The sequence below is a fragment of the Blautia sp. MCC270 genome, assembly GCF_018785605.1.
Classification (GTDB): domain Bacteria; phylum Bacillota; class Clostridia; order Lachnospirales; family Lachnospiraceae; genus Blautia_A; species Blautia_A fusiformis.
The window spans coordinates 1-115,343 of sequence record NZ_WQQD01000015.1 but is presented as its reverse complement, the minus strand read 5'-3'; the positions used below and the strand labels follow the sequence as shown (position 1 = coordinate 115,343).

The window sequence follows — 115,343 nt, the reverse complement described above, 5'->3', positions numbered from 1 at the left end:
ATGATCAGATACTGGATCATGGAATAATCCTGCATCTCATCCACGATCAGATGGCGCACACCGGAATCCTCCTGCTGAGTTTCCAGCCGATATTTCAGATACAAAACCGGATACACATCCTCATAGCGCAGCTTTCTTTTTTCATACTGAACCTGTGGAAGAGAAGGAAAACCTTCCTGTCTCAGGAAACGGTTGTACAGCACATAGAGATCTCTTGTCTCATACATCCTGTAGAAACGGCTCTTCACAGCCTCCCTTTCCTCATCCGGAAGATCGAATCCCTTAAGAGTCTCCACCTCATCAATGAAATATTCTGCTACTGCATCCATTCTGGAAAGCAGCGGGATATCCATGAATTTAAAGTAAAAAAGCTCTATGATCTCCTGCTCTTTTTTGACCACGCCTCTGTGTTCCACATCACGGAAGTTCATAAGGCTGTCCTCAAGCTCCACCAGATATCCTTCCATACGATCCAGAAAATCCCGTGACAGTTTCTCTTTCAGAAGCTTTTCATCGCATAATCCTGCAATCTGACGCTCGATCAGATCATATCTATCTTCACAGTCAGAAACAACATTTTTCAGTCTCTTGTATGCAAAAAGGTCAAAGCTCATCTCCCGGATATTCTCCTCGCCAAGCTCCGGCAGGATATGGGAAATATAGTCCGAGAACACCCCATTCGGTGAAAGCACCAGCACAGAAGAAGATTTCAGATTTTTCCTGTCATGATACAGGAGATAAGCGATCCTGTGCAGGGCAATGGAAGTCTTTCCGCTTCCTGCTGCTCCCTGGATCACCATGATACGATCCGAAGTGTTTCGGATGATCGCATTCTGCTCCTTCTGGATCGTGCGGATAATATTCTTCAGCTGTACATCACCGTTGCTTCCAAGCTCTGCCTTCAGGATCTCATCGTCGATCTTCACATCACTCTCAAACTCATAGATCATTTTTCCACCGCGGATCTTGTACTGCCACTTGGCAGCAATATCCCCGTGGATCTCGCCAAGCGGAGCCTGGTAGGAAGCCGGTCCCTTGTCAAAATCATAGAACAGTCCGGACACAGGTGCTCTCCAGTCATAGATCAGCGGAAGTCCGCCGTTCTCCTCAGCCAGGTTCGCAATTCCGATATAAAATATCTCCGGCTCATCTTCTCCTTCATAGCAGAAATCCACCCTTCCGAAAAACGGTGAATCCATCATCTTCCTGAATCTCCGACGCAGTTCGATCTTCTCATTGCTGGCATTGATCTCATGGAGAAGTGCCTGCTGGTTATCAAAATTCTCATATCCGTACTGGTCCATCTCTGTATAGTTTTCCCAGTAGTACTCATGCATACCTTCGATTTCTTTCTGTCCGGCCTCTATGGATTCATCCAGCTGTGCGATCCTGTGCTTTAATGACTCTGTCACATGTGAAAGGTATTCACGTCCGTTTTTTACCGCTGCCATAAGCCTTAATCCACCACTACAGCAGTTCCGCTTGCTGTTACCATCAGCATTCCATTATCTGCACCAAGCACTTCGTAGTCAATATCCACACCGATCACTGCATTAGCTCCCATTGCACCTGCACGCTGCTCCAGCTCTGCCAGGGCTTCTCCTCTGGCTTTCTGAAGTTCTTCCTCATAACCGGCGCTTCTGCCGCCAAAGAAATTCCGAAGACCTGCTCCAAGATCTTTCATGAAATTTACTCCTGTGATCACTTCTCCGAATGCGATTCCTTTATATTCACGGATTGCTCTTCCCTCTACAGATGGCGTTGTTGTTATGATCATGGTAAAATCCTCCCGTTTCTGTTGTTTTTTCTCAGGCATAAAAATGCCTTATTACAGAATTATACCCGAAAGCCGTCACGATGTATAGAGTAAAAAAAGGCTGCCCAAAGAGATGCCAGGCACCTTTTCAGACAGTCTTTCCTTATTATCGATTATTTTATTTTACAACTTCAGTCACGTAGGAAACTTCTTCCATTCCCGGATAACTTCCCTGACGCCCGCCAACAGTCAGAGTTCCTGTTTTATCATCCCAGGTAAGCTCTGTTGTTGCATAAGCACCGTTTTCAAAATTGTAGTTATTTCCCTCATCCTCATAAATAGTGAACTTGCAGTCTTCACCTGGATATACCATAAGTTTCACCGGCTCCTCCGGTTTCTGGGATGCATAAACAAGTCCCTCTGCAACAGGAAGGATACTTCCTACTTTTACAAAGATCGGCATCCGGTCGATCGGAGCATCTACGGTTACGTACTGGCCGCCTTCATACTCCTTGTTTGTCCAGTAATCGTACCATTTCGTACCTGCCGGGAGATAGCATTTCCATGTTTTCTCTCTATGGAGCTCAGTACTCTCCGGTCCGTAATACATCGGCTCTGTAACAGCACAGATCAGAAGGGACGGTCCGAACATAAACTCATTCTCAACCTTGCGTGCTTCTTTATCCTCCGGGAAGTCAAAGAGAAGGCTTCTCATAATCGTATAATCATTAAAATGTACAGCACCTGCAAGGGAATAAATATACGGCATCAGATGATAACGGAGCTTGATAAACTTCTCGATGGCATCATAGAACATGGTTCCTTTTTCACCAAAGTTCCAGATTTCTCTTGGTGTATCAGTTCCATGGGAACGGAACATCGGAAGGAAGGTTCCCATCTCCAGCCATCTTGTATACAGCTCACAGTATCCTTTATCCTTCACACCTTCGTTATATTTGCCCTGCCAGAACCATTTCGGCTCCGGATCTGTGTTGCAGCCGCATCCACGGTTCTGCCACTTATCAGCAACTGTAAAGAAAGCGCCGATATCCAGTGTCCAGTATGGATATCCACTCAGTCCCATATTCAGGCCTTCCACGATCTGTGTCTTAAGATTATCCCAGGATGCACAGGTATCGCCTGACCACAGCATTGCAGAATATTTCTGGCCGGAAGCATAGCCGGAACGTGTCAGGTTAAGAACTCGTTTCTCTTCTGTAGTTTTTCTCTGATTCTCATAAATTCCCTTTGCATGCATCAGTGCAAAAGCATTGGCAACAGCAGGATCCAGATATTTCTTGTGCTCACCGCCGACAAGCTCATATCTTTCCCATGGCTCTCTCTTTGCTGCACCACTCCAGTCAGGACCGGAAAACGGTTCTGTGGAATCGCACCACCAGGAATCAAAGCCCTGGTCAAAAAGTCCTTCCTGTGCCTGTTTCCAGTACATTTCTCTCGCTTCTTCATTAAAAGCATCATAAGTCGCATAATCATAAAGAAGATGACCAGTCTTAAAAAACTCTGTATGGTTCTTGCCGCCTGCATTCATATTCGGCCATACGGAAACCATGGTATGGGCATTCAGTTTGTGGATTTCCTCCGCACATTCTTTCATATCTCCGTAACGCTTCTGATCCAGGATCTTCTCGCCCCAGTTTCCAGGATCCCAGGTATTCCAGTCCTGTACCACACAGTCAAGCGGAACCCCGATCTTACGGTAGTGGCGAACAATCTCAAGAAGCTCTTTTGCCGTGTAATACTGCTCTTTGGACTGTACATAGCCATAAGCCCATTTCGGCAGCATCTGCGCCTTGCCTGTAAGATAACGGTAATCATGGATGATCTCATCCATAGTATGACCGCCCATAAAATAATAATCGATCTGATCTACAGTATCCAGAAACAGATAGGAATCTTTCAGATCATCATTAAAAGTCATAAGTGAACAGCAGTCAACAAGAATTCCATATCCTTCTGTGGAAACCAAAACCGGCATCGGGATACGCATGTTATGCTGATATAAGTACTGGCAGTGACCTCTGTAATTGTAAATACCTTCCTCTGCCTGGCCAAGCCCATGGATTTCCTCATCCTCTTTCCATGTGAAGAACAGTTTTCCACGATATGCTGTTCTTACTTTCTCAGCTTTCAGATTCTGGATAAAATTCCTCTCACCGTCAACTGTCTTTACACGGTTGATGATCGGCTCCTCATCGCCTGTATTATAGTGGATCACATCTGTTTCAGTCAGTTCCGGTTTCTTCTGGGAAAGCCACTTGCTTCCGTCTGCATGCTTCCAGATGATATCACCGGATGCAGTGTTGATCTCTGCACAAACTTTCACAGTTTTCACAATGATACTTCCTGCATTTTCCTCTGCTGAAAAATCAACCTCAGGATATTCTTTTTTCTCAATGATCAGGGAGTCCTGTGCCTCTTTGATCTCTTTTCCGGAAACGATCATGCGGATGATCTCCTCTGTCACCGGAACCACCCGGTATGTCAGCTTTCCTGCTTCAAACTGTACATAGCTATCTGTTTTAACCATAATTTCCCTTCTCCTTATCTGTCCGGTAAATCAGACATTAATATTCCGTTTCTGATATCGGAGCCTTTCTAATAAAAAAGCTCCGATATCAGGACAAAATTTCTTACTTTTATCCTAACATCGAAGCCTGATTTCCGTCTATGACTTATCCGCTCATGAATTTTAACTATTTTTACTGTTTCTTCTGCTTCTCATCTTTCGGCGGTTTCCCCACGTGTTTTTTGTAAAGTCTGTAAAAATTGGAAATATTATTAAATCCGCATTCCATGGCGATTTCCGTAACATTTTTATCTGTTTCCCGAAGAAGCTCACGCGCATGGTTGATCCTCATCCTTGTGACATAATCGCTGAAACTGATATTTGTCACCTTACGGAAATAAGAAGAAAAATAGTTGGAACTCATATATACGGAAGAAGCAACTTCTTCCAGAGTGATCTTCTCACAGTAATGATCATCTATGTAATTAAAAGCCTGCTCAAGACGCTTCATTGCATTTTTCTTCTCACGGAGCATTTCCCCTGACTTGCTCTCATCCTGATAAGCCCGGATCAGCATGGTAAGGATGCGAAGTACATTCGCCTTGATCATCAGCGGATAGCCTTCTTTTTTCTGCTGCCATTCGTGATAGATCTCCCAGATACTGGAACGGATCTCTCCGCTTACCTCTTCTTCCCTGCCGATACGGTTCTTAAAATTACTTCCTCTCTCAACAAAAGGCTTCAGATATTCCGTATCAAAAATACTCAGCTTTTCGGCCACGAATTCCGGTGAAAAGATCATCACAAGAAGCTTCATGTCTCCACCGATCAGCTTCCATCCATGAGGCTCCACATTATTGAAGATGATGATGTCATCTTCTTCCATTGTATATTCCTGCCCGTTTACAAAATAATTTCCCTTGCCCCCCAACACACAGGTGATCTCGAAATAGCTGTGCCAGTGATAACTTCCAGGCCGACTGTTCTCCGGTGTCAGTTCCACCTCTGAAATCTGAAAAGGAAATTCTTTGTCAAGGGGTATGTTGTCTCTCTCTAATCGCAAATTCTGCCTCCTGTAAACGCAGACACTGTCATCGCATCAGCTGTTTCCGGCAGGACCGGCAGCCTTTCCAGTGTCTTCTTACGCTCACAATATTATAGCAGATATTATTTTTCCATGCAATCTGTGATAGTTCGTTCTAACTCTTCCAGCTGATCTTCGTGCTTCCCATGGACAGCAATGCGGAAATAATCATTACCCTGAATTCCTTTTATCATATAGTAATCGCTGTCAATCTTAAAAAACGGCTGTTTCAGCATATCAAGATATGTGAATCCACCCAATGGTCTCAGCTTCAGAATGAATTCCCGCTCTACCGGTTCATCCAGAAGATAATCCCAGGCAAACCAGCCGGATTCTGCACATTTTTCCCTGGAAGGCTGTTTTCCTATTATTTTCATAATCGTGTATTCCCCTTTCCTTTACAGGCAGATTTCCCGTGGATCTGCTGTCTGCCCTATATGACTGATTCCTGTGATCGTTCTTCGTAATACATCCGTATAAATTTGCTCTGTAACTTGCCTGCTAAATATTCCGTGCCACAGATGCTGCTATTTCCTTCGCAGCTCCTAAAAATTCCTTTATATCCTTCTCCTCCGTAAACCACGAAACACTTACTCTCACAGTTCCGCCCTCTTCTGTTCCCATTGCCTTATGGATCAATGGCGAACAGTGAAGCCCTGAACGGACAATGATCCCATATCCGCTTTCCAGAATATACGCGGCATCCGAAGCTTTCAGTCCCTGAAAATTCAGGCTCATCACAGGTCCTCTGCATACGTCATGGTTTCCGTAGATCCTTACACCCTCTATCTGTTCCAGACCACAATAAAGCATTTCCATCAGACGAGCTTCTTTTTCCATAATTGCCGCAAGTCCTGTCTGCTCAATAAACTCCGCCCCAGCCAGAAGTCCTGTGATTCCCGGCATGTTCTGAGTTCCTACCTCATACTCATAATCTTTGTTCTCGTAGGTAAGCTGTGCGCTGTTTCTTCCGGTTCCCCCATATTTCAGAGGCTTCAGCTCAATTCCGCTCCTGACATAAAATCCGCCGGTTCCCTGAATTCCCATCAGACTTTTGTGGCCTGTAAAAATAAGCGCATCTGCTTCCCATTTATCTGCATCAACAGGGATACAGCCAGCACTCTGCGACACATCCACAATCAGGATCAGTCCATGTCTCTTTACAAATTCCCGGATCATCTCCATATCCTGCACACAGCCTGTCACGTTGGAACAGTGGTTCACGATCAGCACACGGCTGTCCGGTCGTACTGCTGTTTCCAGGGCTTCTTCCGTCACTGTCCCGTTTATCGTACACTTCACTACCAGCACCGGATGTTCTCTCAGCTGTTCCAGATTATATACCGGACGTAGCACACTGTTATGCTCTGTCTGCGTTACCAGGATGCTACTGCCTTTTTCACCATAGTCCAGCCCCCCAAGGACTGTATTCATGCTTTCTGTTGCCCCTGATGTAAAAAATATTCTCTCTGTTTCCCTGATTCCAAGGAGCTGTCCCAGTTTTTCCCGGCAAAGTACTTCCACATCTTTTTTCATGATCGAGCTGCCGCCCCGGAACTGCGAAGCAGGCGTGCCGCTAAGGCACGCCTGCACAGCTTCCAAAACAGCAGGGGGCTTCGGCCAGGAAGTTGCCCCGTTGTTCAGATATATCATCCAATCATCCTTCCAGAATATTGAAGTTCATAATTTTTGCAATCTTCTTGATCATCTTTGTGTAATCACCGAAGATCAGCACCTGATGATGTCCGAATCCTGCAAGATTGTGCATGAATTCTCTTGCATCGTCCATCTGGATGTAGTAGAACGGACTGCAGTATGTATCTGCATATTCAGAACGGATAACCTTGCCTTTCTTGATGCACATGGTATCGCCTGCCGGATTGAAACGTCCAAGTGTGATATAATCATCATCGTTCTCTGTGAAGTCAACCTGCAGTTTTCCACCGAATCCCTGGCCTGTGAATGCCCAGAGTTTGTATGCCAGCGGTTTTGTTCCATAACCGTTCATCTGAAGAGCCGGTACTGCATGGTGGATGCGGAGAAGCTCGTCTGTCTCGTGGTTCGGGTTACCCATGAATGCCGGACGTTTTCCGGCATACTGCATGATTAGCATGGCCATCAGTGCATTAAGATCTTCCTCACATCCGCTTGGAATTCCCTCGTCTTTCATGATGGAATGGCACATACATGGTGTGAATTTACGGTTCTGCGGGATTTCTGTTGTACAGAGCTCATGACATGCGGTTGAGAAAGCGTTGCAGTCATAAATATCCATCATCTTTTTGGCAGCCAGATAATATTTCACGTCATTGATAAACCAGTCTGTGTTTACCTGTGTATCGGTAGATCCTGCAATGATCTTATCTGCAATCGGTTTTGCTTCCTCATCTGTGATCTCATCCATATATTTGAAAATGGATGTAAATGGAAGCTTCACCACTTCAACTCCGTAACGCTGACGAAGGATCTCCGGATCGCGGATCAGACTCTGAATTCCGAATGTAGGCTGAGATCCTGCTGTCAGTACAAGCGCCCTTGTATTGCGAACTGCTTTTCTTACCCAGAGAATATGCATGATCTCATTCACATCCTGAAGATCCATACATACATATGCCTCTACTCCGATGGAACGGCAGTATGCTGCAAAATCAATTCCTTCGTTTCCGTTCTGCCAGATAACGACCGGCTTTCCGAAACGCTCAAGCTTAGGAATTCTCCATCCCATGCAGAGGAAGCAATCGATCTCATCAACATCCTCTCCGATTTTTGCAAAAAGGTCTTTATCTACAACAAAAGACTCATTATAGCGGACATCCACAGGCTCCGTGAATTCTACCTCATCAATAACCCCTTGTAATCCCTTAACTGAATTTTTGAACGCCTCATCAGCTGCTTTTGTCTCAGCTTCAACAGTCATATCCTCTTTATGTCCGGCACGACATGGTCCCTCCCAGAAATGTGTATGTGTCAGACATCCAACCAACGGTTTTACTACAAGTTTCATATCCATTGCTTTCTGTTTCATAATAAAAATACCTCTCTTCTCTTTAACATTCCGCATTTTCCAGTTTGTAGTTTTTCCACACACTCGATATATCCTATTATACTGTATGAATCATGGAATTCCTCTTTATTCTTCCGAACAGACTGTACTTTCTTACGATTTTGTGCTATTTCCATATAATTTATATTATTATTCCCATCATTTTTATATGAATTATACAATATTTATTCACCACATTAACCTGAAAAAAATCCGCAAAAAAAAGCACCGGAAACGTGGCCGATCCGTTTTTCGGATGGAAGTACATTTCCGGTGCTGTAATCCTGCCCAATACTCAGGTTATCTTATGCCTGTGCCTCTTTCAGCAAAGCAGACATTCGGAATCCGCTTCGCTACTTCCTCATGAACAAAAACAGGATTATGCCTGTTTTTGTTCAAACTGACTGTTATACAGATCCGCATAGAAGCCCTTCCGTGCCAGCAGCTCTTCATGATCTCCCTGCTCAATGATATCTCCGTCCTTCATCACCAGGATCAGATCTGCATCCTTAATGGTAGAAAGTCTGTGGGCGATAACAAAGCTGGTTCTGCCCTTCATCAGGTTATCCATAGCCTTCTGGATCTGCATTTCTGTTCTTGTATCAACGGAAGATGTGGCCTCATCCAGAATCAGGATCTTATTGTCTGCCAGGATCGCTCTTGCAATGGTAAGCAACTGCTTCTGCCCCTGAGAAACATTACTGGTCTCCTCATCCAGGACCATCTGATAGCCGCCGGGCTGCTGCATGATAAAGTTGTGGATATGGGCCGCTTTTGCTGCTGCGATCACCTCTTCATCCGTTGCGTCCAGTCTTCCATAGCGGATATTTTCCATAATGGTTCCGGAAAACAGCCAAGTGTCCTGCAACACCATTCCGAACATCTCACGGAGATTGCTGCGGTTGAAGTTCCGGATATCATGTCCGTCAACCTTGATGCTTCCGCCATTTACATCATAAAAACGCATCAGCAGCTTTACGATCGTCGTTTTTCCTGCACCTGTAGGTCCTACAATGGCGATCTTCTGACCGTCATGCACATCTGCGGAAAAATCATTTACAATGATCTTATCCGGATTATAACCGAATTTCACATGCTCAAACTGTACATTTCCTTCCAGTCCCTCAATGGAATCCGGGTTCTCCGGCTGAAGTTCTTCCTCCGGCTCCTCAAGAAATTCAAATACCCGCTCAGAAGCTGCCGCCGAGGACTGCAGAAGGTTTGTAACCTGGGCGATCTGCTGGATCGGCTGTGTAAAGTTACGGATATACTGGAAGAAGGACTGGATATCTCCAACCTCGATAGTTCCTTTGATGGCAAAAATCCCTCCGAGAAGTGCCACCATCACATATCCCAGATTTCCCACAAACTGCATGATCGGCATCATCATTCCGGAAAAGAACTGTGACTTCCATGCAGACTCATAAAGCTTCTGGTTGTCATGCTCAAATTCCTTCAGCGCATCCTGCTCTTTGTTGAATACTCTTACCACATCATGGCCGCCGAAATTTTCCTCAACCTGACCATTTACTTTTCCCAGATACTCCTGCTGTGCCTGGAAATATTTCTGGGAGTGTTTCATTACTTTATTAATGATAAGCATGGAAACCGGCAGGATCAGCACTGCTGCCAGTGTCATCCACACGTTGATGGAAAGCATCATGATAAATACACCGATCAGTGTTGTTACGGATGTGATCAGCTGTGTCATGCTCTGGTTGATGCTCATCTGCAGGGTATCCACATCATTTGTCACCCTGGAAAGGATCTCACCGTTTGTTCTGCTCTCGAAATAATTCATTGGCAGACGGTTGATCTTCTTTGAAATATCCTTTCGGAGATTGTATGTAACATCATTGGAGATCCCCGTCATGACAAATCCCTGGATCAGGGAAAAGCATGCACTTGCCACATACAGTCCCAAAGTCCACAGAAGGATCATTCCGATCTTACCGAAATCAATACCGCCTGTACCGTTTACCTTAGCAACCAGACCATTGAACAGCTCTGTGGTAGCTTTTCCAAGTATCTTCGGGCCTGCAATATTAAACGCTGTACCTGCCACTGCAAAGATAAACATCAGGATAAAACGAAATTTATATCTGCCCATATAGCCAAAGAGCTTTTTCATGGAGTCTTTGAAGTCCTTGGCCTTCTCTGTTGGCTGCATTCCGTGTCCGCCCATCGGACCTCTTCTTCTCTGCTGACTCATGCCAATTCCTCCTCTGATAACTGACTCATGGCAATCTGGCGATATACCTCGCAGGACTTCATCAGCTCCTTATGGCTTCCGATCCCTGCCATATGTCCATCGTCCAGTACAAGGATCTTATCTGCATTTAAGATCGTACTGATACGCTGTGCCACGATAATGGTTGTTGCTTCTTTTGTATGTTCTTTCAGCGCTTTTCGAAGTGTGCTGTCTGTTTTGAAATCCAGTGCGGAAAAGCTGTCATCAAAGATAAAGATCTCCGGATCTTTTGCGATAGCTCTGGCAATGGAAAGCCTCTGCTTCTGTCCACCGGAAACATTGCTTCCTCCCTGTGCGATCGGAGTCTTATATCGCTCCGGCTTGGTGTCGATAAACTCCGTAGCCTGTGCAACCTCTGCTGCTTTTTTCACTGCATCTTCCGAAATCTCTGTCTTTCCGTAACGGATATTGGAATCAATGGTTCCTGAGAAAAGTACACCCTTCTGCGGAACATAACCGATCCTGTCACGGACATCCTTCTGTGTCATTTTCCGGACATCCACGCCATCCACTTTCACAGATCCTTCTGTTGCATCATAGAAACGCGGGATCAGATTGATCAGTGTACTCTTACCGCTTCCTGTACTTCCGATGATCGCTACTGTCTCACCTTTTTCTGCCTTGAAGGAAATGTCTGTGATAACATTCTCTCCTGCCTCCGGATATGCGAAGCTTACATGATCAAATTCTACAGTCCCCTTCACATCCTGGGAAGGCTGTACCGGATCCTCCGGATCCTGGACACTGACTTCTGTCTCAAGCACCTCGTTGATACGGCGTGCAGATACATTTGCTCTCGGCAGCATGATAGACATTGCTGTGATCATCAAAAATGACATGATGATCTGCATTGCATACTGGATAAACGCCATAACATCACCAACCTGCATGCTTCCGCTGTCTACTGCATAAGAACCGCTGTAGATGGTCAGTACGGAAACTGCGTTCATGATCAGCATCATCACCGGCATCATAAATGTCATACAACGGTTTACAAAGAGGTTTGTCTTCGTCAGAGTGATATTTGCATTCTCAAAACGCTCCTCCTCGTGTTTCTCCCGGCTGAATGCACGGATAACCGGAATACCGGTAAGGATTTCTCTTGTTACCAGGTTCAGCTTATCTACCATGGTCTGCAGGGCTGTAAATTTCGGCATTGCGATCCTGAACAGCATTGCCATAAATGCCATGATCAGTACAATGGCCACCCCAAGGATCCATGTCATGGAGGAATCTCTCTGAAGCACGCGGATCACACCACCGATTCCAAGGATCGGCGCGTAAAGCACGATACGGAACATCATAGCCATTACCTGCTGGATCTGCTGGATATCGTTCGTGCATCGTGTAATCAGGGATGCTGTTGAAAACTTATGGTACTCTCTGCTGGAAAAACCTATGACTTTGTTATAAACCAGCCCACGGAGATCATGTCCCATAGATGCAGCAACTCTGGATGAAAGAAATACCACACATACTGCAGCCATCATGGTGACCAGTGCCATCAGCACCATGCGGATACCTGTTGACTTCATATAATCCATCTGTATGGCATCCACATCTTCACCCATAGCTTCATATTCTACACGAACATAGGAAACACCTGCCTGTGTGATGATGGATTCCTGCATCTTGTCGATCTTTTCTCCGACCTGGTCCTTCATAGCAGCCAAAGCCTCTGCCGGCATCTGAGAAAGAGCCGCCAGTGGATCCGTCCCTTCCGGGATTCCCATTTTTGCAAGAGCTGCCTTTGATTCCTCACTGTCGGACGTCAGAGTAGAAACGATCACCATCGGTTTGCCGAAGATATCGTTGAGTTCTTCTCTGTCTTCTTTGGAGATTTTATCCTTTAATACCAGATCATCTCCCTCTTCCTCATAAAATCCATCCACAGTTTTCGCATCATCCTCTTCCATAAACAGCTTCAGACTGTCCATAGACGTCTTTCTGATCTTCTCAGGAACACTGTCTTCAATACCGTTCTGCTGAATTCCCACATTAATGATATTTGATGTGTAATTCGGCAGAGACAGATCACAGTATGCCTGAAGAAAAAGAAGCGCAATGATGAGTACGATGTAACCTGCAGATCGTTTCAGATATTTCATCAGTTTAATCACGTTTCTGTTCCTTCCTTTCTGTCATTTCATCCGGATGAAGCTTTTCTATGGCTTCCTCCGGCTGGATCTTTTCGATATTTACAAGGATCTGCTCCAGAAATCTCCGAAGCAGGCACTGTTCCGCCTCACTGAAGCCTTCCATCATCACAGCCTCATTTTTATGGATCCGTTCCAGTGCTTTTGCCTTGATTTCCTTTCCCTTTTCTGTCATGTAGATCCTGGTCACACGCTGGTCCTTTTCATCCGGTTTCTTATAAAGAAAGCCTGCTTTCTCCAGTCTCTGTATCGATACATTTACCGTAGGCGGCTTGATATGCAGGATCTTTGCAATTTCCCGCTGACTCAGGCCATCCCTTCCGGACACAAGCCCCAGAACCGGTATCTGTCCCGGATAAATCCCAAGCTCCTGCATCTGACCAAAGCATTTCGTCATAAAATAACGGTCTACCTTCATAAACAGAGATAAAAAGCTGCTCTGCCTTTCTTTCTCATCTTCCTCCTTACAAAACACGCTGTCACTCCTCTCTCATCCGATCAGACACCTGCTCTTTGTTAATGATATACGAAGCAGTGATCTTCTTTTTTAATTAGTCGGCTAACTATATATAATATACATCTGCACAAAAAATGCAACTGGTTTTTGTAAATTTTACACTTTTTTAAGATTTACAGCTTCTTTAATTTCCACCTGAAATCTATTAATTAATTTGTCAAGCTAATTTATTTTCTGCTGTTTTTCCTATTTTTTTCGCAAAAAAAATACCCGCTTCGTTTTTTTATTCGAAACGGGTACTTCTTTCTGTTCCTGATTTTCTTATACAAACTGATTCACAGCCGGATCATAAGCATAATCGATCATGTCAAGCTTATCCTCCAGTTCTTTCCGGTTAAGTCCTCTGTCCTCACAGAAGGCATCCAGGGATCTGTAAAAATCCCGCAGCTGTGTATTTACGTAACTTAAAAGCATTACCGGGTCCTTTGGTATCATAATCTGTTTCCATCCTTTTATCTGATATTTATCCAATATCCCAGATGCTGCTGGATAGCTGTCTGATCTGAAATATCAGATTTACTATCTTACCAATTTTATTTTTTGTCAAGAGCCAGTAAAAAAATTTTTCAGGATTTTTTATTTCTTCAGTATTTGATAAAAATATTCCATTCCTTGTCCCAAAAAAGAACTGCCTGGTTCCGATCTTCATCCTGAAATGGATTTCTATCAGAACCGACAGTTCTTTTCCTTGTCAATCTATCATAACTTTATGGAGTTATTTTTTACTTCGTGCTGACGGTAAACGCTCCGGCATGCACATCCAGCACAATGGTATCTCCGGCATGCACATCACCGGAAAGGATCTTCTTGGCTGTCAGTGTCTCCACATAATTCTGGAGATAACGCTTCAGAGGACGTGCGCCGTAAACCGGATCATAACCATTATCCACTACCATCTGTTTGGCAGCATCTGTAAGCTCCAGAGAAAGCTCCTGGTCAGCCAGACGGTCGCTGAGCTCTTTGACCATAAGATCTACGATCTTACCTACATTATCCTTGGTCAGCGGCTTGAACATGATGATCTCATCCAGACGGTTCAGAAATTCCGGACGGAAGTGACCACGAAGATCATTCATAACCTGTTCCTGTGCCTCCAGTTTGATATCTCCCTTCTCGTCGATACCGTCAAGAAGGTACGGAGAACCAATGTTGGAAGTCATGATCAGGATCGTATTCTTAAAATCAACCGTACGTCCCTGTGAATCCGTGATACGTCCATCGTCCAGTACCTGCAGAAGTACATTGAATACATCCGGGTGAGCCTTCTCGATCTCATCAAAAAGAACAACACTGTACGGTTTTCTTCGAACGGCCTCTGTCAGCTGTCCGCCTTCCTCATATCCGACATATCCTGGAGGCGCTCCGATCAGACGGGACACGGAATATTTCTCCATGTACTCACTCATATCGATACGGACCATATTCTGCTCATCGTCAAACAGTGTGGCAGCCAGAGTCTTGGCAAGCTCTGTTTTACCAACACCGGTTGGTCCGAGGAACAGGAATGAACCGATTGGCTTTGTGGGATCCTTGATTCCGGCTTTGGAACGAAGGATCGCATCTGTTACAAGACGAACACCCTCATCCTGTCCTACTACACGTTTGTGCAGCTCATCCTCAAGGCCCAGCAGCTTGGTTCTCTCACCTTCTGTCAGCTTGGTTACCGGAATACCGGTCCATCTGGAAATGATACGAGCAATCTCATCATCTGTGACAGCCTCATGTACCAGGCTTCTGTCACTCTCCTTAACCTGCTTTTCCTCAATCTCCAGCTGCTGCTGAAGCTTCGGCAGCTCGCCGTACTGCAGCTCTGCTGCTTTCTCCAGATCGTAATTCTGTTTTGCTTTCTGGATCTGTTTATTGATATCCTCGATCTGCTCACGTAATTTCTGAAGCTTCTCTACGGAATGCTTCTCATTATCCCACTGAGCTTTCTGGGTATTAAAAGTATCTCTCAGCTCTGCAAGTTCTTTCTGCAGATCAGCCAGACGCTCTTTACTTAAGTTGTCAGTTTCTTTTTTCAGGGCAGACTCTTCAATCTCCAGCTGCATGATCTTACGTCTCTGCTCATCCAGCTCTGTCGGCATGGAATCCAGCTCCGTCTTAATCAGCGCACAGGCTTCATCAACAAGGTCGATGGCCTTATCCGGAAGAAAACGGTCTGTAATGTATCTGTGTGAAAGTGTGGCAGCTGCAACCAGAGCACTGTCTGTGATCTTAACACCGTGGAATACCTCATATCTTTCCTTCAGGCCACGGAGAATGGAAATGGTATCTTCCACTGTCGGCTCATTTACCATAACCGGCTGGAAACGACGGGCAAGTGCAGCATCCTTCTCAATGTACTGTCGGTACTCATCCAGAGTTGTTGCACCGATACAGTGCAACTCACCTCTGGCAAGCATAGGCTTCAGCATGTTTCCTGCGTCCATGGCGCCGTCTGTCTTACCTGCACCCACAATCAGATGAAGCTCATCGATAAACAGAATGATCTGTCCTTCGCTCTTTTTCACTTCCTCAAGTACCGCTTTCAGACGTTCCTCAAACTCACCACGATACTTGGCACCTGCAACCAGCGCACCCATATCCAGGGCAAAAATCTTCTTATTCTTAAGACCTTCCGGTACATCTCCTGCCACAATACGCTGTGCCAGTCCCTCGATGGCTGCTGTTTTACCAACGCCAGGCTCACCGATAAGAACCGGGTTGTTCTTGGTCTTACGAGAAAGGATACGGATAATATTCCGGATCTCCATATCACGGCCGATCACCGGATCAAGCTTCTGGTTCTTCGCCTTCTCCACAAGATCCTCACCGTATTTATTCAAGGTATCATAGGTTGCCTCCGGGTTGTCACTGACAACTCTCTGGTTTCCCCTGACTGTAGATAATGCCTGAAGAAAACGCTCTCTGGTGATTCCGAATTCATTGAATAGCTTCTTCATGCTCGGGCTTGGATTCTTCAGCATAGAAAGAAACAGATGCTCAACCGATACATACTCATCTCCCATAGCCTTCGCTTCGTCCTCTGCACTGACCAGTGCCTTGTTCAGATACTGACCAAATCGAAGCTCTCCACCGGAAACCTTAACCTTTGCATCCAGTGCTTTCTTAACTGTGTCAATAAAATATTCCTTCTGGATCTCCATCTTCTCGATCAGTTTGAGAATCAGGCTGTCCTCCTGTGTCAGCAATGCATACAGAAGGTGTTCCTCCTCGATCTCCTGATTGCCATATTCATAAGCAACCTTCTCAAGATCCTGGACAGCCTGTACGGATTTCTGTGTAAACTTACTGATGTTCATAGGCTTCCCTCCTATTCTATGAAAAACATTTCCAATATTCTCATACCGGAAATGCTGTGCTTTTTTCTTGTTCTAGGAGAACTATAACACTATTTGTTAGCACTGTCAAGAGGTGAGTGCTAATTTTTGTGTTATTTTTTTGCAACCGTAAAATGAAAAACTAATTTCCGCCTTTAGCCCTTTATGCTCTTTTATTGGAAGGTGTTTCTTTACGAGCTCAAGTTTCAACTCCTTACTATACTGTTTCCTAGACATAAAAATATGCTCCTCATATGATAGATTTTTGGATATTTCCATTGTCTACCATATGGGGAGCATATCAATCCAACGGTTTTCAGTGCTTTTTTCATATTACTTTATTGAATATCCCTCATTCTGCCTATATAAGTGAAACTTAGCGAAACTTAAATTAAATCTCTTTCAGACAATTCAATTTGGATATTCACCAACTGTGGATTATTTCTCAGTGCACCAGTTTCCAACTTACCGCCTGCTGCCTTGCATCCACAAATCTCTTATAAATACCTTCCTGTTTCATTAATTGCTCATGTGTTCCATGCTGTGCAATTCTTCCTTTTTCAACAACCACAATCTGGTCTGCATGTCTGACTGTTTTTAATCTGTGGGCAATCATAATAATCGTTTTTTCCTTTGTAAGTGCATCTACTGCATCCATGCGGTGGAGTTGACCGGCACACAGGGCGGCACCATCCGGGGTAATCTCTATGAGCTGGACTATCAGCAGCATTTCCGGCACGTCGTTGAAGCCTCCCAGCCGGTGAGCGTGAACCGGCTCTTTTATGAGCATGGAACCCGTGACATCCCGGATGGCCAGTATTTTGACGGAAGCCCTGACCGGGTGTTGGGAAATTTCCTGCGGTATGAGGCCCAGCCCCATGACCCGGCTGTGCTGCAGGAGGCTTTACGGCAGGAGCAGCACAGCCGGGGGCGGGCCGTCCCCGGCGACTTCAAAGCCCACGTTACGGCTTTGCATAACAGCCGGATTGAAACCGAGGCCCGGCGCATCGTGGATAAGCTGAAAGATCTGTCCGCGCCCAACAGCCCCAACAAGACACATTTTATGGTGGAGATCTCACCGCACTTTGACGCACTGGCTTCCACCAAGGACAATGACCGGCTCTTTGCCATGCTGCCCTATAAGTCCCTGTGCTTTACCAGCATAAAAGACCGACACGGGGTATATGCCATGATTAACAAAGATGAGCGCCGTGATGTGAGTATTCGCAAGCCCCGGCCATCTATCCGCAAGCAGCTTGCCGACAGCAAACAGGCCACCAGCCCGAAAAAGGCGGCGGCCAGAACCAAGAAAAATGAATTGGAGGTATGAGGAATGATGCACTTTACCGTGGAAGAAGAAAATTTGATCTGTGTGTACCACAACGCAGACCGACGCAGGACGATAGGCAAGATCACCGCAGCCATGCCGGGTATGGACGGGGATATGTGGACGCTGGCCCAGCAGACCCTTTCCAAGCTGAAACGTATGACGGATTCTGACTATGACAGCCAGAAATTCTATTTCACAGACGAGAACGAATAAATAACAGCAGACGCCGGGCGCGGCGGCCATGTGGCCGCTTGCGTCCGGCGTCTTTTCTTTTTGCCTGTTCCTACGCATTTAGAACCCAGTATTGGCGGGGATAGGATAAAACACTCACATACCCCTCCGACTATGCGGGAAAAGCCTTGAAATATAGGGCTTTTTAAGGCCCTAAATGCGTAGGTTGGTGCTTTGTTGCGATATGCTCCACGGTTACGGTGTATTGTTCATATTCTGTTTTCGGGAATCTTTATGAAATCTTCAAAATTGCCCGGTATGCTATCCGTAGAATCAAAGAAAGGACTTGATTATATGGATATGATTTTGAAAACGACTGACCTCTGCAAAAATTTCAAGGGGCAAATGGCGGTAAACAATGTGTCACTGAACATCCGGCGCAACTCGGTTTATGGTCTGCTGGGGCCGAATGGGGCTGGCAAATCCACGATCTTAAAAATGCTCACCGGCATTTTGCGCCCCACATCGGGAAGCATCGAGTTTGACGGCCACCCGTGGAAGCGGAATGATCTGGAGCATATCGGTGCTTTGATTGAGATGCCCCCGCTTTACGAAAATCTGACTGCATACGAAAATCTCAAAGTCAGAACTACATTGCTCGGCCTGGACGATGCACGAATTAACGAGGTATTGCAAATTGTCCAGCTCACGAATACCGGCAAGAAACGGGCCGGGCAGTTTTCTCTTGGTATGAAGCAGCGGCTTGGTATTGCTATTGCATTGCTGAACAGTCCCCAGCTTTTGATTCTGGATGAACCGACTAACGGCCTTGACCCTTTAGGGATTGAGGAACTTCGAGAGTTAATTCGCTCTTTTCCCTGCAAAGGGATTACAGTTATTTTGTCCAGCCATATTCTGTCAGAAGTCCAGCAGATTGTAGATCATGTGGGTATCATTGCTGGCGGCGTCCTTGGATATGAGGGAGAGCTTCGCGCCGGTGAAGATTTGGAACAACTCTTTATGGATGTTATTCGCAGAAATGGTAAGGAGGGATATTAAATGGAGATGGCATATATTCAGGCAGAGAACCTAAAGCATAAGAGAACTTTCACAAAAACGCTGATCGTTCTGGCCCCGTTTGTAACTGCGCTTATGAACTTTTTTGCCCCTCTTTGGTTCCAGCTCAATTCTTATAATTGGTGGTATAACCTGCTTTATCCTGGATTCCTTACGCTCACCTGTGCCTTGATTGAACAGCGGGATAATGGCAAACTAAAATATCGTGCCGTTGCTTCATTGCCTGTTTCGCAGAACAAAGTCTGGAAAGCAAAAATTGGAGTGGCCGGTATTTACTCCTGTGTGGGGAATTTCATTTTCCTGGCGCTAAATCTGTTGGGCGGTTTTGCAATATTAGTTATCAACGAAATTCCCCTGACAATCGGAATTTGCCAGGCTGCGGCCGGAACAGCTTGTATTGTCATTGCAAGCCTATGGGAAGTTCCGCTGTGCTTATGGTTATCAAAAAAAGTTGGTATCTTTGTCACGGTTATTCTTAATGCCGGACTTGGAAGCGTTTTAGGGATTTTCACGGCTACAACCTCTTTGTGGATGATCTGCCCGTATAGCTGGGTGCCGCATCTTATGATTTCCGTGTTAGGTATTTTGCCTAATGGTGAGCCGGTTGCAGATCAGAGTACGGCAATGGCATTTTGGATGATTATACTTGTATTGGTCATTTCGCTGGCCTGGTTTGCGGCGCTGTCATTTTTAACTGCAAGATGGTTTGAGAAAAAGGAGGTGGGGTAACTATGGTATCTGTGGTTCGCTGCTGGAAAGCAGAATATCAGAAGTGTAAACATAGCATTTTGCTCTATATGCACAGCATGATTCCGATTATATGTGCGGCGATTTTTGCGGGTTACTATCATATATCCAGATGGGAACTGGCAACCAAAATCAGTGCCTATCTGGAAGTGCTGGCCGTTGCGTTCCCGTTTCTGATCGGCATTATTGTGGGCCTGGTTGTTCAGATCGAAAATCAGGCCGGGCATTATCAGCTTTTGTTGGGAACAATCCCATCTCGCATGGCAACGTATATTGGTAAACTTGGTTTTCTGATGATCTGTGCTTTTGGCGCAACATTTTTAGCGTTAGGAACATTCGCTGCACTATATAGAGATGCTCCGGCAAGCCTTTACCTGAAAGCAGGGATTCTATTGTTGATTACCATGCTTCCCATTTACCTGATTCATTTGTTTGTGGGAATGAGCTTCGGAAAAGGTGCATCTATGGGATTGGGAATTGCAGGGAGTTTAATAGCTGCCCTTATGATAACAGGGCTTGGTGACGCTACATGGAAATATATTCCCTGGGCCTGGGGCGTTCGTGCTATGGATTACACTGTGCTTGCATGGGATAGCCCCCAACTGTATGCACAGGTAAAAACCGATTTTTTCAGCGGTATGATTATTTCTGTATGCTGCACTGTTTGTCTGCTGATTGCCAGTTTGGTTTGGTTTCATGGTTGGGAGGGAGGTAAAAACAGTGAATAAAAAGTGCCTGTTTGCCGTGGTAATTATGCTTGTAAGTCTTATATGCTTATCGGCCTGCGGTGCGCTCCGCGATACCGCCGATAAAAATAAGGCGTTAAATGAATCTCTGCCGTATTATGAGCTGAACGCCGCAAACTATGATGAAATTTCATATAACGGCCTGACATATACCATAACGGATGAATGTCTTGAAATGTCAGAACTGCAAGAAGAAATCGGGCAGGTATCGAAACGCTTCAAAAATGTGGCGGGGGAAGATTTCAGTTTCGGCTACGTTTACAGTATTGTGAATGTGGATATAAGCAATGCCGTAGCTGTAAATATCAACAATGAATATCGGAAAGCTGACATTAAAAATAATGATGAGTAACCTCGACAATGTGGTATAATGGGGTGGGAGGTGATTTTTTGACCCACTTACTTGTAGTTGACGATGAAGTTTCTATCTTGGAATTGATTAAGAACAGTTTGGGGAAAGATGGATATTTGATAACAGTCTGTCAAAATGCGGATGATGTAGACATCAAAAAGCTGCATTTCTATGACCTCATTCTTTTGGATGTGATGATGCCTGGCACAGACGGGTTTGAGTTTTGCAAACAGATCAGGAATATGGTAGACTGCCCGATTCTCTTTCTGACCGCAAAGACATTAGAGGAAGATATATTGTTTGGATTGGGCATCGGTGCGGATGATTATATTACGAAACCTTTTCGTATTCAGGAGCTTCGCGCCCGTGTCGCGGCACATTTACGCAGAGAAAAAAGGGAGCATCACAGCACACTTTCATTTGAGCCTGATATAAGATTTGACCTTTCCGCAAAGGTACTGTATGTTTCAGAACAGCCGGTTCCCCTTACCAAAAGCGAGTATTCAATCTGTGAATACCTTGCGAAAAACCGGGGACAGGTTTTTACAAAAGAACAAATCTATGAAGCCGTTTTCGGGTTTGATGGAATAGGCGATAACTCTACGATCTCAACGCATATAAAAAATATTCGTGCGAAATTGGAGCATTTCAAAATAAGTCCGATCAGCACCGTATGGGGGATAGGATATAAATGGGAGTGAAAAAGAAACCTACATTGAAAATATTGTTTCGCCAGTTTGCTATCTCCCTCATTGTCATGCTGGTAGCGGCAATTATTGTCCCTTTTGGTTTGGAGGGACTTGCTGTAAATGCTGGATTAGCTACAAGAGCAAATCTAAGTGAATTGCAGGTAAAAGAGATCATTCCAACGCTGACGATTGCCCCGGATATTACAAAGGTTGTGATTCCACAGGGATGCGGCTACTTAATTCTGGACAAGAACTTTAATGAGCTTTACAGCAATATGGACGATGATGAAAAAGAAATTGCCCTGCTGTACGCAAAGGGAGAATATATTGAATATGCTACGGGGAGGCAGTTTGCACTTGTTGTCCGGGAAAACGAATTTTGCGTTTTAAGGTATTATATTGGTTCTCAATTTACAGTGTCATGGCTACCGGAATATTTTCCATCTCCTGACACGCTTGCGTTTATCCTGATGGCTGTAAATTCGCTGCTGGTCATTATCATACTGACCGCCAGATTTGCTAAGAACCTGCGTACACAACTGACCCCGCTTTTTGAAGCAACTGCGGAGGTTTCAAAGCAAAACCTTGATTTTGAAGTAGGACACGCCAAAATCAAAGAGTTTGAAGATGTCCTTGCATCTTTTTCAGATATGAAAGATAATCTGAAAATTTCGTTAGAACGGCAATGGAAAACCGAACAGACACAGAAAGAGCAAATCGCCGCGCTTGCCCATGATTTGAAAACGCCTCTGACGGTTATTCAAGGAAATGCTGATTTACTCACAGAAACAAATCTTGATGATGAGCAACGATTATACGCTGGTTACGTCGTGGAAAGCTCCGGCCAGATGCAGTCATATATTCAAACCCTGATTGATATATCACGGGCGGCGGTTGGTTATCAGCTCCATATTGAAAGTATAGACTTGCCAGCGTTCATGCAGCACTTGTTCGGTTATATGGAATCACTATGCCGGACAAAAGAAATCCGGCTGCAAATGAATACTGTTTCACTCCCTCAAATGCTGAAATTTGATAGGGTGCTGATAGAACGTGCTATTATGAATGTTATCAGTAATGGGCTGGACTACTCCCCGCAAGGCGGAACGCTTTATGTGGATGTTCAGAGTAACAACGGTTTCGTGGAAATTTCAGTCACAGACGAGGGAACGGGGTTTTCTAAAGAGGCATTATGCCACGCACAGGAACGGTTCTATATGGGCGATCAAAGCCGCAATTCAAAGTTACACTTTGGTATGGGTCTATATATTACAAATTCGATTATGGAACAACATAATGGTCAGCTTATTTTAGAAAATTCAAAAGAAACCGGCGGCGCAAAGGTTACTATGAAACTTCCTTGCTGATTTTCCGATAGTGTAATGGACGTCTTTTATGTCCGTCCATTTTTCAAATCTTTATGGAATCTTCAAAAATTCCTCTTATCATGTATCTAAAGAAAAAACATCTGCCCAGCGGCAGAAAAAAAACGCTGCTGGGCAGACCCATTTTCACGCTTAATTTATATTCACTGGTGGCGGTTTTGAGAAATCAAGACCGCTGCTTTCTTTCTGTCATTCCCAGCAGTTAAAGGCATGGCGGCCCACGGGAGGACGCCGCCATGCTGTTTTACTATCATTATAATCTAATCCACTTCTACCGCTTAAAAAAAGCCTTGCCCCGCCACGGGAATATTCCGGCTATGAGTATGAACTATACCATGTAAGAAAACAACAAAACGCTTCAAATCGTCGCCCGGTAGGTTTACGACCTGCCGGGCGATTTTTGTCGATTTTCGCGGATTCTCATTTCCGGCAAAAAATCAGATGGAAAAGGAGGCGGTCAGCAGACCAGGGCCAGCATAGGCCCCTGACAACGGACAGGATCATCCTGCTCACTCCCCACGGAAAGGGGGTGAGAAGATGAAAGTTACCCCTGATGATTACGGGAGGCGCTGCCAGTTTGACCATTTTTGCAAGCTGGTACTGTACCATGAAGCCGTTGACTACTTCCGGGAAAGGAAGCGTCAGCGTGGCTGGGAAACATCCTTTGAAACGCTGCCGCTTTCGGAACCGGACACGCTATGCACGATAGATCAGTACCCCAGCGACAGTTTTATATTTCCGGCCTATACTTGCCAAGTTGCTCCATCTGCTCACCGGATTTATAGGTGAGATTCAGGATCAGATATCCATTTACATTCGTGTACGTTATATAAATAGGACATTCGCAATCCGCTTTCGCTACTTACTCATGAATGCTCTCATCACATTTTCTTTAATCCACTTTCACCATGAGTATTTCATTATTTACTACATTCCATAACAAGCTTCTCACATCTGCCATATCCAAGCTGTGAACTATTCAGACACAACGTATAATTACTGGCCTTTCCCCATTTCTGATCGGTATAAAAATTATAATTCGTCATACGCCTTTTATCTGTATCTGCCATCATTTTGACAGCTTCCTTCTCTCCTACATTATACAAACCCATAATACGCTGTGTTTTTTTCGGCATATCCCCATGGATAAATACATTCAGTACATCATCCCTATCTTTCAGAATATAATCTGCATTTCTTCCGATAATTACACAAGATTCCTTATCAGCCAGTTCTAAGATAACCTTTCTCTGTGCCTCATACACCATGTCTTCTACTGATTTTCCTGTGATATCACGTCCGGCAAATGCATATGCAAACAAGCCTTTTTTCGGAGACAGTTCCGCACTTTCCTGAATATATTCCGGAGATAGACCAGACTTTTCTGCGATCTCATTGATAATGTTTTTATCATAATAAGCGAGTCCCAATTTTTTCGCTAATTCTTCTCCGATAAAGCGTCCGCCGCTTCCAAATTCTCTACTGATCGTAATGATTCTTTTTGCCATTTCCAATTCCTCCTTAATTCAAAACATCTACTTTATTTTTTCTGATTCTCTTTAAAAACACATATCCTACAAAACAGGAAACTATTTCCGTGATCGGAAATGCCCACCAGATCAGTGAAACTCCCATCTGATCATTTCTGACAAACATAGAAAAGATTCCAGCCAGCGGCAGGATAATAATAAACTGTCTCAAAAGCGAAATAACCAGCGATTCCACACCACCATCCAGTGCCTGATAAATGCCCTGATAAGCAACATTGATTCCTGCGAACAGGAAACTTATAGAGATCACTCTCATTGCTCCGATAAAATATTCTCTCGACTGTCCCGCATTAAACAGCGTTGCAAATGCCCCAGGGAAAATCTCTGTGATTGCAATTCCCAGAATCATTAACACAATTGTATAGATCAGACCATATTTGATCCCATCCTGAATTCTCTTCTTACTTCTCATTCCATAAGCAAATGCAATGATTGGGGTGATTGCATCTCGCAGACCAAAAGCAAGAAACAAAACAAACTGCTGTACCTTATAGAACAGACCATAGGCCGTCTGTGCTGACGGATCGAACTTCAGGATCAGGTTCATTACATAAACCATAATGGACATCAGCGCCTGAGCAATGATTGCCGGAAGTCCGATTGCATAGATCTCCTTGATAATTTCGCCATCCGGCTTCATATATTTCGCCCCATGCTCGAATTCCTTATTTAATTTGATATGAAAAATGAGCAGTAATACTGCTGATGCTACCTGTCCAATTACAGTTGCGTAGGCTGCGCCATTCACTCCCATTTCCGGGCAAGGTCCAATACCGTAGATCATGATCGGATCAAGGATGATATTTACAACCGCTCCAACCACCTGACCAATTGTGGAATAAAGAGAACGGCCTGTTGCCTGGAGTAACTTTTCAAATAGAGAAAAGAAAATAATACCAAAAGAAATTACGCAACATATCCTCAGATAGCTGACCCCCATCTCAAGTACTTCTGTATCTACTGTCTGCGATGAAATATATGCTTTCACCCCAAAGATACCAAACAATAAGCAAACCGCATAAATGATTACTCCCAGAAACAGACTGTTTCCTGCTACCTTTGCAGCTTTTTTACTGTTTCCCTGTCCAAGTGTCCTTGCAAGAAGTGCATTGGTTCCTACACCGGTTCCGATCCCCACTGCCACCATAAGCATCTGCACCGGAAATACCAGTGTCAAAGCATTTAGTGCTGCCTCACTGCCTACTTTCATATTCCCCACAAATGCACTGTCTACAATGTTATAGACTGCCTGCAATGCCATAGATAGGATCATCGGGATTCCCATCTGGATCATCAGCTTATTTACCGGCATCTCCTTCATCTTGTTGCTTTCCGCCATTTTGTTTTAACTCCTCTCTTCTTTTTGGCACAAAAAAAGTGCGCACCCTGTCATATAAGCTGGACTTACGCTGACACGCTACACACTTTTCATGGCGATATTCATTTTTGCAAAATAAAAACGAGTAGCCGGTAAACTGGATTTACGCTTACTTGCCACTCGTTCCCTGTAATTATATTGCCCCTTTTTCAAAAAGTCAAACAAAATTTTTCTTACATTGCCGCAACCAACTTTCCCGCAGTAAGTGCAGCTCCATATGCAGCCTCTTCTTCATATTCAGGAATCTCCATCGGCATTTTGAACATTTCTTCTGCCAGTCTTCTCATCAGCGGGTTTCGGCGAATTCCGTTTCCGGAGCCAGTCAGGCGTGTGGCCTTTTTTCCGGTGAGCTGACACATCTGCTCATACTGCTCATGCAGTTCGTTAAGGATCCCACAGATCACACCGACCGTCAGTGCACCAGGATGAAAATTCTCTACACCGATTCCTGCGATCATGCCCCTGTGAGACGGATCACTTCTTGTCCCTGAAAAAGCTGTATCTACTTTCCATGCAGCTTCTTTTCCGTATTTTTCAATAAATTTTTCTGCCTGCTCCTGCATCCGGGAATACAGTCTTTCTTCAGTTTCTGCAGCTTCTCTGTAAAACTGTTCCAGCATCGCATACGCACGACCACCACACAGGGAAGCTCCCACGAGGATATAGCTGTTTTCGGTACAGGGGCGAAGCTCCACACTGCCGCTGCATTCTATAAACGTCTCTGTCACTAAGGAAACCTGGCTGCCGGTTCCCACATTCAGGAGTACGGTATCTTTAAGATCCCGGACGGAACCAAACAGACTCGCCTGATTGTCACCGATCGATCCCATTACCGGCACACCGGCTCTTGTTTCTCCGACTAAAAAATGTCCCTTTCTTACTTCCGGCAGATAAGAAGTATCTACGCCGGCCTGCTCCAGGGCTTCATACAGAAACTCCTGTTTTCGCAGGTCAAAGCAGCCCCAGCTTGCCGCCATGTCAAGTCCAATAACAGGGACAGTATTTTCACACAGCCGCATAGCAATATAATCACTGATCGTCGTCATCCTTACAGCATCCTTCGGGATCTGATCTTTCTTCTGAAGATAAAAATGTGTCACTACACCATATCCGGACGCTGCCGCACCTACTCCCTGCAAAAGCTCTGCACAGGTTTTTCCGTTTTCCAGCGGAATCTCTCCGCTTCCATCCTGCCAGGTATAGAGAGGACTCACTGCCTTGCCGGAAGCATCCACATACAGCATTCCATGCATCTGCCCTGTAAACCCTATTCCATCTGGCAAACCATTCTCCTTCTGCTGCTTTATAAGAAGCTCCCGGACGATTTCATAGATCCGTTCCGGATCCTGCAGCTTCTGTTCCGGCTTACTGCTCCGCAGAAAAGAATTATGCTCCACTGTTTCCTTTGCAAGCAGCTTTCCCGTTTCTGTATCTGTCATTACGACACTGACTGTTGTTGTGCCGATATCAATCCCCATGATCTTCATCGTCTGTTTCCGTCCTTTTCTGTGATCTTTACTATAGAAAAAAACTGTCATCATATGAGATGATTATATTATCGTTTGAGGATTAATGCTATCTTTTTTGGTTTCCTGCTCAGGTTTCTCGATTCTGAGCATGCGATATCCGATTCCTATGTGCGTCTGGATATATTGTACACCGTTTTTTTCAGGCTCCAGTTTTTTCCGCAGTGTTGCCATAAAGACCCTGAGAGAAGCAACATCGTTTTCCGAGCAGCGTCCCCAGATCTGCTGAGTAATATATGTATGTGTCAATACTTTTCCAATATTACGGGATAAAAGGCAGAGCAGCTTATACTCAATGGGCGTCAGATGCAGTTCTCTATCCTTCAGGAATGTGCAGCCAGCCGTGTAATCTATCTTTAATCCTCCATTTTCAAAAACAGAGGTTTCCGGCTGTTTTCCTGCCTGCGTTATGGCAAGCCGCCTTTGACTGACACGGATACGCGCAAGTAATTCTTCTACTGAAAATGGTTTTGTGATATAATCATCTGCACCCGCATCCAGTGCCTCTATTTTGTCCATATCTTCACTTCTGGCACTGATCACGATGATAGGCATATTCGACCAGGTACGGATTTTCTTTATTACCTCTACTCCTTCCATATCAGGAAGGCCCAGATCCAGAAGAACGATATCCGGATTGTGTGATGAAGCCTCCAAAATGGCTGAAGCTCCATTTTCTGCAGCCAGATATTTATAGTCATGTGTTTTTAATGTGGTAACGATCAGGTTCCGTATGGGTCTGTCATCCTCAACCACCAGAATTAATGTCTTATTCATTTAATGTCACCTCGCTTAATGGTAAAGTAAAAGTAAAATTACATCCATGCGGAGCATGATCTGAAAGAACCAGTGTTCCATCGTGAGCTTCTATGATAGAGCGGCAAAGTGCCAGGCCAAGCCCCAGACTCCGTTGGCTGTCTGCAACGGTCGTTTTCCCTGTATAAAACATCTCAAAAATATGTGGCTTCATTTCATCCGGAATTCCGGGGCCGTTATCTTCCACGCTTATCTGCGCTTTCCCGGCTTTTTTGACCCCCCGAATGCTGATGACAGAGCCTGACGGCGTATATTTTATCGCATTATCGATCAAATTTACCAACACCTGTATAATAAGATGCACGTCCATACGTGTAAGAACAAGTTCTTCACAGTCCGCCACGATCTTATACGCATCATGCTTCCGGCTGATATGTCGGAGTGACTCTGCTATTACCTCATCCAAAAGCTGATCCGTAAATTTAAACTTCAATCTTCCATCATTGAGCCTGGTAATGGAAAGCAGATTTTCCACAACTCCGATCAGCCACTCTGAATCCTCATGAATGTCCGTGTAGATCTGATACCTTGTAGCTTCATCCAGACGGTCACTGTTACTGAGAAGCATATCTGCATTTCCGGAAATAGAACAAAGCGGAGTACGCAGGTCATGGGAGATTGCCCGAAGAAGATCGCCACGCAGCTGCTCATTTTTTGCTAAAACCGCATTTTTTTCTTTTTCTATGGCATTTTGTACATTCTCCATTGCAAGTGCACATTCATTTATTACAGACAGCAGGATGCTGTATTCATAAGAGTCCAGTGTTTCTTTCTGCAGAGGGATCCCGATTACGCCATAAACATTATTCCCGCTTCGAATTGCCAGATATAAGCATTTTGCCTGTGAGAAATACTGTGTGGATGCGCCGGCACGCTGTCTGTTTTCATAAGTCCATCTGGCCGCCTGTTGTTCTTCCTGTGTCAGAAAATCCTCTGTGCTCTCTTTTTCCCCGGAAAAAAGCTTTCCTTCTGATAAAGTTCCATTTTCCACAACATATGCCGTGATGCTGCGGTTTAACAGGCGTATCAGCTGTGTACAGGTAACTCCGAGGATTTCTGTCTCACTTTTTGCCTTTTGCAGCAGACGATCCGTATCAAACAGAACCTGTGTGCGAAAGGCAATCTGTGAAGACAGCTTTGCATGCATTTTCAGCTTTGCCGCAAGGGTTCCTGTAAGTACGGACGAAATAAGCATTATGAAAAATGTCACCGGATATCCCACCGCATATGTCTCAAAAGACATCCTTGGCTCCATCAGGAAAAAGCAAAATAAGAATACACTTAAAAAGGAGCCGGCTACACTGCAAAGATAACCATCTGTCACGATCGAAGTGATCAATACGCCCAAAATGTATATCGTTACAATATTTGTATCTGTAAGATCCAGTTTCTGAAACAGCAGGCCGATCAAAGTGCATACTGCAAATATAAAAACCGTCAGCAAGTAATCTTTTGCAGACGGTTTTTCCACATACCATGCAAATGGCCGTTTCGGATAGGTTCTGTTTTTTACTGTATCCTCCATTTTCAAGCTCATTCTGTCATTCTCCTTCTACTGCTGTTTTCTGGAATTATATCACGCAGCTGTTCTGTGGTCAAAATTTTTTCTTCATGGCAATGAGCTATATGCGGAAGCATTTCTGAAGAGCTCTGTATTCTCCTAATACCAGTAATTTATCGTTTTCTGCAAAATATGTTTCCGGTGAAATTGCAATACTGAATTCCTCTTCATTTTTTACTGCCAGAATATTAATATTGTAGCGTTTTCTGATGTCAAGTCCACCCACTGTTTTTCCAACCCATTCTTCCGGCACTTCCACTTCAAAAATTGCATGGGAAGCGTCCACCTCCATATAATCCAGGATATGATCATCTGTATAACGGAAGGAGGCCCATTTTGCCACCTGCTTTTCCGGATAAACTACCTTATCGGCACCATTGCGTAAAAGAAATTTTTCCTGAACATCACGTTCAGCTCTGGATATCACCAATTTTGCACCCAGTTCTTTTAGAAGGGATGTTGTTTCAAGAGAATTTTGAAAGCTCTCTCCAATGGTCACAAAACAAATGTCATAGTTTCCAATTCCAAGGGACTGTAAAAATTCAGCATTGGTGCTGTCACCAATCTGAGCATTCGTCACAAATGACAGTACTTTGTCCACTCTTTCTTCCTTCCAGTCAACTGCCATAACTTCATGTCCCAGCTGATTGAGCTGCATGGCAATATGTCTTCCAAACCTTCCAAGTCCAATAAGCAATACATTTTTCATAATATTATTTTTCTCCTTCTTATCCAACTGTGATTTTTTCCAGAGGGAGCTTTGCATTTCCCTTATTTCTTCCGGAAAATACCGCATAGATCAGGGTCAGACCACCTACACGTCCCAGATACATCAGTATGATCAACACGACTTGTGAAAAAACATGAAGTTCCGGTGTGATTCCCAGCGTCAGCCCTACCGTACCAACAGCTGAAGCAGCTTCGTACAGACAATTTAAAAGCGGAAGGCCTTCGTACACACTGATCGCTATTCCGCCGCCAAAGAACAAGGCAAAATATAACATGGCTATTGTCGCTGCATTTTTTATCACATGATATTCAAGTCTTCGCCCAAAAGCTCCTGCATTTTCCTGACTTCGAAATGTCGCAATTGCATTTAAAATAAGTACTGAAAAAGTTGTTGTTTTCATTCCACCTGCTGTAGATCCCGGTGAACCACCAATTAGCATTAACAATATCATAACTGCTTTTGATGCCTCACTCATCTCTGAAATGTTTATAGTATTAAATCCGGCAGTTCTTGTCGTTACCGATTGAAACGTTGCTGCTAACAGGCGTTTTCCCATGGGTAATTTTGTCAGATCACAGATATAGAAAAAGACTGCCGGAAATAAGATCAGACATGCGGTAGTCATGAGAATGATCTTGCTTTGCATGCGGTAGCGTTTAAAGTTCAGTTTGTTTGTATAAATATCATCCCATGTGAGAAAACCGATTCCTCCTGTAATGATCAACAGCATAATTACCAGATTTATAAGTATATTTCCTGAATACCCAGTCAGCGATGGAAACATACTGGAATCTGTCCCCAGAATATCAAAGCCGGCATTACAAAAAGCAGAGATTGAATGAAAAACTGACATCCAGATTCCCTTTTTTCCATAATCTCCCATAAAAACCGGCAGCAGCAACACCGTCCCTGCAGCTTCGATCAAAAATGTTCCCCTCAAAATAAACCTTGTTAGTCTGACGATTCCTCCGACTTTTGGAGCTGAAATTGCATCCTGCATGGTGCTTCTTTGCATGAGGGATATTTTCTTTCCGGAAAGAAGGGAAACAGACGCAGCCACAGTCACTACTCCAAGCCCACCTGTTTGTATGAGTGCAAGAATGATCGTCTGGCCTGCCAGGGACCAGTAGCTTCCAGTGTCCTTTACCACAAGACCTGTAACACATACCGCCGAAGTGGCTGTAAAAAGTGCCTCATGAAATGGTGTGATCACTTTCTCCGCAGAAGAAAATGGAAGCATCAGCAGAACGGTTCCCAAAAGGATCACTCCTGCAAACCCCATGATAATCAGCTGAAAAGATGTCATATGTTTTTTCTTATATGATTTTTCCGGCATAAATGATCAGAACTCCTTATCAATACTTTTAACAGTGCTATCCTCGTAATGCATTTTATTATATATAACTACTTTCAAAGATAGTATAAAATTCTCTGCTTCCGTATTAAGATTTTATAAAGATATGATATTGAATTGAGAATTATTTTAACCGAATCAAGGAAATTACCTGCTTTGATGATCCTAAGCATTACCTTAATACTACAGTTTTTTAATTGTAAACACATTTTATATTTGTAGTTGACATTCGATATTTCTCTGTGATAAAGTGATACCCGTACAAAAAAACTCAAAAGGAAGGTATTGACATGAACACTGCATCATGCGAAAAAGAAGCTCCATCGCTTTCCAGAGATGAAGCCATTGCAATTTTAGATACTCCGGACGAAGAACTTGAGGCACTGATTGACCGTGCCAGCAGTTTACGTTACAAATATAAGGGAAACCGGGTAAGCATCCACATCCTTACCAATGCCCGCAGCGGTAACTGTTCCCAGGATTGTGCCTACTGTGCCCAGTCATGTCGTTCCACTGCCGATATTGATAAATACAAATGGGTAGATGAAGACAAATTATATCAGGACAATGATTTCGTAAATGATTATCATTTATCCAGACATTGTATCGGACTGAGTGGTATGAAATTTACAGATAAAGAGATCGAGGAGCTGGCCCGCAGGATCCGCAAAATGAAAGAACACGGAACTCATCTCTGCTGCTCCATAGGCTTTCTCACAGAGCACCAGGCAAAAATGCTCAAAGAGGCTGGTCTTGACCGGATCAACCATAACCTGAACAGCAGCCGTTCCTTTTATCATAATATCTGCAGTACACATACCTTTGACCAGCGTGTCCGGAATATCCATATGCTTCAGGGACTTGGTTTCGAGATCTGCAGCGGCGGTATCATTGGCATGGGTGAAAGCAAGGAAGACGTTGTTGACATGCTTCTGGAATTACGTGAGATCCAGCCGGAAGCACTGCCGATCAACTTTCTTCTTCCGATCAAGGGAACTCCTCTCGGAAATGCAGATATTTCCCAGCTGACAACAGAATACTGTATGAAGGTCCTCTGCCTGGCAAGACTTCTTGTGCCTAAAGCAGATATCCGATGTGCTGCCGGAAGAGAAGTTTATTTTAAAGGCGAAGAAAAAAAACTGCTCAGTGTTGTAGACTCTATTTTTGCTTCCGGTTATCTTACAGAAGATGGTCAGGGAATCGAAGACACTCTGAAAACCATTACGGATGCAGGATTCACCTATGAGATTGAATCTGCGTAAGCATCCTTATGGACATATGACCTATCATACACACTTACAGCATTTCATTACTTACCCTAACCAGTAAATATATTACCTTTTTCAAAGGAGGCTCTTTCAATATGAACCAGACAAATACTGTCTCTGCACCACGTACAAAAACCTACGAGATCACCATAACCGCTCTTATGGCAGCTGTCACCTGTATTCTTGCGCCGCTGTCCATTCCGATCGGTCCGGTTCCGATCTCATTTACCAATCTTGCCATCTATCTGTCCCTTTATCTTCTCGGATGGAAAAAAGGAACCATCAGCTATCTGATCTATCTTCTGCTTGGACTTGTAGGTCTTCCGGTATTTTCCGGATTTACCGGCGGCCCTGCAAAGCTGGCCGGTCCTACAGGCGGATACATCATCGGCTTTATCGTTATGGCTGTTATTGCCGGACTGGTAATTGACAACTGCCATAAGCCTCTGATCCAGCTCGTTGGTATGATTGCAGGAACAATTGTATGCTATCTTTTCGGAACTGTATGGTTCTGCATCGTTGCAGATTCCACTTTCAAAGCAGCTCTTGGAATCTGTGTAATTCCGTTTATCCCGGCAGATCTCATAAAAATGATCATCGCCATGATCATCGGACCAATGATAAAGAAACGAATCCGATAAGCTGAAACTCTGATACTCCAAAAAAAGGCAGCAGGAAATGTTGGAAATTTCCTGCTGCCTCTTTATCGCGTTTCATTTTTCTTATCTGAGTTTTTTCTTCAGTTCCTGGATCAGTTCAAAATAATCTCTGTGCTTCATCTCCGGGAAAGCCTTAATGATTCTTCCCTGGCCGAATACCGTATGGTTTGTGATAGAGCTTGACAGCTCATCAAACTGTGCCTGAAGCTCCGCTTTCTTCATCCGAAGCATTTCGGCAGATTTTTCTCTCTGAGCCACAGTCGCATCTCTGAGCTCTGCCTTAGCAAGAGCAACCTGAACCTTTCCCTCTCCCACCTTCTGTGCTGTATCAATGGTAGTTGTTGCCAGAGTATCACTGAGCTTATCACTCACGATCCGCAGATCCGCACGTACCTTATCCAGTCGGGTAAGCTTCTTGTTCAGTCCGCGGATCACCGCCACTGTTACAATAAGATCAGCCAGATACACCGCATACAGAATTGCCATAACAACCCATTCCAGTGTGGAAGGTGTATGAGAAGCCTGACGCTCCACATACTTCTGAAAAACCTTTACGACCATCACAATGGCAAGTCCCCATATCAGGGAAAACTCAAGACAGATATAGCCGTGAAAATTCAGCGGCTTATTGGAATAATCCCACCATCTTGCATGAAAGCATACATCCAGAAGCCATCCGGCAACCAGCTCTACCGCAGTTGCAAGAACGATTCCAAACAGAAAGATCATTCCCTCACTCATCTGATGTCCGCCGCTCTGAAGCGTATTAAGCAATGCAAACACGGAAAGTACACCAAATCCGTACACCGGGCATACCGGACCGTTGAGAAATCCCCGGTTTATAACCTTTCCTAAGGTTACTGCATGGAAGATAACTTCAACGACCCATCCTCCAAAAGAATAAAACAAAAAATACAGACATATCTGAAAATACGTCATCCCGCAAATCATCCTGTACTCCTCCTTTACAGCTGTCAAGATTCCGGCAGCTATTTCAGGGGTCAGTACCATCACCTCTGCCGGGGTGATTCTGATTATATCATATCACCCCTCTCATTTACATCCCTTTATCCGGTCATTCTTCCGAAACAATTTCTTTTTTCACACGGGTAAAGTACAGAAAGAATCCAATGTTCAGAATGATTCCCACTGTGGTAGATACCGGTGCTGCAAGACCGATCTTTGTCAGGCTGGCATCCGGCTGGATACTCATAAAGTACGCCATTGGAAGTCGTACCAGAAGCGTCTGGATCAGGCCCTGGACCATAACCCATATGGTCTGGTTGTTTCCGTTGAAATAGCCTATCATACTGAACAGAACAGCCGTTACCAGTGTCTCCGGAGCAAACCCCTTCAGATAATCAAAGCCCTTTTGGATAACGCCGGCATCTGTTGAAAAGAATCCTGCCAGCACATCACCCTTCAGCAGGATCAGGATAAATACCAGGCATCCCACAGACAGGCCAACTCCAATTCCCGTAAGCATGGATTTTCTCGCACGTTTCGGCTTTCCTGCTCCTACGTTCTGTGAAACAAAGGAGGCCATGGACTGCATTAGGGAGCTTGGAACCAGCATGGCAAAGTTTACGATCTTACATGCAACTCCGTAACCGGAGGATGCTTCCAGACCCAGGCGATTGACAAATGCGCACAAGGCCAGGAATGAAATCTGGGTCAGGAATTCCTGAAGTGCCAGCGGCAGTCCGATCTTTAGAAAACGTCTGCACTGGGGATTCAACCGGAAATCTTTTTTTGTAATGGTAAACGGAAGCTTCTTCTTTATCAGCAGAACTACTGCAAATACAACACTTAAGGCCTGAGCAGAAACCGTAGCAATAGCTGCTCCTGCTGCATCCATATGTAAGCCGGCTACCAGTACCAGGTCTCCGATCACATTTACAATACATGCCACCAGCACAAATAGCAGCGGAGATTTGCTGTCACCAAGACCACGGAAAATAGCAGACAGCAGGTTATACGCAACAATAAAGAAAATTCCGCTGCCACAGATCCGTACATAAGATGCAGTCAGCGCTACCGCTTCTTCCGGTGCCTGCATCAGCACGGAGATCGGATGTGCAAAACCTACCATAACAATAAACAGCACGACAGATATCATGGTAAAGACGATCGCAGCCCCACCGATAACGGAGCCAATCTGCTCCGGTCTTTTTTCTCCAAGATAACGTGCGATCAGAACTGTGATACCCATAGCAAACTGGATCACTACAAAGGTAACCAGATTCAGTACCTGACTTCCGGTGGAAACCGCTGACAGTCCGGATGTGGAACCGAATCTTCCAACTACAAGAAGATCGACCGCACCATAGGCAGCCTGCAGGATCAGCGCACCGAGTACCGGCATCATAAATGCAACCAGCTTCTTCAGGATATTTCCCTGGGTAAAATCTGCCTTATCATTTGTCATAATGTTCCCTCCTGTCACACATGATCTGATAAAATTTCCCGATGGTCCGGATCATATTGTCTGCTTCTTCTTCGGAAATCTCTGAAAGATAGGGCGCCAGACTGCTGAAATAATCCTGATCATACTTCCTGGAAAGCATCTCTCCTTTTTCTGTTATGGAAATGTAAGTAACGCGCCCGTCATCCGGAGACGTAAGCTTCTGAAGATATCCCTTTGTCTCCATTTCTTTCACTGTTCTGGTAACACCCGGACGCGGAAGGTTCATGGCATCACTGATATCAGAGAGCCGGATATCCTTTTTTTCTCTCTGCAGAGAATGGATCACATCCAGATACTGTATGTAGGATGGCATCACCCCCTGGGGCAGTGGCGGAAGCATATCCCGGATCCGCTTTGCCTGATAAAACGCATCAAACATCCGCTTGATCTTTTCATTTGTCATAAAAAAACTCCTCATATAATTATCTTAGTTAATTACCATTGATAATTATATGAGGAATTTATGGTTTGTCAAGCATGTTTTATTTTTCTGTTACAGAGTAGCTTTCTATTACAGAGTAACTTTCTATTAATCTATGCTTCTAATGCCTCTTTCAGAGAAGCTTCAAAGATCTCAAGTCCTTTCTCCATCTGCTCATCGGTCATGGTAAGCGGTGCAAGGTTCAGATATCTGGCCTGTGCCATCACACGCTCTCAGCTTAAATGTTCTGCATCCATAATAGAGGAAGACAGCTGCTCTGCGGCGTTTCTGTCCTTTTCCTCCAGCACGAGTTTCCGGCTGTCGTTGGTGACACTGGGATTTGTCAGAACTACGAATTCTCCTCCATGGATATAGTTATTCAATCCTGTATTCACTTTTGATGCACTGCAGGCAGTCTGCAAAATAGCCCCATCGTACAGACTACTCCAGACCGTTTTCCCCTGCTTTCAGCTTCAGAACTTCTGTAAGCTCCGGGATCTGCATCAGCATCATATTTCTACAATTCATAAAACACTACTCCTCCCACTGATACTGCTTCATATCTACACATCCATTTGCCTTAAACTCCACACCCTCGTCTTCCAGAAGCATCTTCTGCTCTCTCCAGCCTGGTGCAGTACGCCCTGCATGGTTCACAACTCTGTGGCAGGGATACTTCCCGTAAAATTCTGCCATACCTAAGACTTTTCCTACAAGACGTGAATTTTTATCCCGCCCGATCAGACGTGCGATCTGTCCGTAGGAGGCCACTTTTCCCTCAGGTATCTCTTCCACCACGGACAGTATCTCGTAGATTAAATCTTCATCCAGTATTTTTCCCATAATTATTCCTCCGAAATCCTGCTGGCAATTTTCATAGCATGCTTTCATAAATAAAATATCTCTCTTTTCGTGGACGCCTGCACCAGACCGTCCTCTCAGCCTGAGTTTTACAGTGCAGTTCCTTTCTTTGGAATAAACAAACAGCTCATATCTGTATGTTCCAGCTTAAGAAGTGAAATTTTTTTGTCAATTCCTCCAGCATAGCCCGTCAAGCTTCCATTTGTTCCTATGACTCGATGGCAGGGAATGATAATGGAAATTTCATTATGTCCAACCGCACCGCCTACTGCCTGGGCGGACATATGGGAAGTGTTTTTCATCACTGCAATTCTGCGCGCAATTTCTCCATATGTAATCGTCTGTCCGTAGGGAATCTCCAGTAAAATCTGCCACACTGCCTTTCTGAATGTTGAACCGTTCGGATGAAGTGGTGGAGTAAAGTTCGGTTCTTCACCGGAGAAATATACATCCAGCCATTTTTTTGCTTCTGTGAGAATTTTCGTTTCCTGTGGAACATAATCTTCCGGAAGTGTATTTGCAAAATATTTCTGTCCTTCAAACCACAAACCGGTAAGTCCGATTTCATCTGCGGCAAGTAAAATATCTCCGATTAGCGATTTATATTTGCATGTGTATACCATATTTTCCCCCCCACATTCATTTATCTCTACAATATTTTCTATAGCATTCCTCTTAATTAACACAAATGTCACATGCGCGTCCCCTCTGCGATTTCCTCGACATTGTGAGTTTTATCCCAACAAGCAGCAGGAGATTGCTGATATTCTTGACAATTTATAATATTATACCATTTTTGTTTTGAACATGCTATAATGCTGTTGCTGCCGAACCTCCAGCTGAAAGGATGTAAAGTCCTATGACAAGTTCTATAATTACTTTCTTTGTTTCTGTTATGGCAACTGTGGCTAGGCTGGACAGAAACGACAGGCAGTAACAGCCTAAAGGATTAAACCACCTTACATAAACGGAACAAGAACCCCCGGAAGTCTCGACCACTTCCGGGGGTTTTCGTATCAAATTCGTATCACGGGATCGTCAAACCCAGTGTTTTTCCTGCTTTTAAAAGTTTTTCAATACTCTCTCCACAACAATATAAAAAGCGGCAGAGCCTCTATTTTTGCAGGCTCTACCGCTTTTTATCTGAATTCCCCTCAAAAAATCTCTATACTTTATATCAGAACAGTCCTGTGATCTTACCGCTCTCGTCTACGTCGATCTTGGTTGCTGCCGGTACTTTCGGAAGACCTGGCATGGTCATGATCTCACCTGTCAGTGCAACAATAAATCCTGCACCTGCGGAAATCTTAAGATTTCTTACTGTTACCTCGAAATCTGTCGGAGCACCAAGCTTTGTCTGGTCGTCTGTTAAGCTGTACTGGGTCTTAGCCACACAGATCGGGCAGTTGCCAAATCCAAGTGCCTCCAGCTGTTTCGCCTGCTTCTGGGCATTTGCTGTAAGAACCACTTTCTTTCCACCATAAACCTTCTGTACGATCTGGTTCAGTTTGTCCTCGATGGAGCCTTCCAGCTCATAAGCATATGTGAAGTCATTCGGCTCTTCAACAAGACGGATTACTTCCTCAGCGAGCTTGATTCCGCCTTCGCCACCTTTTGCCCATACCTCTGAAAGTGCTACGTTTACGCCAAGCTCCTTGCATTTTGCTTCCACAAAATCAAGCTCTGCCTTGGTATCGGTCGGGAATGCGTTAATAGCTACCACACATGGAAGCTTGTATACATTTTTGATATTGCTTACATGCTTCAGAAGGTTCGGGATACCTTTTTCAAGAGCCTCGAGGTTCTCATTGTTAAGATCCGCTTTTGCAACACCGCCATTATATTTCAGAGCACGTACGGTTGCTACGATAACAACGGCACTTGGCGTAAGACCTGCCATACGGCACTTGATATCCAGGAATTTCTCTGCTCCAAGGTCAGCACCGAATCCAGCCTCTGTGATCGCATAATCAGCAAGCTTCATAGCCATCTTTGTAGCGGTTACGGAGTTACATCCGTGAGCGATGTTTGCGAATGGTCCGCCGTGAACGATTGCCGGAACATGCTCCAGTGTCTGAACAAGGTTTGGTTTCAGGGCATCCTTCAGAAGTGCTGTCATAGCACCCTCTGCGTGGAGGTCTCCTGCTGTTACCGGTTTCTGCTCAGCAACCTTACCGTAAGTATATCCGATGATGATTCTGGAAAGTCTCTCTTTCAGATCCTTGATATCACTTGCCAGACAGAGAACTGCCATGATCTCAGATGCTACGGTAATGTCATATCCGTCCTCACGCGGCATACCGTTTGTTCTACCGCCAAGTCCGTCTACTACATTACGAAGCTGACGGTCGTTCATATCCACGCAGCGTCTCCAGGTGATCTTTCTCGGGTCGATGTTCAGCTCATTGCCCTGGAAGATATGGTTGTCGATCATTGCTGCAAGAAGATTGTTTGCCGCACCAATTGCATGGAAGTCACCGGTAAAATGAAGGTTGATATCCTCCATCGGAACTACCTGTGCATAGCCGCCGCCTGCCGCACCACCTTTGACACCGAATACCGGTCCCAGGGATGGCTCACGAAGAGCTACCATAACATTTTTTCCAAGTCTCTGCATTCCATCTGCAAGACCTACCGTTGTAGTTGTTTTTCCTTCCCCGGCCGGTGTCGGGTTGATAGCTGTCACAAGAATCAGTTTGCCGTCTTTTTTGTCTGTTTCTTTCAGGAGATTATAGTCGATCTTTGCTTTGTATTTACCATACTGCTCCAGATATTTGTCATCAATACCTGCTTTCTCTGCAATCTTGGTAATTGGCTCCATTGTGCACTCCTGTGCAATCTCGATGTCACTTTTAAATCCCATAATGTTCTCCTTTCTCCGCTGCAACCGTCTGCATCTTTTATCCCATAAAAAAGAGCAGTATCTGAAGTTTTTCAAATACTGCCCAGACGGTCGACTCATCGAATCTCCGGCTCCCTCGTGGTTATCCCACAACTCCGTCAGTCACCGAAGACTTTATTAATTTGATGATTGAATACTAACATATTTATTAGTACTTGTCAAGAAATTATCAAATTATTTTTTCACTTTTAAAGTGAGCTAAGTCTAATTTTCTGAATCATTTCCGTTCTATGTATTAGTTTTCTCTCCAACATTCGTACATATCTTTTTTCATCAAATCCTCTGTTATTTAATCGTATCTTGTACTGGTCATCCGTTAATGCGACTGTCCAGACGCCATAAACATATTACCACACTTATGAAATCAAATCTGCAAATCCTGTAGATACCAGGAATAATATCAGCATTACAACCGGCACTACATAACGGATCATAAAGCGATATAACCCTGCCCGTTTGAAGTGTTCCCCATTTCGTTCCACTTCTCCTATGATCCAGTCAGGGCCGATCACCCAGCCGATCAGAATGCTTGTCAAAAGTGAGATAAACGGCATCAGAAAACTGTTGCTGATATAATCCATCACATCCAGAAGCTGTCCAACGGAACCATTTGGCAGTTTAAGTTCAAAATACAGTTTGTTATAACCAAGGCAGATCAGTACTGCTGTAACAAGAGAATAAATTCCGACAGCACCACACATTTTCTTACGTGGTTTATGATAAAGTTCCATGCAGTTTGCAACCAGTGTCTCCATGACAGACACGCAGGAAGTCAGTGCCGCAAATCCCATCATCAGGAAAAATGCAATTGCCACCGGACGGCCAAATACTCCCATGGCATCAAAAACCTTTGGCAGTGAGATAAATATCAGGCTTGGGCCGGAAGCCATTCCATCCTTTCCGAGAAATACAAAAACAGCCGGTATGATCATCATTCCTGCAAGAAACGCAACGCCGGTATCAAAGATCTCAATCTGATTTGTTGCTTTATTTAAATTAACTTCATTTTTCACATAAGAACCATATGTGATCATGATTCCCATAGATACACTTAAGGAAAAGAATAACTGGCTCATCGCATCCAGAAGGATCTCCAGGAAGCGTTTTACCGTCAATCCATGAAAATCCGGTTTGAGGTAAACAGCCAGCCCCTGCATACCGGTGCGGACAGTTCCATCCGTATCAGTATGGGACAGTGTCAGTGAAAAAATGGCAATGATCACGATCAGAAGAATCAGCCCCGGCATAATGATCCTGGAAAACTTTTCGATTCCCTTTTCCACACCACGAAATACGATCCAGGCAGTCAATGCCAGAAAGATCAGCATAAATACAACAGGTGCAATATCTGATGTAATAAATGATGTAAAGTATACATCTGAAGCCGCATCTTTCCCATCAGAAATAATATAAGTAAAAAAATATTTTACAATCCATCCACCGATAACAGAATAATAGGTCATGATCAATGCCGGAACCATAAACGTTAAATTTCCTAAAAATTTCCACTTTGGATCAAGAGATTCAAAAGCCCTCAATGCATTTTTCTTTGTCTTTCTCCCAAGTGCTACATCCGTTGTCAACAGTACAAATCCAAAAGTCAGTACCAGTACCAGATAAACCAGCAGGAAAAGTCCTCCGCCATCTTTGGCACAGAGATATGGAAATCTCCAGATATTTCCAACTCCTACTGCACTTCCGGCTGCCGCCAGGACAAAGCCTATTGAGCCGGAAAAGCTACTTCCTTTTTCTTTCATTTCAATTTCCCCTCTTCAAGTATATATTTGATATAGGCTGAAACCTTCAGCCTAACAGCCATATCTTACCTTAAATAAAGATAAGTGCAAATGGCAGAAGTTTCTTTTTACGAAATTTTATTTCAAAAAAGTTTCTTACTACTTTACAAAATACCGGTTTTTCCGATATAATCGTATACAATAAAAATTAATAAGAAAAATAGATAGTATGAGGAAACAAAATGAGTAATTTTACCTGTTATGTAGGTGAACAAATAAGAAAATACCGAAAAGCCGGAAAGATGACTCTGCAAGATCTGGCAGATGCCATCCATAAAAGTCGAGCTACCGTATGCAAATATGAAAATGGAGATATCTCCGTTGATATCGAAACTTTATATGAGATCAGCCAGATTCTCCAGGTATCTATGTCCCAGCTTACCACTGGTATTCCTGAAACAGCCAGTAAACCGTCCAATGCACCGGGAAAAGGACAAAAAAGCCCATTTTTTCAGGCACAGCGGCTATATTTTTACTTTTACGATGGACGCTATCAGCGTACGAAGGATGGCGTCATCGATATTTATGAAAAAAAAGGCGAATCCGGAAAATACGAAGCAACCTTAACGATCTGTTCTGTTTCTGCCAACGGAAGAAGCAGTGAGATTTTTTACACCGGAAAAGTTCTTTACAGTGATATGCTGATCCGTTTTTCCTTTGTAAATCAGTATAACCCACTGGAAGAAGATCTCCTGTACATTTTTAATCCTCTGGAGCTTCGAGATTTTACAACAGGACTTTTGTGTGGGATTTCCAGTGCGGATCTGATGCCCTGCGCATTCAAATGTGTGATCACTTTAAAACCACAGGAGCTTACCGAAGCGTTCCGCCACCAGCTGCTTTTTACAAAAAAAGATCTGAAGCGCTGGGAACAGCTGAATATGTTACTGATAGATAATATGGAAAAGTAGTTTTCTGCAAAAAACGGTACACCTTATATTTTATAAGCTGTACCGTTTTCGTATTTTTCTGTATCAGGGTTTGCCTGCAAACCCACACCGGATTGCCTGTGTCGGACATATCTTTTTACATCTTCCACATCGGATGCACTCTGCACTGTTGGGATTTTCCGTCGGATCGACCTCCATCTGGCAGATATTTCTGCATTTTCCGCAGTGAACACATTTTTCTTTATCTACTCTGTAACGAAAAACGGAAACTTTATTAAATACCGAATAAAAAGCTCCCAACGGGCAGATATACTTACAGAATGGCCGGTATATCATAATTGATAAGATAATGGTGATCACTAGGATCGTATTTTTCCACATGTACAGCCAGCCTACTGCACTTCGCATGGATTTGTTCAGCAGCACCAGCGGGATACCTCCCTCCAGCGTTCCTGCCGGGCAGATCAGCTTGCAGAAATATGGTGCTCCCTGGCCCATGATATCTACTACAAACATGGGAAGTATGATCACAAATACAAGAAAGATCACATATTTCAGTTTTCGCAGAAGCTTATCTCCCCGAAATGTCCGGATCTTTTTTGGAAAAGGAATCTTGTTCAACAGATCCTGGATCAGTCCAAATGGGCAGAGAAATCCGCACACCAGTCTTCCAAGCAGCGCTCCCACAAAGATCAGAAATCCAGCTACATAATATGCCATCTTGAAGTTCCAGCTTCCGATCACAGCCTGAAGGGAACCAATGGGGCAGGCCCCTCTTGCCCCGGGGCAGGAATAACAGTTCAGCCCCGGAACACAGACATTTTTCAGTTTTCCGGTATAGATCTTTCCAGTCACAAAGCCTGATATGTGACTGTTTGTAAGGGCCGCCCACAATGCCTGGATTCCATGCCGCGGCCATTCATTTATTTTCATCTTCTTATTATCCAATGCCAATACACTCCATACAGATGTTGATCGCTTTTGTAAAAACTACAGACACCTCACCTCTGCAGATTCCCAATATCATCAGTAAAATTCCAAAAACTGCCAGAGCAGGTCCGATCCACCTGGATTCTGTTATTTTCCGAATCATTTTTTCACTCTCCGTAATGATCATCTTCTACTTTGAAACGTTTTTAAGCTCTTTTTCCACGATTTCCTTCCATTCGTCCAGTGTATGGCTTCCTGTATAGGTATCGCCTACAATGTTTCCATCTTTGTCAACAAAAAATGTTTCAGGAAATGCGGAAATCCCCTGCAGACGGCCGTTCAGCATAGTAGTATCCGGTATCAGGAACGGATATTTTGCTTTTGTTTTTTCCTGAAGAATGCTTGCTTTTTTTACAGCCTCCTCGTCCTGATTTCCCTTTTCATCTGTAGTATCAAGCACCACGCCTGCTACTCCGACACCTTTATCTTTCATTTCTTTGTAGAGCTCCTGAAGTTCCGGAATTTCTTTTACACATGGTGAACACCAGGTTGTAAAAACATTTACCAGCGTCAGGTCATAGTCACTGAATACTTTTTCTGTATATGTTTTTCCATCTATTCCTGTTGTTTCAAATTTTCCTACAGATTTTACATCCTCCGGGTTGACGCTGGTATCCTGTGGCTGGTCAAACACGGAAATATTCTGATACGGTGCCATTTCCGTAATGTCGGTTTTGATCTTTTCCAGCTCCTTTGTCAGCTTTTCATCGGCATCTTTGTTGGTGCTCAGATAATATTTGTATTTCCCGTCACTGCTGCTTCCAAGCTCTTTATGCTCTGTACAGCCAGTGATCTCATCCAGCTTTTTCTGTGAAGCTTCGTCATAAACGCCAATTGTACCAATTCTGTCCAGACCTGCCACCCAGTCGTCATATCCTGTTCCCATCTTCTGTATTTCGGCATTTTTCTGTTCCTCTGTCATTTTGCTCCAGCTTACATAGGCATATGTCACTGCATTGGTCTGATTCTCAAAATCTTCCGTGGTAAGCATTGCAATGCTCTGGTCCTTGATCTGCTTTAACAGCTCCTTCGAAAGTGAAAGCTTCAGTCCCAGAAACGGATATTCATAAGAATCCTGTGCCTTGCAGGTTACGTCGGAAGGCTTAAATGTACCTGCTACCAAATCTGATGAAACTGCCTCTCCATCCACCGCCATTGCCTCTCCGATATCTGCTGTTTCCGTGCTTTCTGCCGCTGTTACCGGTACGCTTCCAAATGCAGATATTCCTAATACCGCTGCTGCCATAAGTGCTGTTATTTTCTGTGTTCTTAATTTCATTGTTTATATTCTCCCTTCTGATATCACCGGCCCATATCCGGAACCGGCGTATATTTTATATGTTAATTTTGTTCTCTGTAGCCTTACTATATCATCCCCTGTATAAAATCTCTGTTAAGAAGTGAAAAAATTTACAGGAATTTTATGCTATACATGATATGATAGATAACAAAGCAAAATCAACTGTTTTTTAGGAGAATTTATTATGCATATATTGATAATTGAAGATGAACAGCAGCTTTGCCAGTCTATTGCGGAGGGGCTTCGCATGGATGGTTATGAAGCAGACACATGTTTTGACGGGGACGAAGGACTGGAATTATGTATGGTGGAAAATTATGATCTCATCCTTCTTGATCTGAACCTTCCAGGCGTTGATGGGCTGGAAATCCTGCGCCAGTTTCGGGAATCCGATACTTCCACTCCCGTTTTGATCCTCTCTGCCAGAGGACAGATCCAGGACAAGGTTGAAGGGCTTGATCTCGGTGCCAATGACTATCTCACAAAGCCTTTTCATTTTGAAGAGCTGGAGGCACGGATCCGAAGTCTGACACGAAGGAAATTTATCCAGCAGGATGTATGTCTGCAATGCGGACGTATCAACTTTGATACCCGTACAAGAAAGGCCAGTATCGATGGACTTCCTCTTTCTCTGACCCGAAAGGAAAGTTCTCTTTTGGAATATTTCCTTCTTCATCAGAACCGTATCATAAGCCCGGAAGAAATGATCGAGCATATCTGGGACGGAAGCGTCAACAGTCTCAGCAATTCCATTCGTGTCCACATTTCTTCTCTTCGAAAAAAACTGCGCACGGCTCTCGGCTTTGATCCAATACAGAATAAGATCGGCCAGGGTTACATTTTAACGGAGGATATAAAATGAAAAAAATAACCGGAAAGCTATCTCTTCAATGGCGTCTGACACTGATCACCGCACTGCTTATGACAGTCACCTGCATTCTGATGTATTTTTTTATCAGCCAGTCTGCAGTTGCCGGAATGGAGGATCTGGGAGATTACATGATACGGATTGATAACACAGATTCTGCTCCCATCACCTTTAATATGAATCCCTCCGTCTTATTTCCGGAGCTTTCCGATCAGTTGCAGCTGACCAAAAAACTGTTTCTCACCAAAGGACTCATGGTAACAGGGATCATCATCCTTCTCAGCAGTATCTGCACTTATTTTATCAGCCGTCAGGCATTACTTCCGCTTCGCAGACTCAGCCAGGAGGTAAACCAAATAGAGGTCCAGAACCTTTCAGAGGCTCTTGAAGTTCCTGCTACCAATGACGAAATTTCCCGCCTGACAATTTCATTTAACAAAATGCTCGCACGCCTGGATGAGGCCTTTACTGCTCAGAAGCAGTTTTCTGCCAATGCAGCCCATGAGCTGAGGACTCCTCTTGCCGTTATCCAGACAAATCTGGAGGTTTTTGCCCGCAGGGAAGCACCTGCTTTAAAGGATTATCAGGAGATTTTTGCCATGCTCCAGGAACAGACCGGGCGACTTTCCCATCTGGCTGAAATCCTCCTGGATATGACCGGTGTACAGACTGTTGAACGTTCCGAAAGGATTTCACTGGCAGCACTGACGGATGAGGTTTTCTGTGACCTGGCTTCTGTAGCGGAACAGAAGGATGTTGAACTGATCCAGCAGGAGGGAGACTGCATCATTACCGGAAGCTACCTGCTGCTGTATCGCGCTGTGTACAATCTTGTGGAAAATGCGATCAAATACAATCACTCCGGTGGAAAAGTAACCGTAAATATCCATCCTTCCGAAGAAATAACAGATACATCCACCTCTGTCAATTACGCCTTTCTTGAAGTCTCTGATACCGGAATCGGCATTCCTCCTGAATATCAGGAAAAAATCTTCACCCCGTTTTTCCGTGTGGACAAATCAAGAAGCCGCGCTATGGGCGGTGCCGGCCTGGGGCTTGCACTTGTCAGTGAAATTGTCAGACAGCATAACGGACAGGTAAAAGTACTGGAAAGCAGCAAAAAAGGCAGCATGATCGCAATTATGCTGCCAGTCTGAACATGTTTGTATTACATTTACTTTATATGCTCATGAACGGTTTTCTGAGGATTTACCGCAATGTTTCCGCTTTTCATGGCATCCTCTGTCATCTGCGTAAAATACTCATCCGTAACCCCAGTGTCCGATAATTTCGCAGGGATTCCAACCTGGGCGTTCAGCTCATAGCCATTACTGCTCACCAGACCGGAGATTGCCGGTGCGCCAAAGGTTGCAAATACAATGCCGAACATGACAAATCCGTAATTCTCCCCGGTGTGCTTCATTCCGAAAATAGAGCTTGTCAGGGACGGAAAGCTTCCCATGATTCCGCCGTAGCAGCCGTACATCAGCACAACAGCAACCGTTACTGCCAGGGATCTTGATACAGCGAGAACTCCCATAGCGATCACTGCCACGATCAGCACTCCTTTGATGCAGACGATCCTTCCCACTTTATCTGCCAGTGTCGGAAGCACCAGTCTTGCTCCCGCATTGACAATGGATCCAAGCATAACGGCGCTGACTGCCACTGCCGACGGGATCCCAAGGTCGATCTGGTGGGTCTGGGATACCGGTGAAACCATAAAATAAGAAATCAGTCCAAAGAACATGGTCGCAAGAAGAAGATAAAAATTTCTTGTACGCATCATCTCTCCGGATGTATACTGCTTCATCTCCGATGTTCCGGACTTTGCCGCAGAGCCACCTGCGTTCACCAGACTCTTATCGGGTGCCTGAAAAAAGATGCCGCACAGGATCCAGGAAACTGCGATGGCTGCCCCAATGATCAGAAAGGTTTTCTGCACGCCCTCTGCCTCCAGCAGCTTTCGACTCAGCGGCGCCAGGAAAAATCCGCAAAGTCCGTTGGCAGTTACCACAACACCGGAAGCAAATCCGGTACGGTCCGGGAACCATCTCTGCACAGTTGCCAGGATCACCGTATAGATCATTCCCTGTCCAAATCCCTGCATCACGCCATAGGACAGATACATAGGAAGCGGTGTGGGAACGATCAGAAATGCGGATGCCAGGATTCCTGCCGCAAAGATCCCGCCTCCGATCCATACAATCGTCTTTTCCTTAAAGCGGTTCTGCATCCTTCCGCCTAAGATATTTCCGAATACAAAGGTGCTCAGTGCCAGATAAAAGCACATAGATGCCTGTCCTTGGCTCCAGCCTGCCTGCTCCATCACATAGGGCTGGTAAATAGACCATACATGGGGATATCCGGTAAAAAAGATCGCGAAAGCTCCGAATATCATAGTCAGCAGACGCTGTTTTTTCTGTATTCCTGTCATAATTTCCTCCTCTGAAAAAGATTTCAGGCCTGCTCTATATTCTCTGCTCACAGAATGCAGCCTGTTTCTGTACACACGATCTGCACGTTTTCCTGCACATTAGCTCCGCTTATTACGTTTTTTCATTTTATATTTCTTTATTTACGCAAAAAGCACGCCATGTAACAGGCGTGCTTTCGTGATTTTCTATGATTTCTGTTGCTTATTTGATTATCTTCAGCTCATATTCCCTGGTTCCCAGGCCGATCTTTTCTGCCTGATCCAGAGTTGCCTTCCACTCAATATTCGGATTGGAATCCTTAAAGTGGTCATGATGACAGTGCCATCCCGGCTCTGCCAGATGCTCTCCAAGCTGGCTGTTGGCGATCGGTGTTGCCTTCAGGCAGGCATCTGCACAGGCCTGATCCAGTGCAACCGGGTCAAAGCTTGCGAACATTCCGATATCCGGAAGGATCGGCGCATCATTTTCACCATGGCAGTCACAGTTAGGGCTGATATCCTGTACCAGTGCAATATGGAAATGGGGACGTCCGTGACAGACAGCCTGTGCATACTCTGCCATCTTGCGATCAAGAAGCTCGTTTGCACTGCTATTCGGATTGTATACGGCATCATAGCTGCAGGCCCCGATACAGCGGCCACAGCCTTTGCATTTATCGTAATCGATAACTGCTTTCTTGTTTACATATGTAATCGCATCACTTCCGCACTCTTTCGCACAACGGCGGCAACCACGACAGACATCTTCATGGATGGCCGGCTTTCCGCTGGCATGCTGCTGCATTTTTCCGGCACGGCTTCCGCATCCCATACCGATATTCTTCAGAGCACCGCCAAAGCCGGTTGTCTCATGTCCCTTGAAATGGCTGAGACTGATAAAAATATCTGCGTCCATGATAGCATGTCCGATCAGGGCAGTTTTGCAGTATTCTCCGTTTACTACCGGAACTTCTACTTCATCGGTTCCTCGAACTCCGTCACCGATGATGATCTGACATCCGGTTGTGATCGTGTTAAATCCGTTAAGATTTGCACAGTCCAGATGCTCCAGTGCATTCTTTCTGCTTCCCGGATAAAGAGTATTACAATCTGTCAGGAACGGCATTCCGCCCTGCTCCTTACAAAGATCTGCGACTACCTTTGCATAGTTCGGACGAAGGAATGCCATATTTCCAAGCTCTCCGAAATGCATCTTGATGGCTACGAATTTTCCATCCATATCGATATCTTTGATTCCTGCGGCAACGCAGAGTTTTTTCAGTTTGTCCAGTTGGCTGGTTCCCACCGGACAACGAAAATCAGTGAAATAAACTGTTGATTTTTCCATTCTGGTTTTTCTCCTGCTGATTCTTTTTATGTAATTACATTTATTTAAACTCTACACGTTTTTTCTGTTTCTGTCAACGAATACTCGCATTTGTAAAACTCCATCTATTTCTCCCATATTCCTTTACAAAATCCTTCATCTTACCCATGGAAAAGAACCTGGGAAAAATAACGGATCATTCCGTCGCTGGTCCAGCATAGCATTCCTGCAGCGTCTGCCATTTTCTGTGCATCTACACAGTAAGCGGACATGCAGGAATTATGTTTATAAGGTCCCGCACTCATGATCAGAAGATCAGTTATTCCCTCTTCTTTCATCTTCTCTGCCAGCTGTTCTGTCAGTTTGTTATGAGCAAGTTTTGCCTTTTTGTAGTCCATAAGGCCATCCTGCATTGTCTGGAGTATCAGCGTTTTTTCGTATTTCAGCGCATGCTCTTTCATCTCCTCTACAGTGCCGCTCTGTGGTGGACATGCCGGGTTTTTATCATAATTCCCGCAAAGATTGTCCTCGCAGAAAACCCGGTATTCCGGCACAAATACAAGCTGATCGGTACTTATGACCGCTGCGTCGGAAAAACCAAGAGCTTTTGCTTCTTCAATAAGATTCATTTTTTCTCTCCTGTGTTTTTCTTTTATAGTGCCACATTTTATTTGTTTTTACAAGCTCTGACTTTCACTCTGCCGCCAGACGGATAAACTCCTCCATCTCTCTCGTCTTAAACTTATTCTTATGGTAAAAGATCTGCCGGTACATGGATATCTCCACATCTTCCACATGTAAAAGGGCAATTCTTCCTTTCCGGATATCCCGCTCCACAGCCAGATAGGGAAGAAAGGAAAGTCCGTGGTTCTTTTCCAGCATGCGGATGATGAAAGCGGTATCGCTGATCTCCAGTACCGGTGACAGGGCCTGCTTCTTAAGCGCCAGCTGCTGATCCAGGGCCTGGCGATAATTGGCATTCTTTTCCGTGAGAAAAAAAGGTTCTTCCAGAATATCCTCCATCTTCAGCGTCTTTCCCGCAAACTCCGAATCTGCGGAGGCCACAAATACTACCGGCTCCGCCTTCTCCATGACCTTCACCCAGTTCTGGTCCCACCTTGGGGTATCCAGTATATAAATAAGATCCAGCCCGTTATGCTCCATCATCCGTATCAGCTGCTCCGGTGTATCAATAGTCACCTGCATATTTACTTTCGGGTGAAACTCACGAAATTTGCTGAGAACAGCCGGAAGCTTTGCTGTGCAGAGAGATTCAATAGTCCCGATATGTAATGGATTTTTCAGTTCCGAATCATCATTCATTGACTTTTTTGCTTTATTTACGTCATATAAGATCCGGCTTGCATGCTCCATAAACTCTTTTCCGGACGGAGTAAGCACCACACGCTTTCCGGTTCTGTCAAAAAGTCTTGTTTCCAGCTCATTTTCCAAAAGACGGATCTGGACAGTGATCGCTGACTGGGTGTATCCCAGAACCTCTGCTGCCCTGGAAAAGCTCTGAAGCTGTGCTACATGTACAAACGTCTCCAACTGACGGATTTCCATGATTTTCTCCCTTTTTCTATGAAATTTTTTCATCGTGATGATGAAATCTGTGAATTTGCCTTATTTTTATGTCAATGTTACAATACAATCACGAGGACGTCAATCGTATTTTTGTGCAAAATGAATAAATTCATACTTAGGAGGAAAGAATCCAAATGGAAAAGAAAAAAATCAAGATCGGACTTGTGCCGAAGCTGATCATTGCCATCATCGTAGGTATCCTGTTCGGCCAGTTCCTTCCGGAAGGCTTCTGTCGCTTTGTTGTAACCCTTTCCGGATTTTTCAGTACCTTTCTGAAATTCGTCATCCCGCTGATGATCCTTGCCTATGTGACCATGGGTATTGCGGATCTTTCACAGGGTGCAGGGAAGCTTCTCCTGATCACAGTGGCTCTGGCTTATGGCTCCACTCTGATCGCAGGTTCCGCATCCTATCTGGTATCATCCAGCCTGTTCCCGCACTTTATGAGTGAAGGTGCACTGGATCAGATCGCAGCTACCGCAGACGCATCCCTGACACCATTTTTCTCTATCACACTGGAGCCGGTCATGGATACTCTTTCTGCTGTTGCCCTTGCCTTTGTCATGGGACTGTGCCTCTCTTCCATGCGTGGAAAAGAAATGGGAAACAGCCTTTATAACGGAATGAGTGACTTTTCCAAAATCATTGACAAGGTCCTTCATACCATTATCATCCCGCTGCTTCCGCTTTACATCTGCGGAACCTTCACAGATATGACTATTTCCGGAAAAACCTTTGCCATCTTAAGCATCCTCTGGAAGGTATTCCTTGTTGTTATCATCATGCACCTGATCTGCATTACGATCCAGTTTGTGATCGCAGGTACTGTCAGCAAAAAGAATCCTTTCACTCTGATCAAAAATCAGATCCCGGGATACACAACTGCTCTGGGAACCCAGTCTTCCGCAGCTACCATCCCGGTCAATCTGGAATGTGCCAAAAAGGACGGCGTGTGCGAGCAGATTCGCAACTTCGTAGTACCGCTCTGTGCAAACATCCACATGGCCGGTTCCATGATCACCATCACAGCCTGTGCTACTGCAGTCTGCCTTATGAACCAGCTGCCCATCAGTCTTGGGATCATCGTTCCGTTCATCATGACTCTCGGTGTTGCCATGGTTGCATCTCCCGGTGCTCCCGGTGGTTCCATCATGACTGCCCTTCCATTCCTTTACATGGTATTCGGAGCGGAAGCCGGTGATCCGGACGGTGCCATCTGTGCTATCATGGTTGCCCTTTACATTACCCAGGATTCCTTCGGAACTGCCTGCAATGTATCCGGTGACAACGCCATCGGCGTAATCGTTGACACCATTTATAAGAAATTTATTGCAAAAACACCACAGGAGAATTAAGCAAAATGTCTTTTATCAGTGTATTTGACGTTATGGGTCCCAACATGATCGGTCCTTCCAGTTCTCATACCGCAGGGGCTGCACGCATTGCTTTCCTTGCCCAGAAGATGATCACGCCGCCCCTGAAAAAAGTGGAATTCATCCTTTATGGTTCCTTCGCCAGAACATACAAGGGACACGGTACAGACCGTGCCCTCCTTGGCGGGATCATGGGCTTTTCCACAGATGACATGCGTATACGGAATTCTTTTGATATTGCCAGGGAACAGGGGATCGACTTTTCCTTTACTCCAAATGAAACAGAAACCGATGTCCATCCCAACACTGTAGATATCCATATGGTCAATGAACAGGGACAGGAAATGACAGTCCGGGGGGAATCGCTGGGCGGCGGCAAGGTCCGTATTGTGGAGATCAACCACGTGAAAGTGGATTTCACCGGCGAATACAGTGCCATCATCGTGATCCATCAGGATACTCCCGGTGTTGTGGCCTACATCACCAAATGCTTAAGTGAACGTAACATTAACATTGCCTTCATGCGCCTCTTCCGTGAATCCAAAGGAACCACAGCCTATACGATCGTGGAATCCGACGGTCATCTCCCGGAAGATATCGTAGAAAGCATTCACCGGAACACCAACATCCATGATGTCATGGTTGTTCAGATGTAGGGAAAAGGAGGATGTGTTTTATGGATTTCAAAAATGCCAAGGAACTTCTTGCTCTCTGCCAGGAAAAAAAGCTTCCGATTTCCGAAGTAATGCGCCAGCGTGAGATCCTTCTCGGTGAAACCACTGCTGAAATCGTGGACCAGCGCATGGACCGTGTTCTGGAGATCATGAAGGATGCTGCTTTTTCCCCCATCAAAGATCCGGTGATATCTATGGGCGGACTGATCGGCGGTGAAGCCCGAAAGCTCTGCGAATTTCATGACCTGGGAAAAAGCCTGTGCGGAAATGTTCTCGGAAAGGGGATCACCTACGCTATGGCAACCCTTGAGACCAACGCTTCCATGGGACTTATCGTTGCCTCTCCTACTGCCGGCAGTGCCGGGATCGTTCCCGGAATGATGCTTGCTCTTCAGGAGGTCTATGGCTTTTCCGATAAAAAAATCCGCCAGGCATTATTTAATGCAGGCGCGATCGGCTATCTTGCCATGCGTAATGCAACAGTTGCCGGTGCTGTTGGCGGATGTCAGGCTGAGGTCGGAATCGCTTCTGCAATGGCTGCTTCTGCTGCTGTGGAACTTCTTGGCGGTACACCTCTTCAGTGTACTTATGCTGCTTCCACGGTTCTTATGAACATGCTTGGACTTGTATGCGACCCTGTAGGCGGCCTAGTGGAATATCCCTGCCAGAACCGTAACGCAGCCGGTGTTTCCAATGCCCTTATCGCAGCGGAAATGTCACTGGCCGGTATCCCCCAGTTCATCCCGCTGGATGAGATGATCGATGCCATGTATACTGTGGGCAAAAAGCTTCCTGCAGAGCTTCGTGAAACTGCTCTCGGCGGTTGTGCAGCCACACCGTCCGCCTGTGAGAAGTGTCATCTTTGCAGTTGAAATGCAACTATGGCAGAGAAAAAGCAGTTGGATATCTTATGCCCCATTTGTTGCACAGCTCTATATTGAATAATAACTTCATAGTTTGCTCAGTCAGATAATAAAACGGAGAATTCCTTAAATTTTTCTTTCGGGAATTCTCCGTTTTCTTTTGGGCATGCGGACATTTTACAGCCCTGCTGTTTTTTCTGCTGCCAACTTCTGATTTTCTGGTTCTATTGGCTCCGGACCTCTGTTCTGACTTCTGAGCCGGAGCATCCTTTTTGGGATTCTCCTTCTCCTGCTCTTCTTGGTCCTGCTCGAATCCATCTTTAATGGATTTCTGTTTTTTTCTTATTTATTTCTTTGATTTCTTTTTTGTCATGTCTGCCTTATCTATTATTTTTAGTTTTCGTGTACATCTTATATATTATACTGGCCACATGCTATTTTTCATCAAATCAACGTAAAACTATTGTTAAATCTGTGGTAAAAAAGTCCTCCGAAAAATCTCAAGATCATATCTCCTGATATCCCTGTGATTTCCTGAAAGACTCTTTCACACATAATTTACATATTAATAAAACAATTTACAGAAATTCCGACTGCAGCGCATCGTATCCGGTCTCACCTGTACGGATACGAACAGCGTTGCGTATCTCATAGCTAAATATCTTTCCATCGCCGGGATCACCGGTAAACGCTGCTTTCTGCACAGCATCAATAACTTTAATCTCCCAGTCTTCTGATGATACTACAATCTCAAACTTGATCTTCGGTTTCAGAAATACATCGATTTTGGAACCACGGACATACTCTGTGTAACCACGCTGTGTTCCGCAGCCCATGATCTGGGTTACTGTAAAACCGTTAACCTGGATCTCATTTAACGCTGCTTTTACATCTTCCATTTTTTCTTCTCTTACGATTGCTTCTATCTTTATAAGCATACGATTTCCTCCATTTTCACACGATCATTGCCGAACAAATTCTTTTATCAGTCAAATCCATTAAATGACGGATATGCATTCTCTCCATGCTGGGATGCATCCAGCCCGACCATCTCTTCCTTCGGATCTACACGAAGCGGTGTAAAGATCCGCACGATCCCGATACAGATCAGCGTTCCCACAATGGCAACCGCAATGGTGATCACAATACTCAATACCTGCGCCAGGAACAGACGATGATCTCCAAACACAAGGCCATCCCATTTTGCAACAGAGTTAATGGAAGTTTTTCCGAAGAGACCTGTTGCGATTCCTCCCCAGATACCACCGATACCATGGCAGCCAAAAGCATCCAGGGCATCGTCGATCTTCAGCTTCTGTTTCAGAAGGATCACAGTAAAGTAACAGATCGGGCTTACCAGGATCCCAATGATAAAGGATGCCCATACCGGTACGAAACCAGCTCCCGGTGTAATGGCTACCAGTCCGATAACAAGACCTGTGGATGCACCAACCAGTGTCGGTTTTCCCTCGCGGATCACCTCGATCAGCATCCAGGTCAGCAGTGCGCAGGCAGAAGAAATGCTGCTGGTCATAAAGGCATGTGCCGCAAGGCCGTCTGCCTTCAGCGCACTTCCTGCATTAAAGCCGAACCATCCGAACCACAGCATAGCTGCTCCGAGAAATACAAATGGGATATTGTGTGTGCGATAGGTTGCTTTTGCATAGCCTCGTCTCTGTCCAAGATAAATGGCAAGAACCAGTGCACTGACACCGGAACTGATATGTACCACATTTCCTCCTGCAAAGTCCACAGAGCCAATGGCTGCCAGAAATCCACCGTCTCCCCAGACCATATGTGCCATTGGATAATACACGATCAAAGACCAGATCGCAATAAAGAAAAACAGCGCCTTAAAACGCATTCTTCCAACCACGGCACCGGTGATCAATGCCGGTGTGATCATGGCAAACATCATCTGGAACGCCACAAATACCAGATGCGGGATCGTATCCGCATAAGGTCCCGGCTCCCAGCCTACGCCATTCAGCGCAAACCAGCGAAAATCTCCGATGATCCCGCCATGATTTCCTCCAAATGCCAGCGAATATCCAAACAATGTCCACATAACTACGGACAGTCCCATGATCGCCCCACAGGCCATCATGGTATTTACCACATTTTTCCTGCGGACCAGTCCTCCGTAGAAAAACGCAAGCCCAGGTGTCATAAAGAACACAAAGGCTGTACAGATCAGCATAAAGCCGGTATCTCCTGCATTCATCATTCATTTCCTCCTCAATTCCCTCAATTATTCTGCAACGCAAAAAGCGCCTGGAAACTCAATTTCCAGACGCCTTTGTCATGTCAGTTAGCATAGCAGATAATTTGTGGGTTTTCAAGAGTTTTTTCGCTATTTTTCTGTTTTCTTACAGAATTACTATGTTTTATGTGGATATGAAATTTATTTTCGGCAATCTATCCGGTTATAAATATTGGAGAGATTTTATTTTATCTATTACTGTACTATAACACGGACTATGCTCAGGATCAGCAGATGTGCCGGATAAAAGATATAGAAAAACCACTTGGAAAACTTCGGTGCTTTTTCGGATTTTTTGCCATTATAGAAGCACAGGATGATGATTCCTGATGCCACGATCCCTGCTGCCGAAAACAGAGCATGGAGCATTGCCGGTCCGGCTGCCATTTTTTCCACGTAGGAGCTGTAGTTAAACAGCACAAAAAGGGCAGCACCGACTCCGTACGCTGTTATCATCCTCTTCCTGTTCCCCCAGCTCTCATGGAACCAGATGGTAAAAACCGGTGCCAGGATTGCCCAGTCCGAATAAACGGATAGTAAAAGGAGCAGGATCAGAAGTGGAATTCTCCATTTACTTGCCATCATCCTTTCCTGAACAACCAGGATCATAAAACAGATAAACAGAGTAAAGATCATATTCAGCTGTGAATTCCCAAAAGCCATCATATAGGGAACCTGGGAGATCCCGGCAAAGATCAGAAGTCTTTCACCGTATTTTCTCCTGGAATGTGTATAGTAAAAGCCTTCCACAAGAAAATAGCACATGGTAATGGCTGTGAAGTAGCCAATGTCTATAAACACTTCCCACAGGATCGTGTTTTCCGGCAGAAGCACGTTGGCGATATGATTCAGAAGCATGGTAAAAATTGCCAGATATTTAATGGCATCCCGGGTCAGTCCCGGCTTTTCTGTTGTTGGCATGATCTTCTCCTTCTGTGCAGAAAAATTTTCAGACCTTTCACATCTTCTGCACAATATAATACATTTATCTTACACTGATTTTCTGACTCATACAACTTTTTTTGTTATTGCTGGTCACCAAAAGGACAGTTGCCTTTTTCGCAAGGTAAGCTTATACTGTAGAAAGCGTGCTGTATTTTATATGGCAAAACTTCTCAGCAAACACTGTAAAACAATAAATTCGGAAAGGAATTATCGATCATGATCCAGGATATCGCACCACATACCTATCACAATGAGTACAAACCTGTGGCCCCGGATAAAGAAAGCCACATCCTCGCCTATGAAGAAGGAAAGATCCTTATGAAAAAAGATGGTGAGACTATGACTCTTCCAAGCTTTGAAGAGCTGGAAGGAAAAGTTGAAAACCTCTATGAGAATTATATCTATCTCTTCTCCATTGACGAAGAGCATTTTTATCTGATCCCGGATCTTGACACCAGGCTCCTTCCTGGTTATCAGTTTGAGATCACAAGAGTTCTCCGCACAGCAGAGCCACAGTATCTGGCTTTCGCAGGAATCACCGGATATCAGCTCTTTCAGTGGTACAGCAAGCGCCGTTTCTGCGGCTGCTGCGGAAAACCGATGGTACATGATAAACATGAGCGCAAGATGATCTGCCCTGCCTGTGGAAACGGTGAATATCCGGTGCTTTCTCCGGCTGTGATCGTAGGCGTTACCAACGGTGACAAGCTGATCCTCTCCAAATATGAGGGCCGAAATCACACCCGCTACGCCATGATCGCAGGTTTTGCCGAGATTGGTGAGACCATCGAGGAGACCGTTCACCGTGAAGTTATGGAAGAGATTGGCGTAAAGGTCAAAAATCTCCGCTACTACAAGAGCCAGCCATGGTCCTTCTCCGGAACCCTTCTGTTTGGCTTCTACTGTGATCTGGATGGCGACGACACTCTGACTGTAGACCACGATGAGCTTTCCATGGCCTCCTGGTTCAACCGGGAAGACATTCCGGATGAAGGAGATAATATCAGCCTTACCAAGGAGATGATGATGGCATTTAAGCATGGAAAAGCCTGAAGTATCGCTTGCCTGATTCCGTAAACAATTTTTCGCAACCAATTTCACAAAAAAAACACCGGCCATTCATCTGTACCATGTCCTGTCCAGGCTGCCAGATCCTCTCTGACATCTCAGCCCCTGTACATATTCCAATGAATGCCGGCGTTTTTATTTTCTATTTTTCTATTTTTCTTCCGAGCCGGAGCAATCTGCCTAAAACCGTTTTATTTCTCCGGTGTCAGATGCCAGATATCTCTGTTGTACTCTTCAATGGTTCTGTCTGAAGAGAAGTATCCTGCTTTTCCGATATTTACAAGCATTTTCTCTGCCCATGCGGTTCTGTCCTCATAATCGGACAGTGCCTGATCTTTCACCTTCGCATAATCCTCGAAGTCAAGAAGAGTCATGAACCAGTCTTTGCTTACGATCTCATGATGCAGTCTTCTTAAATGCTCCTCACTTCCAATAGAAAGAAGCTCGTTTCCTACGATAAAGTCTACTGCACGACGGATGCGCTCGTCTTTCTCATAAAAATCTCTGGAGCAGTAGTCAGCCTTTTCATAGTGTTCGATAACCTGCTCACTGGACTCTCCGAAGATATAGATATTATCCTTGCCTACCAGCTGGCTGATCTCCACATTTGCACCATCCATGGTTCCCAGTGTTACAGCACCGTTGAGCATGAACTTCATGTTTCCTGTTCCGCTGGCCTCCTTGGAAGCAAGAGAGATCTGCTCGGAGATATCGCAGGCAGGGATCAGCTTCTCTGCTGCACTTACGTTGTAGTTTTCCACCATAACAACCTTCATGTACGGGGAAACCTCCGGATCATTGTTGATAAGCTCCTGTAAGCAGAGGAGAAGGTGGATAATATCCTTTGCGATAACGTATGCAGGAGCTGCCTTTGCACCGAAAATAAAGGTTACCGGGCGCTGCGGCTTCTCGCCTGCCTTGATCTTCAGGTAACGGTCAATGATGTAAAGTGCGTTCAGCTGCTGACGTTTGTACTCATGAAGACGTTTGATCTGGATATCATAAACACTGTGTGTGTTGATCTCTTCACCTGTGTTGGCTTTGATAAACTCCGCACATCTCTTCTTTGCATCCTGCTTGATCTTAAGGATATTTGCAAGAACGTCCTGATTTCCCTTGAAGCCAAGCATCTTGTCAAGCTCAAAGGAATCCTTACGGAAGCCGTCACCGATCATAGATGTGATGTACTCTGTCAGCGGATGGTTGCAGTGAAGGAGCCATCTGCGGAAGGTGATTCCGTTTGTCTTGTTATTGAATTTCTCCGGATAGATCTCATAGAACTGATGAAGCTCTGTCTCCTTCAGGATATCGGTATGAAGAGATGCAACACCGTTGATGGAAAATCCGTAGTGTATGTCCATATGTGCCATGTGTACCAGGTCGTTCTTGTCGATGATGGCAAGATTTTCCTGCGGATATTTTGCTTTGATACGCTCGTCCAGCTTGCGGATGATCGGCATCAGATGCGGAACAACCTCCTCAAGATAGGAGATCGGCCATTTCTCAAGTGCCTCTGCAAGAATGGTATGGTTGGTATAAGCGCATACATGAGATACGATCTCGCATGCCTCCTCGAACTCGATTCCACGCTCTGTGAGGAGACGGATAAGCTCCGGAATTACCATACTCGGATGTGTATCGTTGATCTGGATCACTGCGTAATCGGCAAGGTCATGAAGATTGCAGCCTTTTGCTGTTGCCTCATCCAGAATCAGCTGTGCCGCATTGCTTACCATGAAGTACTGCTGATAGATACGAAGCTTTCTTCCTGCATCATCGCTGTCATCCGGATAAAGGAACAGTGTCAGGTTGTGGAGCAGATCCTTCTTATCAAAGGAGATTCCCTCGCCCACAATGCTCTCGTCTGCAATATCAATATCAAAAAGGCGAAGCTTGATCGCTTTGTTCTCATAGCCCGCAACATCAATATCATACAGTGTGGATTTCAGCATAAAGCCCTTAAATGGGACATAATAGGAAACGCCTGCATCTGTAAGCCAGCTCTCCGGCTGGATCCAAGGATTCGGTGTCTCAAACTGAAGATGATCCTTAAACTCCTGTTTGAAAAGTCCGAGGTGATAATTAAGTCCGATTCCTTCTCCCGGAAGTCCCAGAGTTGCAATGGAATCCAGGAAACATGCTGCCAGACGGCCAAGTCCGCCGTTTCCGAGAGATGGCTCCGGCTCGATCTCCTCGATCATGGAAAGCTCTTTTCCGTTTTCTTTAAGATATTTCGCAACTTCATCATAAACGCCCAGATTGATCAGGTTGTTGGAAAGAAGCTTACCGATAAGGAACTCTGCGGAAATATAATAAATTTTCTTTTTTCCATCCTGGTAGCCGCGGCCCTTCAGCTGCTCCTTTGTCCAGGAGAGGAGTCCATGATAGATTTCCTCATTTGTACAATCTTTTACATTTTTGTTATATTTGTCTTCAAATACTTTGCTTAATGTTTCCATTTTGATCTCCTTTCATGGATCTTGATGGGATGAAATATGTTTTTACAAGGTTGTTTGCTTTGTTTTTGATGATATTAGGATATCACGCATTTCTTTTCAAAAATATAACAATCCTGTCATGATATGCAAGATATTTGTCAGACTGTTTTTCACTTTTTACTGTAGCTCTGCATAAAAACATAACCGGTACATATGCGGTTGTTTCGGGATCTGTCTCAGATCTGTCTCATACTCTTCCTGTACTTATGCGGTGAAACCTTATTGGACTGCTGAAATTTCTTTATAAAATAACTTGTACTGTTAAATCCCACCTGCATGGCGATCTCCGTCACAGGTGCATCGGAATGCGTAAGAAGATACTTCGCCTTCTCCATACGGAAGTCATTGATGTATTCCACCAGGGTTTTTCCCGTATACTGGCGGAAAAGCTTCATAAAATAATACTCACTGTAATTGGAAAGTCCGGAAAGCTCTGAAACAGTAAGATTCTCCTGGTAGTGAAGGCTGATATGATCCAGCACTTTCTTTACTGCTGCAAGGCTCTTGTTCTGCTCTGTGCTTACCGGGATAATATAATGCTTCGTCAGCATCTCATAAAAGAAATCAAAGAACAGCATTTTCAACTTCACATAGAAATATGGCTTCTTCTCCGTATGACAGTCATGGATCTCCAGAAAAATTTCCCGTAGCTTCTCATATCCGGAATCTCCTTCTTCTATATGATGGCAGAATTCTGCCTTGTTTTCTATTAATGGTGATACCACACATTCCTGGCAGATATCTCCCGGCTGACCTGCAAGGAAGCCCAGGCTGAAAACCACACTCTTATAATAAAGAGGCTTCTTAAGATCCGTGCGCATACTATGGAGAACTCCGCAGTTCACGATCAGGATATCCCCCTTTTTCAGGCGGATGCTCTCCCGGTTCAGTCTGGCAAAGCCACTGCCTTTTTCAATATACATGATCTCCATCTCACTGTGCCAGTGGTCATACAATGCATGAAAGATCTCACAGTTCGCCATATAGGTTTCCACCGGCAGCTCAAAGGAACCGTGAGGGCTTAATTCTTTTAAATTATCATCCACTTCGGATACATGAAGAGGATTTTTTGCGGATGTGTCTGTTTCTGGCATGATTTCCTCCGTGATCAATATCTATTCTGCGGACATTTGCCTTCCGCTGGATATCCAATCCTTGCATAATGATTCTGTTTGACTCCCTTAGTGTAAAGGATATTTACAACCATGACAATATTATATTTTCCTGTTTTCTTTTTTATGACGTTACGGTTACTCTGTTCTCAGCAACACGCTTCGCGACGCACTTCCATAAACGGCAACCTTGACTTTTCCCCTTCCAACTGCTATATATAATATTTAGAATAAAATAATTTGACTTTAAAAGGAACGAAAACTACCATGAATCCATTAAAAAAAGCTTACTGCCGGGTTTTCCAGAATGTCTTTAAATTCGCCCTTCCACTGCTTCCTTACCGCAATCCGAAGATCATCGGAAGCGTCAAAGGTATTCCGGAAGTTCTGGAAAAAAGAAACTATAACAATGTACTCATCATCACAGATGCAGGGATCCGAAGCCTTGGCCTTACAGAAAGGCTGGAGCAGACACTGAAGCGAAGCTGCATCTCTTACCACATCTACGACAAAACCGTTGCCAATCCAACAACCGTCAATGTGGACGAAGCCCTTCACATGTATCTGGACAATGACTGCCAGGCGATCATCGGCTTCGGCGGAGGTTCCAGTATGGACTGTGCAAAAGCCACAGCAGCCCGCATTGCCAAGCCACACCAGTCTCTTGCTCAGATGAAGGGAATCCTGAAGATCCACAAAAAGCTTCCTCTTCTCATCGCCATCCCCACGACTGCAGGAACAGGAAGTGAAACAACACTTGCTGCTGTCATTACCGATGCAGAAACACGGCACAAATATGCCATCAACGATTTTCCGCTGATCCCACGCTACGCAGTCCTTGACCCGAAAGTGACTTTAAGCCTTCCGCCGTTTATCACAGCTACCACAGGCATGGATGCCCTGACTCACGCAGTGGAAGCCTACATTGGAAATTCCACTACACCTGGCACAAGAAAAAATGCCCTGGATGCTGTCAGACTGATCTTTGAAAATCTGGATACCGCCTACACAGACGGCAATAATATTGAAGCAAGACGAAATATGCTCCGCGCCTCCTATTTCGCAGGCTGTGCCTTCACCAAATCCTACGTTGGATATGTCCACGCAATTGCACATTCCCTCGGCGGAAAATATAATGTTCCACATGGGCTTGCCAATGCAGTGATCCTTCCTATGGTACTGGAAACATACGGAGATTCCATCACTCACAAACTCCGCAACCTTGCCGTAACTGCCGGTCTCTGCGATAAACATGAGGACGATAAAACTGCTGCCCGGATGTTTATTGATGCAATAAAAGATATGAAAAAACGCTATGGCATCGGAGACTATATCCCGGAAATCCAGGAAACGGACATCCCGGAGCTTGCCCATTACGCAGATAAAGAAGCCAATCCTCTGTACCCGGTTCCTGTGCTGATGGATGCCGGCGAACTTGAGACACTGTATTACAGACTGATGCCTCCGGCAGGCAATTGCTAAAACAGCCATTGGCATAGAAAGATTTTTTCGATATTTCGAATACAGTTTTTTCAGAAAGGACTACAATTCCATGGAAAAAGAACAGATCAACCAGCTTTTAGATAAACAGCGCCAGTACTTCTACTCCGGCGCAACTCTTGACCTTGATTTTCGCATCAGCGCCCTGAAACGTCTCCGCGCTTCCATCCGGAAACACGAAGATCAGATCCACGCCGCGCTGAAAAAGGATCTGGGAAAAAGTAATTTCGAAAGCTATATGTGTGAGACCGGACTGGTGCTCTCCGAGATCACACATATGCTGAAAAATATCCGCTCCTATGCAAAAGAACAGACCGTTCCGACTCCACTGGCACAGTTCCATTCCCACAGTTTCCGCAAACCATCCCCCTACGGTGTTGTTCTCATTATGAGTCCGTGGAACTATCCGTTTCTTCTCACCATAGAACCACTGGTAGACGCCATTGCAGCCGGAAACACAGTCATCCTGAAACCAAGTGCCTACTCACCGGCAACAAGCGAAGTGATCCGTCTTCTCATCCATGAATGTTTCGATGAAAAATACGTTGCAACTGTCACAGGCGGACGTGCGGAAAACACACATCTTCTCAGTCTGCACTTTGATTACATCTTCTTCACGGGAAGCCAGTCTGTGGGAAAAGAGGTCATGAGAAAGGCTTCCGAACACCTCACACCAGTCACTCTGGAGCTGGGTGGAAAAAGCCCCTGCATCGTGGACAAAACAGCCAATCTCCGCCTTGCGGCAAAACGTATCGTATTCGGTAAGTTCCTGAACTGTGGCCAGACCTGCGTGGCTCCGGACTACATCTACTGTGATCCGGAGATCAAAGAAGCCCTGGTCGCAGAGCTTCGCAGACAGATCACACGCCAGTATGGAAAAGAACCACTGAAGAACCGGAATTATGGAAAGATCATCAACGAAAAGCATTTCGACCGTATCAACAGTCTGATCGATCCTGCCAAAACTGTCTGCGGCGGTGGTTCCAACCGTGAAACACTTCAGATCGAGCCGACGGTTCTTGATAACGTAACCTTCGAAGATCCGGTCATGCAGCAGGAAATCTTCGGCCCGGTACTTCCGGTCCTCACCTATGACTCTCTCGGAGGTGCCGTAACAAAGATCAATTCCATGGCGCATCCGCTGGCTCTTTATATCTTCACCGAAGATGAAAAAAATGCCCGGGAAGTTACTTCCCGATGTGGTTTCGGCGGTGGCTGTATCAACGATGTCCTCATACATCTGGCAACCAGCAATATGGGCTTCGGCGGCTTTGGTGAAAGCGGCATGGGATCCTATCATGGCATCGACGGCTTCCGGACATTCTCTCATTATAAGAGTATTGTAGATAAAAAGACCTGGATCGATCTTCCTATGCGGTATCAGAAATATCGGAAGATTTATGAAAAAATGGTACGGTTGTTTATGCGGTAGATATGAAGGGAGGGCGCTGCCTGATGCATCGCCCTCCTGTTACTTTAGATTTTCTTATTATTTTTCCCAGATGATCTTTACCGGCATGATCCCGGTCAGTTCTTTGCTTTTTTCATCCGGCTGGCTGCAGCCTGCATAAATTTCAAATTTCTTTCCTTCTTCCATCCGTTTTCCTGTTTCATCTACTACGGTGAATGCTTTTTCCCATATTGGGATTTCTATTTTCCGGCATTCTCCCGCCTTCAGGAATATCCGCTGAAAACCGGCCAGCATCGGATTGGGAATGGCATTTTTGCTGTCGATATTTTTTACATAGATCTGAACAACATCCTCTGTATCATATGCGCCGTTATTCTGCACTTCTACCTCCACGTTTATCTTCTGTTCACATGTTTTGACCTCTGCTTTATCTACTGCCACCTTACTGTACGTCAGACCATATCCAAAAGGAAACTGTGCTTTTCGTTCCATATAGCGATATGTTCTGCCTTTCATGGAATAATCGGTAAAATCCGGAAGTTCTTCCAGGCTTTCATAAAATGTCACCGGAAGTTTTCCTGATGGCGAGATTTCTCCAAACAGTACCTTTGCCGCTGCCTTCCCGCCCTGGCATCCAGGGTACCACAGCATCATGACTGCATCAAATTTCTCTGCCGCATATTTCAGATTAAGATCACTTCCTGCCAGCAGACAGAATACTACCGGTTTTCCGGTATCTGCGATCGCTTCCATCAGTTCTCGCTGTACTCCGGGAAGTTCAATATCTTCTTTATCTCCCGATACATAGCTGTTTCCGGTGTCTCCCTCTTCTCCTTCCAGTGTCTCATCCAGGCCCATACATAAGATCACCACATCGCTGTTTTCTGCAACCACCTTGGCTTCCGCAATACGATCTCTGGTAAACGCAAGGTGCTCCGTCCGGTCTCGGAACAGATCACAGCCTCTGGAAGTAAGGATCCTTACATCGTCTCCCACATAATCCTGGATGCCTTCCTGTATGGTAATATACCTGGAAGCTGTCCCATGATAATTGCCGATCAGCGCCTGTCTGCTGTCCGCATTTGGTCCGATGATCCCTATTGTTTTCAGTTTTTCTTTATCAAGCGGAAGAATCCCGTTATTTTTCAGCAGAACAAAGCTTTTTTCCGCTGCTTTCTCCGCTGCATCCAGATGCCTGGGAGATTCTACCTCCATGTAGGAGATATTGTCATATTCGCTTCCATCAAACAACCCCAGCAGATACCTTGTGGTAAAAAGCCGCACTGCTGCCCGGGTTATGGTTTCTTCTGTGACAAGCCCCTTTTCGTATGCCTTCATAATGTGAAGATAGGTATTTCCACAATTCAGGTCACAGCCATTATTAATCGCCAGTGCTGCAGATTCAACGGCTGTATCCGTTACCATATGGTGTTCATGAAAATCACGGATCGCCCAGCAGTCTGATACAAAATGCCCCTGAAATTTCCATTCGCCTCTGAGTTTTTTCTGTAATGTGGGACTTCCGCAGCAGGGTTCCCCGTTTGTCCGGTTATAAGCTCCCATAACCGCTTCTACTTTCGCTTCTTTTACCAGACCTTCGAATGCCGGCAGATACGTTTCTTCCATATCTTTTGCGGATGCTTCCGCATCAAATTCATGACGGAGTGCCTCCGGCCCGGAATGTACTGCAAAATGTTTGGCACAGGCTGCTGCCTTCATTGTATCCCCATTTCCCTGAAGTGCTTTTACAAAGGAAACTCCCAGTTCTTTTGTAAGATACGGATCTTCCCCATAAGTTTCATGGCCTCTACCCCATCGTGGATCACGGAAAATATTGACATTAGGAGACCAGAACGTCAATCCCTTATAAATATCTCTGTCACCGTTTACGGAATATGCATTATACTTTGCTCTGCCCTCTGTTGCCACGATACCGGCCATCTCTGCCACACTTTTCCGGTCAAAAGCTGCCGCCATTCCGATTGCCTGTGGAAAAACCGTTGCCTGCCCTGCTCTGGCAACACCGTGAAGTCCCTCATTCCACCAGTTATACGCCGGAATTCCCAATCTTTTTATTGCAGGTGCATCGTACCTTAACTGACTGGCTTTTTCCTCCAGAGTCATCCTGGCAACCAGCGCTTCTGCTTTCTTCATTGCTTCTTCCCGATTCATCCCCAATTTCCTCCTCACCTTTTTTTATATCATCTATCATTTGGTCTCTGACTGTCAAGTAGATATTTCCTGCAATTTTTCCGGCCTCTGTTCAGAGCAGGAAAAAATCTGCTTTACCCTTTCTTTGGGATAAAGCAGATTTTTATTACACTTTGTGATCTGTGTTTCAATTTCAGCCGGGAACTTATCTGATCGCATCCTTCATCTTTTTCACATAAGCCTTCACCTTCGGCACGCAGTCTTTGCCGTAGGCACCACAAAGCTTCACGATCGCAGATCCTACAATGGCACCGTCTGACTGATCTGCCATTTTTTTTGCCTGCTCCGGTGTGGAGATTCCGAATCCTACTGCACATGGAATGTCTTTCTGGGCTTTTACTAATTTCACCATAGCTCCGATATCTGTGGTAATGCTGGTACGCATTCCTGTTACACCAAGGGAAGATACGCAGTAAACAAAGCCTTCCGCCTCTTTTGCGATCATGGCGATCCGCTCATGGGAGGTCGGTGCGATCAGGGAGATCAGGTCAAGGCCGTACTGTTTACACACAACATCAAACTCTTCTTTTTCCTCAAACGGAACATCCGGAAGGATCAGTCCATCCATTCCAACTTCCGCTGCTTTCTTGATAAAACGCTCTGTTCCGTAAGAAAATACTACATTTGCGTAGGTCATGAATACCATTGGGATTTTTGTATTTTTACGGATTTTTTCTACCATTGCAAAAACTTTATCTGTAGTCACGCCACCTGCAAGTGCCCGGACATTAGCTTCCTGGATCACAGGTCCCTCTGCGGTAGGATCTGAGAACGGGATCCCAAGCTCGATCAGATCTGCTCCTGCTTCTTCCATTGCATAAACCAGCTGCTCTGTTACCTCCAGAGACGGATCTCCGCAGGTTAAAAAAGGAATAAATGCTTTTCCGTTTGCAAATGCTTCTGTAATTCTCTTATTCATGAATATCCTCCCCTCTGTAGCGGGCAATTGCCGCACAGTCCTTATCTCCACGTCCTGAAATGGTAACTACCATGATCTTGTCCTTTCCAAGTGTCGGTGCGATCTTTTTCGCATAGGCCACTGCATGGGCACTTTCGATCGCAGGAATAATTCCTTCTGTTCTGGAAAGATATTCAAAAGCATCTACTGCTTCGTCATCTGTAACAGGAACGTACTCTGCTCTTCCGATATCATAAAGGTGTGCATGCTCCGGACCTACGCCCGGATAATCAAGGCCTGCGGAGATGGAGTATACCGGTGCGATCTGTCCGTATTCATCCTGGCAGAAGTAAGATTTCATACCATGGAAGATTCCGAGACGACCGGTTGCGATGGTTGCCGCAGTCTCCGCAGTATTTACGCCACGTCCTGCTGCCTCACAGCCAATGAGACGAACGTCTTTGTCCTCAATGAAATTGTAGAAGGTTCCGATAGCATTGGAGCCACCGCCCACGCAGGCCAGGACAACATCCGGAAGTCTTCCCTCTTTTTCCAGCATCTGTTCTTTGATCTCCTTGGAGATCACGGCCTGGAAATCACGTACGATGGTCGGGAACGGGTGCGGGCCCATAACAGATCCCAGTACATAATGGGTATCTGCAATACGGTTTGTCCACTCACGCATGGTCTCGGAAACGGCATCCTTTAAGGTTGCGGTTCCGCTTGTGACTGCATGGACTTTTGCTCCGAGAAGACGCATTTTGTAAACATTCAGTGCCTGACGTTCCGTGTCTTCTTTTCCCATGAATACCTCACATTCCATTCCCATCAGTGCTGCTGCGGTTGCAGTTGCAACACCGTGCTGGCCGGCTCCTGTCTCTGCGATGACACGGGTCTTGCCCATTTTTTTTGCCAGGAGCACCTGACCAAGTACGTTGTTGATCTTGTGGGCTCCTGTGTGGTTTAAGTCTTCTCTTTTCAGATAGATCCTGGCTCCGCCAAGGTCCTCGGTCATATGTGCCGCATAGTAAAGACGGGATGGTCTTCCTGCGTATTCATTGAGAAGCTCTGTGAGCTCACGGTTGAATTCCGGATCGTTTTTGTAATGGTTGTATGCTTCCTCAAGCTCCAGAACGGCGTTCATCAGTGTTTCCGGGATGTACTGTCCGCCATGGATGCCGAATCTTCCTTTTGACATGTTATATTTCCTCCTTTATGTTCCTTACTGCGTATACTGCTTCTAATATTTTATCCGGGTCTTTGTGACCGTCGGTTTCTACACTGCTACTTAAATCTACTGCCCAGGGGTGAAGCAGATGTATGGCCGATTCCAGATTTTCACAGCCCAGACCTCCTGCCAGAAACCAGGGACGTTTGATCGCCGGTACCAGACTCCAGTCGAAAGTTTCTCCTGTTCCTCCTGCGCCCTGATCCAGCAGAATATAGTCTGCTTCCGAACGGATCGCTTTCTTTATATCTGCTTCTGTTTTTATGGAAAAAGCCTTTATCAGAAGCTGGTCTGTCATGGTCTTAAGCTGTCTGATATAATTCTTGTCTTCCTGTCCGTGAAGCTGTGCCAGTGCGATGGTTCCTTCATTTAAAAGCTGTGCGGGAAGCTCCACCGGTGCATTGACGAATACGCCTACCGGCAAAATGCTATCATCCATTTCTTCCCGGAGAGCCTTCAATTGCTCCACGGTAACGTTTCTTCTGCTTTTTGGGAATTCTACAATGAATCCTGCAAAGTCCGGTTTAGCCTGGTTAACTGCCTGGATATCTTCCGGGCGGGTCAGGCCGCAGATCTTGATTCTGGTTCTGCTCCCATGTTTCAACGGTTGTTCTCTCATATTCTGCCAATTCTGCCCTTTCTGTCTGACGACCCTGCCCCTTCCTGTTTCGTTACTATTTGCTGCTGGTCAGCTCTGTTACTTATTTGCTCTATTCTTTCGTTTGGCCTTTATACAAGCGCTCCACCATTCAGATTTTCCAATGCTGCTTTCTTATCCGGGCTTCGCATCAGGGTCTCACCGATCAGGACTGCACCTACCCGGTTTCTTTCCAGGATAGCGATATCACCTGCGTTTTTGATTCCGCTCTCAGACACAAATACCACATTGTCCGGTGCCAGGTTTCGAAGACGGATGCTGTTATTCATATCAACCTTAAAGGTTTTCAGGTCACGGTTGTTTACACCGACGATCTTTGCACCTGTCTTTAATGCTCTTGCCACTTCATTCTCGTCATGAGCTTCCACCAGTGCATCCATTCCCAGAGTTTCAGCAAGCTCTCGGTATTCCAGGAGTTCCTGGTCATTTAAGATAGCACAGATCAGAAGTACAGCCGATGCGCCGAATGCTTTTGCCTGATAGATCATGTACTTATCCACCGTGAAGTCCTTCCGAAGGACCGGAATATCCACTGTTTCTGTGATCTCACGGAGATAAGTATCACTTCCCATGAAATAAAATGGCTCTGTGAGGCAGGAGATCGCAGATGCACCTGCTGCCTCGTATTCTTTCGCAATTTCCAGATACGGAAATTCCGGTGCAATCAGCCCCTTGGAGGGGGAAGCTTTTTTTACTTCACAGATGTAGGACATACCCGACTTTTTCAACGCTTCCAGAAAGGACGGCTGCTGTGGTGCTTTTTCTGCCAGGGTTTTCAGCTGATCCAGGGGAAACTGAAGTTTTTCCTTCCGGATACGTTCTCTTGTTTTTTCTGCGATTTCCTCCAGAATGTTTTTTTCGTTCATTCTTTGTTTGTCTCCTTGATATTTCAGTTCAACTCTCATTCGGCAATTTCAAGAAGTCTGACAGATTAATGTTTCCGTTCGTATCTCTTCCGATAGGGATTGCCGATTTCTCTTCTGCCGCTATTATTTTCAAATCTCGTTACTTAATTTGATAAATTCCGCAAGCTTAGCAGCAGCTGCACCACTGTCGATCAGGTTTTCAGCCTTTCTTACGCCGGCTTCCAGGCTCTCTGCCTTTCCGGCGATATAAAGTGCTGCACCTGCGTTCATGCAGACCGCCTGACGCTTCGGGCCTTTTTCGTTTCCGTTTACAATGGCTTTTGTGATCTCTGCGTTCTCTGCCGGTGTGCCGCCTGCCAGATCTTCTTTGCTGCAGCGTGTATAGCCGAACTGCTCCGGTGTGATCTCATAGGACTGGAACCATCCGTCCTTGATCTCGCACACAGAAGTCGGTGCGCTCATGGAGATCTCATCCAGCTTATCCTGCCCGAAAACTACCATTCCGCGGTTCACGCCAAGCTTCATCATAACCTGTGCCAGCGGCTCTACCAGAGACTGGTCAAAGACTCCCATCAGCTCCATGTTTGCGCCTGCCGGGTTGCTTAATGGTCCGAGGATATTAAATACCGTGCGGATTCCCAGCTCTTTACGGATCGGTGCCACATATTTCATGGCAATATGATAATTCTGGGCGAACAGGAAACAGATGTTGATCTTTTTCAGGATCTCTGCACTTTTTTCCGGCGGGATGGTGATCTTTACGCCAAGTGCTTCCAGAACATCTGCTGCACCGCTCTTGGAAGATGCTGCACGGTTTCCGTGTTTTGCTACCGGAACGCCACCTGCTGCGATTACAAGAGAAGATGTCGTGGAAATGTTAAAGGAGTTTGCTCCGTCACCACCGGTTCCTACGATCTCCAGAACATTCATATCGTGGAGAAGCTTGATGCAGTGTGCACGCATTCCGGCTGCTGATGCAGTGATCTCATCAATAGTCTCTCCTTTCAGGGAAAGTGCAGTAAGGTAGGATGCCATCTGTACCGGTGTTGCCGCTCCGTCCATGATCTCATTCATTACGGCTTCTGCTTCGTCATATGTAAGATCTTCTTTTTTTGAAAGCTTGATGATTGCTTCTTTGATCATTGTTGTTTCCTCCTGTTCTGTAACGATTCTATCTTTTATGGATTGCTGTTCTCTGTCTTATCTGTCTCTGATAACCTTCATAAAGTTCTCGATCATTGTTTTTCCATCCGGTGTCATAACAGATTCCGGATGGAACTGTAATCCGAATATCGGATATTCTTTATGCTCCAGTGCCATCGCCTCTCCGTCCTCAGACTCAGCGGTAACAACCAGTTCCTCCGGTAAGGTATCCCGGATAGCTGCCAGTGAGTGATATCTGGCTGCCGGAAAAGTTTCCGGAAGTCCTTCAAACATCCGGCTCTTTCCAACTTTATGTATCTCTTTCTGCTTTCCGTGCATCAGCTCTTTTGCGTAGGATACTGTCCCTCCGAAGGCTTCACAGATGGACTGATGTCCAAGGCAGATACCCAGGATCGGCAGCTTGTCTTTGAAATATTTTATGGATTCAATACAGATTCCCGCATCCTCCGGTTTTCCCGGACCAGGGGAAAGGATCAATGCCTCCGGCTTCATGGCCTCCAGCTCTTTGATGGTCACTTCATCATTTCTTACCACTTTGATATCCGGCTTCACAGAACCGATCAGCTGGTAAACATTGTAGGAAAAGCTATCATAATTATCGATCAGTACTATCATTCCAGTCCCTCCTGTGCAGTTTCGATTGCCTGTACAACGGCTCTTGCCTTGTTGCAGCACTCCTGAAATTCACTTTCCGGAATACTGTCTGCTACGATCCCTGCTCCTGACCGGATACAGATCTCACCGTTTTTCTTATAAACCAGGCGAATGGCAATACATGTATCCAGGTTTCCGGCAAAATCCAGATATCCGATAGCACCGCCGTAAATACCTCGCTTGCTCTGTTCCAGTTCCTGGATGATCTGGCAGGCACGGAATTTCGGTGCTCCGGAAAGTGTTCCTGCCGGAAGGATGGCATCCACTGCATCCACCGCATCCCTGTCATCCCGGATCTGGCCGGTAACTGTGGAACCAATATGCATCACATGAGAAAAACGCTCGATGCACATATATTTTTCTACGTTCACGGTACCGATCTTACTGATCTTTCCGATATCATTTCGACCAAGATCCACCAGCATATTATGCTCGGCACGTTCCTTCTCATCAGCCAGGAGTCCTTTTTCCAGCGCCAGGTCCTCTTCTTTTGTCTTGCCTCTTGGTCTTGTTCCTGCAAGCGGGAAGGTACTTAATTCTGTTCCTGCAAGCCTGGCAAGTGTTTCCGGGGAGGCTCCTGCAATCTCAATATCATCACTGGAAAAATAAAACATATACGGCGAAGGATTGGTAGCCCTGAGAACACGGTATGTATTAAACAGACTTCCCTCTGCTTTCGCTCGCATCGGATTGGAGAGCACCACCTGGAAAATATCTCCTTCGTGGATGTAATGCTTCGCTTTCTCAACCATCTCACAGTATTTTGCTTTCGGGAACTGCGGCTCAATGGAAGATTTCAGTTTCAAAGACGGAAATTCCTTCTGTTTTCCGTTTCGGATCAGATCTGTCATCTCTTCTAATTTTGCTTCCGCCTTCTGATAGGAATTTTCCGGATCATCCGTCATCACACCGGTGATCAGAAGCACCTTCTGTCTGTAATGGTCAAAGGCGATCACCTGGTCAAAAAGCATCAGATCCATGTCCCGGAAATCCTGTACTGTCTCGTCGGTAAGCTCCAGCTTCGGCTCGCTGTACTTAATATAATCGTAGGAAAAATATCCTACCAGACCTCCGGTAAAGGTCGGCATATTTTCCAGCACTGGGCTTTTGTATTCTTTCAGGATCTCCCGAATAGCATCTCCCGGATGCTTCACCTGCTGTACGGTTTTTTCTTCAGTTCCGTCCTCATGGATCCTGCGGATCTGAAGCTTTCCGTCTGTACAGGTGATCTCCATGGATGGCTCATATCCCAGGAAGGAATAGCGTCCCCATACCTCTGTCTGGCTGGCACTTTCCAGAAGATAGCAATGTCTGCTGGCTGTGCGTAAGGTCCTCATGACTTCTACGGGTGTATAGCGGTCGGAATACAGCTCTCTGCATACAGGGATTCGCCGGTATTCGCCTGACTGTGCGAGTTCTTTGATTTTTTCTAATGTTGGATACATATACAGGCCCTCCTGAGTTTTTCATTCCTTACCGGAGGACGGGACATTCGTGATCTGCATTCGCTGCTTGCTCATGAAATCAAGAAAAGCCCGTCTCCGACAGAATCTGGTTCTGTCAGGGACGAGCTCTAAATTCAAAATCACCCGCGGTGCCACCCTGATTCACGGTCTGACCCGTGCACTTGGCGGAATACCTTCATATTCCCGGCAACTGACGTATGCCCTCACGTCACAGAATACTTGATACCCGAAAATATCTTTCCCTGTGCCCTCTGCGGTCCATTTGATAAACTGCCTCTCGACCCGGCTCTCACCCTCCCGGACTCTCTGTGCGCGCATGAATATCTTTATCTCCGCTTCAACGGTTTAGTGGTTTAGTGGTTTACTTAATTAAACTTTTTCTATAAAATAGCACAGCTTTTCTGATATGTCAATACAAATGTTGAAAAAAATATCATTTTGTTCTATAATTGTATGAAAGTAATTGTTATAAATATTACATAAGAAAGGAGTTTCACCAGAAAAACACTATGGCTGAAAGAAATACAAACACCTGGCTGGATACCCCCGATCCACAGGTTTTTATCAAAAATTCCGCAAAATTTAATGATCTGATGATGATGTATCGATGTACGGTCCGTGAGGTACGCACCAAGCTGGAAGTCCTCAACGATGAATTTTCATTGGAATATAAACGTAACCCGATCTCCTTCATCAAAACAAGGATCAAAAAGCCGGAAAGCATTTACAAAAAGCTCAAAAAGCTCGGCTATGAGTTTACTGCGGAGAATATTCAGAATCAGCTGAATGACGTGGCAGGCATCCGTGTTGTCTGTGCCTTTATCGATGATATCTACACTATTGCAGACCTGATCACCAGGCAGGATGACATTACCGTCATCCAGGTAAAGGACTATATCAAAAATCCAAAGCCAAACGGCTACCGCAGTTATCACATGATCGTGGAAATCCCCGTATTCTTCTCCAAGGGAAAAACTCCCATGCGTGCAGAGATCCAGATCCGTACCAACGGTATGGATTTCTGGGCAACTCTGGAGCATCAGCTGCGTTACAAGCAGAATATCGAAGAAATGGACGGTTATGAGGATGTCAGCAATGAACTGCTGAACTGCGCCCGCACTGTGATCGATATGGATAACGAAATGCAGCGGATCAAAAACAAGATCGGACAATTCCATGATATTTAAAAAAACAGGTGAGGCTGTTACAGCCTCACCTGTTCTTTCTCACTGTTTTTCACCCGGAACGCCCGTGGTGTCATGTGATAATGTTCCTTGAATACCCGATGAAAATAACTGTTATTTTCATAGCCTACAGCCGCAATGATGTCACTGACAGGCAGATCTGTTTCACACATCAGCTCTACAGCCTTGTTCAGACGTTTTCTCTGAAGAAGTTCCTTGAAATTAAACCCTGTGCTTTTCTTGATCATCTTACTGAGGACATGCATGGGAAGATGCAGACGACCACAAAGCTCCGTCAGCGTAGCAGTCCGGTATTTCTGTTCAATATAATCCAGTGTTGTCATAGAGATCATATTTTCGTACTGATTGGGCAGACGCATCTCCACATACTGCACCGATTCTATCAGATACATGAATATCAGGCCCATTGTGGTCTGATTGATCCGCTCTCTGTTCTCCTCACCGTTTACAAGAGAATAGATGATATTTTCCAGAAGATTCTGGATCTGCAGCACTTCCGCAACCTTAAAATGAAGATATTCCCCACGCTCTTCATCCTGTCGCAGGACATTCACCAGAAAATCTGCCAGCATATTGTCATTGCCCGCCATGGAATAGGCCACATCAAAAAACTCCGGCAGCACCATAAAATTGATCGCAATATCATTCTGCCCCGCTTTCAGAATCTCATGCTTCGTAAACTGATTGAGAAAAAGCAGCTCGCCTTTGTTAACTATGACTTTTTTTCCGTCAATGATATTAGTCAGAGATCCCTCACACACATACAGCACTTCCACAAAATTATGCCTGTGAGCCGGAAAATACACAAAACGGGTGTGTGTACGCACAGCGATCAGCCTGCCTTCTTTCAGCATTTTACGGCTGTCCACAGTAAAGTCCCGACCGGATGTGTAGAGATCTCTATCCACCTCTGCTTCTCCATCCAGGATTTTTCTCTCTTCCTCTGTGATCTTTCTCAGCTGATCCAGTAATGCCTGCTGCATGTGTTTTGCTCCTTCATCTGTTCATGGTTTTCTATTCTGCTGTCCTCATTTTAACACCGCAGCCATAAGAGTACAACCAGAATCAAAAGACTGAAATTTTTTCGGAAACCTTCTATACACCAAATTCAAATATACGAAACAAGGCGGAGTCCGAAGACTCCGCCTTGTCCCAAAAGGATTTATCATATGATTATACAGTCAATCTGAGGATTGATTAGTACAGCTTAGCCATCTCCTCGATGTTGCTTGTATCGAATTTCAGAGGTGCACCAAGAACAACCTCTGTACCGCCGTCATCTGCCTCTGTTACTGTGTAGTCACCAAGGTCACCAGCTGTGAATTTGTCATCTTTAGCACCTGTGATGTCTTCGTTGATCAGAGCGATTGTTGTGTAAGCACTGAGTTTTCCAAGGCCCTGCATATCCCACAGATAGAAGTATGGGCAGGAATGAGAATCATCATCACCTGTGTACTCCTGCATCTCGGATGGAAGTCCAAGACCTGTCAGCTTGCAGGAAGATCCGTTATCCTGAAGATATTTAGCAGCTGCTGCGATACCAACTGTTGTAGGTGCGCAGATAACCTTCAGATCCTTGTAGTTCTGAAGAAGAGCTGCTGTCTGGTCTGTGGATTTCTGCGGCTCATCATCACCGTATACAACGTCTACAAGCTCAAGCTTGCTGTATTTGTCATCGCCTTCCATGATGGTCTTCATCGCGTCGATCCATGCGTTCTGGTTAGCGGACTGAGATGTAGCGGAAAGGATAGCGAACTGTCCCTCACCACCGGAAATATCAAGAACTGCATCCATAAGTGCCTGAGCAACTTCTTTTGTACCAGCCTGGTTTACGAAAATCTCACGGCTGTCTTTGTTCGGTGCGGAGTCGAAGGAAGATACCTTGATTCCCTCATCCATAGCTTCCTCAAGCTTAGCCTGAAGAGCGTTAACATCGTTAGCGGAGATACAGATTGCATCGAAGTCCTGAGAAATCAGGTTGTCAAGAACCTTGATCTGCGCATCAGCTGTAGCTGTCTCAGGATAAACGACCTGAACCTCGCCGCCTTCAGCCTCTACTGTCTCCTGGAAAGATTTCGCTGCGATCTCGAAGAATGCATTACCGGCTGCTTTACCAACCAGAGCGATCTTTTTGCCTTTTGCAGAATCGCCAGCTGCTGCTTCTGTCTTAGTATCTTCGGATTTGTCATCTGCTGCAAGAACCGGGCAAACTGTACCAAGAACCATTGCTCCACAAAGGATTGCGCTAATTACCTTTTTTTTCATTGTTGTTCCTCCCTATAAGAATATAATTTTTTTATATGCTACTGCCTCCGCTACACCAATGGAGGCAGCTAACAATCATATGAGTTTCAAAAGTGATATTTAGTTTTTCTTCATTGCGACTGCTTTTTTCACATCGCCGATGATATTCGGAAGAGCTACTGCTGCTACCAGAAGTACACCGATGATGAGAAGGATCACCTGAGCATTTACGTTCTTCTGTCCAAGGCCAACTCGTAAGCATACGATGATGAATGCAGAAATGATACCGCCGGCCAGGTTACCTTTACCACCTGTGGAGGAGATACCTCCGAATACTGCCATTGCAATGGCATCCATCTCAAATCCGTTACCGGTTGTTGTATTTGCACCGTAGGAAGAGGATACCAGGAATACTGCGCAAAGTCCGGACATAAGTCCCATAACTGTGTAGATGATGAAACGGATCTTCTCTACGTGAACACCTGCGTAATAAGCTGCCACACGGTTTGTTCCGATCGCATATGTACGGCGTCCAAATGTACTCTTTCCAAGAAAGATCGCAAAAAGTACACCAAGGATCAGCACCAGGAAAAGAATATATGGAATATTTCCAACCTTTCCACCGATAGCACGGAAGCCATCTGTGTTTGTGATCGCAATACTTCCGCCGGCTCCAAGTGTTACCTCAGCGATACCACGGAAGATGATCTGTGTTGCCAGTGTTACGATCATTGGAGGCAGCTCCTTGAAACGGGTAAGGATAAATCCGTTAACCGCACCACAGAGGGCACCAACAACCAGTGCTGTAAGTACTACTACAATGAACGGAGCGTTTGTGTTGCAGACCATACAGCTTAAGGTAGCGGAGAGACACACGATCGCACCTACGGAAATATCAATCTCGCCTAATACCAGGATGTACGCCATTGGAAACATCATGAATACCTCTGCAAGGTAAACCGGCATCTGACGAAGAACACTCTTCATATTATAAAACTCAGAAAATGATGCGCAGAAAATATTTACCAGGATAAAGAGAATGACCAGGATGCCTTCCCAACTGAATATGATGTGTTTCATCGGATTTTCCGGCACATTGTTAATACTTCTTCCAGATTTTCCAGCCATGATTTACATCTCCCTTCCCTTTAATGCGTTTTTATCTGCGATTCTCTGCAGAACAACGTTGATCACAACTACTACCAGGATGATAACACCCTTGATCATGTTCTGCCACAGTGAACTGATACCTACAAGCGGAAGAGCTTTTGCGATCGTTGCAAGGATAATGGAACCGAGGAATGCACCTACTACGGTTCCACGTCCACCGCTCATGCTTACACCACCGATAACGCAGGCTGCGATAACATCCATCTCACCACCGTACTGCATATCAGGCATTGCAGAAGCATAAACAGATACCTGAAGTGCTCCGCCAAGACCTGCGAGGAATCCCATGATCACATATACAAGAAGGTTGATATTCTTTGCATTGATACCGGAAACCTGTGCTGCACTTGCGTTACTTCCTACTGCGTAGATCCTACGACCGGTTCTTGTCCATTTCATAAAGAAGAAGAATACTACGTAGCATACGATGATCACCCAGATTACCTTGTTGATTCCAAGGAAATTTGTGGTGGCAAAATTCTTAAAATCACCGAGAGCTGCGGCACTTGCCCACTCACCACCGTGAGAAACAAGATATCCCATTGCTCTGTAGATGTACATAAAGCCCATGGTTGCAATGATCGGCGGAACGTTTGCTCTTGAAATTACAAGACCTACAACCAGTCCGCAGGCAATACCGATTGCCATTGCAATGATGAAAGCAAGTAATGTGCTTGTGATATGTCCGTATTTCAGAAGCATACCGATGGACATACCGGAAAGTGCCAGAGTTGACATAATGGAAATATCAATTCCGCCTACCAGCATGACACATAACATACCAAGTGACATTACCATTGTTACTGCATTATTTTTCAGCATCTCCATGAGTGACTTTGGCGTAAGGAATGACGGGCTGATCGCTGTGACAACTGCAAACAGCACGATTACGATAATTGCCAGCAGAGCCTCTCGGGAGCCTGTAATCTTCTTGATGACAGATTTCTTTTCCATTATTTAGTCCCCTTTCCAGTGCTCTTTTCCATGGACAGCTCAAGGATTCCCTCCTGTGTTGCCTCTCCTCTGTTCAGTTCTCCTGTCTTGCGGCCATTACACATAACAATGATACGGTCCGCCATACCCAGGATCTCCGGCATCTCGGAAGAGATCAGGATGATTGCATATCCTTTCTTTGCAAGGTCTCCCATGATCGCATAAATCTCAGCTTTGGCTCCGACATCGACACCCTTTGTCGGCTCATCCATGATAACTACTTTCATTTCCTGAGCAAGAGCTTTCGCAACAACAACTTTCTGCTGGTTACCACCAGACAGAGAGCTTGCCGGCTGGAAGATATCGACTGCCTTGGTATCTACTTCCTCAAGAAGTTTCTTGGAAAGTTCTCTTTCTGCCTTCTCATCGTTAAATCCGGATTTTGCATATTTGCTGATGATCGGAAGTGTTACGTTTCTTCCAAGTCCCCAGCTCATAACCAGACCCTGTTTCTGTCTGTCCTCTGGAAGAAGGATGATACCTTTTTCCATTGCATCAGACGGAGTCTTGATATAAATTTCTTTTCCCTCAAGGAAAACTTTTCCTTCGTCCGGACGGGTAATTCCACAGACAGCTTCCATAACCTCTGTACGTCCTGCACCAACCAGACCGGTAAGACCTACGATCTCGCCTGCATGTACATTGAAAGAAACATCCTTGAAAAATCCTATTCTGGAAAGATGTTCGATACGGAGCATCTCATCTCCAAACTTCACTTCCGGTTTCGGGAACAGATCGTTAATCTCACGACCAACCATTGCCTTGATCAGATCTGCGTTTGTGATTCCATCTACATCATAGGTTCCAATGTACTGGGAATCACGGAATACGGTAACTCTGGAAGCCAGACGGTACATATCTTCGAAACGATGGGAGATAAAGATAATGGAAACACCATTCTCTTTCAGCTTGTCAACCAGTGTGTAAAGCTTCTCGGACTCGTTTCTGGTAAGTGCTGCTGTCGGCTCATCCAGAATGATGATCTTCGCATTTGTGGAAAGTGCCTTGGCGATCTCGACCATCTGCTGCTGTGCAACAGAAAGTGTACCCATCTCTGCTGTTGCGTCAAAGTCTGCATCCAGCTCCTTCAGGTACTTGTTTGCCTCCTGATTCATCTCTTTCCACTGGATCATATGATGTTTAATGATCTCATGACCCATAAAAATATTTTCGGCTACTGTAAGATGCGGATATGATGTAGGGTGCTGATATACGGCAGCGATACCTGCCTCCTGGGCATCCTTCGGACCTTTGAAGTCAACCTTCTGTCCGTTTAAGAACATCTCACCCTCTTCTGCCTTATGTACTCCGGTAATAACCTTGATAAACGTAGATTTACCAGCACCATTCTCACCCATCAGCGCATGAACTTCGCCAGGTTTGAGCTGGAACTGTACATTATTCAGAGCTTTGACACCGGGGAATATCTTCGTAATACCTTTTAATTCAAGAACATATTCTGACACGGCTCTTTCTCCTCCCTTTCCTTTAATCTGATTATATTCTATCATCCGGCCCACAGATTGATAATGGGAATATTTTTGGATAAGGGTAAAATATTCTTCTTTTCCCTGTAAAATATTACTCATAAACCATTGTCCCATTCTCGTATTTCTATATACTTTATGCTATAATGATAACGCTGACGTTACAGTTTTCTGGGAATATAAACAGAGCTGTAAACGTCCGATTTACGAAGCTATAAAGCTATGCTCGATTGGAGAATTGTATATGAAATTACTGATCGTCGATGACGAAGAACTTACGCGTACCGGACTGATCTCATCTATCGACTGGGATTCTCTGGGAATCACCGAGATCCTTCAGGCAGATGATGGTGTGAACGGACTGGAAATGGCCAGACTGTATAAACCTGAGATCATTCTCTGCGATGTACGGATGCCGCGGATGACAGGCATTGCCATGCTGGAGCGTCTGGAGAAATTCCTGCCGGACAGTATCCCTATCTTTATGAGCGGATATTCTGACAAAGAGTATCTGAAAGCTGCCATCAAACTAAAAGCCATCAATTACATCGAAAAGCCTCTGCATCCCGAGGAAGTACAGGCGGCAGTTCTGGAAGCGCAGACTCTTTACAAACAAAAGCTCCGCTCCCATCGTGGCGAAGCGATCCATTCTCAGGAAATCGCTACCCGGCTGGCACAACAGCTGACTCTTCCACCTTCCGATAACAACAAAATTGCAGATCTCTGTCTGGAACTGGGGCAGCCGGAGCTTCTTGAGAACGGCATGAATTTTACCTCTGTGATCGTAAAGCTTAATGAATCTGTGGAGGCTTCCGGTATTTTCCTGGAAGATCTCCAGAACGACATTTCCTGTTTTCTGGAGCATTACCATCTGAAATGTCTTTTTGTGGAAAAAAGAGTTCAGTATCTGGTCCACCATATATATGGAAGGAATGCCCTTTCCCCGACTACCCTTTCCGCAGTGGGAAGCTATATTTCCAGACAATATGACACCTGCGGAAAGCATCTGATCGCTGCCGGAAATACCGTAACGGATATTTTCAGGGTTTATCAGTCCTACGCTTCTGCCGTGATCCTTCTGCAGAACTGTTTTTTCTTTCCGGAAAAAACATTTCTGACGGAAAATTCCATCCGCCTGCTTTCACCGAAGGGACCGGTTCCGGATTCCCTGCATTCACCGGAAAATACTTTTTCCAAATATCTCCTGGCCGGAGAAGAAGAACCCTGTTTTCAGTTTCTTGATGACCTTTTCCGGTATTATAGCTGCAATCACACATTTATGCCTAACCAGATCCGTGATCTTTATTACCAGCTATTTAATACACTTTCGGCTTCCCGTAAAAAAAATCAGCTGGAAACCGAACTTCATGAAAAGCAGGATCTGATCGTAGATACGTTAAACAACGCCTTCACCTACGAAGAGCTTCACAAAGCTCTGAAAGAAAAAACCGCCCAGTATTTTGAAGATGCGAAAAATTCCCAGCCGGAAAATTCCACGATCTTTATGATCAAGGATTATATCAGCCGGAACTATATGAACGATACACTTTCCGTAAAAGATATCAGCGGCCATGTATACCTTTCCGCATCTTATGTATGCACTTTTTTCAAAAGCGAGACCGGACAGACTCTCAATCAATATCTGACAGAATACCGAATGGAAAAGGCCAAGCAGCTGCTTTCCGATCCCAAATACAAGATTTCCGAGATTTCTTCCAAGGTAGGCTATACGGATGGCAATTACTTCGGAAAAAGCTTCAAAAAATACTCCGGCTTTTCCCCGTCTGAATACCGGGAGAAAATGTCATGAGGGCCCTCTGGCGCCGTTTCAAAAACGGCTACCTGAATTTAAACCTGCAGACAAAATTCACCATTGCCCTGATCAGCATTGTGGTAATTCCTGCCTGTCTTACCGCCTTTCTTTTTTATGGACGACTTTATAGCATGGTGGTTTCCAATACCATCCGGCAGGAGCAGGACGCCTCCGCAAAAACTGCACCTCTGATCGAACGGACTATGGATACGATCCTCGCTACTACCCGGAATATTACAGGACAGAATTTTTTTCAGGAACTTTTTTATATGCCGGTCAGCGATTCAGCAGAACAGCTTGCAACATCTAACCATGCCACTGATTTTAAAAATGCCGTTCAGCGTCTGACCACAGATTCCATTGTTACCGATGTACAGATCTATGTGGATTTTCCTGATGATCTGAAGACACTGGATACTTATCCCAACACTAAGAATATCCTTGCTCCCTTAAGTCAGGCGAAAGGTACCTACTGGTACGGTATCTTTCAGGGAAACCGGAACACCCAGGAAATGTTCTGTCCTTCCTTCTATCTTGGTCCCAGGGAAAAAAAGAATTATGGTGATATGGCATATATCTGCCCTTTAAGCCTTTATTATCACTCCACTGCCTATAAGGCTTATCTGGCAGTGTATTATTCCGATGACAAGCTTACTTCCATTCTTTCCGACAATCTATCTCTGGAAGGAAGTGTTTCATATATTGTAAACGAACGTGATGCCATTGTTGCTACCTCAGATCTGTCATTATCCGGAATCTACCAACTGGATTACGACACCATCAAGGCTTCCTTTATGTCTTCCAATAACTTCATTGAGCGGAACATTCTGGACACAAAGGTTTATGCCGGTTTTTACAGCATTTCCAATACGGACTGGTTTATGGTGACGGTCCTTCCTTCCCCGCCGCTGATCCATGCGAGCAACCGACTGATGGTCCAGATCGTACTGATCTATGCAGTTTTTCTGGTTCTGGCTCTGATTTTTGCCAATGTACTGGCTCATTCCATTACCGGAAGACTTTCTTCTGTGATCCGGCAGATGCAGACCGTCCGCCACGGCCCGCCTACTCCTATGGAAAGTCCACAGGCACATGATGAGATCGGTAATCTTATCGATACCTACAACTATATGACTCGAAAAATGGAGGAACTGATGGAGAAGCAGGCTAAGGCTGCAGAAGATCTCCGGATTGCAGAATTCAATTCCCTCCAGGCACAGATCAATCCGCATTTTCTTTATAATACCATGGATATGATCAACTGGATGGCACTGCAGGGACAGACCGATGAGATCAGTCACGCAGTGCAAAGTCTTTCCCGTTTTTATAAGCTGACTCTGAGCCGCAAAAAAGGAATCTCTACCATTGCAAGGGAGCTGGAGCATGTAACCATCTACGTGCAGCTTCAGAATATGCGCTACCACGACAGCATTGAGCTGATCACGGATATCCCGGATGAGCTTTCAGAATACCAGATCCCGAAGCTGACTCTTCAGCCTGTTGTGGAAAATTCCATTCTTCACGGGATCCTGGAAAAAGAATCAAAATCCGGCACTATTGTTATTACCGGATGGATGGAAAATGAGGATATTGTTCTTCTGATTTCCGATGACGGTGTTGGGATTTCGCCGGAAATCCTGTCAACTATCCTTTCCGGAAAGGGAAAAAGCCAGTCCGGCGGCACAAATATCGCAGTTTATAATACCCACCGGAGACTCCAAATTCTCTATGGAAATAATTACGGACTCACTTATTCCAGCAAGCCTGGAGAGGGGACAGAGGTTGAGATCCGCTTCCCTGCACATCGCGAAAAGTAACTTATGTTCCACAAAAATCTTTATTCAGAAATGAGGTATGACACTATATGAATACACAGCCAGAAGCTCTTTTATATAATTTTAACGACCCAGAACGGCTTCGCCAGATCCGCCGCTATCTGAACCGTCAGAAGGTTAAGACACGGATCGTCACTGCGCCGGAATTTCTTCATCCGCTGGGATATCTTTTTGAGATTCCGGGATTTCATCCCTCATCCCAGTTTAATCTGGGAAGCAATTTCAGTGATGAGATGATCGTGCTGAAGGATTTTTCCAGTGCACAGATGGATGATTTTCTTGCTTTTTTCCGTGAAAACCAGATCCCGCCTGTTGCACTGAAGGCCATGCTCACACCGGTAACTCAGCACTGGTCTTCCATCCAGCTGCACGATGAGCTTTCCAGGGAGCACACACTTATGCATAAAAAATAACTGCAAAACCAAAATCTGCCGAATCTGCCTGCTGCATTTCCGGCAGATCTTTTTTATCTTATTTTTCCCACTGAAAAAGGAGACCGCTCCGCGCAGTCTCCTTTTTTGAATATGTTTTAGGTTGAATACATAAGAAAGAATTTATCTTGTCACGATATCTACCGGTACATTAAAGATTTTTGCAACCTTCAGGATCGTATCGATGTGTCTTCCTGTAGCAGCTGCCATATGATGTGTCGGGCCAGCCTCGCTCCAGCGGTTAACGAACTCTCTTGCTCCGCATGTGAAGCGTGTTCTCATGTTTGTATCACCGAAGGAAAGGATCGGTCCCTCCTCGTTTACGCCCTCAGCTACAACGAATTTGAAGTTTCCGTCTTTATCCTGAGTGATTGCAAGGTAGGTTACAGGGCCTGTGTATGGATAGAACTGTGTCAGGTATCCGCCGCCTGTTTTGCCGTGGAATACCGGCACGATTTTCATGGTTGGTTTCTTGTCGGAGATGTCAGCGTCACCGCTTCCGGAATGTCCGATGATGCAGATGTCATCGTTGAAATCGATGGAGTACATCTCAGAAAGCTGGCCTGTACCGGAAATTGTCTTTAAGATACTCATTGCCATGGCAACCTTCATGTCACCCTCTACCGCACATGCAGTACCCTGTTTGATCAGCATGGAGAAAGCCGGGATCAGCATACTGTCAAGGACTCCTGCTTTACCCTGTGCAAATCCGTCGTAATGGGAAGCGATCATTCCAAGATGCTCGTCTTTTACCCACTCCTCAAAAGCAACTACATATTTTGCCATATCCCATACTTTCTCAATGGTGCCACCGCCCTCAATATCGAATGTATCAAGGATATCCTGTGCTTTTGCCCGGATTGCCTCCTCATCTGTAATATCATCAGCGATCGCCCACATCTTCTCCCAGTCGAACTGTTTTGTGTAGAGGAACATTCTGTTATAGAGGTTTGTCTCATCAATATACAGATCCATCATACCCGGATATGGTCTTCCGATCTGCGCAATGTTAGTCTCACGGAATCTTCTTCTTACCTGAGCAGCCTTGCACCAGTCTTCGATCTCAGCCTGAACTGCAGGATCTCCGCCTTCTACAACGCCTGTGATAACCGCATGTCTCTTGCCTGCTCTCTCAAGGTCAGCAACTGCCTCGCCTACAGCACCGCATGCATAGCCTTCACCCAGCCAGGAGGCAATGTCAGTGTGCTCATAATCCAGCGCTTTGATCTTCTGAACGTTTACAAGAACAACCGGAACATCCAGATCACGGATCGCCGGAAGCATGTTGTAGGATGTTGCGTATGTCAGCATCTGAAGAAATACAAGGTCAACATCTGCTGCACGGAACTTATCTCCTGCCACCATTGCCTGCTCTTTTGTTGTCACCATTCCGCCGTCAACGATCTCTACTGTATCCGGGATCGTTTTCTTGAATGCGTCGTACTGTGCCTCAAATTCCGGCACCAGTGACGGGAACTGCGGAAGATATGCGCCTAAAGCAATTGAAAATACACCAACTTTTGCCTTTGTGTTAACTAACATAATAAGACCTCCAATTATTTATGCTTTGTATACTTTAATACCGAAGGACTCATGGATGGTTGTACGAGCCTCCTCGATCGTTTTAAACTCCTCGGCCTTCAGCATCTGTGCTGTGATATTACCGATTGCAGTAGCCTCACCAGGGCCTGCATGGATTTCTTTCTTTGTAGCTTTTGCAGTCAGCTCATTTAAGTATCCTGCATTGGAACCACCGCCTACGATATGGATACGGCTGTAGGTTCTTCCTGTCATCTCCTCGATTTCTTTTGCGATCTTAGCGTAGCAATCTGCAAGGCTTGTATAGATAACGGTTGCAATCTCGCCAAGAGTTTCCGGAACCTGCTGTCCTGTTCTGCGGCAGTAGTCCTGAACCTCTTTTGTCATGTTCTCAGGAGAAAGGAAGCACTCATCGTTTGCGTTTACTCTTGACGGGAAGTCTTTTGCCTCCTCAGCCATCTCGCAGATCTGTGCAAAGCTGTACGCATCATCAAACTCATGACGTACAGACTGGATCATCCAGAGACCCATGATGTTCTTCAGATAACGGAAACGTCCTGCATATCCACCCTCGTTTGTGAAGTTCATCTCACAGCTCTTCTCAGAGCAGTCTGCTTCTTTTCTCTCGATTCCCATCAGAGACCATGTTCCGGAACTGATATAAATGAAATCGTCATCATTTGCAGGCACAGCCAGAACTGCAGACCCTGTATCATGTGTAGCCGGTGCTACAACCTCAAGATCAAAGCCAACTGCTTCCTTCACTGCGTCTGTTAAATGTCCGATGCTTGTGCTAGGCATGATCAGCTTCTGGAATATCTTTCTTGGATATCCCAGCATATCGATCAGCTCATAATCCCAGTCCTTGGTTGTCGGGCATACAAGCTGTCCTGTGGTTGCCTCTGTGTACTCGCAAGTTTTTTCGCCTGTAAGAAGAAAATGGAAGTAGTCCGGTACATGAAGAAGTGTCTCAGCCTGCTCCAGATACTCAGGATGTTTCTTCTTCACTGCCATCAGCTGATATACTGTATTGTAGATCGCTTTCTGGATACCGGTTCTTGCATACAGATCCTTCAGGGAAATTGTCTTATAAACTTCCTCGTCCATTCCCTCTGTACGATGATCACGGTAGCCTACCGTGTTGCCAAGAACCTTGTCATCCTTGTCTAGAAGCACAAAGTCAACACCCCAGGTATCAACACCCATGCTTACCGGGATCTTGCCGATCTCTTTACATTTCTTAAGACCATTTACGATCTCGTTGAAAAGGCGGTCAAACTCCCAGCAGAGCTCTCCATCCTTCTTAACCATGCCGTTCTCAAAACGATAGATTTCTTCCAGGATCATTTTTCCGTTTTCCATATGTCCCAGAATGTGACGTCCACTGGATGCTCCGATATCTACTGCTAAATAATATGTTGCCATTTTTAAATCCTCCTCAATATGTAAGCTTCTGATCACTTTCATATCTGATGTTGTATTTATCATACATCAGGATCCTTCCGGTGATAAGAACCTCTTTTGTCAAAAAAAGTGTCTTTATTTGCCAATAATACAGCGATTATTTATGAACTACTACATTATTTGTTTAAAAAATCCGCTGACTGAATCAGCCAGCGGATCTCTTATTTCATACGTCCGTGAACGCAATCCGCGTTCATTATAACTTCACGATCTTATCAATTATATGATTTGATTAGTCATAAAGGTTAGGAGCGATATTCTCGTCTTCCATATTTGTTGCATCATACCAGTAACCCTCTGTAGGAACATCCTCAAGCTCCTGGCCGTTTGCTGCTGCTGTCAGAGCGTAGATTGCATAGTATCCCATCATAAGAGGAGACTGTGTAACAGCACCAATGAATGTGCCATCTTTAACAGCTGCTTTGATGATAGAACCAGCATCGAAACCAACACCAACTACATCACCGTTTGCCGGGTCAGAACCAAGAACGTTAAGGTTAGCATTTGCTGCAAGAACACCCTCTGCAGAAACCTGGTTGGAACCGAATACTGCGATACAGTTCTCCTGGGAAAGGATTGCCTGAGCCTCTGTGGAGCAAAGCTCTACAGTTGTCTGTGCCGGAACAGCTACCTGGATAACAACGTCTGCGTCTTTAGCATCAGCATCAGCACCCTCTGCTGCGTTAACATAGAACTCGTTACCGCTTACTGCTACAGTCTTGCCATCAGCCTGAAGAAGCTCGATCATCTTGTTGATGAATCCAGTACCACGCTGCTGAATGTTCTGAGCTGTTGCATCCTGGTTAACCTCACCGATGATAACCTGTCCGTCAGCATCTTTAACAACGTCTTTAATGGAGTTGTACATATTCTCAGCTGCTACCGCACCAGCCTGTGCGTTGTCTGTACAAACCTCGCATACTACAGATCCTTCCGGAGCATCAGCGATACCTGTATCGAAAGTTACAACCGGGATACCTTTTTCTGCACATGTCTTAAGAGCATCCTGAACAGAAGATGTATCGCAAGCTGCAAGTCCTAATCCAACAGGATTGGAGCCGATAGCTGTGTTGATCATGTTAACCTGGTCAGCGATATCGGACTCACTGTTCGGTCCCTGTGCTTTATAAGTAACGCCCAGCTCCTCAGATGCTTTCTTCATACCTTCCTGAGCTGCATCCCAGTATGTAGACTGGAAAGATTTAACCATCATCGGGAACTCATAAGCTTCGTTTGCTTTCAGTCCGTCGAACTGTGCGGTAGGATCCTCAGCTGCTGTGGAATCTGCGGATTCCTCTGTTGCTGCATCTTCTTTCTCCTCAGCTGCAAAAGCTGCTGTTGCGCTCATGCTTGTTACCATTGCTGCACAGAGCATTAATGCCATAACCTTTTTTGCTTTCATATAATATTTCCTCCTTAAAATATATTATATAGTTTTTTATGTTCATACGCCGTTGCTACCCCTTGGCGTTTCACATCTTTGATTATCGGGTGCTGTTCACATTTCTCTGTAAACAGCACCCTTACTTATTATACACACTTCTTAATATCAGTGTGCTGCTTTTTTCTCTTTCAGGATATCGATCAGAACGGCTACGATCAGAACGATACCAGTGATGATCTGCTGCCAGTTTGCCTGCAGGCCGATATATGGAAGACCTGTTTTCAGAAGCATGATGACGAAGATACCAACGAATGTACCGATCACGGAACCATATCCACCGGTAGCTGCTACACCACCAACGAATACACCACCGATAGCATCCATCTCAAGTCCGGCACCAGTACCAGGCTGTACAGTAGGTGTTACTGCTGCGTATGCGATTGCTGCAAGACCTGTAAACAGACCGCAGACAACGTATACCATTACGTGATAGAACTTTGTATTGATTCCAGAAAGGGCTGCTGCCTCTTTGTTGGAACCGATTGCAATTGTGTAACGACCGAATTTGGTGTGGTTCAGGATGTACTCCATAAGAAGAACCAGAATGATCATCCACAGGAAACCGAGCGGATAACGTGAAGCACTTCTTCCTGTACCAACGGTTACCTTGAAGATGCTGTGGAACCATCCACCCGGCTGTGTAAGTCCCGGCCAAGGTGTTGCACTGCAAAGAGATCCGGCACCACGGGTAATCATACATGTACAAAGCGTTGCAAGGAATGGCGGCAGGTTCATAACACCAATAAGTACACCGTTTAATGCACCAACTGCGATACCAAGTACGATACAGATGATCATAGCAAGTGCTACCGGGCAGTTGTTGTTTCTGATCAGTGTTCCTGCGATCAGTGCGTAAGCTACCATACCAGTTCCGATTGACAGGTCAACACCACCAGTGATAAGCGGGAATGTAACTCCGATCGCCATAAGAAGATCGTAATATGAGAAATCCAGCATACTCAGGATCGTGGTGTACTGTCTGAATTCTTTACTCAAGCCTGAGAATATTGCACACAGGACAATGATAACGAGCAAAACAATAAATCTCTGATCACTTAAAATACTTTTTTTCTTCTTAGTCATGACTTTCCTCCTTAATCGATATTCCGTGTGGCCTTGTCCATGATGTTTTCCTGGGTTGCCTCGGAGATATCAATACATCCGGTAACTTTACCCTCACACATGATGATGATACGGTCACTCATTCGGAGAACTTCCGTCATCTCAGAAGAAATCATGATAATGGATTTTCCTTCTGCTGCCAGTCTGTTCATTAATTTGTAGATTTCGTTCTTAGCACCAACATCGATACCTCTGGTAGGCTCATCGAAAATAAGGATGTCACTGTCTCGTGTCAGCCATTTTGCGATAACTACCTTCTGCTGGTTACCACCGGAAAGGTTAACTACCAGCTGGTCTGTAGTAGGTGTCTTAGTTGCAAGTTCGTTTACATATTTCTCAGCAACTTTTTTCTCTTTTGCTTTGTTGATAAAGATACCATTGGTAAACTCTTCCATTGTTGCCAGTGTTGTATTCTCTGTTACAGATTTCTGTACAACACAGCCGTATCTTCTTCTGTCCTCTGACAGATAACCGATACCACATTTAACAGCATCCTGCGGGCTGTTGATGGTCACCTCATGAAGCTGACCGTCTTTACCCATAATGGAGATCTTACCACTCTGCTTCGGATCTGCTCCGAACAGTGCTCTGGCTGTCTCGGTACGTCCTGCGCCCATCAGTCCTGAGAAACCAAGGATCTCACCTTTCTTCAGTTCAAAGCTTACATCTTGAACCATCTTTCCTGCGTTCAGATGTTCAACCTTAAGAACTACCGGTGCATCTGCCGGAACCGCACTCTCCTGCTTCGGATCCTCATAAATAACACGACCAACCATCATGTTGATGATATCTTCTTTTGTACTGTCTTTTGTGATGAGGGTTCCTACGTAACCACCATCTCGCATGACTGTTACACGGTCTGTGATGGTTTTAATCTCATCCATACGGTGTGAGATATACACGATACCAAGATTTTTCTTACGAAGGTCACGGATGATCTCGAACAGATCCGCGATCTCTTTCTCGGTAAGTGCTGCGGAAGGCTCATCGAAGATGATGACCTCAGCTTTATGAGAGATTGCTTTTGCGATCTCACACATCTGCTGTTTTCCGACTGTCAGGTTTTTCATCTTTTCCTTCGGATTGATCTCAATGTTCAGATCCTGGAAAAGCTTCTTTGAATCCTCGATCATCTTTTTGTCATCAATGCGGAAACCTTTTTTCGGTTCACGTCCGATGAAGATGTTCTGAGCAACGGTAAGATCACCTACCATGTTCAGCTCCTGATGTACGATTACAACGCCGGCATCCTGTGCCTCACGTGTATTGTGGAATTCTGTTTCCTGTCCTTTGTAAACGATGGAACCTGAATCCTTCTGATAAATACCGGTAAGAACCTTCATCAGTGTTGATTTACCGGCACCGTTTTCTCCCATAAGTGCATGTACTTCGCCGCGTTTTACTTCGAAATTAACGTGATCCAGAGCATGAACTCCAGGAAAGGACTTATCAATGTCCTTCATAGTTAAAATAACTTCACCCATTGTCGCATCCTCCCTCTAAGATCAGTTCTTTCTGCGTCTTGCAGAAACGTCGATATAAACTGCAACGATAACGATGATACCTGTGATGATCATCTGCTGTCCTTTACCAAGGCCAAATGCCATGATGCCCTGCTGAAGAAGAGAGATGATAAATACGCCGATTACAGTACCGCCGATGGAAGCAAGTCCACCAACCATGGATGTACCACCCATAACGCAGCCTGCAATAGCCTCATTGTTGTACTGATCGCCATAACCAGGCTGAACAGTTGTGTATGTAGCTACAAAGAAGAGTGCTCCAATACCTACCAGGAATCCGCAGATCACATAAGCAAGCATTTCCCATTTCTTTGTGTTAACACCGGAAAGGCGGACAGCCTCTTTGTTGGAACCAAGGCAGAGGATGTAACGTCCCGGTTTTGTGTTGTAAAGAACGATACCGCAGATAACTGCCATTCCCAGGAAGATAATGATTCCTACAGGGAAGCCGTTTACGGAAACGATATTACGGAACCAGCCGTTTGCATCGCTGGCTGCCGGCCAGCTTACAGACTGTGTTTTTGTGAATACAGAAGCAATACCTTTTGCAATGTTCATGGATGCCATGGAAATAATGAATGGTGGCACTGACATGTAAGAAACCATCCAGCCATTGAAAATACCAAAGCAGAGACCGATCAGAATGCAAAGGATCATGGCAACTGCACAGGGAACCTTGTAAGATGTCATGCAGTAACCGGATACCAGTGCACAGCAGAACATTACAGGTCCGATGGAGAAATCAATTCCTCCTGTAGCGATTACGAATGTAACGCCAAGTGACAAGAAGCCCAGGAAGTACACATAGTTCAAAGTAGACTTGATACTATCAACAGCCGGAAACTTGTTTCCAAGAACTACTTTAAAAACCAGGAACATAAGAATCAGAACACAGACAAGAAGTATTCTGTTCAATCCGAGCTTCTTAACGATTGGATTTTGTTTTAAGTTTTCCAATTTTTACCCTCCTCACGTTTTGCACGTATCTTGTGTTTTCTTGGTTATTATAATACCGTCAAAAATCAATAATTGTAATAGAATATCTTTCAAAAAAAGGTTAAATATTTACTGTATGGTAAATATTTAACCCTTTTCTTTGTGCATTTATGACTATTTACGGTGTAAGATCACCATATGTTTTTAACGTATTAAACGGGAAAAGCAGTTTTTCGATCTCACTGGTATACATATTGTCAGGAGTCACCAGCTGGCACCCGGAATTAATATTCTTCTTATAGTCTTCTCCACGCAGCATCTTAACAGTTTCCCGAACACCCACATACCCCATTTTAAATGCCTTCTGTACAACGATTCCCTGGAAGATTCCGTGTTCCATCAGCTGGACGGCCTCCTGTGAGCTGTCTACTCCCACCACCCTGATCCGATTCTCTGCTTTTGCTGCCTTTACTGCTCTTGCAGCACCTACAGAGGAATATTCATTCATTCCCGCGATCATCTTGAGATCCGGATATTTTTTCATCAGCTCTTTTGTAAGCTCATAGGACTTGTCATACTGAGAATCACAGTATACCACATCTACGATATTATCCTTCAGACTGCCAAGTCCTGTCCGGAAACCTTTTTCTCTTTCAACTGCTGTAGATACACCCTTTACATGTGAAACGATCGCAATCTGATCATCCGTTCCCACAAGATCCTTCGCAAACCTGCCAAGGATCTGTCCCGCTTCCAGATTATCGGTCGCAACGGTAAGATCCTGGACCTCTTCCTGTGTGTAGGAATCAATAAATGCGATATGTATTCCCTGTTCCTTTGCCTTCTTCAAAAGCTGGTCGGATTCAGTGAAGCTGGACGGCGAGATCAGGATCGCGTCCGGTTTTTCTTCTATTGCCCTTTCGATCAGCTTGTTCTGCCCAGCCACATCATTCTCTTCCTCAGGTGCCCATACGCGGATATCTGCATTATATTCCTTTGCAGCCATCTCCGCCCCCTGGATCAGTGATGTCCAGAAATCATTGGTACCGTCCACAACCTTCGGAATATAGATCAGCGATAGTTTTCTCTCTTCTTTTACCTGTTTATAATAGACTATTCCGGCTACAAGCCCCGCCACAAGGCAGATGACCACTCCTAAAGTCAGGAGTTTTCTATGTTTTTTCATATTGATTCCTCCTGTATTCCCGGAATGGTGATCGTGGCAGTGGTTCCGACACCTTTTTCACTTTCATAGGTGATCCCGTAATTTTCTCCATAATAAAGCTTCAGACGTTTCTGTACATTGTAAACCCCCACACCATTGGAATGATAATTCACCTTATGCTTATCATAAATATGTGACAATGTTTCCTCATCCATACCTACACCGTTGTCGATCACCTGAAGAACTGCATTTCCGTCCTTCATAAAGCCTTTTACCTGCAAAAGTCCCTTACTCTCTTTATATTTCAGTCCATGATAGATGGCATTTTCAATGATCGGCTGGAGAACCAGCTTGATCAGAGGGATATTTAATATAGAAGGTTCTACATCGATCTCGAATTCCAGCTTGTCCTTGTAACGCATCTTCTGGATCGTAAGATAACCCTTGGCATACTCCACTTCCCTTGCAAGAGGAACCACTTCATCTTCATTACTGATGCTCTGACGAAGAAGACGCGCCAGGGATGCTGTCATCAGAACAACCTCTTCGTACTTTCTGCCCTCTGCCATCCAGATGATCGAATCCAGGGTATTGTAGAGAAAATGAGGATTGATCTGGGACTGAAGGGCCTTAAGCTCACTTTTTCTCTTTGCTTCCTGTTCCTTCACGTTCTGCTCCATAAGATCCTGTATCCTATGTGTCATCACATTGAAAGATTTCGTCAGGCTTCCAATCTCATTCTCTGAATCGATCTCCACATCTGCTCCGTCAAAATGCCCTTCCTGTACTCTGGACATGGAATCTCTGAGACGCTGAAGAGGATATGTAAGACTCTTTGCCAGAAATCTGGAAAAAAGCAGTGCCACGATCATCAGAAGTGCGGAAATAAGCACATAAATACTCTGTGCCTGATTGCTTTTGCGCAGAAGCTCGCTGACGCTCATACAGCCCACAACGGTCCATCCGGTTTTATTTGATCTGGAAATGGAATACAGCTTTCCTCTGTTTCCCTTTTCGGTACGTACCGTATCTTCTTTTGATTTCACGATCAGGTCGATATTCTCAGTCTGCAATTCATTGTAAAGCTGCTGCTGTTGGGGATGGTATACAATATTTCCGCTTTCATCCAGAATGAATGCGTATCCCTTTTTCCCGATCGTATTCTGATCACAAAGTTCACTGATGGCACTGTAATTCAGATCAATAAAAAAGACTCCCTCTTTCTCACCACTGTTGGAAAAATTACGGATTCCCCTGCTTAAAGTGATCACCCACGGACGCTCTCCGCTGATGATGTGCTGTACATGAGAAGATGTAAGAAGCGGGCCTTCCGGCTTCTGTAAAGCTTCCAGATACCACTCCTGGGTGGAAAGCTTCAGATCCGGATTCACAGACTGTTTGCCTTCGTTGATCAGCTTCCGTCCATTACTTCCAATGATCCCAAGATTTCGGATATCACTTCGTCCATCCAGAATAGTCTTGAACTGATTGATCAGACGCTCTCTTGTTCCATTGTCCACATTTTCACCAAAAAGATATTGCTGTACATCCTCGTTACTGGAGATCATATAGGCTATATTTTCCATGTAATCAATATAGGAATCAATATTCTGATTCATCTGCTGCACGATATTCTGGGTGTAGACAGCAGAATTTTCAAAAATAGAATTGCGGGTATATCTCATGGAAACACCTGTTATGACCAGCACCGCACTTAAAAGCAGCACCGTCACTACCGCAAAGATCGCACTCTGGATACTCTTAAATTTTCCTATGATCTTTGCCGCAAACCGGATATCTCTCATTTACGTTTCTCCCTTGCATATTCTGTTGGTGTGCAGCCGGTCATTTTTTTGAAGGAGATCCCAAAATAATGGGGATCTGCAAATCCGACTTTCTCGGCAATTTCATAATTCTTCATAGTTGTATTCTCCAGAAGTTCCTTCGCCTTCTCCATACGGGTACGGATCAGAACCTCTGTAAAAGTCTCTCCCGTAAGATCCTTAAAGATCGTACTGAAATAGCTTGTACTGATATTCAGATAGGAACAGATACTGTTCAGGCTTAAATCCGGATCCATATAATTCTTCTGGATATAATCCAGGGCAAGTCTGGCCTGACGCTGTCCGCTGGAGCTGTTTGCATCGGAAAGTGTCTGGAAAATCTCTCCGATATGATTCCTGACCAGTTCAACAGCACTGTCAAAAGAATTCTGCTCCGTAACCTGCTGCAGAAGTGCTTCTCTTTTGGAAAAAAGCCTGTTGTCCGGAACCATATCCTCACAGGTCTCATCTGCTGCACGGATGATCTGCTGAAGATACACGCAGGCACGACTCTTATCCACCCGCGCTTCCTTGATCTCAGAAGAGATCTGTTCCAGAATATGCTCTGCGTTTTCCTTTTTACCCGCTTTCAGAGCAGCTGGCAGCTTCTCTACATAAGCTTTAATGGAAAGATTTTTTTCCTCCGGCTGTTCTTCCATATCAATAAGAAGGCTTCCTCCAAGAAGATAACGATATTCAATAGCTTTCTCTGCAAGTTCATGGGATGCACGAAGCTCCTGCTGAGTTCTGGCCCAGCTTCCCACACCGATAGAAATATCCAGCGACATCAGTTCCTTCAGCTTATCCTGGATCGTCCTGCAGATCTCCATGATCTTCTGTTCAAACTCTCTGGTACGGTTTCCCATGAAAAGAGCACCAACCTTGTTATTTCCGGCCTGATATGCCACTCCTGCTTTTTCTTTGCTGATGATCTCATCACTGATATTAAAAAGGACAAAAGACATCAGTGCACTCTCCTGGCGTTTCTCCACAGTAAGCTGACTGCCGTCCGAATACAGATCCAGATCAAAAACAGCCACACGATAGCATGCTGCCTCAAGATCGATTCCCAGTGCAGCAAGCTCTTCCAGACTTTCCTGCCGTGTCTTGATATTATCCACAAAGCCCTGCAGCGCTCTGGAACGGATCACAATGGCGTTTTTCTGATAATTCTCGGAAGTTTGTGTCAGACGTTCCAGCTTCTCTTTTTCTTTTCTTTGCTGGTCCACCTTCTCTTTCATTTTTCCGATAACATTTCTGAGTTCCATGGCTGTCACCGGCTTCAGCATATATTCACTGACACCATACTGGATTGCCTTCTTGGCATACTCGAATTCTCCGAATCCGCTGAAGATCACGATCACGATGTCCGGATAATTATCATGGAGAAAACGGCTCAGTTCCATACCATCCATATATGGCATAAGGATATCTGTAAGCACGATATCCACCGGATGGTTCTGTACAAATTCCGCTGCTGCTTTCCCGTTATCACAGTCTCCTACCAGCTCACAGTCCATTGCTTTCCAGTCAATATTCTCCCGGATCGCATCTCGAACAAGTATCTCATCATCTACCAGTAAAATACGATACATAATTTCTGTTGTCCCCCTCTGATCAGTTTCTGTTGTTTTTATTGCACATCCCCCTGACAGATCCTTCCCCCCGTCTCTGTCATTTTCATTGGTAAGATTACTGTCCTTTCTGTGAACAATAACTGTTAATTCTTTTTATATGTTAACATGTTTGGTTAAAATTTACAACGGAGTTTCTTAGTCCAAATTAAATATAAAGAAATCCCGCATCCAACATATGGGATACGGGATTTTCCTGCATATTTTTATTATTTTACGATAACGCCATCCTCATCCCAGAGGTCATGCCAGTCATTTGCACCATGCCACAGGAATACCTGGCCTTTTACAAGACGGTTGCCTTTTTCCAGAGTTGCGATGGTTGCCATTTCCTCATCTGTAAGTGGATCCTCTGTGACACATTTCAGGTTGCTTGCATAGTTGTGGACAGAGAACGGAATGGAGATCTCGCCTCTCTGATGTGCCCACTTCAGAGCGATCAGAGCCGGGTGAACCCCATGTGCTTTTGCGATTGCCTGCATTTCCGGTACTTCCAGATCTGCAACATCCTCCGGGCAGATATCTCTCTCCGGTCTGCGCGGGGAACCGATCGGCATGTAACCTACCGGCTGGATGTTATGTGCTACCAGATAATCATAAAGCTCCTGCTGCTGGAAACATACGTGAAGCTCAAGCTCACAGGTTGCAGGTTTGATCTTCATAAGCGGAAGAACTGCCTCAAGCTTCGGAATGGTCATATTGGAAATACCAATGTAACGGATCTTTCCTTTTTCTACCAACGCCTCACACTGGCGGTATGTATCCATAAACTCCTCCACACTGAAGGGTTTGGAATCCGGATTTCTGGAATCTACATCACATCCCGGTGCATGATAGTTCGGGAATGGCCAGTGGATGTAGTACATGTCCACATAGTCACACTGAAGGTCTTTGATGCTCTTGTCACAGGCTTCCTCAACTCTTCTGTGCATGTCGTTCCACACTTTTGTCATGATGAAGAGATCTTTACGTTCTACAACACCTTCGTCAAAAGCGTCCTTGAATACCTGGCCGATCTCATGCTCGTTTCCGTAACATGCGGCACAGTCAAACATACGGTAACCACTGCGGATCGCGCCTGCAACAGCTGCAGATACATCCTCTGCGGATACACGGTCGGAACCGAATGTTCCCATTCCGACACACGGAACCTGCTCGCCGGAAGGAAGTGTCACTTTCGGCACAATTGCCGGATTGATAACTTCTGCCATCTTTACATCTCCTTTTTTATAAAAATTTTTTTATTATAAGCTTATCTTATAAACGCCTGATCTCGATCTTCGGAAGAAGAGCCTCCATATCCTCCATCACAAAGAAGCCCGTTTCTTCGCGCATGGCTGCCGCCGCTGAGATCGCACTGGCTCTTTGCAGAGTCTCTTCCAGGGAAAGTCCCTCACTTAATCCAAGGGCAAAACCTGCGATCATGGAATCTCCGCAGCCTACGGTATTTACCGCATCGATCTTCGGAACCACCGCACGGAAAATCCCTTCCTCTCCGACTGCCAGGGAACCATCTGCTCCAAGCGAGACCGCCACGATCTCCACACCACCGGCATGGATGGCTTTCGCTGCTTCAATGATCTCGTTGATATCGTCACAATGCTTGCCTGTCAGCATACGGATTTCATCAATGTTAGGCTTGATCAGTGTCGGTGCTGCCTTGATTCCCTCTTCCAGAAGCTTGCCGCTGGTATCCAGGATCACCGGTTTTCCGGCGTCTTTCACAATCTTCACAAGGCGCTGGTAGGCACTTCCGTCAAGTCCCTTCGGCACGCTGCCGGACATCGCCACAACAGAAGCATCTTTTACAAGCTGGCGGAATTTTTTCTCAAAGCCCTCAAAATCTGCCTCTGTCAGTGTAAATCCCGGCTCCAGGAATTCGGTCTGTACATGATTCACCTCATCCCAGATGTTGATACAGGAGCGGCTCTCCGCCTCTACATGGTAAAAAGCACTCTTAATGCCAAAAGGCTTCAGGGCAGCTTCTATATAATTGCCTGCGTGGCCGCCTACAAAGCCGGTGGCAACCACTTCAGCACCGTAAATGGACGCCGGCTTGGAAACATTCAGTCCCTTTCCGCCGGGAACGTAGGTACATTCACGCACACGGTTCACTTCGCCCACTTTAAAATCATCCACTACATAACGCTTGTCAATGGCAGCGTTTAAGGTTACTGTCAGGATCATATCAGTCTTCCTCATTGGAAAGAAGGATCTTTCCTTTTACAAGGCCCGGCGTCTTGAACAGCTGGAAGGCCTCCTGTGCCTGGCTCATCGGGATTTTCTTATAGATGAAGCCCGGGTCAAACTTCAGCTGGCCAGTTGCAAAATAATGCGCCGTCAGCTCCCACTCACGTCCCGGATACGGGGCACTGTAGGACATCCAGGAACCGGTAAGCTTGAACTCCTTACGGTTCATGTTCTCCCACTCCTTCGGTGTAAAGGTAAGGTTTTCATGAGGAGTACCGATGAAGCATACATGTGCCTTGTTTGCTGCAAGCTCAAATGCCATATGCATGGTAGGAACCTGTCCGGCTGTCTCAAATACGAAGCCGTAGCCCTTTCCACCTGTAATGGCCATGGCTTTTTCCATATATCCCTCTTCCTTTGTGTTGATGATCTCATCTGCGCCGAGACGCTTTGCAAGAGCAAGTCTCTCATCGCTGATATCAAAGACCACTACCTTTTTGGAGCCGAAGATCTTTGTCCACTGCATGGTGAACATACCAACCGTACCGCCGCCAAGGATCGCCACATACTCACCGCCGTGGTAATCGTTCTGGAATACACCGTGGATAGCTACGGTTGCAGGCTCAAACATGGCTCCCTGCTCATATGGAACATTGTCTGCGAATGGTACTGCATTCTGCTCAGGAACCACTACATAATCTGCGTTTGCTCCCTGCTCTCTGGAACCGATGAAGCTGTAATGCTTGCAGAGAGAGAAATTACCCTTCTGACAGTCGTCACATTTCATACAGGGAAGAAGTGGTGCACCGGATACACGGTCGCCGACCTTCACCTTGGTAACGCCTTCTCCCACTTCCACCACATCGCCAGAAAATTCATGTCCAAGCACGATGGGATAAAAATGTACGCCGTGATTTAATACACGCGGGATATCAGATCCGCAGATCCCGGAATATCTTACCTTGATCTTCACATGGCCCGGTGTTACCTGAGGTTCTTCCACTTCCTGATATTGAACATCCTCATTTGCTACTACTACTGCTGCTTTCATGATCACTTTTCCTCCTCATTTCTCATCATAGGTTCAAGAGATTTATAGAGATTTAAATAGGTTTTATAGGTTTTCTCATAAACGTCCCGGTTTTCCGGGTTCGGTTCATGTCTTCTTGTTTCCTTTACCGTAAGACGGATGGCCTCATCATAATCCTGATACATTCCAACACCAACACCTGCCAGAATCGCTGCACCAAGTGTTGTTGCCGTATCAGAGGACGGCACTACGATGGGTTTTCCTGTGATATCGGATTTGATCTGTGTCCAGAGAAGAGAATTTGCAGAGCCTCCCATTGCACGGAGAACTTCCACATCTGCTCCTGCTTCCTTTGCCACCTCAAGGTTGTGTTTCAGCGAAAGTGCTACGCCTTCCATACAGGCACGTACCATATGTCCCTTGGTCTTGGCAAAATCCAGTCCGTAGAATACGCCCTTCGCATTAGGATTCCAGATCGGGGAACGCTCACCGGACATATATGGAAGAAATACCACTCCGTCACTGCCTGGTGCGACCTTTTCCGCGATCTCATTGAGCTGGTTCAGAGAAGAGCCTTTTTCCCCTGCTACAGAGCGCTCATAATCTGCAAACTCACGTTCAAACCAGCGCATGACACCACCACCTCCGGTGGTTCCTCCCTGAAGGAGCCACTGTCCCGGAACCACGTGATAGCCAAGGATCAGTCTGGGATCTGCCTTGTACTCATCCATGCAGATGCTCATTCCGCCGGCCTGTCCTCCCTGCTCCTGTGTCTCACCCGGATGGATCACTCCAGCCCCCAGTGTTCCGCATGCCGCATCCAGACCACCGGCAACAACCGGTGTTCCCACAGCAAGGCCGGATTCCTCCGCCGCCTTCTCTGTAACTGTTCCCACAACATGATCACAGGCACAGATCTCAGGAAGAAATTCCATGGGAATCCCAAGCTTTCTGCACATATCCTCATCCCAGGCTGCCTTTCTCATGTCAAAGCAATGCAGGCCATAGCCCTGGGAAACATCCTGGCTCATCACACCCGTCAGCTTATATGCAATGTAGCTGTTAGACTGCAGGATCTTGTGGATCCTTTGGTACACCTCCGGGAGATTTTCTTTATACCAGAGAATCTTTGCAGTTGTGTAGGACGGCTGAAGGGAATTACCGGATACTTCAAAAATCTGCTCTGCCCCGATCTCTTCATTCATTCTGTCACAGATAGACTGTGCTCTGGTATCCATCCAGATCGGAGTGTTTGTCAGTACATTTCCGTCCTTATCCATGGCAATGGCTGACCAGCTCTGGCCGTCAATACCGATGCCTGCGATCTCCTCAGGTGCTATCCCCGCTTTTTGGATGGCCTTCTTTACCGCCTGACAGACAGCACTCCACCATTCTTCCGGATTCTGTTCTGCCCAGCCCTCCTTCGGATAGTAAACCGGATAATCGCCGTTGGCCGCAGCTACAACCGTTCCCGATTTTTCAAAAACCGCAACCTTACAGGCACTGGTGCCGATATCAATACCTAATAAATATGGTTTCATTATAGATTCTCCTTCTCGTCCAGCACACGGACGGATTTTCCCATGATGATCTCTGCGCCAAGCTTCTCCGTGATCGGTTCTGTTTCTTCACTTGCAGCCCCTTCCAGCCGTTTCAGCATGATTCCCGCCACTTCTCCGGCAATCCCCTGTGTAGGCTGTGCCACAATGGTAAGCTTGGGATTGCATGCTCTGGCAAACTGCAGATTGTCAAAACCGATCATAGACAGCTGTTCCGGGATCTTAAGACCCAGCTCATTCATCCCGATCACCGCCCCCATGGTCATCTCATAGTTGGTAACAAACACAGCCGTCATATCCGGATTGTCCGCAACAAGCTTCTCAATTCCCTGCACACCGCCCTGAATGGTATAATCGCCGTGATAGATCAGAGATTCCCGTACCGGTATATTTTCTTTTTCGTATGCATTGCGGTACCCCTGGAGACGTTCCTGAGCTGTGGAAATTTCCTCCGGTCCGCCAATGATCCCGATCTTACGGTGTCCTGCCTGAAAAAAAACTCTCATTGCGTCCTCAGCCGCCTTCTCGTTGTCTACAAGAACACTGTCACAGGAAAGCTCCCGGATCCTGCGGTCAATGAGTACGATGGGCTTTCCGGTTTTCTGAAATTTTTTCAGATGATTGCCTTCCGCATCCACCGGCATGCTGATGATCCCGTCCACACGCTTCCGGCTTAAAAACTCCACTGCATCCCGCTCCAGCTTCTTATCAGTACGGCAGTCACAGACAATAGTCGCATATCCGTGACTCCTTAAGACATCCTCCATTCCTGTGATGATCTCCGCGCAAAAGGTATTGTTAAGCTCCGGGATCACCACGCCGATGGTCTTGGTAGCATTGGTCTTAAGCCCTCTGGCCACCTCATTGACCTCATAATGCAGCTCCTGAATGGCCTCCTCGATCTTTATTCTGTTTTTTTCTCTTACGTTTCCGCCGTTAAAATAAGAAGAAATCGTTGCGAGCCCAAGTCCGGTCCGCCTGGCAATATCTTTCATGGTTGCTGCCATACTGATCACTCCGTTTCTGTTTTTTTACAGAAGATCATTCTGCCTTTCCATCACAGCCGCAAACCTTCATACGCGCCTCAACCAGCTCCTTCACTGCCTGGATTGCTTTCTTTCCGTAGGCCTTCGGGTCGATGGTGTTCTCATTCTCTGCAAAGGTCTCCTTCACTGCCCTGGAATATGCGGCACGAAGCTCTGTTGCAAAGTTAACCTTGCAGATACCACGTTTTACACAGTCGCTGACATCCTCATCACTGAGTCCGGATGCCCCGTGAAGAACAAGGGGGATATCTACGACTTCGCGGATCTCGCTCAAGCGTTCCTTGTCAAGAACCGGTGTTCCCACATAGAAACCATGTGCGGTTCCGATGGCAACTGCCAGGGAAGTAACACCTGTACGCTCCACGAATTCCTTCGCCTCCTGCGGGTCGGTGTTAGTGTCTGCCTCAGCCTCAAGATCATCCTCTTTACCACCGACTTTACCGAGCTCAGCCTCACATGGGATATCCAAGGCTGCTGCCACATCCGCAACTCTCCTGGTCTCTCTGATATTATCCTCAAAATCCAGCTTGGAACCATCGATCATCACAGAGGTATAGCCTGCATGCATTGCCTGCATCGCAAGCTCAAAGCTGCTGCCGTGGTCAAGATGAAGGCATACCGGAACGGAAGCCTTAGCTGCCTCTGCTGCTACGATCGCAGCGTAAGTCTCAACCGTACCATATTTAACAGTAGAAGGTGTTGTCTGAATCATAACCGGTGCTTTCAGCTCCTCAGCTGCCTGGATGATTGCCTTCACCATCTCCATATTCTCTGCGTTGAATGCTCCTACTGCATATCCGCCCTTCTGTGCCTTTAACAGCATTTCCTTCGATGTAACCAGTGGCATAATCTTCTCCTCCTTGGAATCATTGTATTTGTTTTGTATTATTTCCTCATTTGGTTCAGAAACCGAAACGTTTCCGTTTGAGTTCATCATAGCGCTCCACAGGGTTTCTGTCAACCATAAAATTTTCATCATTTACAGGAAAATATTCCCTTGAAAAGAAGACCAAATACCGTTAGATTAATTAATAAGAGTTTTAAAGCCTGTGGCCGGGCAGGTCTGTCTGATACTACCGGCGTCATAACAGTTTCGGAAATCCATGTATCCTGTCCTGATCACCTGAGCCTGATGCTGTAATTTCCGAAATGCTGTAAGTACACAATGATCTTAGGAGGATATAAACTATGTTAAAAGGAATTCCAGAAATCTTATCACCAGAATTACTGAAGGTTTTATGTGAGATGGGACACAGTGACCGTCTTGTTATCGCTGACGGAAACTTCCCTGTAGAATCCATGGGAAAAAATGCCATCACCATCCGCTGTGACGGACATGGCGTTCCGGAGATCCTGGATGCCATCCTGAAGCTCTTCCCGCTGGATACTTATGTAGAGCATCCGGTAAACCTGATGGAAGTAATGCCTGGTGATAATGTGGAGACACCGATCTGGGATACATATAAAGAAATCGTTTCCAAGCATGACGAGCGTGGCGAAAAAGCCGTCGGAAACATCGAGCGTTTCGCATTCTATGACGAAGCAAAAACTGCATACTGCATCATCTCCACAAGTGAGAAAGCACTTTATGCCAACATCATGCTTCAGAAAGGCGTTGTGATCAACAACGACTGATCTTTCTTTTGAACTGCATGATATAATCATATATAATACACATATTCAACCAAAACATAAAACGCCCGGATCTGGAATGTTTCAAGCCAGATCCGGGCGTTTTATATTTTAACACTTTTATCTCTTTGCTGCTTTTGCGGCGTATCCTCCGCAGAGTACTTTTCCACCGGAGGTTTTTATCCCTGCACGCACCGCATAGTAATACGTTGTTCCCTTTTTTGCGGTCTTATCCTCAAAGGAGGAGCTGCTGCCTCCGGAAACTGTACTGATCTTTTTCCATGAACCCTTTCCGGTCTTACGGTAGATCTGATAGCAATCTGCTTTCTTCTGCGCTTTCCAGCAGATCTTCAGCCCCCTGGAGGTCTTCCTGACACTGGATATCTTCTGAAGTTCCGGATAGGACAGGATATAGCTGCTTGCCTGATATCCTCCGAAAACTTTTTTCCCGTCTACATTCTTATAGGGCCTCACAGCATAAGCGTAGGAGGTGATTCCCTCAATCTTCGTGTCCTGCCAGGACAATACTTTGTTGTTCACGGTTCCGATCCGAACCCAGCTTTTCCCCTGGAGCTTCCGGTAGATATGATAGCCACTGGCTCCGGAAACCTTCTTCCAGGATACCCTGTTACATGGTCCGCTGACAGCTTCAGCCACTGCACGGGCCTTCCCCAGCTCCGCTTTTGCTGAGAACGGCGAAGATACGGCTCCATAAACAGTCTTCTTTCCGGAACGTACATAAGAAGCCCGGATCCGATACGTATAAGTGCTTCCTGTTTTCACTGCAGTATCCTGCCAGGTCACTACATCTGCTGTCACGGTTGCCATTTTTTTTGAATTTCCGCTTTCATCCCAGCGATAGATAGCATAACGATTGCAGCCGGGAACTGCTTTCCAGGAGATCCGTATCCTGTTAAATGCCTTGGAAACCAGTTTTACACCTGTGGTCTGACGAAGCTTCACCGTAACCTTACAGGTAGCTCGGATTCCCCTGGCATTTTTTCCGTAGCAGGTTATGGTTGCTGTTCCCGGATTTTTTGCAGTAACAACGCCGCTGCCATTTACAGCAGCCACACTGGTATCTGAGCTTTCCCAGACAATGCCGGAAGCATCCATCTCGGATCTGGTAGCCGAAGCATTCAGTGTTTTCTGATCTCCGGAATACAGACTTATCTCAGACGAAGAAAGCTGCATCCTGGCCGCACTGCTCAGAGTCCTGGTATGCACCTTGATCCTCGGAGTTACCGATGGATTAAATTCAACTGCATCCATCCAGGTATCCTCCGCATTATATCGCAGAAAGCTCTGACCGGATACGATAGACGGAGAAAAGCTGCACCAGCCATAACTGACCTCTGCCTCCACACAGTATTTTATATATGTGCTTCCTGCATTTGTCACCACAATAGAATACAGACTGTTCTGGCTGAGCAGAACCTCTGGGATCTGAAAGGTCATAACCCCAGCCATCGGCTGACTGCAGGAAACCGGTGTGGAATATGCCGGTGTTCCACTGGTAGGATCACTGGCATCCTTCAGATTTGTGTATACCTGCACAGTATAGGAATTATTGGCAGACATGGAGCTAAGAGTCACCTCGCCAAGCGATTCCGCTTTTCCGTTTCCTGCACTGGCACGAAAAACCGTGGACAGCTGTTCTCCCGCATACATGCGGATGGAGCCAAGCCCTGACGTTCCGTCATAAAAATAATTGTTGCTATATTTCGGTGTATTGACAGCCGTAGCCGCAACCAGCTCACTGACAGACTTATCCTCATAAGACATATAAAAATATCCGGATTTTCCCCAGCCTGTACCCCAGCTGTTCTTAACGATCCAGGCTCCGTCTCCCTTTACCTTGGAAGATGCCCGGAAATTCTTCGCAGAATAATTGTCATCCCACCCCACCACTGTAACTACATGATTCACGTTCTTGGTGCTGGTAGGATAGGAATAGGCCGCTGTACTTGCATTGTAATAGGCATTCTGTGCATTATACATCACAGTGACCGAATTATTTGCAACCAGAAGCTTCTTCATGGCATTTACGGAATAATCGGAAAAATAGGCATTTTTCAGATAAGCAGCTGCATTGTACGCCTTGGATGCCGCCGGAGTCACACCGGTTTTCTGTGTATGCGTGGAATCTGTTGCCAGCGGCACATCCCCTTCTGTTGTCATTCCGGACCAGGTGCTCAGAAACATGGAAGCCAGAAGATCATTTCCGCCCTCATGATAATCTGCGTTTCCTTTATCATCTGTCCCCATATGCTTATTGACATCCCCGTAGGTATTTCCAAGCGGGTCATTCTTTCTGTTTGCAAAAAAATACGCCAAATGCTCTTCCGACAGATCATAAGTCCCAATGCCCTGGGTCAGAAACGAAGTTTCCAGAAGAGAGGCCATTCCAAATGCCCAGCACATACCGTAGGGCTCCTGATTCTTTACGGAAGTGACATATCCCTGATCCGCTGCATTATAATAGGACGGATAGGCCGCAGCTCTTCCCATCGGTACCTCATCCACATCATTTCCGATCTCCACGGCGGTGGAATAAGAGGTCAGATTATCAAAGGGTGCCAGCTGTTCCTGCTCCTCTTCCTCCGTAAGCGGACGGCCCTTGATATATTCGATGCCGGACTCACCACTGTCTGAGGCATCCCCGAAGCTCTCCTCACCGTCACCAAAGGTATCCTCCTGGGAATCAGAGGACGATCCTTCTGATGTTTCGGGAGTCTCTGTATCCTCCTCGGAGCTCTGCAAGGCTATATCCTCGGTATCCCCGTCGGCTGCCTCTGCAATATCCTCTGTCTGTTCATCCGGGATACCGGTATTCCCTGCGGTATTCCCTTCTGCAGTCTCCGTCGTATCCTCTGCTTCCGCTGACTGCGTCTGTGTATCTTCTGACCATTCTTCATTGAATCCTTCCGCAGAATCACTGAAACCTTCCACATCGGCTGCCATGACCGGAATCTGGCTGCCCGCAACTGCCACACACAGAAGAAGCGGCAGTAATTTCTTCCTAACAAGCTGTAATCTCTTCACAAAATTCTCCATTTTTCTTATATTGATCTGGTTTATCTGTTAACGTTTCTTCAAATGATAACCCAGAATTCCGATTACTGCAAGTACTGTTGCGATCCCGATCCAGATAAACGGACTTTTATACCAGGAATTTTCTTCTTTAAAGGATGTCGCAGCTGTGCCATTGACCGGCTTGGTGACAGCTTCATCCGCAGATTTCCCACCTTCTGTTGTTCCATCCGCTGCAGGTGGTCCCTGGACCTCGCCTCTCTGAGCCTGAGAACTACCTGTGCTGGCCGTCCCTGCAGGTGGCCCCTGAACCTCACCTCTCTGAGCCTGAGATTCATCTGTGCTGGCCATCTCTGCAGACGCTCCCTGTCCTTCGCCATTCTGAGCCTGAGAGCTGCCTGTATTGTCCGTCTCTGCAGACGTTCCCTGTCCTTCGCCATTCTGAGCCTGAGAACTGCCTGTGCTGGCCGTCCCTGCAGACGTTCCCTGTCCTTCGCCGGCTGCGGAATCCTGCGTATCGGATGCGTCTCCCTGATTCACTGCAGAAGTCTCTTTCTCCGTGCCCCCTGCGATTCCGACCTTCGCCAGCTCCGCATCCTTTGAGGGCCGTAGCTCCTCCAGCGGCACATAACCGTATCTGCCATTATACTCTGTATATCCCCAGGTCTCACCATTCTTCTCTGTCTCCCCTTCGATATGCAGGACAGTACCATCCCTTACCGTCTTATCATTGAGCTTTTCACCTTTTCCGTCGGTGGACGGATAGATATCCACACCAACTCCACCGGAATCCACAGTCATATAATAATCTGTGGTATCTGCCGGAGCTTCCACCTTCACCACAACCGACTTGTCCGCATACACCGGAACACTCATACTCAGCACCAGCATTCCTGCCAGAAGCACACCTTTGCACCTTTTCATTACTCTTTCCTCCCTCAAAAAATCTCACTGCCATTCTATGCATAAAATCCCCTTATATTTCTCTTTTGCTTTGGCTCCGAAATATAAGAGGATCTTATCATTAGTTATATCCAGTATCTTTTTTATGCAAGCTCCCGCTCACACATATCCAGCGCAGAAGCGATCACCGCATCCATGTCATAATATTTATATTCGCCAAGACGGCCGCCGAAGATCACCTTCGGTTCCTTCTCTGCAAGCTCCCTATACTGTCCGTAAAGCGCTCCGTTCTTCTCATCATTGACCGGATAATACGGCTCATCTCCAGGCTTCCACTCGGAACTGTATTCCCGGCTGATCACCGTTTTCGGAAGATCATTACCCTCCTCATCCTTTCCGAACTCAAACCATTTATGCTCGATGATACGGGTCCATGGAGTCTCCACATCCGTATAATTCACTGCTGCATTTCCCTGGAAATTAGGTTTATCCAGTGTTTCATTCTCAAAACGCACGGAACGATACTCCAGAGTACCCAGCTTATAGTCAAAATACGCGTCGATGGCACCTGTGTAGATCACTTTCTCCGCCATTGCATCGTACTGCTCTTTTTTCTCCAGATAATCCTCATTCAGCCGTACCTCGATACCGTCCAGCAGATTGGCAACCATCTTCGAATAACCACCCACCGGGATTCCCTGGTACAACGCATTGAAATAGTTATTATCAAAGGTCAGACGCACCGGAAGCCTCTTGATGATAAAAGCAGGAAGCTCCGTACATGGACGTCCCCACTGCTTCTCCGTATAGCCCTTGATCAGCTTCTCATAAATATCCGTACCTACAAGGCTGATAGCCTGTTCCTCCAGATTCGAAGGTTCCGTGATCCCTGCAACCTGCCGCTGCTCCTCGATCTTTGCCGCAGCCTCCTCCGGAGTCACCACGCCCCACATCCGGTTAAAGGTATACATATTAAACGGAAGACTGTACAGCTCCCCGTGATAATTGGCAACCGGACTGTTGGTAAAACGATTGAAGGTGGCAAACCGGGTGATATAATCCCAGACCTTCTTATTATTGGTATGGAAAATATGTGCACCGTATTTATGCACATTGATCCCTTCCACCTTCTCTGTATATACATTTCCCGCAATATGCGGGCGCTTGTCGATCACAAGCACTGACTTCCCGGCACGCTTCGCCTCCTGTGCAAAAACCGCACCGTAAAGACCGGCACCTACGATAAGATAATCGTACATTGATTTCATTCTCCCTGTTCTTTCATTGATGCTGTTATTTTAACACCGGAAAAGGGTAGCTGGCAAGAAGCCACTGTAAAATCCCGGTAAATCTTATGTAAGAATGTTATCAAACAGATCTCCGCAAGCTGCAAAAATGATAAAATATCAGATATCCGCTTCTCAAACACCAAAATGTATGATACCCTGTAACTGGATCAGATAATAAACTACTCTGATCACATAAACAGATCGAATGTGGTGAAACCTATGGGTACAAAGGATACCATCACCAAAGATTACATGGCTGACAACCGCGTTTTTGCGGATGTGTTCAACCATATGCTGTACAAAGGAAAAAACATCATAGACCCTAACACTCTTCATCCACTGGATACCACAGCTCTCGCTGTCCCATACGGATCCGGCACTTCAGAAGTTCCTGTCCAGAAATTCCGGGACGAATTCAAATCTCTTAATGTTATGCACGATGATTCAAGGATTTATCTTCTCCTGGGGATTGAAAATCAATCGGAAACACACTACGCAATGCCGGTCAAAAACATGGTCTATGATGCATTAGAATACGCAGGGCAGGTAGAAAATTCCGCCAGATCACACAGAGAAGCAAAGCAATGGCCTTCTACATCCGGAGAATATCTCACCGGCTTCTACAAGGATGACCGGCTCATCCCGGTCATAACCACGGTCGTGTACTTCGGTTCCGACACCTGGAACGCTCCCAGGAGCCTCCACGAAATGCTCTCTGTCCAGGACCCCGAAATTCTTTCCATGGTCCCGGATTACCGGATCAATCTCTTCTCACCTGCCGAGATAAAGGATGAAGAACTTGACAAACTCCAGAGCAATCTCAAAGAAGTCATGCTCTTCATCAAATATTCCAAAGATAAACGGAAGCTCCAGGAGCTTACATCACAGAGTCCCGGCTTCCGATCACTCGAGCTCAAAGCAGCCCGGGTCATTGACTCCATAACAGGTATCAACTTACGTTTCACAGAAACAGAAGGGAGGGTTAATATGTGTCAGGCTGTTCAGGAAATGTGCGATGATGCACGTGCCGAAGGCCATCAGGAACAAGCTATGCTGACAGCACAGCGTATGCTTCAGGATCCAAGATTCTCTCCTGAAGACATCTCCAGATTTTCAGGCCTTTCTCTTGAGGACGTGCTGAAATTACAGAAGAAATAGTTCGTATTGGAAATGCTCAGATCCTTTGTGGGGGATCTGAGCATTTTGCTATTCTTCTGACCAAGGCAGAAGCCGATTATTATCTATTACCCTAAATCAGCTTTTTTTGTAATTTTACAATTGTGTATGTCAAAAACAAACTTATCAAAATACAAAAAACATAATTTTGAAAATAAAATGTCTTTATCCCTATAACATTCATAAGTGCTCTAATTGCAACATGAGTCAAATATAATTCATAAGACATTTTTCCAAACTGCTCCAATATCTTTACAATTCTTTTAGGCATCTTTCGCATACTTACAGCAATACAATACAGCAAAAAAATCCCCCAAAAACACATCAAAATCCTAAATCCTAGTTTTGACACAACTATTTTGGTTACCGGTAAAAAGCCGCACAGCATTATCATTACTCCAAATAAAATTCCCATTTTATCTATATTATTAATACAAGCATTCTGGTAAACTTTTTTTCCACACCAACACCCTATGAAAAAAACAAGAAATCTTCCCAATAGAATTTCTATATTTAAATTCAATACAGGAGCTACAATTCTCGGTAAAAATTGAATAACTAAAGCTATAATAAGAAGAATTAACAGTTGCCCCCAATCTGACCACTTTACATGCAATATCTTATAAACAAATGGATAAATTAAATATGCAAAAACAATAAATAACACATACCAAAAGGTTCTTGTCCCTTGTGTAAAAAATGTAACAAAGCCAAAATCAAATGCAAACATCTTGACACCTTTTTGCATGATAATAAGATCAATCACAATCCAATATGGAATAGCAACCATAAGATAAGCTGGCAAAATTCTCTTTATTCTCTTCTGAAAAAAATGCAAAATATTGGAATCTTTTGACATCGAAAAATATAATCCAACGCCGGACAGAAAAACAAAGAACTCAACTCCAACACTACCAATGAATGTGTTATACAACTTGCCTAAAAATCCCAATCCCCCTCCGGATAAATTTGAATTTGCTATATCTTCAAAAAAATGAAATATCATAATTGAAATTATCGCCACACCATAAATTGCATTACGATTTTTGCTAAATATATTCCAATTATCCTTCGAATTCATCACCGATATATTCATCACAATGTTCCTTTATTTCTTTATATATTGGGGCCATTTGCAAATGATTCTATATTCTTATATGCCTTCTATATAAAATAATAGTAACATTATCCCCATTTACTGACGGTCTCGCTTTTATACAAAAAAACTCTTATAAATCAGCAAAAAGCTCTTCTCTGTAAATTCCTTTTTCCAACATCTCTCTGAAACTATCCTTCACTGCAGCAACATCCTCTTTATAAGTCATACCATACCAAGTATCATTGGTACGAAGAACCTTTACGGATATCCTTCCTTCTGCCAGAAGTTCTCCAATAAATGTTGGAATCAAAAATTCCGCCTTTATAAGATTCTCCGGGACCACTTTTTCAAAAAAATATTGAAAACCACTTTCCAGCGTTTTCAGGAACTCCGGTGCCAATCCCCACATATTCATAGAAACAAGTGATTCTGTATCCAGCTTTACGCCGTCCGCCTCGGCACCTTCTGCATTCTTTACAATATTGGAAGTCTCCACAATCTCCGTCAGATTATTATACTCATCCATTTTGCAGATACCACGTGTCACACCACCATTATCAGACAACGTATTCTTCAACACAAAACCAGCCATGCAGGACTGGCCTCCTTTTACAAGATAATCATGAATCTCACGGAATCCTTCTTTTCCATAATAATCATCTGCATTGATCACAACAAAAGGCGTTGTCAAAACGTCCTTTGCAGCCAGAACCGCCTGTCCGGTACCCCAAGGCTTCGTACGACCTTCCGGAAGTTCTCCCGGAATATCGTTGATATCCTGGAAAACATACTCCACAGTAACAGAATGCGCCTTGCAGACCGCCTCGATCCGATTCCCGATCACATCCTTAAATTCATTTTCAATATCCTTTCGGATAATAAAAACCACCTTGTTAAAACCTGCTTCGATTGCGTCATGAATCGAATAATCCATGATGATATGGCCCTGTTCATCAACCGGCTCCAGCTGTTTGATACCACCGCCAAAACGGGAACCGATACCAGCAGCCATGATAAGTAATGTTGTTTGCATTTAATTTCCCCTCATTTCCTGATCTTAATGCAATTCTTTTTCACAGCGGTCTAATACAGCCGCAATAACCTGATCCATGTCATAATATTTATATTCACCAAGACGTCCGCCAAAAATCACATTTGTCTCAGCTTCTGCCAGCTTTTTATACTCTGCGTAAAGAGCTCCATTCTTTTCATCGTTAACAGGATAATACGGCTCATCCCCCGGCTTCCACTCAGAACTGAATTCTCGGCTGATCACTGTCTTAGGAAGATCGTTACCTTCCTCATCCTTACCAAATTCAAACCATTTATGCTCAATGATACGCGTCCATGGAGTTTCCCGATCCGTATAATTCACAGCTGCATTTCCCTGGAAATTCGGTTTATCCAGAGTTTCTGTTTCAAAACGCACGGAACGATATTCCAGTGTACCAAGCTTATAATCAAAATATGCATCGATCGGACCTGTGTAAACTACTTTTTCAGCCATCGCATCTAATTCATCTTTGTTTTCCAGATAATCTGTACTCAAACGAACCTCAATACCTTCCAGAAGATTTGCTACCATCTTCGTGTAACCTCCAACTGGGATACCCTGATACAAAGCATTAAAATAGTTATTATCAAATGTCAGACGAACCGGCAGACGTTTAATAATAAACGAAGGAAGATCCTTACAGTCACGTCCCCACTGTTTCTCGGTATAACCCTTGATCAACTTTTCATAAATGTCACGTCCGACCAGTGAAATTGCCTGCTCTTCCAGATTCTTTGGTTCTGTAATTCCAGCTTCTTTTCTCTGCTCCTCAATCTTCGCTGCAGCTTCCTCCGGTGTTACCACACCCCACATTTTATTAAATGTATACAT

At 45.2% G+C, this 115,343-nt stretch carries 99 protein-coding genes, 2 pseudogenes and 1 riboswitch (1 of these 102 running past the window's edge); of the genes and pseudogenes, 25 read left to right on the top strand and 76 right to left on the bottom strand.

Going from position 1 to position 115,343, the window contains the following annotated elements; translation table 11 throughout:
- The 14 genes and pseudogenes from GPK58_RS05395 to GPK58_RS05330 form a co-directional block, all read right to left on the bottom strand.
- Positions 1–1,451: the 5' portion of a HelD family protein gene (locus GPK58_RS05395; RefSeq protein WP_092068398.1), read on the bottom strand. 652 nt of this gene lie to the left of the window's left edge; only the first 1,451 of its 2,103 coding nucleotides appear in the window; its start codon is at positions 1,449–1,451; its stop codon lies beyond the left edge, outside the window.
- Positions 1,452–1,456: 5 nt separating this feature from the next.
- On the bottom strand, positions 1,457–1,777 hold the full coding sequence (locus tag GPK58_RS05390) for a putative heavy metal-binding protein (RefSeq protein ID WP_015527228.1): 321 nt from the start codon (positions 1,775–1,777) through the stop codon (positions 1,457–1,459).
- A 157-nt stretch (positions 1,778–1,934) separates the two neighbouring features.
- The gene (locus tag GPK58_RS05385; protein ID WP_092068401.1) at positions 1,935–4,304 is read right to left on the bottom strand and encodes a glycoside hydrolase family 31 protein; all 2,370 of its coding nucleotides are present in this window, start codon (positions 4,302–4,304) and stop codon (positions 1,935–1,937) included.
- 172 nt (positions 4,305–4,476) lie between these two features.
- A complete protein-coding gene (locus GPK58_RS05380) occupies positions 4,477–5,346 on the bottom strand; it encodes an AraC family transcriptional regulator (RefSeq protein ID WP_092068404.1) in 870 nt (289 codons plus the stop codon).
- A gap of 104 nt (positions 5,347–5,450) precedes the next feature.
- Complete coding sequence (locus tag GPK58_RS05375) at positions 5,451–5,744, bottom strand: hypothetical protein (RefSeq protein ID WP_110103239.1); 294 nt, start codon at positions 5,742–5,744, stop codon at positions 5,451–5,453.
- 124 nt (positions 5,745–5,868) lie between these two features.
- A complete protein-coding gene (locus GPK58_RS05370) occupies positions 5,869–7,020 on the bottom strand; it encodes an aminotransferase class V-fold PLP-dependent enzyme (protein ID WP_110103240.1) in 1,152 nt (383 codons plus the stop codon).
- A gap of 4 nt (positions 7,021–7,024) precedes the next feature.
- Positions 7,025–8,392, bottom strand: a complete 1,368-nt coding sequence (locus GPK58_RS05365; protein ID WP_092068733.1) for a hypothetical protein — start codon at positions 8,390–8,392, stop codon at positions 7,025–7,027.
- 397 nt (positions 8,393–8,789) lie between these two features.
- Entirely contained in the window at positions 8,790–10,622 is a 1,833-nt protein-coding gene (locus GPK58_RS05360; protein WP_015527233.1) for an ABC transporter ATP-binding protein, read from the bottom strand.
- Entirely contained in the window at positions 10,619–12,781 is a 2,163-nt protein-coding gene (locus tag GPK58_RS05355) for an ABC transporter ATP-binding protein (protein ID WP_215638333.1), read from the bottom strand. Before GPK58_RS05355 ends, GPK58_RS05360 begins: the two co-directional genes overlap by 4 nt.
- Positions 12,774–13,292: a MarR family winged helix-turn-helix transcriptional regulator gene (locus tag GPK58_RS05350; protein WP_021651325.1), complete on the bottom strand. Its 519-nt coding sequence runs from the start codon at positions 13,290–13,292 to the stop codon at positions 12,774–12,776. The genes GPK58_RS05355 and GPK58_RS05350 overlap by 8 nt, the downstream gene beginning before the upstream one ends.
- A 303-nt stretch (positions 13,293–13,595) precedes the next feature.
- A complete protein-coding gene (locus GPK58_RS05345; RefSeq protein WP_044961487.1) occupies positions 13,596–13,769 on the bottom strand; it encodes a DUF4250 domain-containing protein in 174 nt (57 codons plus the stop codon).
- Between the two features lie 287 nt (positions 13,770–14,056).
- Entirely contained in the window at positions 14,057–16,639 is a 2,583-nt protein-coding gene (gene clpB, locus GPK58_RS05340; protein ID WP_215638332.1) for an ATP-dependent chaperone ClpB, read from the bottom strand.
- Between the two features lie 105 nt (positions 16,640–16,744).
- Positions 16,745–16,894: a hypothetical protein gene (locus GPK58_RS05335; RefSeq protein WP_156906918.1), complete on the bottom strand. Its 150-nt coding sequence runs from the start codon at positions 16,892–16,894 to the stop codon at positions 16,745–16,747.
- A 208-nt stretch (positions 16,895–17,102) separates the two neighbouring features.
- Positions 17,103–17,315: pseudogene (locus GPK58_RS05330) on the bottom strand (ABC transporter ATP-binding protein); the annotation flags it as partial.
- Between the two features lie 102 nt (positions 17,316–17,417).
- Here GPK58_RS05330 and GPK58_RS05325 point away from each other — a divergent pair.
- The 8 genes from GPK58_RS05325 to GPK58_RS05290 all read left to right on the top strand — a co-directional run bounded on the left by GPK58_RS05325 (position 17,418) and on the right by GPK58_RS05290 (position 23,136).
- Entirely contained in the window at positions 17,418–17,987 is a 570-nt protein-coding gene (locus GPK58_RS05325) for a hypothetical protein (protein WP_442860552.1), read from the top strand.
- A 3-nt stretch (positions 17,988–17,990) separates the two neighbouring features.
- Positions 17,991–18,200 carry a transposon-transfer assisting family protein gene (locus GPK58_RS05320; protein ID WP_330627206.1) on the top strand — a complete coding sequence of 70 codons (210 nt, stop codon included), beginning with the start codon at positions 17,991–17,993 and terminating at the stop codon, positions 18,198–18,200.
- A 312-nt stretch (positions 18,201–18,512) separates the two neighbouring features.
- Positions 18,513–19,217 (top strand): lantibiotic protection ABC transporter ATP-binding protein, encoded by a 705-nt coding sequence (locus GPK58_RS05315; protein ID WP_173722862.1) that lies wholly within the window; start codon positions 18,513–18,515, stop codon positions 19,215–19,217.
- A complete protein-coding gene (locus tag GPK58_RS05310) occupies positions 19,218–19,964 on the top strand; it encodes a lantibiotic immunity ABC transporter MutE/EpiE family permease subunit (RefSeq protein WP_015527239.1) in 747 nt (248 codons plus the stop codon). It abuts the gene before it with no gap.
- Positions 19,965–19,966: 2 nt separating this feature from the next.
- Positions 19,967–20,710: a lantibiotic immunity ABC transporter MutG family permease subunit gene (locus GPK58_RS05305; protein ID WP_025580193.1), complete on the top strand. Its 744-nt coding sequence runs from the start codon at positions 19,967–19,969 to the stop codon at positions 20,708–20,710.
- Positions 20,703–21,080 carry a NisI/SpaI family lantibiotic immunity lipoprotein gene (locus tag GPK58_RS05300; protein ID WP_242872530.1) on the top strand — a complete coding sequence of 126 codons (378 nt, stop codon included), beginning with the start codon at positions 20,703–20,705 and terminating at the stop codon, positions 21,078–21,080. The genes GPK58_RS05305 and GPK58_RS05300 overlap by 8 nt, the downstream gene beginning before the upstream one ends.
- Before the next feature lie 38 nt (positions 21,081–21,118).
- Positions 21,119–21,781 (top strand): response regulator transcription factor, encoded by a 663-nt coding sequence (locus tag GPK58_RS05295; protein WP_055056575.1) that lies wholly within the window; start codon positions 21,119–21,121, stop codon positions 21,779–21,781.
- Positions 21,772–23,136 (top strand): sensor histidine kinase, encoded by a 1,365-nt coding sequence (locus GPK58_RS05290; protein ID WP_055059697.1) that lies wholly within the window; start codon positions 21,772–21,774, stop codon positions 23,134–23,136. Before GPK58_RS05295 ends, GPK58_RS05290 begins: the two co-directional genes overlap by 10 nt.
- 763 nt (positions 23,137–23,899) lie before the next feature.
- On the opposite strand, the pseudogene GPK58_RS13315 reads toward GPK58_RS05290, so the two are convergent.
- The 8 genes and pseudogenes from GPK58_RS13315 to GPK58_RS05255 all read right to left on the bottom strand — a co-directional run.
- Positions 23,900–23,989 (bottom strand): annotated as a pseudogene (locus GPK58_RS13315) (TnpV protein); the annotation flags it as partial.
- Between the two features lie 85 nt (positions 23,990–24,074).
- A complete protein-coding gene (locus tag GPK58_RS05285; protein ID WP_215638331.1) occupies positions 24,075–24,662 on the bottom strand; it encodes a cytidylate kinase-like family protein in 588 nt (195 codons plus the stop codon).
- Positions 24,663–24,675: 13 nt separating this feature from the next.
- Complete coding sequence (locus tag GPK58_RS05280) at positions 24,676–26,043, bottom strand: MATE family efflux transporter (RefSeq protein ID WP_215638330.1); 1,368 nt, start codon at positions 26,041–26,043, stop codon at positions 24,676–24,678.
- A 212-nt stretch (positions 26,044–26,255) separates the two neighbouring features.
- The gene (locus GPK58_RS05275; RefSeq protein WP_215638329.1) at positions 26,256–27,569 is read right to left on the bottom strand and encodes a sedoheptulokinase; all 1,314 of its coding nucleotides are present in this window, start codon (positions 27,567–27,569) and stop codon (positions 26,256–26,258) included.
- 63 nt (positions 27,570–27,632) lie between these two features.
- The gene (locus GPK58_RS05270; protein ID WP_215638328.1) at positions 27,633–28,385 is read right to left on the bottom strand and encodes a response regulator; all 753 of its coding nucleotides are present in this window, start codon (positions 28,383–28,385) and stop codon (positions 27,633–27,635) included.
- Positions 28,378–29,961 (bottom strand): ATP-binding protein, encoded by a 1,584-nt coding sequence (locus tag GPK58_RS05265; RefSeq protein WP_215638327.1) that lies wholly within the window; start codon positions 29,959–29,961, stop codon positions 28,378–28,380. Before GPK58_RS05265 ends, GPK58_RS05270 begins: the two co-directional genes overlap by 8 nt.
- Positions 29,962–30,046: 85 nt before the next feature.
- Positions 30,047–30,694, bottom strand: a complete 648-nt coding sequence (locus tag GPK58_RS05260) for a potassium channel family protein (protein WP_015527248.1) — start codon at positions 30,692–30,694, stop codon at positions 30,047–30,049.
- A gap of 19 nt (positions 30,695–30,713) precedes the next feature.
- Complete coding sequence (locus GPK58_RS05255) at positions 30,714–32,051, bottom strand: TrkH family potassium uptake protein (RefSeq protein ID WP_215638326.1); 1,338 nt, start codon at positions 32,049–32,051, stop codon at positions 30,714–30,716.
- Positions 32,052–32,359: 308 nt separating this feature from the next.
- Between GPK58_RS05255 and bioB the strand changes: the two genes are divergently transcribed.
- Positions 32,360–33,331, top strand: a complete 972-nt coding sequence (bioB, locus tag GPK58_RS05250) for a biotin synthase BioB (protein WP_215638325.1) — start codon at positions 32,360–32,362, stop codon at positions 33,329–33,331.
- Between the two features lie 101 nt (positions 33,332–33,432).
- Positions 33,433–33,978, top strand: coding sequence for a biotin transporter BioY (locus tag GPK58_RS05245; RefSeq protein WP_161209035.1), 546 nt, complete (start codon positions 33,433–33,435; stop codon positions 33,976–33,978).
- Between the two features lie 81 nt (positions 33,979–34,059).
- Here GPK58_RS05245 and GPK58_RS05240 read toward each other — a convergent pair whose 3' ends face one another.
- The 8 genes from GPK58_RS05240 to GPK58_RS05205 all read right to left on the bottom strand — a co-directional run bounded on the left by GPK58_RS05240 (position 34,060) and on the right by GPK58_RS05205 (position 42,404).
- Entirely contained in the window at positions 34,060–34,947 is an 888-nt protein-coding gene (locus GPK58_RS05240; protein ID WP_021977018.1) for a putative ABC transporter permease, read from the bottom strand.
- 124 nt (positions 34,948–35,071) lie between these two features.
- Positions 35,072–36,424, bottom strand: a complete 1,353-nt coding sequence (locus GPK58_RS05235; protein WP_148444878.1) for an MATE family efflux transporter — start codon at positions 36,422–36,424, stop codon at positions 35,072–35,074.
- Entirely contained in the window at positions 36,414–36,866 is a 453-nt protein-coding gene (locus GPK58_RS05230; RefSeq protein WP_110102910.1) for a MarR family winged helix-turn-helix transcriptional regulator, read from the bottom strand. The genes GPK58_RS05235 and GPK58_RS05230 overlap by 11 nt, the downstream gene beginning before the upstream one ends.
- A gap of 251 nt (positions 36,867–37,117) precedes the next feature.
- A complete protein-coding gene (locus tag GPK58_RS05225) occupies positions 37,118–37,267 on the bottom strand; it encodes a hypothetical protein (protein WP_173733115.1) in 150 nt (49 codons plus the stop codon).
- A 151-nt stretch (positions 37,268–37,418) separates the two neighbouring features.
- Positions 37,419–37,727 (bottom strand): MGMT family protein, encoded by a 309-nt coding sequence (locus GPK58_RS05220; RefSeq protein ID WP_015527257.1) that lies wholly within the window; start codon positions 37,725–37,727, stop codon positions 37,419–37,421.
- 107 nt (positions 37,728–37,834) lie between these two features.
- On the bottom strand, positions 37,835–38,368 hold the full coding sequence (locus tag GPK58_RS05215) for a methylated-DNA--[protein]-cysteine S-methyltransferase (RefSeq protein ID WP_215638324.1): 534 nt from the start codon (positions 38,366–38,368) through the stop codon (positions 37,835–37,837).
- A gap of 554 nt (positions 38,369–38,922) precedes the next feature.
- Positions 38,923–40,608, bottom strand: coding sequence for a formate--tetrahydrofolate ligase (locus GPK58_RS05210; protein ID WP_092068491.1), 1,686 nt, complete (start codon positions 40,606–40,608; stop codon positions 38,923–38,925).
- A gap of 73 nt (positions 40,609–40,681) precedes the next feature.
- Positions 40,682–40,763, bottom strand: a riboswitch (ZMP/ZTP riboswitch).
- Positions 40,764–41,003: 240 nt separating this feature from the next.
- Entirely contained in the window at positions 41,004–42,404 is a 1,401-nt protein-coding gene (locus tag GPK58_RS05205) for a sodium-dependent transporter (RefSeq protein ID WP_215638323.1), read from the bottom strand.
- Between the two features lie 221 nt (positions 42,405–42,625).
- On the opposite strand from GPK58_RS05205, the gene GPK58_RS05200 reads away from it, so the two are divergent.
- Positions 42,626–43,354: a helix-turn-helix domain-containing protein gene (locus GPK58_RS05200; protein WP_215638322.1), complete on the top strand. Its 729-nt coding sequence runs from the start codon at positions 42,626–42,628 to the stop codon at positions 43,352–43,354.
- A gap of 63 nt (positions 43,355–43,417) precedes the next feature.
- Here GPK58_RS05200 and GPK58_RS05195 read toward each other — a convergent pair whose 3' ends face one another.
- Genes GPK58_RS05195 through GPK58_RS05185 form a run of 3 tightly spaced genes read right to left on the bottom strand, consistent with a single transcriptional unit; the run spans position 43,418 to position 45,602 of the window.
- Positions 43,418–44,266 (bottom strand): 4Fe-4S binding protein, encoded by an 849-nt coding sequence (locus tag GPK58_RS05195; protein ID WP_118753032.1) that lies wholly within the window; start codon positions 44,264–44,266, stop codon positions 43,418–43,420.
- 7 nt (positions 44,267–44,273) lie between these two features.
- A complete protein-coding gene (locus tag GPK58_RS05190; RefSeq protein ID WP_173739040.1) occupies positions 44,274–44,426 on the bottom strand; it encodes a CD1871A family CXXC motif-containing protein in 153 nt (50 codons plus the stop codon).
- 27 nt (positions 44,427–44,453) lie between these two features.
- Positions 44,454–45,602, bottom strand: coding sequence for a TlpA family protein disulfide reductase (locus GPK58_RS05185; RefSeq protein ID WP_215638321.1), 1,149 nt, complete (start codon positions 45,600–45,602; stop codon positions 44,454–44,456).
- A gap of 205 nt (positions 45,603–45,807) precedes the next feature.
- Between GPK58_RS05185 and GPK58_RS05180 the strand changes: the two genes are divergently transcribed.
- The gene (locus GPK58_RS05180; protein WP_215638320.1) at positions 45,808–46,485 is read left to right on the top strand and encodes a response regulator transcription factor; all 678 of its coding nucleotides are present in this window, start codon (positions 45,808–45,810) and stop codon (positions 46,483–46,485) included.
- Positions 46,482–47,648, top strand: coding sequence for a sensor histidine kinase (locus GPK58_RS05175; protein ID WP_215638319.1), 1,167 nt, complete (start codon positions 46,482–46,484; stop codon positions 47,646–47,648). The genes GPK58_RS05180 and GPK58_RS05175 overlap by 4 nt, the downstream gene beginning before the upstream one ends.
- 17 nt (positions 47,649–47,665) lie before the next feature.
- Here GPK58_RS05175 and GPK58_RS05170 read toward each other — a convergent pair whose 3' ends face one another.
- The 4 genes from GPK58_RS05170 to GPK58_RS05155 all read right to left on the bottom strand — a co-directional run bounded on the left by GPK58_RS05170 (position 47,666) and on the right by GPK58_RS05155 (position 51,800).
- Complete coding sequence (locus GPK58_RS05170; protein ID WP_215638318.1) at positions 47,666–48,928, bottom strand: MFS transporter; 1,263 nt, start codon at positions 48,926–48,928, stop codon at positions 47,666–47,668.
- Between the two features lie 202 nt (positions 48,929–49,130).
- Complete coding sequence (locus GPK58_RS05165; RefSeq protein WP_015527270.1) at positions 49,131–50,255, bottom strand: DUF362 domain-containing protein; 1,125 nt, start codon at positions 50,253–50,255, stop codon at positions 49,131–49,133.
- A gap of 140 nt (positions 50,256–50,395) precedes the next feature.
- Positions 50,396–50,863 carry a DUF2284 domain-containing protein gene (locus tag GPK58_RS05160; RefSeq protein ID WP_015527271.1) on the bottom strand — a complete coding sequence of 156 codons (468 nt, stop codon included), beginning with the start codon at positions 50,861–50,863 and terminating at the stop codon, positions 50,396–50,398.
- Positions 50,864–50,927: 64 nt separating this feature from the next.
- Positions 50,928–51,800: a LysR family transcriptional regulator gene (locus tag GPK58_RS05155; protein WP_092068511.1), complete on the bottom strand. Its 873-nt coding sequence runs from the start codon at positions 51,798–51,800 to the stop codon at positions 50,928–50,930.
- Between the two features lie 155 nt (positions 51,801–51,955).
- On the opposite strand from GPK58_RS05155, the gene GPK58_RS05150 reads away from it, so the two are divergent.
- Genes GPK58_RS05150 through sdaAA form a run of 3 tightly spaced genes read left to right on the top strand, consistent with a single transcriptional unit; the run spans position 51,956 to position 54,740 of the window.
- Positions 51,956–53,176, top strand: a complete 1,221-nt coding sequence (locus tag GPK58_RS05150; protein WP_021652178.1) for a dicarboxylate/amino acid:cation symporter — start codon at positions 51,956–51,958, stop codon at positions 53,174–53,176.
- 5 nt (positions 53,177–53,181) lie between these two features.
- The gene (sdaAB, locus tag GPK58_RS05145) at positions 53,182–53,850 is read left to right on the top strand and encodes an L-serine ammonia-lyase, iron-sulfur-dependent subunit beta (RefSeq protein ID WP_092068517.1); all 669 of its coding nucleotides are present in this window, start codon (positions 53,182–53,184) and stop codon (positions 53,848–53,850) included.
- 20 nt (positions 53,851–53,870) lie between these two features.
- Complete coding sequence (sdaAA, locus tag GPK58_RS05140; protein ID WP_015527274.1) at positions 53,871–54,740, top strand: L-serine ammonia-lyase, iron-sulfur-dependent, subunit alpha; 870 nt, start codon at positions 53,871–53,873, stop codon at positions 54,738–54,740.
- A 569-nt stretch (positions 54,741–55,309) separates the two neighbouring features.
- Here sdaAA and GPK58_RS05135 read toward each other — a convergent pair.
- From GPK58_RS05135 to GPK58_RS05125, 3 genes are all read right to left on the bottom strand, one after another.
- Positions 55,310–55,669 (bottom strand): P-II family nitrogen regulator, encoded by a 360-nt coding sequence (locus tag GPK58_RS05135; protein WP_015527276.1) that lies wholly within the window; start codon positions 55,667–55,669, stop codon positions 55,310–55,312.
- A 47-nt stretch (positions 55,670–55,716) separates the two neighbouring features.
- Positions 55,717–56,955 (bottom strand): ammonium transporter, encoded by a 1,239-nt coding sequence (locus GPK58_RS05130; RefSeq protein ID WP_092068756.1) that lies wholly within the window; start codon positions 56,953–56,955, stop codon positions 55,717–55,719.
- Positions 56,956–57,189: 234 nt separating this feature from the next.
- Positions 57,190–57,915 (bottom strand): TraX family protein, encoded by a 726-nt coding sequence (locus GPK58_RS05125; protein WP_252195774.1) that lies wholly within the window; start codon positions 57,913–57,915, stop codon positions 57,190–57,192.
- Positions 57,916–58,155: 240 nt separating this feature from the next.
- On the opposite strand from GPK58_RS05125, the gene nudC reads away from it, so the two are divergent.
- Positions 58,156–58,992 carry an NAD(+) diphosphatase gene (gene nudC, locus GPK58_RS05120; protein WP_215638317.1) on the top strand — a complete coding sequence of 279 codons (837 nt, stop codon included), beginning with the start codon at positions 58,156–58,158 and terminating at the stop codon, positions 58,990–58,992.
- Between the two features lie 206 nt (positions 58,993–59,198).
- Here nudC and glgP read toward each other — a convergent pair whose 3' ends face one another.
- Positions 59,199–61,466 carry a glycogen/starch/alpha-glucan family phosphorylase gene (gene glgP, locus GPK58_RS05115; protein WP_215638316.1) on the bottom strand — a complete coding sequence of 756 codons (2,268 nt, stop codon included), beginning with the start codon at positions 61,464–61,466 and terminating at the stop codon, positions 59,199–59,201.
- A gap of 215 nt (positions 61,467–61,681) precedes the next feature.
- Positions 61,682–62,599 (bottom strand): AraC family transcriptional regulator, encoded by a 918-nt coding sequence (locus tag GPK58_RS05110; RefSeq protein ID WP_092068528.1) that lies wholly within the window; start codon positions 62,597–62,599, stop codon positions 61,682–61,684.
- A gap of 285 nt (positions 62,600–62,884) precedes the next feature.
- Here GPK58_RS05110 and GPK58_RS05105 point away from each other — a divergent pair, with 285 nt between their 5' ends.
- Together GPK58_RS05105 and GPK58_RS05100 are read left to right on the top strand one after the other, a co-directional pair.
- On the top strand, positions 62,885–64,099 hold the full coding sequence (locus GPK58_RS05105; RefSeq protein ID WP_092068531.1) for an iron-containing alcohol dehydrogenase: 1,215 nt from the start codon (positions 62,885–62,887) through the stop codon (positions 64,097–64,099).
- 70 nt (positions 64,100–64,169) lie between these two features.
- The gene (locus GPK58_RS05100) at positions 64,170–65,549 is read left to right on the top strand and encodes an aldehyde dehydrogenase (protein ID WP_092068534.1); all 1,380 of its coding nucleotides are present in this window, start codon (positions 64,170–64,172) and stop codon (positions 65,547–65,549) included.
- Between the two features lie 57 nt (positions 65,550–65,606).
- Here GPK58_RS05100 and GPK58_RS05095 read toward each other — a convergent pair whose 3' ends face one another.
- From GPK58_RS05095 to trpE, 8 genes are all read right to left on the bottom strand, one after another.
- The gene (locus GPK58_RS05095; RefSeq protein WP_215638315.1) at positions 65,607–67,700 is read right to left on the bottom strand and encodes a glycoside hydrolase family 3 C-terminal domain-containing protein; all 2,094 of its coding nucleotides are present in this window, start codon (positions 67,698–67,700) and stop codon (positions 65,607–65,609) included.
- A 184-nt stretch (positions 67,701–67,884) separates the two neighbouring features.
- Complete coding sequence (gene trpA / locus GPK58_RS05090; RefSeq protein WP_118753063.1) at positions 67,885–68,658, bottom strand: tryptophan synthase subunit alpha; 774 nt, start codon at positions 68,656–68,658, stop codon at positions 67,885–67,887.
- On the bottom strand, positions 68,651–69,835 hold the full coding sequence (trpB, locus tag GPK58_RS05085) for a tryptophan synthase subunit beta (RefSeq protein WP_118753062.1): 1,185 nt from the start codon (positions 69,833–69,835) through the stop codon (positions 68,651–68,653). Before trpB ends, trpA begins: the two co-directional genes overlap by 8 nt.
- A gap of 1 nt (position 69,836) precedes the next feature.
- Complete coding sequence (locus GPK58_RS05080) at positions 69,837–70,469, bottom strand: phosphoribosylanthranilate isomerase (RefSeq protein WP_330627205.1); 633 nt, start codon at positions 70,467–70,469, stop codon at positions 69,837–69,839.
- Positions 70,470–70,594: 125 nt separating this feature from the next.
- The gene (trpC, locus tag GPK58_RS05075; protein WP_215638314.1) at positions 70,595–71,389 is read right to left on the bottom strand and encodes an indole-3-glycerol phosphate synthase TrpC; all 795 of its coding nucleotides are present in this window, start codon (positions 71,387–71,389) and stop codon (positions 70,595–70,597) included.
- Between the two features lie 129 nt (positions 71,390–71,518).
- The gene (gene trpD, locus GPK58_RS05070) at positions 71,519–72,532 is read right to left on the bottom strand and encodes an anthranilate phosphoribosyltransferase (protein WP_118368707.1); all 1,014 of its coding nucleotides are present in this window, start codon (positions 72,530–72,532) and stop codon (positions 71,519–71,521) included.
- Between the two features lie 57 nt (positions 72,533–72,589).
- Positions 72,590–73,168 carry an anthranilate synthase component II gene (locus GPK58_RS05065; protein WP_110102896.1) on the bottom strand — a complete coding sequence of 193 codons (579 nt, stop codon included), beginning with the start codon at positions 73,166–73,168 and terminating at the stop codon, positions 72,590–72,592.
- A complete protein-coding gene (gene trpE, locus GPK58_RS05060) occupies positions 73,165–74,652 on the bottom strand; it encodes an anthranilate synthase component I (protein ID WP_173722421.1) in 1,488 nt (495 codons plus the stop codon). Before trpE ends, GPK58_RS05065 begins: the two co-directional genes overlap by 4 nt.
- Positions 74,653–75,182: 530 nt before the next feature.
- On the opposite strand from trpE, the gene GPK58_RS05055 reads away from it, so the two are divergent.
- On the top strand, positions 75,183–75,860 hold the full coding sequence (locus GPK58_RS05055) for a GTP pyrophosphokinase (RefSeq protein WP_015527292.1): 678 nt from the start codon (positions 75,183–75,185) through the stop codon (positions 75,858–75,860).
- 17 nt (positions 75,861–75,877) lie between these two features.
- On the opposite strand, the gene GPK58_RS05050 is transcribed toward GPK58_RS05055, so the two are convergent.
- From GPK58_RS05050 to GPK58_RS05030, 5 genes are all read right to left on the bottom strand, one after another.
- The gene (locus tag GPK58_RS05050) at positions 75,878–76,861 is read right to left on the bottom strand and encodes an AraC family transcriptional regulator (protein ID WP_092068556.1); all 984 of its coding nucleotides are present in this window, start codon (positions 76,859–76,861) and stop codon (positions 75,878–75,880) included.
- Between the two features lie 214 nt (positions 76,862–77,075).
- The gene (locus tag GPK58_RS05045) at positions 77,076–78,143 is read right to left on the bottom strand and encodes a substrate-binding domain-containing protein (protein WP_022427045.1); all 1,068 of its coding nucleotides are present in this window, start codon (positions 78,141–78,143) and stop codon (positions 77,076–77,078) included.
- Between the two features lie 99 nt (positions 78,144–78,242).
- On the bottom strand, positions 78,243–79,250 hold the full coding sequence (locus GPK58_RS05040) for an ABC transporter permease (protein WP_092068559.1): 1,008 nt from the start codon (positions 79,248–79,250) through the stop codon (positions 78,243–78,245).
- A gap of 3 nt (positions 79,251–79,253) precedes the next feature.
- Positions 79,254–80,246, bottom strand: coding sequence for an ABC transporter permease (locus GPK58_RS05035; protein ID WP_110102893.1), 993 nt, complete (start codon positions 80,244–80,246; stop codon positions 79,254–79,256).
- Positions 80,246–81,751, bottom strand: a complete 1,506-nt coding sequence (locus tag GPK58_RS05030; protein ID WP_110102921.1) for a sugar ABC transporter ATP-binding protein — start codon at positions 81,749–81,751, stop codon at positions 80,246–80,248. Before GPK58_RS05030 ends, GPK58_RS05035 begins: the two co-directional genes overlap by 1 nt.
- A 265-nt stretch (positions 81,752–82,016) precedes the next feature.
- Between GPK58_RS05030 and GPK58_RS05025 the strand changes: the two genes are divergently transcribed.
- The 3 genes from GPK58_RS05025 to GPK58_RS05015 are packed head-to-tail and all read left to right on the top strand — an operon-like array spanning position 82,017 to position 85,833.
- Positions 82,017–83,582 carry a response regulator transcription factor gene (locus tag GPK58_RS05025; protein ID WP_215638313.1) on the top strand — a complete coding sequence of 522 codons (1,566 nt, stop codon included), beginning with the start codon at positions 82,017–82,019 and terminating at the stop codon, positions 83,580–83,582.
- A complete protein-coding gene (locus GPK58_RS05020) occupies positions 83,579–85,402 on the top strand; it encodes a sensor histidine kinase (RefSeq protein WP_110102891.1) in 1,824 nt (607 codons plus the stop codon). The genes GPK58_RS05025 and GPK58_RS05020 overlap by 4 nt, the downstream gene beginning before the upstream one ends.
- Before the next feature lie 47 nt (positions 85,403–85,449).
- A complete protein-coding gene (locus tag GPK58_RS05015) occupies positions 85,450–85,833 on the top strand; it encodes a DUF3783 domain-containing protein (RefSeq protein ID WP_021652148.1) in 384 nt (127 codons plus the stop codon).
- 141 nt (positions 85,834–85,974) lie between these two features.
- Here GPK58_RS05015 and GPK58_RS05010 read toward each other — a convergent pair whose 3' ends face one another.
- The 15 genes from GPK58_RS05010 to GPK58_RS04940 all read right to left on the bottom strand — a co-directional run bounded on the left by GPK58_RS05010 (position 85,975) and on the right by GPK58_RS04940 (position 105,173).
- Entirely contained in the window at positions 85,975–87,393 is a 1,419-nt protein-coding gene (locus tag GPK58_RS05010) for an arabinose isomerase (RefSeq protein ID WP_059086068.1), read from the bottom strand.
- An 18-nt stretch (positions 87,394–87,411) separates the two neighbouring features.
- Positions 87,412–88,815 (bottom strand): rhamnulokinase, encoded by a 1,404-nt coding sequence (rhaB, locus tag GPK58_RS05005; RefSeq protein ID WP_015527297.1) that lies wholly within the window; start codon positions 88,813–88,815, stop codon positions 87,412–87,414.
- A gap of 271 nt (positions 88,816–89,086) precedes the next feature.
- On the bottom strand, positions 89,087–90,256 hold the full coding sequence (locus GPK58_RS05000; protein ID WP_178643977.1) for a substrate-binding domain-containing protein: 1,170 nt from the start codon (positions 90,254–90,256) through the stop codon (positions 89,087–89,089).
- A gap of 147 nt (positions 90,257–90,403) precedes the next feature.
- Positions 90,404–91,381 (bottom strand): ABC transporter permease, encoded by a 978-nt coding sequence (locus GPK58_RS04995; RefSeq protein ID WP_022427195.1) that lies wholly within the window; start codon positions 91,379–91,381, stop codon positions 90,404–90,406.
- Between the two features lie 11 nt (positions 91,382–91,392).
- Positions 91,393–92,904 carry a sugar ABC transporter ATP-binding protein gene (locus tag GPK58_RS04990; RefSeq protein WP_022427196.1) on the bottom strand — a complete coding sequence of 504 codons (1,512 nt, stop codon included), beginning with the start codon at positions 92,902–92,904 and terminating at the stop codon, positions 91,393–91,395.
- 21 nt (positions 92,905–92,925) lie between these two features.
- A complete protein-coding gene (locus GPK58_RS04985; protein ID WP_021652142.1) occupies positions 92,926–93,900 on the bottom strand; it encodes an ABC transporter permease in 975 nt (324 codons plus the stop codon).
- Between the two features lie 157 nt (positions 93,901–94,057).
- Entirely contained in the window at positions 94,058–95,065 is a 1,008-nt protein-coding gene (locus GPK58_RS04980; RefSeq protein ID WP_215638312.1) for a substrate-binding domain-containing protein, read from the bottom strand.
- Positions 95,062–96,849, bottom strand: coding sequence for a cache domain-containing sensor histidine kinase (locus tag GPK58_RS04975; protein WP_114002271.1), 1,788 nt, complete (start codon positions 96,847–96,849; stop codon positions 95,062–95,064). The genes GPK58_RS04980 and GPK58_RS04975 overlap by 4 nt, the downstream gene beginning before the upstream one ends.
- Entirely contained in the window at positions 96,846–98,462 is a 1,617-nt protein-coding gene (locus GPK58_RS04970; RefSeq protein ID WP_215638311.1) for a response regulator, read from the bottom strand. The genes GPK58_RS04975 and GPK58_RS04970 overlap by 4 nt, the downstream gene beginning before the upstream one ends.
- A 248-nt stretch (positions 98,463–98,710) precedes the next feature.
- Positions 98,711–99,712 (bottom strand): aldo/keto reductase, encoded by a 1,002-nt coding sequence (locus tag GPK58_RS04965; protein ID WP_118061951.1) that lies wholly within the window; start codon positions 99,710–99,712, stop codon positions 98,711–98,713.
- A 46-nt stretch (positions 99,713–99,758) separates the two neighbouring features.
- Positions 99,759–100,688 (bottom strand): 1-phosphofructokinase, encoded by a 930-nt coding sequence (gene pfkB / locus GPK58_RS04960; RefSeq protein ID WP_195274298.1) that lies wholly within the window; start codon positions 100,686–100,688, stop codon positions 99,759–99,761.
- A gap of 1 nt (position 100,689) precedes the next feature.
- Complete coding sequence (locus tag GPK58_RS04955; RefSeq protein ID WP_015527307.1) at positions 100,690–101,742, bottom strand: galactitol-1-phosphate 5-dehydrogenase; 1,053 nt, start codon at positions 101,740–101,742, stop codon at positions 100,690–100,692.
- Between the two features lie 2 nt (positions 101,743–101,744).
- Positions 101,745–103,262, bottom strand: coding sequence for a xylulokinase (xylB, locus tag GPK58_RS04950; RefSeq protein ID WP_215638310.1), 1,518 nt, complete (start codon positions 103,260–103,262; stop codon positions 101,745–101,747).
- Positions 103,262–104,287 (bottom strand): LacI family DNA-binding transcriptional regulator, encoded by a 1,026-nt coding sequence (locus tag GPK58_RS04945; protein ID WP_173722428.1) that lies wholly within the window; start codon positions 104,285–104,287, stop codon positions 103,262–103,264. Before GPK58_RS04945 ends, xylB begins: the two co-directional genes overlap by 1 nt.
- A 34-nt stretch (positions 104,288–104,321) precedes the next feature.
- Positions 104,322–105,173, bottom strand: coding sequence for a class II fructose-bisphosphate aldolase (locus tag GPK58_RS04940; protein ID WP_015527310.1), 852 nt, complete (start codon positions 105,171–105,173; stop codon positions 104,322–104,324).
- 341 nt (positions 105,174–105,514) lie between these two features.
- Between GPK58_RS04940 and GPK58_RS04935 the strand changes: the two genes are divergently transcribed.
- Positions 105,515–105,961: an RbsD/FucU family protein gene (locus GPK58_RS04935; RefSeq protein WP_015527311.1), complete on the top strand. Its 447-nt coding sequence runs from the start codon at positions 105,515–105,517 to the stop codon at positions 105,959–105,961.
- Between the two features lie 117 nt (positions 105,962–106,078).
- On the opposite strand, the gene GPK58_RS04930 is transcribed toward GPK58_RS04935, so the two are convergent.
- The 3 genes from GPK58_RS04930 to glf all read right to left on the bottom strand — a co-directional run bounded on the left by GPK58_RS04930 (position 106,079) and on the right by glf (position 111,153).
- The gene (locus GPK58_RS04930) at positions 106,079–109,003 is read right to left on the bottom strand and encodes a C1 family peptidase (RefSeq protein WP_158526434.1); all 2,925 of its coding nucleotides are present in this window, start codon (positions 109,001–109,003) and stop codon (positions 106,079–106,081) included.
- A 39-nt stretch (positions 109,004–109,042) separates the two neighbouring features.
- Positions 109,043–109,915: a hypothetical protein gene (locus GPK58_RS04925; protein WP_110102879.1), complete on the bottom strand. Its 873-nt coding sequence runs from the start codon at positions 109,913–109,915 to the stop codon at positions 109,043–109,045.
- 122 nt (positions 109,916–110,037) lie between these two features.
- On the bottom strand, positions 110,038–111,153 hold the full coding sequence (gene glf, locus GPK58_RS04920) for a UDP-galactopyranose mutase (protein WP_173741430.1): 1,116 nt from the start codon (positions 111,151–111,153) through the stop codon (positions 110,038–110,040).
- A 321-nt stretch (positions 111,154–111,474) separates the two neighbouring features.
- On the opposite strand from glf, the gene GPK58_RS04915 reads away from it, so the two are divergent.
- Positions 111,475–112,341, top strand: coding sequence for an Rpn family recombination-promoting nuclease/putative transposase (locus GPK58_RS04915; protein ID WP_252195773.1), 867 nt, complete (start codon positions 111,475–111,477; stop codon positions 112,339–112,341).
- Positions 112,342–112,432: 91 nt separating this feature from the next.
- Here GPK58_RS04915 and GPK58_RS04910 read toward each other — a convergent pair whose 3' ends face one another.
- From GPK58_RS04910 to GPK58_RS04900, 3 genes are all read right to left on the bottom strand, one after another.
- Entirely contained in the window at positions 112,433–113,455 is a 1,023-nt protein-coding gene (locus GPK58_RS04910; protein WP_092068612.1) for an acyltransferase family protein, read from the bottom strand.
- Between the two features lie 133 nt (positions 113,456–113,588).
- Positions 113,589–114,491 carry a sugar phosphate nucleotidyltransferase gene (locus GPK58_RS04905; protein ID WP_092068615.1) on the bottom strand — a complete coding sequence of 301 codons (903 nt, stop codon included), beginning with the start codon at positions 114,489–114,491 and terminating at the stop codon, positions 113,589–113,591.
- A 24-nt stretch (positions 114,492–114,515) separates the two neighbouring features.
- A partial coding sequence (locus GPK58_RS04900; protein WP_215638308.1) for a UDP-galactopyranose/dTDP-fucopyranose mutase family protein occupies positions 114,516–115,343 on the bottom strand: 828 nt, incomplete at its 5' end.

Excerpts from the sequence above, each read along its gene's own strand:
- GPK58_RS05390 (WP_015527228.1), bottom strand. The coding sequence starts at position 1,777 with ATGATCATAACAACAACGCCATCTGTAGAGGGAAGAGCAATCCGTGAA.
- GPK58_RS05385 (WP_092068401.1), bottom strand. The coding sequence starts at position 4,304 with ATGGTTAAAACAGATAGCTATGTACAGTTTGAAGCAGGAAAGCTGACA.
- GPK58_RS05375 (WP_110103239.1), bottom strand. The coding sequence starts at position 5,744 with ATGAAAATAATAGGAAAACAGCCTTCCAGGGAAAAATGTGCAGAATCC.
- GPK58_RS05370 (WP_110103240.1), bottom strand. The coding sequence starts at position 7,020 with ATGATATATCTGAACAACGGGGCAACTTCCTGGCCGAAGCCCCCTGCT.
- GPK58_RS05365 (WP_092068733.1), bottom strand. The coding sequence starts at position 8,392 with ATGAAACAGAAAGCAATGGATATGAAACTTGTAGTAAAACCGTTGGTT.
- GPK58_RS05360 (WP_015527233.1), bottom strand. The coding sequence starts at position 10,622 with ATGAGTCAGCAGAGAAGAAGAGGTCCGATGGGCGGACACGGAATGCAG.
- GPK58_RS05345 (WP_044961487.1), bottom strand. The coding sequence starts at position 13,769 with ATGATACCAAAGGACCCGGTAATGCTTTTAAGTTACGTAAATACACAG.
- clpB (WP_215638332.1), bottom strand. The coding sequence starts at position 16,639 with ATGAACATCAGTAAGTTTACACAGAAATCCGTACAGGCTGTCCAGGAT.
- GPK58_RS05335 (WP_156906918.1), bottom strand. The coding sequence starts at position 16,894 with ATGTCTAGGAAACAGTATAGTAAGGAGTTGAAACTTGAGCTCGTAAAG.
- GPK58_RS05320 (WP_330627206.1), top strand. The coding sequence starts at position 17,991 with ATGATGCACTTTACCGTGGAAGAAGAAAATTTGATCTGTGTGTACCAC.
- GPK58_RS05315 (WP_173722862.1), top strand. The coding sequence starts at position 18,513 with ATGGATATGATTTTGAAAACGACTGACCTCTGCAAAAATTTCAAGGGG.
- GPK58_RS05310 (WP_015527239.1), top strand. The coding sequence starts at position 19,218 with ATGGAGATGGCATATATTCAGGCAGAGAACCTAAAGCATAAGAGAACT.
- GPK58_RS05305 (WP_025580193.1), top strand. The coding sequence starts at position 19,967 with ATGGTATCTGTGGTTCGCTGCTGGAAAGCAGAATATCAGAAGTGTAAA.
- GPK58_RS05290 (WP_055059697.1), top strand. The coding sequence starts at position 21,772 with ATGGGAGTGAAAAAGAAACCTACATTGAAAATATTGTTTCGCCAGTTT.
- GPK58_RS05285 (WP_215638331.1), bottom strand. The coding sequence starts at position 24,662 with ATGGCAAAAAGAATCATTACGATCAGTAGAGAATTTGGAAGCGGCGGA.
- GPK58_RS05280 (WP_215638330.1), bottom strand. The coding sequence starts at position 26,043 with ATGGCGGAAAGCAACAAGATGAAGGAGATGCCGGTAAATAAGCTGATG.
- GPK58_RS05275 (WP_215638329.1), bottom strand. The coding sequence starts at position 27,569 with ATGAAGATCATGGGGATTGATATCGGCACAACAACAGTCAGTGTCGTA.
- GPK58_RS05270 (WP_215638328.1), bottom strand. The coding sequence starts at position 28,385 with ATGAATAAGACATTAATTCTGGTGGTTGAGGATGACAGACCCATACGG.
- GPK58_RS05265 (WP_215638327.1), bottom strand. The coding sequence starts at position 29,961 with ATGAGCTTGAAAATGGAGGATACAGTAAAAAACAGAACCTATCCGAAA.
- GPK58_RS05260 (WP_015527248.1), bottom strand. The coding sequence starts at position 30,694 with ATGAAAAATGTATTGCTTATTGGACTTGGAAGGTTTGGAAGACATATT.
- GPK58_RS05255 (WP_215638326.1), bottom strand. The coding sequence starts at position 32,051 with ATGCCGGAAAAATCATATAAGAAAAAACATATGACATCTTTTCAGCTG.
- bioB (WP_215638325.1), top strand. The coding sequence starts at position 32,360 with ATGAACACTGCATCATGCGAAAAAGAAGCTCCATCGCTTTCCAGAGAT.
- GPK58_RS05245 (WP_161209035.1), top strand. The coding sequence starts at position 33,433 with ATGAACCAGACAAATACTGTCTCTGCACCACGTACAAAAACCTACGAG.
- GPK58_RS05240 (WP_021977018.1), bottom strand. The coding sequence starts at position 34,947 with ATGATTTGCGGGATGACGTATTTTCAGATATGTCTGTATTTTTTGTTT.
- GPK58_RS05235 (WP_148444878.1), bottom strand. The coding sequence starts at position 36,424 with ATGACAAATGATAAGGCAGATTTTACCCAGGGAAATATCCTGAAGAAG.
- GPK58_RS05230 (WP_110102910.1), bottom strand. The coding sequence starts at position 36,866 with ATGACAAATGAAAAGATCAAGCGGATGTTTGATGCGTTTTATCAGGCA.
- GPK58_RS05220 (WP_015527257.1), bottom strand. The coding sequence starts at position 37,727 with ATGGGAAAAATACTGGATGAAGATTTAATCTACGAGATACTGTCCGTG.
- GPK58_RS05215 (WP_215638324.1), bottom strand. The coding sequence starts at position 38,368 with ATGGTATACACATGCAAATATAAATCGCTAATCGGAGATATTTTACTT.
- GPK58_RS05210 (WP_092068491.1), bottom strand. The coding sequence starts at position 40,608 with ATGGGATTTAAAAGTGACATCGAGATTGCACAGGAGTGCACAATGGAG.
- GPK58_RS05205 (WP_215638323.1), bottom strand. The coding sequence starts at position 42,404 with ATGAAAGAAAAAGGAAGTAGCTTTTCCGGCTCAATAGGCTTTGTCCTG.
- GPK58_RS05200 (WP_215638322.1), top strand. The coding sequence starts at position 42,626 with ATGAGTAATTTTACCTGTTATGTAGGTGAACAAATAAGAAAATACCGA.
- GPK58_RS05195 (WP_118753032.1), bottom strand. The coding sequence starts at position 44,266 with ATGAAAATAAATGAATGGCCGCGGCATGGAATCCAGGCATTGTGGGCG.
- GPK58_RS05190 (WP_173739040.1), bottom strand. The coding sequence starts at position 44,426 with ATGATTCGGAAAATAACAGAATCCAGGTGGATCGGACCTGCTCTGGCA.
- GPK58_RS05185 (WP_215638321.1), bottom strand. The coding sequence starts at position 45,602 with ATGAAATTAAGAACACAGAAAATAACAGCACTTATGGCAGCAGCGGTA.
- GPK58_RS05180 (WP_215638320.1), top strand. The coding sequence starts at position 45,808 with ATGCATATATTGATAATTGAAGATGAACAGCAGCTTTGCCAGTCTATT.
- GPK58_RS05175 (WP_215638319.1), top strand. The coding sequence starts at position 46,482 with ATGAAAAAAATAACCGGAAAGCTATCTCTTCAATGGCGTCTGACACTG.
- GPK58_RS05170 (WP_215638318.1), bottom strand. The coding sequence starts at position 48,928 with ATGACAGGAATACAGAAAAAACAGCGTCTGCTGACTATGATATTCGGA.
- GPK58_RS05165 (WP_015527270.1), bottom strand. The coding sequence starts at position 50,255 with ATGGAAAAATCAACAGTTTATTTCACTGATTTTCGTTGTCCGGTGGGA.
- GPK58_RS05160 (WP_015527271.1), bottom strand. The coding sequence starts at position 50,863 with ATGAATCTTATTGAAGAAGCAAAAGCTCTTGGTTTTTCCGACGCAGCG.
- GPK58_RS05155 (WP_092068511.1), bottom strand. The coding sequence starts at position 51,800 with ATGGAAATCCGTCAGTTGGAGACGTTTGTACATGTAGCACAGCTTCAG.
- GPK58_RS05150 (WP_021652178.1), top strand. The coding sequence starts at position 51,956 with ATGGAAAAGAAAAAAATCAAGATCGGACTTGTGCCGAAGCTGATCATT.
- sdaAB (WP_092068517.1), top strand. The coding sequence starts at position 53,182 with ATGTCTTTTATCAGTGTATTTGACGTTATGGGTCCCAACATGATCGGT.
- sdaAA (WP_015527274.1), top strand. The coding sequence starts at position 53,871 with ATGGATTTCAAAAATGCCAAGGAACTTCTTGCTCTCTGCCAGGAAAAA.
- GPK58_RS05135 (WP_015527276.1), bottom strand. The coding sequence starts at position 55,669 with ATGCTTATAAAGATAGAAGCAATCGTAAGAGAAGAAAAAATGGAAGAT.
- GPK58_RS05130 (WP_092068756.1), bottom strand. The coding sequence starts at position 56,955 with ATGAATGCAGGAGATACCGGCTTTATGCTGATCTGTACAGCCTTTGTG.
- GPK58_RS05125 (WP_252195774.1), bottom strand. The coding sequence starts at position 57,915 with ATGCCAACAACAGAAAAGCCGGGACTGACCCGGGATGCCATTAAATAT.
- nudC (WP_215638317.1), top strand. The coding sequence starts at position 58,156 with ATGATCCAGGATATCGCACCACATACCTATCACAATGAGTACAAACCT.
- glgP (WP_215638316.1), bottom strand. The coding sequence starts at position 61,466 with ATGGAAACATTAAGCAAAGTATTTGAAGACAAATATAACAAAAATGTA.
- GPK58_RS05110 (WP_092068528.1), bottom strand. The coding sequence starts at position 62,599 with ATGCCAGAAACAGACACATCCGCAAAAAATCCTCTTCATGTATCCGAA.
- GPK58_RS05105 (WP_092068531.1), top strand. The coding sequence starts at position 62,885 with ATGAATCCATTAAAAAAAGCTTACTGCCGGGTTTTCCAGAATGTCTTT.
- GPK58_RS05100 (WP_092068534.1), top strand. The coding sequence starts at position 64,170 with ATGGAAAAAGAACAGATCAACCAGCTTTTAGATAAACAGCGCCAGTAC.
- GPK58_RS05095 (WP_215638315.1), bottom strand. The coding sequence starts at position 67,700 with ATGAATCGGGAAGAAGCAATGAAGAAAGCAGAAGCGCTGGTTGCCAGG.
- trpA (WP_118753063.1), bottom strand. The coding sequence starts at position 68,658 with ATGAATAAGAGAATTACAGAAGCATTTGCAAACGGAAAAGCATTTATT.
- trpB (WP_118753062.1), bottom strand. The coding sequence starts at position 69,835 with ATGTCAAAAGGAAGATTCGGCATCCATGGCGGACAGTACATCCCGGAA.
- trpC (WP_215638314.1), bottom strand. The coding sequence starts at position 71,389 with ATGAACGAAAAAAACATTCTGGAGGAAATCGCAGAAAAAACAAGAGAA.
- trpD (WP_118368707.1), bottom strand. The coding sequence starts at position 72,532 with ATGATCAAAGAAGCAATCATCAAGCTTTCAAAAAAAGAAGATCTTACA.
- GPK58_RS05065 (WP_110102896.1), bottom strand. The coding sequence starts at position 73,168 with ATGATAGTACTGATCGATAATTATGATAGCTTTTCCTACAATGTTTAC.
- trpE (WP_173722421.1), bottom strand. The coding sequence starts at position 74,652 with ATGTATCCAACATTAGAAAAAATCAAAGAACTCGCACAGTCAGGCGAA.
- GPK58_RS05055 (WP_015527292.1), top strand. The coding sequence starts at position 75,183 with ATGGCTGAAAGAAATACAAACACCTGGCTGGATACCCCCGATCCACAG.
- GPK58_RS05050 (WP_092068556.1), bottom strand. The coding sequence starts at position 76,861 with ATGCAGCAGGCATTACTGGATCAGCTGAGAAAGATCACAGAGGAAGAG.
- GPK58_RS05045 (WP_022427045.1), bottom strand. The coding sequence starts at position 78,143 with ATGAAAAAAAAGGTAATTAGCGCAATCCTTTGTGGAGCAATGGTTCTT.
- GPK58_RS05040 (WP_092068559.1), bottom strand. The coding sequence starts at position 79,250 with ATGGCTGGAAAATCTGGAAGAAGTATTAACAATGTGCCGGAAAATCCG.
- GPK58_RS05035 (WP_110102893.1), bottom strand. The coding sequence starts at position 80,246 with ATGGAAAAGAAATCTGTCATCAAGAAGATTACAGGCTCCCGAGAGGCT.
- GPK58_RS05025 (WP_215638313.1), top strand. The coding sequence starts at position 82,017 with ATGAAATTACTGATCGTCGATGACGAAGAACTTACGCGTACCGGACTG.
- GPK58_RS05020 (WP_110102891.1), top strand. The coding sequence starts at position 83,579 with ATGAGGGCCCTCTGGCGCCGTTTCAAAAACGGCTACCTGAATTTAAAC.
- GPK58_RS05015 (WP_021652148.1), top strand. The coding sequence starts at position 85,450 with ATGAATACACAGCCAGAAGCTCTTTTATATAATTTTAACGACCCAGAA.
- GPK58_RS05010 (WP_059086068.1), bottom strand. The coding sequence starts at position 87,393 with ATGTTAGTTAACACAAAGGCAAAAGTTGGTGTATTTTCAATTGCTTTA.
- rhaB (WP_015527297.1), bottom strand. The coding sequence starts at position 88,815 with ATGGCAACATATTATTTAGCAGTAGATATCGGAGCATCCAGTGGACGT.
- GPK58_RS05000 (WP_178643977.1), bottom strand. The coding sequence starts at position 90,256 with ATGAAAGCAAAAAAGGTTATGGCATTAATGCTCTGTGCAGCAATGGTA.
- GPK58_RS04995 (WP_022427195.1), bottom strand. The coding sequence starts at position 91,381 with ATGACTAAGAAGAAAAAAAGTATTTTAAGTGATCAGAGATTTATTGTT.
- GPK58_RS04990 (WP_022427196.1), bottom strand. The coding sequence starts at position 92,904 with ATGGGTGAAGTTATTTTAACTATGAAGGACATTGATAAGTCCTTTCCT.
- GPK58_RS04980 (WP_215638312.1), bottom strand. The coding sequence starts at position 95,065 with ATGAAAAAACATAGAAAACTCCTGACTTTAGGAGTGGTCATCTGCCTT.
- GPK58_RS04975 (WP_114002271.1), bottom strand. The coding sequence starts at position 96,849 with ATGAGAGATATCCGGTTTGCGGCAAAGATCATAGGAAAATTTAAGAGT.
- GPK58_RS04970 (WP_215638311.1), bottom strand. The coding sequence starts at position 98,462 with ATGTATCGTATTTTACTGGTAGATGATGAGATACTTGTTCGAGATGCG.
- GPK58_RS04965 (WP_118061951.1), bottom strand. The coding sequence starts at position 99,712 with ATGGCAGAAGTTATCAATCCGGCAATTGTGCCGAAAGTGACACTTCCT.
- pfkB (WP_195274298.1), bottom strand. The coding sequence starts at position 100,688 with ATGATCCTGACAGTAACCTTAAACGCTGCCATTGACAAGCGTTATGTA.
- GPK58_RS04955 (WP_015527307.1), bottom strand. The coding sequence starts at position 101,742 with ATGAAAGCAGCAGTAGTAGTAGCAAATGAGGATGTTCAATATCAGGAA.
- xylB (WP_215638310.1), bottom strand. The coding sequence starts at position 103,262 with ATGAAACCATATTTATTAGGTATTGATATCGGCACCAGTGCCTGTAAG.
- GPK58_RS04945 (WP_173722428.1), bottom strand. The coding sequence starts at position 104,287 with ATGGCAGCAACCATGAAAGATATTGCCAGGCGGACCGGACTTGGGCTC.
- GPK58_RS04940 (WP_015527310.1), bottom strand. The coding sequence starts at position 105,173 with ATGCCACTGGTTACATCGAAGGAAATGCTGTTAAAGGCACAGAAGGGC.
- GPK58_RS04935 (WP_015527311.1), top strand. The coding sequence starts at position 105,515 with ATGTTAAAAGGAATTCCAGAAATCTTATCACCAGAATTACTGAAGGTT.
- GPK58_RS04925 (WP_110102879.1), bottom strand. The coding sequence starts at position 109,915 with ATGAAAAGGTGCAAAGGTGTGCTTCTGGCAGGAATGCTGGTGCTGAGT.
- glf (WP_173741430.1), bottom strand. The coding sequence starts at position 111,153 with ATGTACGATTATCTTATCGTAGGTGCCGGTCTTTACGGTGCGGTTTTT.
- GPK58_RS04915 (WP_252195773.1), top strand. The coding sequence starts at position 111,475 with ATGCTGTACAAAGGAAAAAACATCATAGACCCTAACACTCTTCATCCA.
- GPK58_RS04910 (WP_092068612.1), bottom strand. The coding sequence starts at position 113,455 with ATGAATATATCGGTGATGAATTCGAAGGATAATTGGAATATATTTAGC.
- GPK58_RS04905 (WP_092068615.1), bottom strand. The coding sequence starts at position 114,491 with ATGCAAACAACATTACTTATCATGGCTGCTGGTATCGGTTCCCGTTTT.